This is a genomic window from Streptomyces sp. NPDC096193 (genome assembly GCF_040302905.1).
GTDB lineage: Bacteria > Actinomycetota > Actinomycetes > Streptomycetales > Streptomycetaceae > Streptomyces.
The window spans coordinates 248,227-362,134 of the sequence record NZ_JBEOSJ010000003.1; the positions used below are offsets into that span (position 1 = coordinate 248,227).

Annotated in this window: 98 protein-coding genes and 2 riboswitches (2 of these 100 running past the window's edge); of the genes, 67 read left to right on the top strand and 31 right to left on the bottom strand. The window is 71.8% G+C overall.

Features of this window, described 5'->3' with window-relative positions; translation table 11 throughout:
• From ABTX78_RS06610 to ABTX78_RS06630, 5 genes are all read left to right on the top strand, one after another.
• Nucleotides 1–1,112, top strand: the 3' portion of a protein-coding gene (locus ABTX78_RS06610; RefSeq protein ID WP_352205690.1) for an NAD(P)H-hydrate dehydratase. It extends 328 nt beyond the left edge of the window; only the last 1,112 of its 1,440 coding nucleotides appear in the window; the start codon falls outside the window, past its left edge; its stop codon occupies nt 1,110–1,112.
• 163 nt (nt 1,113–1,275) lie between these two features.
• The gene (gene alr, locus ABTX78_RS06615; protein ID WP_352205691.1) at nt 1,276–2,427 is read left to right on the top strand and encodes an alanine racemase; all 1,152 of its coding nucleotides are present in this window, start codon (nt 1,276–1,278) and stop codon (nt 2,425–2,427) included.
• A 10-nt stretch (nt 2,428–2,437) separates the two neighbouring features.
• On the top strand, nt 2,438–3,673 hold the full coding sequence (locus ABTX78_RS06620) for an alpha/beta fold hydrolase (protein ID WP_352205692.1): 1,236 nt from the start codon (nt 2,438–2,440) through the stop codon (nt 3,671–3,673).
• Nucleotides 3,645–4,157, top strand: coding sequence for a tRNA (adenosine(37)-N6)-threonylcarbamoyltransferase complex ATPase subunit type 1 TsaE (tsaE, locus tag ABTX78_RS06625; RefSeq protein ID WP_352205693.1), 513 nt, complete (start codon nt 3,645–3,647; stop codon nt 4,155–4,157). The genes ABTX78_RS06620 and tsaE overlap by 29 nt, the downstream gene beginning before the upstream one ends.
• Nucleotides 4,158–4,570: 413 nt before the next feature.
• Complete coding sequence (locus tag ABTX78_RS06630; RefSeq protein WP_352205694.1) at nt 4,571–4,753, top strand: hypothetical protein; 183 nt, start codon at nt 4,571–4,573, stop codon at nt 4,751–4,753.
• A 140-nt stretch (nt 4,754–4,893) separates the two neighbouring features.
• Here ABTX78_RS06630 and ABTX78_RS06635 read toward each other — a convergent pair whose 3' ends face one another.
• Nucleotides 4,894–5,421, bottom strand: coding sequence for a L,D-transpeptidase (locus ABTX78_RS06635; protein ID WP_352205884.1), 528 nt, complete (start codon nt 5,419–5,421; stop codon nt 4,894–4,896).
• Nucleotides 5,422–5,578: 157 nt separating this feature from the next.
• Here ABTX78_RS06635 and tsaB point away from each other — a divergent pair, with 157 nt between their 5' ends.
• From tsaB to ABTX78_RS06670, 7 genes are all read left to right on the top strand, one after another.
• On the top strand, nt 5,579–6,232 hold the full coding sequence (gene tsaB, locus ABTX78_RS06640; protein WP_352205695.1) for a tRNA (adenosine(37)-N6)-threonylcarbamoyltransferase complex dimerization subunit type 1 TsaB: 654 nt from the start codon (nt 5,579–5,581) through the stop codon (nt 6,230–6,232).
• Between the two features lie 26 nt (nt 6,233–6,258).
• Entirely contained in the window at nt 6,259–6,711 is a 453-nt protein-coding gene (rimI, locus tag ABTX78_RS06645; RefSeq protein ID WP_383233943.1) for a ribosomal protein S18-alanine N-acetyltransferase, read from the top strand.
• 3 nt (nt 6,712–6,714) lie between these two features.
• A complete protein-coding gene (gene tsaD / locus ABTX78_RS06650) occupies nt 6,715–7,824 on the top strand; it encodes a tRNA (adenosine(37)-N6)-threonylcarbamoyltransferase complex transferase subunit TsaD (RefSeq protein ID WP_352205696.1) in 1,110 nt (369 codons plus the stop codon).
• Nucleotides 7,821–8,078, top strand: coding sequence for a hypothetical protein (locus ABTX78_RS06655; RefSeq protein WP_352205697.1), 258 nt, complete (start codon nt 7,821–7,823; stop codon nt 8,076–8,078). Before tsaD ends, ABTX78_RS06655 begins: the two co-directional genes overlap by 4 nt.
• A gap of 183 nt (nt 8,079–8,261) precedes the next feature.
• Nucleotides 8,262–8,615 carry a YciI family protein gene (locus tag ABTX78_RS06660; protein WP_313944653.1) on the top strand — a complete coding sequence of 118 codons (354 nt, stop codon included), beginning with the start codon at nt 8,262–8,264 and terminating at the stop codon, nt 8,613–8,615.
• A gap of 54 nt (nt 8,616–8,669) precedes the next feature.
• Complete coding sequence (locus ABTX78_RS06665) at nt 8,670–9,902, top strand: RNA polymerase sigma factor (protein WP_352205698.1); 1,233 nt, start codon at nt 8,670–8,672, stop codon at nt 9,900–9,902.
• Between the two features lie 590 nt (nt 9,903–10,492).
• Nucleotides 10,493–11,299: a hypothetical protein gene (locus ABTX78_RS06670; RefSeq protein WP_352205699.1), complete on the top strand. Its 807-nt coding sequence runs from the start codon at nt 10,493–10,495 to the stop codon at nt 11,297–11,299.
• Between the two features lie 114 nt (nt 11,300–11,413).
• Here ABTX78_RS06670 and ABTX78_RS06675 read toward each other — a convergent pair whose 3' ends face one another.
• Nucleotides 11,414–12,580 carry a THUMP-like domain-containing protein gene (locus tag ABTX78_RS06675; RefSeq protein ID WP_502993783.1) on the bottom strand — a complete coding sequence of 389 codons (1,167 nt, stop codon included), beginning with the start codon at nt 12,578–12,580 and terminating at the stop codon, nt 11,414–11,416.
• A 117-nt stretch (nt 12,581–12,697) separates the two neighbouring features.
• Here ABTX78_RS06675 and ABTX78_RS06680 point away from each other — a divergent pair, with 117 nt between their 5' ends.
• The 4 genes from ABTX78_RS06680 to groL all read left to right on the top strand — a co-directional run bounded on the left by ABTX78_RS06680 (nt 12,698) and on the right by groL (nt 16,450).
• Nucleotides 12,698–13,624 (top strand): polysaccharide deacetylase family protein, encoded by a 927-nt coding sequence (locus ABTX78_RS06680; protein ID WP_352205700.1) that lies wholly within the window; start codon nt 12,698–12,700, stop codon nt 13,622–13,624.
• Nucleotides 13,621–14,019 (top strand): hypothetical protein, encoded by a 399-nt coding sequence (locus ABTX78_RS06685; protein WP_352205701.1) that lies wholly within the window; start codon nt 13,621–13,623, stop codon nt 14,017–14,019. The genes ABTX78_RS06680 and ABTX78_RS06685 overlap by 4 nt, the downstream gene beginning before the upstream one ends.
• Nucleotides 14,020–14,395: 376 nt before the next feature.
• Nucleotides 14,396–14,704 (top strand): co-chaperone GroES, encoded by a 309-nt coding sequence (groES, locus tag ABTX78_RS06690; RefSeq protein ID WP_108151600.1) that lies wholly within the window; start codon nt 14,396–14,398, stop codon nt 14,702–14,704.
• Between the two features lie 117 nt (nt 14,705–14,821).
• The gene (gene groL, locus ABTX78_RS06695) at nt 14,822–16,450 is read left to right on the top strand and encodes a chaperonin GroEL (RefSeq protein WP_352205702.1); all 1,629 of its coding nucleotides are present in this window, start codon (nt 14,822–14,824) and stop codon (nt 16,448–16,450) included.
• Between the two features lie 333 nt (nt 16,451–16,783).
• Here groL and ABTX78_RS06700 read toward each other — a convergent pair whose 3' ends face one another.
• The 3 genes from ABTX78_RS06700 to ABTX78_RS06710 form a co-directional block, all read right to left on the bottom strand.
• Nucleotides 16,784–17,812, bottom strand: coding sequence for a hydroxyacid dehydrogenase (locus tag ABTX78_RS06700; RefSeq protein WP_352205703.1), 1,029 nt, complete (start codon nt 17,810–17,812; stop codon nt 16,784–16,786).
• A 281-nt stretch (nt 17,813–18,093) separates the two neighbouring features.
• Entirely contained in the window at nt 18,094–18,867 is a 774-nt protein-coding gene (locus tag ABTX78_RS06705; protein ID WP_352205704.1) for an SDR family NAD(P)-dependent oxidoreductase, read from the bottom strand.
• 98 nt (nt 18,868–18,965) lie between these two features.
• On the bottom strand, nt 18,966–19,634 hold the full coding sequence (locus ABTX78_RS06710; RefSeq protein WP_352205705.1) for an MOSC domain-containing protein: 669 nt from the start codon (nt 19,632–19,634) through the stop codon (nt 18,966–18,968).
• Nucleotides 19,635–19,714: 80 nt separating this feature from the next.
• On the opposite strand from ABTX78_RS06710, the gene ABTX78_RS06715 reads away from it, so the two are divergent.
• On the top strand, nt 19,715–20,605 hold the full coding sequence (locus tag ABTX78_RS06715) for a LysR family transcriptional regulator (protein WP_352205706.1): 891 nt from the start codon (nt 19,715–19,717) through the stop codon (nt 20,603–20,605).
• A gap of 114 nt (nt 20,606–20,719) precedes the next feature.
• Here ABTX78_RS06715 and ABTX78_RS06720 read toward each other — a convergent pair whose 3' ends face one another.
• Nucleotides 20,720–21,043: a WhiB family transcriptional regulator gene (locus ABTX78_RS06720; protein ID WP_352205707.1), complete on the bottom strand. Its 324-nt coding sequence runs from the start codon at nt 21,041–21,043 to the stop codon at nt 20,720–20,722.
• Nucleotides 21,044–21,485: 442 nt separating this feature from the next.
• On the opposite strand from ABTX78_RS06720, the gene ABTX78_RS06725 reads away from it, so the two are divergent.
• The 4 genes from ABTX78_RS06725 to ABTX78_RS06740 all read left to right on the top strand — a co-directional run bounded on the left by ABTX78_RS06725 (nt 21,486) and on the right by ABTX78_RS06740 (nt 26,006).
• Nucleotides 21,486–22,097: a response regulator transcription factor gene (locus ABTX78_RS06725; protein ID WP_003948568.1), complete on the top strand. Its 612-nt coding sequence runs from the start codon at nt 21,486–21,488 to the stop codon at nt 22,095–22,097.
• Nucleotides 22,098–22,561: 464 nt separating this feature from the next.
• Nucleotides 22,562–23,149 (top strand): sigma-70 family RNA polymerase sigma factor, encoded by a 588-nt coding sequence (locus ABTX78_RS06730; RefSeq protein WP_352205708.1) that lies wholly within the window; start codon nt 22,562–22,564, stop codon nt 23,147–23,149.
• A 127-nt stretch (nt 23,150–23,276) separates the two neighbouring features.
• The gene (guaB, locus tag ABTX78_RS06735; RefSeq protein WP_352205709.1) at nt 23,277–24,779 is read left to right on the top strand and encodes an IMP dehydrogenase; all 1,503 of its coding nucleotides are present in this window, start codon (nt 23,277–23,279) and stop codon (nt 24,777–24,779) included.
• A gap of 102 nt (nt 24,780–24,881) precedes the next feature.
• On the top strand, nt 24,882–26,006 hold the full coding sequence (locus ABTX78_RS06740) for a GuaB3 family IMP dehydrogenase-related protein (protein ID WP_313944631.1): 1,125 nt from the start codon (nt 24,882–24,884) through the stop codon (nt 26,004–26,006).
• Between the two features lie 166 nt (nt 26,007–26,172).
• On the opposite strand, the gene ABTX78_RS06745 is transcribed toward ABTX78_RS06740, so the two are convergent.
• Together ABTX78_RS06745 and ABTX78_RS06750 are read right to left on the bottom strand one after the other, a co-directional pair.
• Entirely contained in the window at nt 26,173–26,661 is a 489-nt protein-coding gene (locus tag ABTX78_RS06745; RefSeq protein WP_352205710.1) for a hypothetical protein, read from the bottom strand.
• Between the two features lie 96 nt (nt 26,662–26,757).
• Nucleotides 26,758–27,999, bottom strand: a complete 1,242-nt coding sequence (locus tag ABTX78_RS06750) for a nucleotide sugar dehydrogenase (protein WP_352205711.1) — start codon at nt 27,997–27,999, stop codon at nt 26,758–26,760.
• Between the two features lie 230 nt (nt 28,000–28,229).
• On the opposite strand from ABTX78_RS06750, the gene ABTX78_RS06755 reads away from it, so the two are divergent.
• From ABTX78_RS06755 to ABTX78_RS06790, 8 genes are all read left to right on the top strand, one after another.
• Nucleotides 28,230–29,936 (top strand): glycerol-3-phosphate dehydrogenase/oxidase, encoded by a 1,707-nt coding sequence (locus ABTX78_RS06755; RefSeq protein WP_352205712.1) that lies wholly within the window; start codon nt 28,230–28,232, stop codon nt 29,934–29,936.
• Between the two features lie 741 nt (nt 29,937–30,677).
• Entirely contained in the window at nt 30,678–33,062 is a 2,385-nt protein-coding gene (locus ABTX78_RS06760) for a serine/threonine-protein kinase (RefSeq protein WP_352205713.1), read from the top strand.
• A 138-nt stretch (nt 33,063–33,200) separates the two neighbouring features.
• Nucleotides 33,201–36,194 (top strand): serine/threonine kinase C-terminal domain-containing protein, encoded by a 2,994-nt coding sequence (locus tag ABTX78_RS06765; protein ID WP_352205714.1) that lies wholly within the window; start codon nt 33,201–33,203, stop codon nt 36,192–36,194.
• 123 nt (nt 36,195–36,317) lie between these two features.
• Nucleotides 36,318–38,006: a serine/threonine-protein kinase gene (locus ABTX78_RS06770; RefSeq protein ID WP_352205715.1), complete on the top strand. Its 1,689-nt coding sequence runs from the start codon at nt 36,318–36,320 to the stop codon at nt 38,004–38,006.
• Nucleotides 38,007–38,133: 127 nt separating this feature from the next.
• Nucleotides 38,134–38,301, top strand: coding sequence for a hypothetical protein (locus ABTX78_RS06775; protein WP_352205716.1), 168 nt, complete (start codon nt 38,134–38,136; stop codon nt 38,299–38,301).
• Complete coding sequence (locus tag ABTX78_RS06780) at nt 38,298–40,181, top strand: serine/threonine-protein kinase (protein WP_352205717.1); 1,884 nt, start codon at nt 38,298–38,300, stop codon at nt 40,179–40,181. Before ABTX78_RS06775 ends, ABTX78_RS06780 begins: the two co-directional genes overlap by 4 nt.
• 104 nt (nt 40,182–40,285) lie before the next feature.
• Nucleotides 40,286–41,902, top strand: coding sequence for a succinic semialdehyde dehydrogenase (locus tag ABTX78_RS06785; RefSeq protein WP_352205718.1), 1,617 nt, complete (start codon nt 40,286–40,288; stop codon nt 41,900–41,902).
• Between the two features lie 64 nt (nt 41,903–41,966).
• Nucleotides 41,967–43,781 (top strand): GMC oxidoreductase, encoded by a 1,815-nt coding sequence (locus ABTX78_RS06790; RefSeq protein WP_352205719.1) that lies wholly within the window; start codon nt 41,967–41,969, stop codon nt 43,779–43,781.
• A 98-nt stretch (nt 43,782–43,879) separates the two neighbouring features.
• On the opposite strand, the gene ABTX78_RS06795 is transcribed toward ABTX78_RS06790, so the two are convergent.
• On the bottom strand, nt 43,880–44,875 hold the full coding sequence (locus ABTX78_RS06795; protein ID WP_352205720.1) for an LPXTG cell wall anchor domain-containing protein: 996 nt from the start codon (nt 44,873–44,875) through the stop codon (nt 43,880–43,882).
• Nucleotides 44,876–45,136: 261 nt separating this feature from the next.
• Here ABTX78_RS06795 and ABTX78_RS06800 point away from each other — a divergent pair, with 261 nt between their 5' ends.
• Entirely contained in the window at nt 45,137–45,412 is a 276-nt protein-coding gene (locus tag ABTX78_RS06800; RefSeq protein WP_502993792.1) for an LAVTG motif-containing sortase-dependent surface protein, read from the top strand.
• A 617-nt stretch (nt 45,413–46,029) separates the two neighbouring features.
• Here the strand turns inward: ABTX78_RS06800 and ABTX78_RS06805 are convergent.
• Entirely contained in the window at nt 46,030–46,326 is a 297-nt protein-coding gene (locus ABTX78_RS06805) for a chorismate mutase (RefSeq protein ID WP_313944617.1), read from the bottom strand.
• A gap of 313 nt (nt 46,327–46,639) precedes the next feature.
• Here ABTX78_RS06805 and guaA point away from each other — a divergent pair, with 313 nt between their 5' ends.
• On the top strand, nt 46,640–48,235 hold the full coding sequence (guaA, locus tag ABTX78_RS06810) for a glutamine-hydrolyzing GMP synthase (protein WP_352205722.1): 1,596 nt from the start codon (nt 46,640–46,642) through the stop codon (nt 48,233–48,235).
• 16 nt (nt 48,236–48,251) lie between these two features.
• Here the strand turns inward: guaA and ABTX78_RS06815 are convergent, their stop codons facing one another.
• A complete protein-coding gene (locus ABTX78_RS06815) occupies nt 48,252–48,695 on the bottom strand; it encodes a cupin domain-containing protein (protein WP_340474841.1) in 444 nt (147 codons plus the stop codon).
• A gap of 70 nt (nt 48,696–48,765) precedes the next feature.
• Here ABTX78_RS06815 and ABTX78_RS06820 point away from each other — a divergent pair, with 70 nt between their 5' ends.
• The 3 genes from ABTX78_RS06820 (at nt 48,766) to ABTX78_RS06830 (ending at nt 51,582) form a co-directional block, all read left to right on the top strand.
• Nucleotides 48,766–49,554, top strand: coding sequence for a class II aldolase/adducin family protein (locus ABTX78_RS06820; RefSeq protein WP_352205723.1), 789 nt, complete (start codon nt 48,766–48,768; stop codon nt 49,552–49,554).
• A 138-nt stretch (nt 49,555–49,692) separates the two neighbouring features.
• Entirely contained in the window at nt 49,693–50,934 is a 1,242-nt protein-coding gene (locus ABTX78_RS06825) for a hypothetical protein (protein ID WP_502993793.1), read from the top strand.
• Nucleotides 50,935–51,057: 123 nt separating this feature from the next.
• On the top strand, nt 51,058–51,582 hold the full coding sequence (locus tag ABTX78_RS06830; RefSeq protein ID WP_352205725.1) for a DoxX family protein: 525 nt from the start codon (nt 51,058–51,060) through the stop codon (nt 51,580–51,582).
• Here ABTX78_RS06830 and ABTX78_RS06835 read toward each other — a convergent pair.
• Nucleotides 51,489–51,764, bottom strand: coding sequence for a hypothetical protein (locus ABTX78_RS06835; RefSeq protein ID WP_352205726.1), 276 nt, complete (start codon nt 51,762–51,764; stop codon nt 51,489–51,491). The genes ABTX78_RS06830 and ABTX78_RS06835 overlap by 94 nt on opposite strands.
• Complete coding sequence (locus ABTX78_RS06840) at nt 51,751–53,043, bottom strand: PspC domain-containing protein (RefSeq protein WP_352205727.1); 1,293 nt, start codon at nt 53,041–53,043, stop codon at nt 51,751–51,753. Before ABTX78_RS06840 ends, ABTX78_RS06835 begins: the two co-directional genes overlap by 14 nt.
• Nucleotides 53,044–53,183: 140 nt before the next feature.
• On the opposite strand from ABTX78_RS06840, the gene ABTX78_RS06845 reads away from it, so the two are divergent.
• The 3 genes from ABTX78_RS06845 to ABTX78_RS06855 all read left to right on the top strand — a co-directional run bounded on the left by ABTX78_RS06845 (nt 53,184) and on the right by ABTX78_RS06855 (nt 56,459).
• Entirely contained in the window at nt 53,184–54,479 is a 1,296-nt protein-coding gene (locus tag ABTX78_RS06845) for a PspC domain-containing protein (RefSeq protein ID WP_352205728.1), read from the top strand.
• Nucleotides 54,476–55,165, top strand: coding sequence for a LuxR C-terminal-related transcriptional regulator (locus ABTX78_RS06850; protein ID WP_352205729.1), 690 nt, complete (start codon nt 54,476–54,478; stop codon nt 55,163–55,165). The genes ABTX78_RS06845 and ABTX78_RS06850 overlap by 4 nt, the downstream gene beginning before the upstream one ends.
• Nucleotides 55,166–55,235: 70 nt before the next feature.
• Nucleotides 55,236–56,459: an alpha/beta hydrolase gene (locus ABTX78_RS06855; RefSeq protein ID WP_352205730.1), complete on the top strand. Its 1,224-nt coding sequence runs from the start codon at nt 55,236–55,238 to the stop codon at nt 56,457–56,459.
• Nucleotides 56,460–56,568: 109 nt separating this feature from the next.
• Here ABTX78_RS06855 and ABTX78_RS06860 read toward each other — a convergent pair whose 3' ends face one another.
• On the bottom strand, nt 56,569–57,627 hold the full coding sequence (locus ABTX78_RS06860) for a C40 family peptidase (protein ID WP_352205731.1): 1,059 nt from the start codon (nt 57,625–57,627) through the stop codon (nt 56,569–56,571).
• 338 nt (nt 57,628–57,965) lie between these two features.
• Here ABTX78_RS06860 and ABTX78_RS06865 point away from each other — a divergent pair, with 338 nt between their 5' ends.
• Nucleotides 57,966–58,319 carry a hypothetical protein gene (locus ABTX78_RS06865; protein WP_340474853.1) on the top strand — a complete coding sequence of 118 codons (354 nt, stop codon included), beginning with the start codon at nt 57,966–57,968 and terminating at the stop codon, nt 58,317–58,319.
• Between the two features lie 98 nt (nt 58,320–58,417).
• Here the strand turns inward: ABTX78_RS06865 and ABTX78_RS06870 are convergent, their stop codons facing one another.
• Entirely contained in the window at nt 58,418–59,617 is a 1,200-nt protein-coding gene (locus ABTX78_RS06870; protein WP_352205732.1) for a C40 family peptidase, read from the bottom strand.
• Between the two features lie 2 nt (nt 59,618–59,619).
• A riboswitch (cyclic di-AMP (ydaO/yuaA leader) is annotated at nt 59,620–59,783 on the bottom strand.
• Nucleotides 59,784–60,135: 352 nt separating this feature from the next.
• On the opposite strand from ABTX78_RS06870, the gene pcrA reads away from it, so the two are divergent.
• Nucleotides 60,136–62,613 carry a DNA helicase PcrA gene (gene pcrA, locus ABTX78_RS06875; RefSeq protein ID WP_352205733.1) on the top strand — a complete coding sequence of 826 codons (2,478 nt, stop codon included), beginning with the start codon at nt 60,136–60,138 and terminating at the stop codon, nt 62,611–62,613.
• A gap of 122 nt (nt 62,614–62,735) precedes the next feature.
• Here pcrA and ABTX78_RS06880 read toward each other — a convergent pair whose 3' ends face one another.
• Together ABTX78_RS06880 and ABTX78_RS06885 are read right to left on the bottom strand one after the other, a co-directional pair.
• On the bottom strand, nt 62,736–64,397 hold the full coding sequence (locus tag ABTX78_RS06880; protein WP_352205734.1) for a M23 family metallopeptidase: 1,662 nt from the start codon (nt 64,395–64,397) through the stop codon (nt 62,736–62,738).
• 235 nt (nt 64,398–64,632) lie between these two features.
• Nucleotides 64,633–65,601 (bottom strand): esterase/lipase family protein, encoded by a 969-nt coding sequence (locus ABTX78_RS06885; RefSeq protein WP_352205886.1) that lies wholly within the window; start codon nt 65,599–65,601, stop codon nt 64,633–64,635.
• Between the two features lie 373 nt (nt 65,602–65,974).
• Between ABTX78_RS06885 and icmB the strand changes: the two genes are divergently transcribed.
• Nucleotides 65,975–66,388: a coenzyme B12-dependent isobutyryl CoA mutase small subunit gene (icmB, locus tag ABTX78_RS06890; protein ID WP_313944600.1), complete on the top strand. Its 414-nt coding sequence runs from the start codon at nt 65,975–65,977 to the stop codon at nt 66,386–66,388.
• Between the two features lie 495 nt (nt 66,389–66,883).
• Here the strand turns inward: icmB and ABTX78_RS06895 are convergent, their stop codons facing one another.
• Together ABTX78_RS06895 and ABTX78_RS06900 are read right to left on the bottom strand one after the other, a co-directional pair.
• Complete coding sequence (locus ABTX78_RS06895) at nt 66,884–68,503, bottom strand: DUF5691 domain-containing protein (RefSeq protein ID WP_352205735.1); 1,620 nt, start codon at nt 68,501–68,503, stop codon at nt 66,884–66,886.
• A 23-nt stretch (nt 68,504–68,526) separates the two neighbouring features.
• Nucleotides 68,527–69,876, bottom strand: coding sequence for an SWIM zinc finger family protein (locus tag ABTX78_RS06900; protein ID WP_352205736.1), 1,350 nt, complete (start codon nt 69,874–69,876; stop codon nt 68,527–68,529).
• Between the two features lie 118 nt (nt 69,877–69,994).
• On the opposite strand from ABTX78_RS06900, the gene ABTX78_RS06905 reads away from it, so the two are divergent.
• The 7 genes from ABTX78_RS06905 (at nt 69,995) to sucD (ending at nt 79,730) form a co-directional block, all read left to right on the top strand.
• Nucleotides 69,995–71,107 carry an ATP-binding protein gene (locus tag ABTX78_RS06905; protein WP_352205737.1) on the top strand — a complete coding sequence of 371 codons (1,113 nt, stop codon included), beginning with the start codon at nt 69,995–69,997 and terminating at the stop codon, nt 71,105–71,107.
• Complete coding sequence (locus ABTX78_RS06910; protein WP_352205738.1) at nt 71,104–73,674, top strand: DUF5682 family protein; 2,571 nt, start codon at nt 71,104–71,106, stop codon at nt 73,672–73,674. The genes ABTX78_RS06905 and ABTX78_RS06910 overlap by 4 nt, the downstream gene beginning before the upstream one ends.
• Before the next feature lie 77 nt (nt 73,675–73,751).
• Nucleotides 73,752–74,927: a vWA domain-containing protein gene (locus ABTX78_RS06915; protein ID WP_352205887.1), complete on the top strand. Its 1,176-nt coding sequence runs from the start codon at nt 73,752–73,754 to the stop codon at nt 74,925–74,927.
• A 93-nt stretch (nt 74,928–75,020) separates the two neighbouring features.
• Entirely contained in the window at nt 75,021–76,085 is a 1,065-nt protein-coding gene (locus tag ABTX78_RS06920) for a hypothetical protein (protein WP_352205739.1), read from the top strand.
• A gap of 107 nt (nt 76,086–76,192) precedes the next feature.
• Entirely contained in the window at nt 76,193–77,101 is a 909-nt protein-coding gene (locus ABTX78_RS06925) for a hypothetical protein (RefSeq protein WP_352205740.1), read from the top strand.
• Nucleotides 77,102–77,642: 541 nt separating this feature from the next.
• Complete coding sequence (gene sucC, locus ABTX78_RS06930; protein WP_352205741.1) at nt 77,643–78,824, top strand: ADP-forming succinate--CoA ligase subunit beta; 1,182 nt, start codon at nt 77,643–77,645, stop codon at nt 78,822–78,824.
• A 21-nt stretch (nt 78,825–78,845) separates the two neighbouring features.
• Nucleotides 78,846–79,730 (top strand): succinate--CoA ligase subunit alpha, encoded by an 885-nt coding sequence (sucD, locus tag ABTX78_RS06935; protein WP_313944591.1) that lies wholly within the window; start codon nt 78,846–78,848, stop codon nt 79,728–79,730.
• 109 nt (nt 79,731–79,839) lie between these two features.
• On the opposite strand, the gene ABTX78_RS06940 is transcribed toward sucD, so the two are convergent.
• A complete protein-coding gene (locus tag ABTX78_RS06940) occupies nt 79,840–81,366 on the bottom strand; it encodes a sigma factor-like helix-turn-helix DNA-binding protein (RefSeq protein ID WP_352205742.1) in 1,527 nt (508 codons plus the stop codon).
• Between the two features lie 116 nt (nt 81,367–81,482).
• On the opposite strand from ABTX78_RS06940, the gene ABTX78_RS06945 reads away from it, so the two are divergent.
• Nucleotides 81,483–83,288, top strand: coding sequence for a cell division protein PerM (locus tag ABTX78_RS06945; RefSeq protein WP_352205743.1), 1,806 nt, complete (start codon nt 81,483–81,485; stop codon nt 83,286–83,288).
• Here ABTX78_RS06945 and ABTX78_RS06950 read toward each other — a convergent pair.
• Nucleotides 83,278–84,066 carry a hypothetical protein gene (locus tag ABTX78_RS06950; RefSeq protein WP_352205744.1) on the bottom strand — a complete coding sequence of 263 codons (789 nt, stop codon included), beginning with the start codon at nt 84,064–84,066 and terminating at the stop codon, nt 83,278–83,280. The two genes, ABTX78_RS06945 and ABTX78_RS06950, sit on opposite strands and share 11 nt — an antisense overlap.
• A gap of 296 nt (nt 84,067–84,362) precedes the next feature.
• Between ABTX78_RS06950 and purN the strand changes: the two genes are divergently transcribed.
• Together purN and purH are read left to right on the top strand one after the other, a co-directional pair.
• Nucleotides 84,363–85,022, top strand: a complete 660-nt coding sequence (purN, locus tag ABTX78_RS06955) for a phosphoribosylglycinamide formyltransferase (protein WP_352205745.1) — start codon at nt 84,363–84,365, stop codon at nt 85,020–85,022.
• Entirely contained in the window at nt 85,019–86,581 is a 1,563-nt protein-coding gene (gene purH, locus ABTX78_RS06960; RefSeq protein ID WP_352205746.1) for a bifunctional phosphoribosylaminoimidazolecarboxamide formyltransferase/IMP cyclohydrolase, read from the top strand. The genes purN and purH overlap by 4 nt, the downstream gene beginning before the upstream one ends.
• A 138-nt stretch (nt 86,582–86,719) precedes the next feature.
• Here the strand turns inward: purH and ABTX78_RS06965 are convergent, their stop codons facing one another.
• A complete protein-coding gene (locus ABTX78_RS06965; protein WP_352205747.1) occupies nt 86,720–87,304 on the bottom strand; it encodes a hypothetical protein in 585 nt (194 codons plus the stop codon).
• Nucleotides 87,305–87,563: 259 nt separating this feature from the next.
• On the opposite strand from ABTX78_RS06965, the gene ABTX78_RS06970 reads away from it, so the two are divergent.
• The 11 genes from ABTX78_RS06970 to ABTX78_RS07020 all read left to right on the top strand — a co-directional run bounded on the left by ABTX78_RS06970 (nt 87,564) and on the right by ABTX78_RS07020 (nt 100,018).
• Nucleotides 87,564–88,430 (top strand): bifunctional methylenetetrahydrofolate dehydrogenase/methenyltetrahydrofolate cyclohydrolase, encoded by an 867-nt coding sequence (locus ABTX78_RS06970; RefSeq protein ID WP_352205748.1) that lies wholly within the window; start codon nt 87,564–87,566, stop codon nt 88,428–88,430.
• Nucleotides 88,431–88,448: 18 nt separating this feature from the next.
• Entirely contained in the window at nt 88,449–89,117 is a 669-nt protein-coding gene (locus ABTX78_RS06975; RefSeq protein WP_352205749.1) for a DUF3017 domain-containing protein, read from the top strand.
• A 396-nt stretch (nt 89,118–89,513) separates the two neighbouring features.
• Nucleotides 89,514–90,500 (top strand): helix-turn-helix domain-containing protein, encoded by a 987-nt coding sequence (locus tag ABTX78_RS06980; protein WP_352205750.1) that lies wholly within the window; start codon nt 89,514–89,516, stop codon nt 90,498–90,500.
• A gap of 154 nt (nt 90,501–90,654) precedes the next feature.
• The gene (locus ABTX78_RS06985; protein ID WP_352205751.1) at nt 90,655–91,644 is read left to right on the top strand and encodes a malate dehydrogenase; all 990 of its coding nucleotides are present in this window, start codon (nt 90,655–90,657) and stop codon (nt 91,642–91,644) included.
• A 210-nt stretch (nt 91,645–91,854) separates the two neighbouring features.
• The gene (locus tag ABTX78_RS06990) at nt 91,855–92,085 is read left to right on the top strand and encodes a hypothetical protein (RefSeq protein ID WP_352205752.1); all 231 of its coding nucleotides are present in this window, start codon (nt 91,855–91,857) and stop codon (nt 92,083–92,085) included.
• Entirely contained in the window at nt 92,082–92,720 is a 639-nt protein-coding gene (locus ABTX78_RS06995; RefSeq protein ID WP_352205753.1) for a hypothetical protein, read from the top strand. The genes ABTX78_RS06990 and ABTX78_RS06995 overlap by 4 nt, the downstream gene beginning before the upstream one ends.
• Before the next feature lie 106 nt (nt 92,721–92,826).
• Complete coding sequence (locus tag ABTX78_RS07000) at nt 92,827–94,320, top strand: aldehyde dehydrogenase family protein (protein WP_352205754.1); 1,494 nt, start codon at nt 92,827–92,829, stop codon at nt 94,318–94,320.
• Nucleotides 94,321–94,347: 27 nt separating this feature from the next.
• Nucleotides 94,348–95,886, top strand: coding sequence for a GMC family oxidoreductase (locus ABTX78_RS07005; protein WP_352205755.1), 1,539 nt, complete (start codon nt 94,348–94,350; stop codon nt 95,884–95,886).
• Complete coding sequence (locus tag ABTX78_RS07010) at nt 95,886–96,929, top strand: quaternary amine ABC transporter ATP-binding protein (RefSeq protein WP_352205756.1); 1,044 nt, start codon at nt 95,886–95,888, stop codon at nt 96,927–96,929. The genes ABTX78_RS07005 and ABTX78_RS07010 overlap by 1 nt, the downstream gene beginning before the upstream one ends.
• A 241-nt stretch (nt 96,930–97,170) precedes the next feature.
• Nucleotides 97,171–99,048, top strand: coding sequence for an ABC transporter permease subunit (locus tag ABTX78_RS07015; protein ID WP_352205888.1), 1,878 nt, complete (start codon nt 97,171–97,173; stop codon nt 99,046–99,048).
• Nucleotide 99,049: 1 nt separating this feature from the next.
• Nucleotides 99,050–100,018 carry an ABC transporter substrate-binding protein gene (locus tag ABTX78_RS07020; protein ID WP_352205757.1) on the top strand — a complete coding sequence of 323 codons (969 nt, stop codon included), beginning with the start codon at nt 99,050–99,052 and terminating at the stop codon, nt 100,016–100,018.
• A 106-nt stretch (nt 100,019–100,124) separates the two neighbouring features.
• On the opposite strand, the gene ABTX78_RS07025 is transcribed toward ABTX78_RS07020, so the two are convergent.
• Both ABTX78_RS07025 and ABTX78_RS07030 read right to left on the bottom strand, forming a co-directional pair.
• Nucleotides 100,125–100,844 carry an isocitrate lyase/PEP mutase family protein gene (locus ABTX78_RS07025; RefSeq protein WP_352205758.1) on the bottom strand — a complete coding sequence of 240 codons (720 nt, stop codon included), beginning with the start codon at nt 100,842–100,844 and terminating at the stop codon, nt 100,125–100,127.
• 12 nt (nt 100,845–100,856) lie between these two features.
• Complete coding sequence (locus ABTX78_RS07030) at nt 100,857–101,357, bottom strand: carboxymuconolactone decarboxylase family protein (RefSeq protein WP_352205759.1); 501 nt, start codon at nt 101,355–101,357, stop codon at nt 100,857–100,859.
• Nucleotides 101,358–101,404: 47 nt separating this feature from the next.
• On the opposite strand from ABTX78_RS07030, the gene pdxR reads away from it, so the two are divergent.
• The gene (gene pdxR / locus ABTX78_RS07035; RefSeq protein WP_352205760.1) at nt 101,405–102,802 is read left to right on the top strand and encodes a MocR-like pyridoxine biosynthesis transcription factor PdxR; all 1,398 of its coding nucleotides are present in this window, start codon (nt 101,405–101,407) and stop codon (nt 102,800–102,802) included.
• Between the two features lie 187 nt (nt 102,803–102,989).
• Here pdxR and ABTX78_RS07040 read toward each other — a convergent pair whose 3' ends face one another.
• Nucleotides 102,990–103,859 (bottom strand): DMT family protein, encoded by an 870-nt coding sequence (locus ABTX78_RS07040; protein ID WP_352205889.1) that lies wholly within the window; start codon nt 103,857–103,859, stop codon nt 102,990–102,992.
• A gap of 153 nt (nt 103,860–104,012) precedes the next feature.
• Here ABTX78_RS07040 and ABTX78_RS07045 point away from each other — a divergent pair, with 153 nt between their 5' ends.
• Both ABTX78_RS07045 and ABTX78_RS07050 read left to right on the top strand, forming a co-directional pair.
• Nucleotides 104,013–104,288: a hypothetical protein gene (locus tag ABTX78_RS07045; RefSeq protein WP_352205761.1), complete on the top strand. Its 276-nt coding sequence runs from the start codon at nt 104,013–104,015 to the stop codon at nt 104,286–104,288.
• Between the two features lie 218 nt (nt 104,289–104,506).
• Nucleotides 104,507–105,688, top strand: coding sequence for a glutathionylspermidine synthase family protein (locus ABTX78_RS07050; protein WP_352205762.1), 1,182 nt, complete (start codon nt 104,507–104,509; stop codon nt 105,686–105,688).
• A 9-nt stretch (nt 105,689–105,697) separates the two neighbouring features.
• Here the strand turns inward: ABTX78_RS07050 and rocD are convergent, their stop codons facing one another.
• Nucleotides 105,698–106,891, bottom strand: a complete 1,194-nt coding sequence (rocD, locus tag ABTX78_RS07055) for an ornithine--oxo-acid transaminase (protein WP_502993786.1) — start codon at nt 106,889–106,891, stop codon at nt 105,698–105,700.
• Between the two features lie 211 nt (nt 106,892–107,102).
• Nucleotides 107,103–107,193: riboswitch (ZMP/ZTP riboswitch) on the top strand.
• 92 nt (nt 107,194–107,285) lie between these two features.
• Between rocD and glyA the strand changes: the two genes are divergently transcribed.
• Nucleotides 107,286–108,548, top strand: coding sequence for a serine hydroxymethyltransferase (gene glyA, locus ABTX78_RS07060; RefSeq protein ID WP_352205764.1), 1,263 nt, complete (start codon nt 107,286–107,288; stop codon nt 108,546–108,548).
• A gap of 39 nt (nt 108,549–108,587) precedes the next feature.
• On the opposite strand, the gene ABTX78_RS07065 is transcribed toward glyA, so the two are convergent.
• The 3 genes from ABTX78_RS07065 to ABTX78_RS07075 all read right to left on the bottom strand — a co-directional run bounded on the left by ABTX78_RS07065 (nt 108,588) and on the right by ABTX78_RS07075 (nt 110,961).
• The gene (locus ABTX78_RS07065; protein ID WP_352205765.1) at nt 108,588–109,313 is read right to left on the bottom strand and encodes a hypothetical protein; all 726 of its coding nucleotides are present in this window, start codon (nt 109,311–109,313) and stop codon (nt 108,588–108,590) included.
• A gap of 183 nt (nt 109,314–109,496) precedes the next feature.
• Nucleotides 109,497–110,354, bottom strand: coding sequence for a hypothetical protein (locus tag ABTX78_RS07070; protein ID WP_352205766.1), 858 nt, complete (start codon nt 110,352–110,354; stop codon nt 109,497–109,499).
• Nucleotides 110,347–110,961 (bottom strand): RNA polymerase sigma factor, encoded by a 615-nt coding sequence (locus tag ABTX78_RS07075; protein ID WP_352205767.1) that lies wholly within the window; start codon nt 110,959–110,961, stop codon nt 110,347–110,349. Before ABTX78_RS07075 ends, ABTX78_RS07070 begins: the two co-directional genes overlap by 8 nt.
• Before the next feature lie 46 nt (nt 110,962–111,007).
• On the opposite strand from ABTX78_RS07075, the gene trpS reads away from it, so the two are divergent.
• Both trpS and ABTX78_RS07085 read left to right on the top strand, forming a co-directional pair.
• On the top strand, nt 111,008–112,021 hold the full coding sequence (trpS, locus tag ABTX78_RS07080) for a tryptophan--tRNA ligase (RefSeq protein WP_352205768.1): 1,014 nt from the start codon (nt 111,008–111,010) through the stop codon (nt 112,019–112,021).
• A 149-nt stretch (nt 112,022–112,170) separates the two neighbouring features.
• Nucleotides 112,171–112,767, top strand: a complete 597-nt coding sequence (locus ABTX78_RS07085) for a 2'-5' RNA ligase family protein (RefSeq protein ID WP_352205769.1) — start codon at nt 112,171–112,173, stop codon at nt 112,765–112,767.
• 70 nt (nt 112,768–112,837) lie between these two features.
• On the opposite strand, the gene dprE2 is transcribed toward ABTX78_RS07085, so the two are convergent.
• Both dprE2 and dprE1 read right to left on the bottom strand, forming a co-directional pair.
• Nucleotides 112,838–113,593, bottom strand: a complete 756-nt coding sequence (gene dprE2, locus ABTX78_RS07090) for a decaprenylphospho-beta-D-erythro-pentofuranosid-2-ulose 2-reductase (RefSeq protein WP_352205770.1) — start codon at nt 113,591–113,593, stop codon at nt 112,838–112,840.
• A gap of 90 nt (nt 113,594–113,683) precedes the next feature.
• On the bottom strand, nt 113,684–113,908 hold the 3' end of the coding sequence (gene dprE1 / locus ABTX78_RS07095; RefSeq protein WP_352205771.1) for a decaprenylphosphoryl-beta-D-ribose oxidase. Its footprint extends 1,158 nt past the window's final position; the window shows 225 of its 1,383 coding nt (coding positions 1,159–1,383); the start codon falls outside the window, past its right edge; it ends in the stop codon at nt 113,684–113,686.

The following is a 113,908-nucleotide window of genomic DNA, read 5'->3' on the forward strand; positions in this document are numbered from 1 at the left end:
TGGCCGTCGCCGACCTCGTGCTGGACGGCATCACCGGCATCGGCGGCAAGGGAGGCCTGCGGCCGGACGCCGTACCGGTGGCCCGCGCGGCCCGCGGCTCGGACGCCGTCGTCGTCGCCGTCGACCTGCCGAGCGGCGTCGAGGCGGACAGCGGCGAGGTGCGCGGAGAGGTCCTGCGGGCGGACGCGACGGTGACGTTCGGCACATACAAGCCGGGGCTGCTGATCGACCCCGCCCGTGAGTACGCCGGCACGGTACGGCTCGTCGGCATCGGCTTGGAGGCGCATCTGCCGTCCGTGCCGGACCTGGAGGCGCTCCAGCACGCGGACGTGGCCCGTCTGCTGCCCGAACCGGCGGCGGAGAGCGACAAGTACCGGCGAGGCGTCGTCGGCGTCGTCGCGGGCTCCGCCCGCTACCCCGGCGCGGCGGTGCTGGCCGTGGCGGGCGCGCTGCGCGGCGGGGCGGGGGCCGTGCGGTACGTGGGCCACGCGGCCGAAGCGGTGATCGCCCGGTTCCCCGAGACGCTGGTCCACGCCGGGCCGCCGGCGAAGGCGGGCCGGGTACAGGCCTGGGTCGTCGGCCCGGGTCTCGGCGACGACGAGGAGGCCGTCCACGACGTCCTCGCCTCGGACGTCCCGGTGCTGGTCGACGCGGACGGACTGCGGCTGCTGGACGCCGCGGCCGTACGCGACCGGGACGCGCCCACCCTGCTGACCCCGCACGCGGGCGAGGCGGCGGCGCTGCTCGGCGTACCGCGCGAGGAGGTGGAGTCCTCGCGGCTGGCCTCCGTCCGCGAACTGGCCGCCCGCTACGGCGCTACGGCGCTCCTCAAGGGCTCGACCACGCTGGTCGCCGCGCCGGACGGCAGCCGTACGCCTGTCCGGGTCAACCCGATGGGCACCCCGTGGCTGGCGACGGCGGGCAGTGGCGATGTGCTCTCCGGCCTCGCCGGTTCCCTGCTGGCGGCGGGCCTGGAGGCGCGCGACGCGGGGTCGGCGGCGGCGTATCTGCACGGACTGGCGGCGCGGCACGCGGTGGCGGAGGGCACGCCGATCACGTCGTACGACGTGGCGTCGGCGCTCCCGTCGGCGTGGCGCGACGTCTTCCACTGACGAGGAGGGCCCCTGCGGCTGCCCGTGACACGGGCACAGCACGTGCGGGGGCGCGGACCGGCCGACGGAGGCCTCGCGCCCGTGCGGGGCACGGGATCGCGGGCCGCGCCCCGGCAGGAGAGCCCCGGCAAGGATCAGGCCGCCCTCTGAGACACTGGGCGCGATGAGCCAGACACCGCCGCCGCGCGCCCGCGCCGAGATCGATCTCGCAGCCCTGCGCGCCAACGTCCGCGCCCTGCGCGCCCGCGCGCCCCACGCTGCCCTCATGGCCGTGGTGAAGTCGGACGCCTACGGACACGGCATGGTGCCCTGCGCCAGAGCGGCCCAGGCGGCCGGGGCGAGCTGGCTCGGCACCGCCACCCCCCAGGAGGCGCTGGCGCTGCGCGCGGCAGGCATCGAGGGGCGCGTGCTGTGCTGGCTGTGGACCCCCGGCGACCCGTGGCGCGAGGGCATCGAGGCCGATCTCGACATGGCGGTGAGCGGCCTGTGGGCGCTCACCGAGGTCACGGCCGCCGCCCGGGAGGCGGGACGCCCGGCGAGGATCCAGCTCAAGGCCGACACCGGCCTGGGCCGCAACGGCTGCCAGCCGGCCGACTGGCCCGAACTGGTCGCCGCCGCGCTCGACGCCGAGGCCGAGGGCACCGTGAAGGTGACCGGTCTGTGGTCCCACTTCGCGTGCGCCGACGAGCCCGGTCACCCCTCGATCGCCGCGCAGTTGGACGTGTTCCGCGAGATGGTGGCGTACGCCGAGAAGGAGGGCGTCGAGCCCGAGGTCCGGCACCTGGCCAACTCCCCGGCCACGCTGACCCTTCCGGAGTCGCACTTCGACCTGGTCCGTACCGGCATCGCGATGTACGGCATCTCGCCGAGCCCCGAACTCGGCACGCACGAAGAACTCGGCCTGCGGCCGGTCATGACGCTCGCCGCCTCCGTCGCGCTGGTCAAGCAGGTTCCGGCCGGACACGGCGTCAGTTACGGGCACCACTACGTGACACAGCGCGAGACGACGCTCGGGCTCGTCCCCCTCGGCTACGCGGACGGCATCCCGCGCCACGCGTCCGGCCGGGGCCCGCTGCTCGTCGGCGGTGAACGGCACACGATCGCGGGGCGGGTCGCCATGGACCAGTTCGTGGTGGACCTCGGCGGGCAGAAGATCCACGAAGGCGCGCAGGCACTCTTGTTCGGGCCGGGTGACCGGGGCGAGCCGACCGCCGAGGACTGGGCGGAGGCGGCAGGGACCATCGCCTACGAAATCGTCACCCGCATCGGAACGAGGGTTCCGCGCGTCCATCTGAACGAGGATTCCGACGAGTAGGAGCGGCACGGTGAGCGAGACCAGCACGGGGGACGCCGTGGCGGTGGCGGCTACGGCCGTTCAGTCCGCCGCGACGGACAGCTGGCGCCGGGCGGGCCTCGCCGGCGCCGCGATAGGCGTGATCGCCGCGGGCGCCGCGGCCGGCGTCGCACTGGAGCGGCTGACGGTGGGCCGCGGCATGCGCAAGAAGGCCCGGCTCGCGCTGGACGCGGCGGGCCCGTACGGCGCGCTGCGCGGACTGCCCGGCAAGGCGCCCGCCGACGACGGCAGCGAGCTGTACTACGAGGTGGACGACGTCGACCCGGACGCGGCGGGCCCGCGCCGCCGCCGGCTGTTCGGTCGCAAGGCGCCCGCGCCGGTCACGGTCGTCTTCAGCCACGGCTATTGCCTCAGCCAGGACTCCTGGCACTTCCAGCGCGCGGCCCTGCGCGGGCTGGTGCGCACCGTCCACTGGGACCAGCGCAGCCACGGCCGCTCCAGCCGGGGCGCCTCCCAGTCGGGCCCGGACGGTGTGCCGGTCTCCATCGACCAGCTGGGCCGTGACCTGAAGGCCGTCATCGACGCGGCGGCGCCCGAGGGTCCGCTCGTGCTCGTCGGGCACTCCATGGGCGGCATGACCGTGATGGCGATGGCCGACCAGTTCCCCGAGATCGTGCGCGAGCGTGTCGTCGGCGTCGCCTTCGTCGGCACCTCGTGCGGGCGGCTCGGCGAGGTGAACTACGGCCTCCCGGTCGCGGGCGTCAACGCGGTACGCCGGGTGCTCCCCGGCGTCCTGAAGGCCCTCGGCTCGCAGGCCGAGCTGGTCGAGCGCGGCCGGCGCGCCACCGCCGACCTCTTCGCCGGTCTGATCAAGCGCTACTCGTTCTCGTCCAAGGACGTTGACCCGGCGGTCGCACGGTTCGCCGAGCGGATGATCGAGTCGACCCCCATCGACGTGGTCGCGGAGTTCTACCCGGCCTTCGTCGAGCACGACAAGGCGGAGGCGCTGCCCATCTTCCTCGAGGTGCCGGTGCTCGTCCTCGCGGGTGACAAGGACCTGGTGACCCCGAGCACCCACAGCGAGGCCATCGCGGACCTGCTCCCGGACTCCGAGCTGGTGATCGTGCCGGACGGCGGACACCTGGTGATGCTGGAGCACCCGGAGGTCGTCACGGACCGGCTGGCGGACCTGCTGGCGCGCGTCGGAGCCGTACCGGCAGCGGCTAACGTTGGCCCGTATGGAAGCACCGCACAGCCCGGCGGCTGAGGCCGTCGCCCGTCTCGCCGTCGAATCCCCCGAGCAGATGCAGGACGTGGGGCGCCGGCTCGCGAAACTGCTGCGCCCCGGCGACCTGGTGATGCTCACCGGTGAGCTCGGCGCCGGCAAGACGACGCTCACCCGGGGCCTCGGCGAAGGCCTCGGGGTCCGCGGCGCCGTCACCTCCCCGACCTTCGTCATCGCCCGCGTCCACCCCTCGCTCACCGGCGGACCCGCACTGGTCCACGTCGACGCGTACCGCCTCGGCGGGGGACTGGACGAGATGGAGGACCTGGACCTGGACGTCTCGCTGCCCGAGTCGGTTGTGGTCGTGGAGTGGGGCGACGGCAAGGTCGAGGACCTCTCCGACGACCGCCTGCATGTGGTCATCCACCGGGTCGTGGGCGACACGGACGACGACCGTCGCGATGTCACGCTGACCGGCTTCGGTGGCCGGTGGTCGGGTGTGGACCTGGCGGCGGCGGAGACCTGAAGCCGCGGGGATCTGATGCGGCGGGGATCGGAAAGAGGCGCGTCGCGAACCCGGGACAGTCTCGCGGAGCTGAGCGACGCGTTTCGCGGACCGGCGGTACGGACCGAAGTAGCCTCGCCCCACGGGGCGACCGGGCCTGGCGGAACCCGCGCCGGTGAGCCGCGCGGACCCGCGCGTGAGCCCCTCACGGAACGCGCTCCCGCCGTGCGTCACGGACCCGTTGCGCCGTGAGGGATGACATCCGCCCCGGGGGTCCCCGCGGTCCGACGCTCGCGCGCGTCCGGTCCGGACAGACGATGTTCCGACATTCCGTCGGGAAGATGTTGCGCAGGTCGCACCGCGCGTGGTCACATGGTACGGAGATCTGGTTAGGTCTACCTAACCGCCTGCCCCCGGAGACCCAGGAGGCATCCATGCCGGCGTCCGAACGCGAGCACCAGCCACAGCGGCAGCCGGCGCAGTCCGCGCCGCCGTCACCGTCCCTCGTGTCGATGCGCGATCTGCTGGCCTCGTGTGCGGCGGCCAGCGCGGTGTCCACACCGCCCAAGGACGAACAGCCCGCGACCGAGGACGAGCCCCGCCGCGACGCCGCGTAGGCCGTGCGCCCAGAAGCAGGGGCCGCGACTCGTCCGATTCGGTCACGGCCCGTCATTCGTACGAGCGGTTTTTCCGAGCGCGTTCCGATGGGCGACGGGCACTGGCAGGGATGGTCCGCCGTGCCCCGTGGGAGTCGTCCCTACGGGAGAACGACGACCTTCGAGCCGATCGTCGCGAACGTCCACATCGCGTTCCCGTCCGCCCGCCGCATGCGCACGCCGCCGGTCTTCTTCTCCGGGTCGGGGCTCGTCATCTCGCCGTTCGTCGCGGCGCTGAAGCCGATCGCCACCTCGTCCACGCTGGCGAACCGCACCACATGCTCGATCGGCACCCCGTCCGAACCGGGCACCTGCCCGGAGCGTGAGGTCACCGTGTACGAGCCCGGCGCCGGGCTCACCGTCGACGGCATGACCGCGAATGTCCGTGTGACCTTGTTCTTCCCGCTCACCAGCCAGACCCGCCGGTCGCTGAGGGAGTACACGACACGGGGGCCGGCTCCCGAATCGGGGGGCAGTGCGTGGGGATTCTCCGGCTTCTGCTCGGGAACCTTCGCCGAGGGGGCCGCACTCGGTGTCCGGGACGTGCCCAGTGAGTCGGGGGCGCTCGCCTGCGCCTGATAGGCGAGGAAACATACGGCCGCCAGAGCCGCCGCCGTGAGCCCGGCCACAAGACCCGAGCTGCTCCGTGCCACCGTGTCCGCCTCTCTCTCCCTCGGCCGCGCCGGCCGGGAAGTGCCCCCAAGTCCTGGTGGGGGTGACGGTAGCAGCAGGCGCCGGCGCCGACGGCGCTCCATGCCCCCGGCGCGGGAGCCGTAGGCTGTTTGCGTGCTCCTGCTCGCCGTTGATACCGCCACGCCCGCCGTCACCGCCGCCCTCCACGACGGCACCTCCGTCGTCGCCGCCTCCAGCAGCGTCGACGCCCGACGGCACGGCGAACTGCTGCTGCCCGCCGTCGACCGCGTCCTCGCCGAGGCGGGGGTGAAACTCGACGCCGTCACCGCCGTGGTGGCCGGTGTCGGGCCCGGCCCCTACACCGGCCTGCGGGTCGGCCTGGTGACGGCCACGACCTTCGGCTCCGCGCTCGGTGTGCCGGTCCACGGCCTCTGCACGCTGGACGGCCTCGCGTACGCCTCCGGTCTGGAAGGACCGTTCGTCGTCGCCACGGACGCCCGGCGCAAGGAGGTCTACTGGGCCCGCTACGCCTCCCCGCGCGAGCGGATCGCGGAACCCGCGGTCGACCGGCCCGCCGATATCGCCGACCAGGTGGCCGGACTGCCCGCCGTCGGCGCCGGCGGACTGCTCTACCCGGAGACCTTCCCCGACACCCGTGCCCCCGAGCATGTGTCGGCCGCGGCCCTGGCGTCGCTGGCCGCCGAGAAGCTGGCCGCGGGCGAGGAGTTCCTGCCCCCGCTGCCGCTGTATCTGCGCAGGCCGGACGCCCAGGTGCCGAAGAACTACAAGGTGGTCACGCCCAAGTGAGCGCCTCCCCGGCCGCGCTGCGTGAGATGCGCTGGTGGGACATCGGGCCCGTGCTCGACCTCGAACACGCCCTGTTCCCTGAGGACGCCTGGTCGACCGGGATGTTCTGGTCCGAGCTCGCGCACTCCCGCGGACCGCGCGCGACGCGCCGCTATGTGGTCGCCGAGGCGGACGGAAAAATCGTCGGCTACGCGGGCCTGGCGGCCGCCGGCGGTCTCGCGGACGTCCAGACCATCGCCGTCGCCCGTGACCAGTGGGGCACGGGACTGGGCGCCCGGCTGCTCACCGATCTGCTCCAGCACGCCACCGCCTTCGAGTGCGACGAGGTGCTCCTCGAAGTGCGCGTGGACAACACCAGGGCCCAGAAGCTGTATGCGCGCTTCGGCTTCGAGCCCATCGGACTCCGGCGCGGCTACTACCAGCCGGCCAATGTCGACGCCCTCGTCATGCGGCTCCCCGTACAAGGAACAGAGACTTAACTGATGGCTGACGAACCGCTCGTACTCGGTATCGAGACCTCCTGCGACGAGACCGGCGTGGGCATCGTCCGCGGCACGACGCTGCTCGCCGACGCCGTCGCCTCCAGTGTGGACACGCACGCCCGCTTCGGCGGAGTGGTGCCCGAGATCGCCTCGCGCGCGCACCTGGAAGCGATGGTGCCGACCATCGAGCGTGCGCTCCAGGAGGCCGGCGTCTCGGCGCGCGACCTCGACGGCATCGCGGTGACCGCGGGCCCGGGCCTCGCCGGCGCCCTGCTGGTGGGTGTGTCGGCGGCCAAGGCGTACGCGTACGCCCTCGGCAAGCCTCTGTACGGGGTGAACCACCTCGCCTCGCACATCTGCGTCGACCAGCTGGAGCACGGCCGGCTGCCCGAGCCGACGATGGCGCTGCTGGTCTCCGGCGGCCACTCCTCGCTGCTGCTCGCGCCGGACATCACCAGCGACGTACGGCCCCTCGGCGCGACGATCGACGACGCCGCCGGCGAGGCCTTCGACAAGATCGCGCGCGTGCTCGACCTCGGCTTCCCGGGCGGTCCGGTGATCGACCGGCTCGCCAAGGAGGGCGACCCGGCGGCGATCGCGTTCCCGCGCGGCCTGTCCGGCTCGCGCGACCCGGCGTACGACTTCTCCTTCTCCGGGCTGAAGACCTCCGTCGCCCGCTGGATCGAGGCGAAGCGGGCCTCGGGTGAGGAGGTGCCGGTGCGCGATGTGGCCGCGTCCTTCCAGGAGGCGGTCGTCGACGTACTGACCCGCAAGGCGGTTCGCGCCTGTCTCGACGAGGGTGTCGACCACCTGATGATCGGCGGCGGCGTGGCCGCCAACTCCCGGCTGCGCGCGCTGGCTCAGGAGCGCTGTGAGAAGGCCGGTATCCGACTGCGGGTGCCGCGACCGAAGCTGTGCACGGACAACGGCGCGATGGTCGCCGCGCTCGGCGCGGAGATGGTGACACGGAACAGGCCGGCGTCCGACTGGGAACTGTCCGCGGACTCCTCGCTCCCGGTGACGGACCCGCACGTCCCGGGCGCCGCGCACGCGCACGACCACTCCCACGACCATGTGCACGAGGTCAGCAAGGACAACCTGTACTCATGACGACCGTCGTGCTGATGTGGGAGGCCCGGGCGGTCCAGGGCCGGGGTCCGGAGCTGCTCGCCTGGGCCAGGGCGCAGGAACTGCCGCGGGAGCCCGTACGCCGTGAGTTCTTCCGCGCACCCGACGACCGCGTCCTGATCATCACCTGGTGGGAGGCCCCGGACCTCGACGCGGAGCTGCCGGAACTGCCGGAGCCGGACGGGGAGCTGGTGACGCGTCCGGTGCACCGGTGGCGGTTCGAGGCGGTGCCGTAGCCGGCACCGGGGTCTCGGGAGGCGGCCCGCGGCGGCCTCCTCCTGCGGGGCCGGGGCCGTTCCGATGGCAGCCCGGGAAGATTCTCAGAAGAATTCTCCGGGAGCTGTCGATCCGGCGGCCTCCCGTTCGACGCAGGGGTGAGAGGCAGGGAAGTCCCCCGCCCGCCCGACCGAGGAGTCACCATGCCGCGCTTCCTGACCATGATCCGTATCGAGGAGCAGAACCTTCCCAGGGAGGCCGCCGGCCCCGAGTTCGACGAGCGCATGGGCGCGCTGTTCGAGGAGATCACCAAGGCAGGGGTCATGCTCGACACCGCCGGGCTCACCCCGACCGCCGACGGCACCCGGGTCCACTGGTCCACCGGAAAGATCAGCTACACCGACGGGCCGTTCACCGAGACCAAGGAAGTCATCGGCGGCTACTCCATCATCCAGGCCAAGGACAAGGCCGAGGCTCTGGAATGGGCCAAGCGCTTCCTGGAGATCCACCCGGCCGAATGGAACGTCACCGCCGAGGTCCGCCAGATCGAGGAGTGAGAGCCGGGCGGTCGCGCTTGCCCCGCCCCGGCACGGCTGTTCTGATGGGTGGCCGTGACGGCAGCAAGCGCGACCGAAACGGTCGAAGCGGTGTTCAGGATCGAGTCCGCGCGGATCATCGCCGGTGTCGCCCGCATCGTGCGGGACGTCGGCATAGCCGAGGAACTCGCGCAGGACGCCCTGGTCGCCGCGCTGGAGCAGTGGCCGGAGTCGGGCGTGCCGGACAGACCCGGCGCCTGGCTCATGGCCACCGCCAAGCACCGCGCGATCGATCTCGTACGCCGCAGGGAGACGTACGCGCGCAAGCTGGCGGAGGTCGGGCGGACCCTGGAGGACGTGCCGCCGCCCGAGCCGTCGGACGTGGACGACATCGACGACGATCTGCTGCGGCTGATCTTCACCGCGTGCCACCCGGTGCTCTCCACCGAGGCGCGGATCGCACTGACCCTGCGGCTGCTCGGCGGACTGACGACCGAGGAGATCGCCCGCGCCTACCTCGCCCCGGAGCCGACGGTCGCGCAGCGCATCGTCCGCGCGAAGCGGTCGCTCGCGAAGGCCGGCGTCCCCTTCGAGGTACCGGGCCCCGGCGAGCGCGCCGAGCGTCTGGACTCCGTGCTGGAGGTCGTCTACCTCATTTTCAACGAGGGTTATTCGGCCACCGCCGGCGACGACTGGCTGCGCCCGGCCCTGTGCGAGGACGCCCTGCGCCTCGCCCGCGTCCTCACCGGCCTGATGCCCCGGGAGCCGGAGGTGCACGGCCTGACGGCACTGCTGGAGTTCCAGGCCTCCCGCATCGCCGCCCGCACGGGCCCCGACGGCGAGCCGGTGCTGCTCGCGGACCAGAACCGCGCCAAGTGGAACAGGATGCTGATCGGACGCGGCATGGACGCCCTGCAACGGGCGGGCACCGGCCCGTACGCCCTCCAGGCGGCCATCGCGGGCTGCCACGCCCAGGCCGTCCGCTACGAGGACACCGACTGGCGGACGATCGCCTCCCTCTACGGCCGTCTGGCCGCGCTCATCCCTTCCCCGGTGGTCGAGTTGAACCGCGCGGTCGCGATCTCGATGGCAGAGGGCCCGGCGGCGGGCCTGGCCCTGGTGGACACCCTCGCCGGGGAACCGGCCCTGAAGGACTACCACTTGCTGCCGAGCGTGCGGGGCGACCTGCTGGAACGGCTGGGGCGGCGCGCCGAGGCGCGTACGGAGTTCGAGCGGGCGGCGTCGCTGACCCGCAACGAACGGGAGAGGGACCTGCTGCTGGAACGGGCCTCAGGCTGCGGGTCGTGACCGGCTTCGGGGGTTCTGCTGATCGCCGAGGAGCGGGGTGCGGCCGGGGGCCTTCCGGGGGTGCTTGCCGGGACTCGAAGCTCACGTCCGGTCTCCCCGACGCACGGCAACTCCCTGCGCCCCGGTCCCGGTTCGTCGCGCACATCGATGCACTTCGGGCACGTCGGGGCTTGAGCTTCGGGGCTCGGGATTCGAGCTCCCTCAATAGGGACTGGGTGGGGGGATTGTTCCCGCCCACCCACCCCAACTCGGCCGCGCACCAGGAGAGATGACTTTTTGTGATCGAGTCGCGACGCACTGCCCTTGCCGTGTAGCGTGCGCCCCGAAGGCAGACAGAACGACCCCCATGCGGTGCTACCAACACCACACAGGGGTCTGACCTACAAGATCGTGGAGCCGATCTCATGGCTGTTCAGCAGTTTAATCCTGCCCCGCGCCCGGCCGCCCATCCGATGGCCAATCCGGGCTACGGCAAACGACTCGCGCCCTCCCAACGTCCTCGCTGAGCGGACGACTTCGCACATCTGCCCAGGCGTGAAGCGGCGGTCGCGGACTACGTCGACCGGCAGCCCGAGGGCGCGGACATCTCGGTGAAGACGCTCGCCAAACACCTGCCGGGCTACGGCCAGTGCGCGGTGGCGACCATCCTGAACAGCCTCTCCGCGGCGGGCCACTACCGCCGCGTCCGCCAGAGCGTCACGAGCGCGTCGGGCACGAACATCTGGGTCTGGCGCTCGTACTGGTCCCGCACGCCGCGCGACGACGCCTGGTGGGCACACTTCGCGTCCGGCGAGCTCGGCACCTCGACGATCCCGGCCGCACTGGCGAGGACGGCCGGCTACGACGTCCTGGCGCGCCTCGGCCGTATCGAGGCGCGGCTGATGCTCTCGGCGTCGGAGTGCGCGGCACTGGAGGCCGCGGCGGGCGCCTGGTTCGAGCGCGGCGCGACGGAGGGCCACCTGCTCTCGGCCCTGACGGCGGGCCTCCCGGCCCAGATCTCCCACCCGTACGGCTTCGTCCGCGCCCGCCTGCTGACCAAGCTCCCCCCGGAACCCCCGGCCCCTCGCATGATCCTGGAATGCACGGACTGCGGAGCCCCGGGCGAACCGGAGTCACTACCGGGAGGCCTGTGCCGCACGTGCACGGGCGGGGACGGCCTCGCCGCACCGTTGCCCGCGGGGGTGCATGACCGTGTGGGAAGCCTGCGGGCGGCACTGCGGGACGGGCCCGGCGACGCTCACGGACGGCTAGGGCCTGTCGTTCCGGTCTCGCAGCGGGATGGGCGTGAGGACGCGATCGCTGACCGAGGCTGGGCGTCCTCGAACCTCCAGGCGACGAGAACGTGCTTCGAGGAGAGGGCGACGAGCCCGATGTCGTCCTGCCCTCGGGGGCGGTGAAGCCCGCGAGGTACCCGATAAACACCTGGCGCCTTTCCCAAGCGGGCGGGTGGTGGCCCTCGGTGGCGACCGCGGTGAGCAGGATGTGCTGCGGTTCCACTTGTGCGACCCGGTCTACGCCGGACGCCCCACCAGCATCGTCGGCGCCCCCGCCACCCTCGTCAGGAACACCGTCGCCGCGTTCCGCCCCTGCGGTTTCACCTTGCGGCGCAGTTCCTCCGGTTCCACCGCCGAGCCGCGCTTCTTCACCGTCAGGTTGCCGACCTCCCGCTCCCGCAGCAGTGCCTTCAGCTTCTTGAGGTTGAAGGGGAGTTCGTCCGTGATCTCGTACGCGGTGGCGAACGGCGTCGGGCGGAGTTCGTCCGACGTGATGTACGCGATCGTCTCGTCGATCAGGCCGCCGTCCAGGTCCTCTGCCACCTCTGCCACCAGGTGCGCCCGGATCACCGCGCCGTCCGGCTCGTAGAGGTAGCGGCCCACTCTGCGGACCGCCGGGTCCGGCAGGCCGCGGCCCGGAAGGGAGTGCGGGCCCGGGAGCAGGGTGGCGCGGCGGGTGCCCGGGGTGGTGCCGAACCAGAGCACCGCCTCCTTCACGTCGCCGCCGTCCGAGATCCACTCCGCCTCGGCGTCGTCCGGGACCAGTTCGTGCGGGATTCCCGGGGCGATCTTCACCGCGCCGGTGCCCGCCCGGCGTACCGCCTCGATCGCCCAGGACAGGGGAGGGGAGTACGCCTCGGGGTCGAAGATGCGGCCCCGGCCTCCCCGGCGCGCCGGGTCGAGGAACACCGCGCCCGGTCCGGCCGCGATCTCCGTGACGTCCGCGCAGCGCACCTCGATCCGGTCGCCGAGCTCCAGCGCGTCCGCGTTCGCCCGCGCCGTCTCCGCCGTCAGCGGGTCGCGGTCCACCGCCAGTACGCGGATGCCGGCCCGGGCCAGGGCGATCGCGTCGCCGCCGATCCCGCAGCACAGGTCGGTGACCTCGGCCGTGCCGAGTTCGCCGAAGCGCCGGGCCCGGTACTCCGCGACCGGCTTCCGCGTCGACTGCTCGACCCCGTTCGGCGTGAAGTACATCCGGTACGCGTCCTGCTCGCCGAACTTCGCCACCGCCCGCTGCCGCAGCCGCGCCTGGCCCAGGGCCGCCGAGACCAGCTCGGTGGGGTGTTCGCGGCGCAGCCGGGTGGCGATCGCCAATTCCTCGGCCGGGTCGTGGTCCCGCAGGGCGGCGAGCAGGGTCCGGCCCTCCTCGGTACGGAGGGCGGCGAAGAGTGGGAGGTCGTTCACCGGCCCATTGTGGGCCAGGTGGGCGATGGTGTGCCCGCGGTGGAGGTGTCTGCCCGGCCGTGGGGATCCCTGCTGACAGGATCCAGCGCCATGCAGCTAGTCGGACAAAACGGAAACATGCCAGCGAAAACCACCCGATCGCGTCGTGGCCGGGCGCACCGCCGTGCCGCCGCGGCCGCCCTGCTCGTCGCCCTTCTCGGCTCCGCCTGCGCGGCCGAGTCCTCTGATGGGGCCGGCGGACCGAAGGCCGACCGGGGTCCCGAGGCCCGGAAGGAGTCCGGCGCGGCCGGGGCGCTCGCCGCCCGGGCGGCCCGGATCAAGCGCGACCAGGCGGCCCGGGCCGCCGCTGCCAAGAAGTGGGGCCTCGCCCGTACCCCCCTGGCCGCGCCCCCACCGCCCGCCGTCAAGCCGAAGATCACCACCCGCAAGGGCTTCGAGGTCGAGGGGCAGGAGTCGATGCCGCCCGTTTTCACGACCGTTCCGGTCAAGGAGAAGGTCGTCTTCCTGACGATCGACGACGGCTCGGAGAAGGACCCCGACCTGCTGCGGATGATGAGCGATCTGCGGATCCCGTACAGCGCGTTCCTCAGCGACTACGTGATCAACGACGACTACGACTACTTCCAGCGGATGCAGGACCGGGGGGTCTCGCTGCACAACCACACCCTCAACCACCGCTACCTGCCCGGTCTTTCCTACGCTGCGCAGAAGCGGGAGATCTGCGACCAGCAGGACAAGCTCGAGAAGCGGTACGGGAAGCGGCCGCCGCTCTTCCGGCCGCCGTACGGCAACTACAACCGGGACACCCTGCGGGCCGCGCGCTCGTGCGGCGTCAAGGCCGTGCCGCTGTGGGCCGCCGAGGCGTTCCCCGACCACATGGAATGGCGCGAGTGGGACCGGAAACTGCACCCGGGCGACATCATCCTCACCCACTTCCGTGGCAGCGACGAGTGGAAGGGCACCATGCCCGACATGATCCGCAAGGTGATGAAGACGGTGACCGACAAGGGGTACGCCGTCGCCAAGCTGGAGGACTACGTATGAGCCTCGCGCTCCGGCCGTCGGCCGCGATGGTGGTCGTGGCCGGTGCGCTGCTCGTCTGTGCCGGCTGTGTACCGGCGTCCGTGGATCCCATCGAACGGCTCGGCCGCAGGGCGGTCGAGCCGTTCGACCCGGGGCCCGAGGCGCCGTTGGTACGCCGGGTGGACGCACTCCCGGGACCGCGTCGCGCCGCCGACGGCCGCGCCCGCCCGCAGGACCTCGACGCTCCCGGTCTCGCCGAACCGGCGACCCGGCTGCTGGGCCGCATCCACGGGGTCCATCGCGCCCACGGCACCCATCGCGCCCATCGCCCGCGCCGTGCGTGCGACGCCGCGCCGGACCGTCCGGACGAAGCCTGGCCGGGGCGTGCGCCGGAAGCCGCGCCCGATCGCCCGTGACAGCAGCAGTCCGCGTGCCGTCAGTCCCGGTGCGGCCGGGACCTGACACACCCGGCGCCGGCCTTCACATCCGGCGCCGGCCTTCACATCCGGCGGCGGCCGACACACCCGGCGCCGGCCGACACGCCCGGCGCCGGGGAACGCCCCGTCCCGCCCGAGCGTTCCCCCACATGGGCGGAACGGCCCGACGCAGAGTGGTGAATTGGCACTCCGCTTGACCGAGTGCTAATCACAGTCATAGTCTCGGCACTGGCACTCCCCAACGGAGAGTGCCAACACAGCGACAGGCAGGTCCGGCACCCGCGACGACGGATCGACCTGGTCGCCACTTCTGCTCAGTTAACCCCGTGAGATCTCCGAAGGGGGAGGTCGGATCGTGACGACCGCCAGCTCCAAGGTTGCCATCAAGCCGCTCGAGGACCGCATTGTGGTCCAGCCGCTCGACGCCGAGCAGACCACGGCCTCCGGCCTGGTCATCCCGGACACCGCGAAGGAGAAGCCCCAGGAGGGCGTCGTCCTCGCCGTGGGCCCGGGTCGCTTCGAGAACGGCGAGCGCCTGCCGCTCGACGTCCAGACCGGCGATGTCGTTCTGTACAGCAAGTACGGCGGCACCGAGGTGAAGTACAACGGCGAGGAGTACCTCGTCCTCTCGGCCCGCGACGTGCTCGCGATCGTCGAGAAGTAATTCACCGTAGTTTTGTGCTTGTGAGCTGCGCCCCCGGCCCGCGCGACCCCGAGAGGGCCGGGCGACCGGGGGCGTAGTTCGTTCACCCCCAGCTTTCCGAGAGGGCTGAATCGCTCCATGGCGAAGATCCTGAAGTTCGACGAGGACGCCCGTCGCGCCCTCGAGCGCGGCGTCAACAAGCTTGCCGACACGGTCAAGGTGACGATCGGCCCCCGTGGCCGCAACGTCGTCATCGACAAGAAGTTCGGCGCACCCACCATCACCAACGACGGTGTCACCATCGCCCGCGAGGTCGAGGTCGAGGACCCGTACGAGAACCTGGGCGCCCAGCTGGTGAAGGAGGTGGCGACCAAGACCAACGACATCGCTGGTGACGGCACCACCACCGCCACCGTGCTGGCCCAGGCGCTGGTCCGCGAGGGCCTGCGCAACGTCGCCGCGGGCGCCTCCCCGGCCGCCCTGAAGAAGGGCATCGACGCCGCGGTCAAGGCCGTGTCCGAGGAGCTCCTCGCGACCGCCCGGCCGATCGACGACAAGGCCGACATCGCCGCCGTGGCCGCGCTCTCCGCACAGGACCAGCAGGTCGGCGAGCTCATCGCCGAGGCGATGGACAAGGTCGGCAAGGACGGTGTCATCACCGTCGAGGAGTCCAACACCTTCGGCCTGGAGCTGGAGTTCACCGAGGGCATGGCCTTCGACAAGGGCTACCTCTCGCCGTACATGGTGACCGACCAGGAGCGTATGGAGGCCGTCCTCGACGACCCGTACATCCTGATCAACCAGGGCAAGATCACCTCGATCCAGGACCTGCTGCCGCTGCTGGAGAAGGTCATCCAGGCGGGCGGCTCCCGGCCGCTGCTGATCATCGCCGAGGACGTCGAGGGCGAGGCGCTCTCCACCCTCGTCGTCAACAAGATCCGTGGCACCTTCAACGCCGTCGCGGTGAAGGCCCCGGGCTTCGGCGACCGCCGCAAGGCGATGCTCCAGGACATGGCGAGCCTCACCGGCGCGACCGTCATCTCCGAAGAGGTCGGCCTCAAGCTCGACCAGGCCGGTCTCGACGTACTGGGCAGCGCCCGCCGCGTGACGGTGACGAAGGACGACACCACCATCGTCGACGGTGGCGGCAACCCGGACGACGTCGCCGGCCGTATCAACCAGATCAAGGCCGAGATCGAGTCCACGGACTCCGACTGGGACCGCGAGAAGCTCCAGGAGCGCCTCGCGAAGCTGGCCGGCGGCGTGTGCGTGATCAAGGTCGGCGCCGCCACCGAGGTGGAGCTCAAGGAGAAGAAGCACCGTCTGGAGGACGCCATCTCCGCGACCCGCGCCGCGGTCGAGGAGGGCATCGTCTCCGGTGGTGGCTCCGCGCTCGTCCACGCGGTCAAGGTCCTCGACGGCAACCTCGGCAAGGAGGGCGACGAGGCCACCGGTGTCGCCGTCGTCCGCCGCGCTGCCGTCGAGCCGCTGCGCTGGATCGCGGAGAACGCCGGCCTCGAGGGCTACGTCATCACCGCGAAGGTGGCGGAGCTCGACAAGGGCCAGGGCTTCAACGCCGCGACCGGCGAGTACGGCGACCTGGTGAAGGCCGGCGTCATCGACCCGGTCAAGGTCACGCGCTCCGCCCTGGAGAACGCCGCGTCCATCGCCTCCCTGCTGCTCACGACCGAGACCCTGGTCGTCGAGAAGCCGGCGGAGGAAGAGTCCGACGCGGGCCACGGCCACGGTCACGGCCACTCCCACTGACGTTCGACGCCTGACGTCAGACTTCACCGCCGAGCCCGGTGTCCCCGTCGCGGGGGCACCGGGCTCGGTGTTTTCCGCGCCGCTGGGGGATGCGCCTGACGGCTGCGACCGGGGAGACGGGACGGTGCTTGCCGGGCCCCGTCAGTCAGTACGGCCCGGTCGCCGACGAAGGCCGGATCGTGCCGGCTCAGCCGGTCTTGGAACGGTCAGGATGTCGATCGTCGTCCTCGTAGGGATGACGCGGCAAACGGGCGGATGTGACAGTCTCCGGCCGGAAGGCAGGCTCCGCTTGCGGCCGGGCCGCGGGCCCCGCCCGGAATCCGCCCCCGGTTCCTACGCGGACTGGCCCAGCGTGTGCGCGTGAACCGGCTCCTGGAACGGCAGGCCCTTGCCGTACCGCTCCAGTTCGTCGAGTGCCTGCTCCGTCATCCGGTGCAGCTCGTTGCCGAGCGAGCCCGCGACATGGGGGGTCAGCAGCACGTTCGGCAGGGTGTAGAGCGGGGAGTCCGCGGGCGGGATCTCCGGCTCGGTGACGTCGAGCACGGCGTGCAGTCGGCCCGGGACCAGTTCCCGCAGCAGCGCGTCCTCGTCGATCAGCGAGCCGCGCGAGGTGTTGATCAGTGTCGCGCCGTCCGGCATCAGCGCGAGCCGGCGGGCATCGATCATATGGCGAGTACTCGCCAGCTCCGGGGCATGGACCGAGACGACGGAGCTGCCGGCGCACAGGTCGTCGAGCTCCGCCTTCACCGCACCGAGCGCTTCGGCCTCGGCGACGCCGACGTACGGGTCGTAGAGCAGTACGTCCAGGTCGAAGGGGCGCAGCAGCTCGGTCACCCGGCGGCCGATGCGGGACGCGCCGACGATCCCGACCGTGCTGCGGAAGTTGCCGGCCCCGGCCAGTTCCTCCCGCCAGTCATGGGCGGTACGCAGCCGGCCGTACTGCTGGGCCGACCGCAGCACCCGTTTGCCGGCGAAGAGGATGGCGGCGAGCGTGTACTCGGCGACGGGCAGCGCGTTGGCGGACGCGGCGGACGCCAGCGTGATGCCGCGCTCCCAACAGGCGTCGGTGATGTGGTGCTTGACGGAGCCGGCCGCGTGGACGACGGCACGCAGCCGGGGTGCCGAGTCGAGCACCTCGGCGGTGAGCACGGGCGCGCCCCAGCAGGTCAGCAGGACCTCGGCGGTGGCGAGCGCGGAGGCGACCCGGGGGGTGGGGGCGGCCAGATCGTGCGCGACCAGACGCGGATCGGTGTCGGCGAGGGCCACCAGCCGGGCCCGCAGGGGATCGGTGAACAGTTGGTCCGCGATCCCCGGGCCCATGGCGAGGAGGACAGCGGGACGTCCGTCGGTGCGCTGCTGCATGACCCTGCTTCCTTGTGCCTGGCCGGTACCCGCTCACGCTGCCCGGCGCGGAATCTGTTCACACGGCCGGGAGGACGGGATGTGACGGCGCGCCCGGCACCGCTCACCCCGCCCCGCCCGCGACGGGATGTGACGGCGCGCCCGGCGCCGCTCACCCCGCCTCGCCCGGACGGGATGTGCCGGCCCGCCGACCGCCTGCCGGCCCGCCGACCGCCCGCCGTGCACCGGCAGCCGCGGGCCTTCGCCCGCGGCCGCTCGCCCGCGGCCCTATCGCCCGCGGCTCACTGCGGTCCGTACTTGCGGCCCGTCTTCGACGTCACCCCGCCCAGCAGATTGCGCGGCGCCAGCTTGGCCATTCCCATCAGTGCCTTGTACCGCGGGTCCGGGATCGAGACCGCCTTGCCGCGGGCCAGGTCGGCGAGCCCCGCCTCCACCACCTTGTCGGCGTCCAGCCACATCCAGTTCGGGATGTTGTCGGTGCCCATGCCGGCACGCTCGTGGAACTCGGTGCGTACGAATCCGGGGCACAGCGCCATCAGCCGTACGCCGGACCCCGCCAGGTCCCGTGCCGCGCCCTGCGTGAACTGCACGACCCACGCCTTCGACGCCCCGTAGGTCCCGCGGGGGACGAACGCCGCCACCGAGGCCACGTTCACCACACCGCCGCGTCCGCGGTCGCGCATCACCGCGGTCGCCGCGGCCGTGAGCCGGAGCACCGCCTCGCAGTGCACCTTCAGCATCGTCAGCTCGTCGGCCATGGACACTTCCAGGAAGCGGCCCTTGTTGCCGAACCCGGCATTGTTGACCAGCAGATCCACCGGATTCTTGCGGTCGCCCAGCCGCTTCTCGACGGCCGTGATCCCGTCCTCCCCGGACAGGTCCGCGGTCAGCACCTCCGCCTCGATGCCGTGCCGGTCGTGCAGCTCGGTGGCGTGCTCCTGCAGCCGTTTGGTGTCACGGGCCACCAGCACCAGGTTGTGTCCCTCGGCGGCGAGCCGCCGCGCGAACGCGGCACCGATGCCCGCGGTCGCTCCCGTAATCAGTGCAGTCGTCATAGGCGGCACGTTAGTGCCCCGCGTGTCGATGCCGTGTACACGCCCGGCCTGCGGGACGGGCTCTCGCGCACTGTGCCCGCCCGATCCAGGAGGCGTCCCTACGTGCCGTACTTCTCCGCATACGTACGCGCCGTCGCGAGCAGTTCGGGGTGGAGCGCGTCGCCCGCGGCGAGGATCTCCGGCAGCAGCGCCCGCTCGGTGGTCCCGGCGCGGAACGCCTTTTCCACCGTCACCGTGTGGCCGGGGGTGTGCACGATCGCGACGGGGTCGCCCGCCCGGATCCCACCCGGCTCGACGACCCTCAGATACGCGCCCGGCACGGCATGCCGGGTGAAGCGCCTGACCCAGCCCTTCTCGCCCAGCCAGGATCCGAACGTGCGGCACGGGACACGGCCGCTCGTCACCTCCAGCACGAGGGAGTCGCCGATCCGCCAACGCTCCCCGATCCTCGCGTTGTTGACGTCGAGGCCGATCGTGGTGAGGTTCTCGCCGAAGGTGCCGTTGGGGATCGGGTGGCCCAACTCCCGCTCCCAGAAATCCAGATCCTCCCGGGCGAAGGCGTACACCGCCTGATGCGTCCCGCCGTGATGGCGCAGATCGCAGACCGTGTCCCCGGCGAGGCCGCTGCCGCCACGGCCCTTCGGCCCGGGGTCGGTGACCATGACGACGTCCTTGGCGGGCCGCTTGTCGATCCCCGTCGTACCGTCCGGGGCGTCGGTGTAGCCCGCCGCCTTGGCGCGGCCCACGTTGACCGTCAGAACCTTCATGTCCGCACGGTAACCCCGGCGTGCCCAAACGATCCAGCCACTAATTGCCCCGATCTCCAAGGCCCCCTTATATTCGTGGGGTGATCGAAGCCCGCCATCTCCGAGTGTTCCGCGCGGTCGCCGCCACCGGGTCCTTCTCCGCGGCGGCACGCTCACTCGGCTGCACCCAGCCGGCCGTCAGCCAGCAGATGAAGGCGCTAGAGGTGTCGGCGGGCACCCCACTCCTGATCCGTACGGGCCGCGAGATGCGGCTGACGCAGGCCGGTGAGGCGCTCGTGCGCCACGCGTCCGGCATCCTCGCGGGTCTCACCGCCGCCGAGGAGGAGATCGCCGCCATCGCCGGGCTGCGCGCGGGCCGGGTGCGTCTGGTCTCCTTCCCCAGCGGCAGTTCCACGCTGGTCCCCACCGCGCTGGCCGCGCTGCGGGCGGCCCATCCCGGCACCCGGGTCTCGCTGGTCGAGGCCGAGCCGCCGCGGTCGGTGGAGATGCTGCGCGGGGGCGACTGCGACGTGGCGCTGGCGTTCCGTTACGACGGCGGAGAGGCCGAGTGGGACGACCTGGTCGTCCGGCCCCTGCTCACGGACCGGCTCGTCGGCCTGGTCCCGGAGGGTCACCGGCTGGCCGCGTCCGCCACGGTCACCGTCGCCGATCTCGCCGAGGAGTCCTGGATCGCGGGCTGCCCGCGCTGTCGCCGGCAGCTGGTCGAGGTCTGCGAGAAGGCCGGCTTCACCCCCCGGATCGATTTCGCCACCGACGACTACCCGGCGGTGATCGGCCTGGTCGGGGCGGGTCTGGGCGTCGCTGTGCTGCCGGAGCTGGCCCTGGAGTCGGTACGCCCCAAGGGCGCGCGGACGGTCACGGTCGTCCCCGCCGTCGAACGCGAGATCGTCGCGCTCACCCTCCCCGACCTCGCCCAGGTCCCCGCGGTCTCGGCGACCCTCGACCGACTGGCCCTCGCCGCGGCCCGCTGACACCCCCCGGGCGCGCCTGCGCATGCCTTGGCCGCCGACGCGCGTCACCCCTGCCCGGATGCGGGCAGGGGTGAGTGCAGGAACGTTTCTTCGAACGGTTGGGGCAAACGGGTGTCAACCTCTCCCCACACCCGTGACGCTCGTCGCGGGGATCAGCCGGTGCCGGGCCCGTCCCATGAGCTCCTCGCGTTCGTCCTCGGTCAGTCCGCCCCACACGCCGTACGGCTCCCGCACCGCCAGCGCGTGTGCCGCGCACTCCGCGCGGACCGGGCACCTCATGCAGACCTCTTTCGCCGAGTTCTCTCGTGCACTGCGTGCCGCGCCCCGCTCACCCTCGGGATGGAAGAAGAGCGAGCTGTCCACCCCACGGCAGGCCGCGAGGAGCTGCCAGTCCCACAGATCGGCGTTGGGTCCGGGAAGGCGGGAGAAATCTGCCATAGCGCTTGCCCCTTGAAACCGTGCTGAGTGGATACAGGTCAGGTCGGTCAGGTCGCGCACGAGCGGCGGATACGAGCCGTATCCGGCACCCGCACCATGCCCCACGACCGTACATCTACTGTGTAAGTAGATGTAAATATGACTCATTGCGAATCTAGCCACAGACACCGCAGAAAGTGAAGAAAAGCCGCTAAATGGGGCATAGCTTCCGGGTGAAGACCTGTTGACCTGCATTGCTCTACGTCGCGTACGGCCCCTCACATGGTGTGCTGAAGTGGGCAGTCCGACCCGTAACTCTTTCGAGTGACCGTCGTTGGTAGTGCGGAGGCGGTTGAAGGAACAAGCGCTAGGGCACATGTCCGAGAGCGTTCAACCGCACAGGTGACGAAACGTACCCAGCCTGGAGGCTCAAGGTGACGCGCATCAGCTGCGGAGGACGGCCATGACATCCGTCCTCGTCTGCGACGACTCCCCGCTTGCCCGAGAGGCGCTCCGCCGCGCGGTCGCGACCGTGCCCGGCGTCGAGCGCGTGACGACCGCGGCCAACGGCGAGGAAGTCCTCCGCCGCTGGGGGGCCGACCGCTCGGACCTGATTCTGATGGACGTACGCATGCCCGGTCTGGGTGGCGTCGAGACGGTCCGCAGACTGCTGTCCGCGGACCCCGGCGCCCGGATCATCATGCTCACCGTCGCCGAGGACCTGGACGGGGTCGCGCTCGCGGTCGCCGCGGGAGCCCGCGGATATCTGCACAAGGACGCCTCGCGCGCCGAACTGCGGGCCACGGTCACCCAGGCGCTCGCCGACCCGACCTGGCGGCTCGCCCCGCGCCGGCTGCGTTCGGCCGAGATGGGTGCCGCGCCCACGCTCACCGCACGCGAGATCCAGGTGCTCGAAGGCATGAGCCACGGCCGGTCGAATGCCGAGATCGGCCGGGAGCTCTTCCTGTCCGAGGACACGGTGAAGACGCACGCCAGGCGGCTCTTCAAGAAGCTGGGCGCCTCGGACCGTGCGCACGCCGTTGCGCTCGGATTCCGCTGGGGCCTGGTCCGCTAGGTCGTGTCCGCGACGTCTCGTCTGATTCGCGACGCCCCGCACGCACTCCCCCGTAGCCCTTCGGGCACGGGAGGTGCCCCCACGCTGCGATGCCGGTGCGCCCGAGTGGCTCCGCCGCGAGGGCGCACCGGCGCCCTGCGATCGCACGCACCGGACGCCGCGAACCCCGCCCCGCGGGCGGACGACGACCCATCGCGGACACCCCCTTCGACCCGGCGGACGGGTCGTCCCCGGGGCGCCACGGACCCCGCCCGCCGTACGGTGGGCGGGGAATCGGACGCCCGCGGGCATTCGTTTCCCGCCCGATGCCGCATCCTTGAGATGTGGAGTTCCTTGGGAACGAGTCTGTCGAGCGGAAGGGGAGGGCGCAGGCGATGAGTTCCGGCGCACCTGCTCATAACGCTTCGGTGCACAACATTGGACGCGGTGCCGCGGATGCTCAGCCGCCAAGGCACCATGGACCGATGCGTGACGACGAGGCGGTGACCGCTCAGGGGGCCATCGGTTCCCTGGTTCACCGTGCCGTCGACGGAGACCAGCAGGCCACGCACGATCTCCTCGCGCACGTTCACCCCCTCGCGCTGCGTTACTGCCGCACCCGGCTCAGCCGGCTGCCGGGAGACGCGCGTCACTTCGTGGAAGACCTCGCCCAAGAGGTCTGTGTCGCGGTGCTGATGGCACTGCCGCGGTACAAGGACACCGGGCGGCCGTTCGAGGCCTTCGTCTTCGCCATCGCCACCCACAAGGTCGCCGATCTGCAGCGGGCGGCCATGCGTCACCCGGGATCGACGGCCGTACCGTCCGACGAGATGCCGGAGCGCCCGGACGACTCCCTCGGCCCCGAGGAACGCGCGCTGCTCAGCGACGACGCCGAATGGGCCAAGAAGCTCCTCGCCAACCTCCCGGAGAACCAGCGCGAGCTGCTGGTGCTGCGGGTCGCGGTCGGTCTGACCGCGGAGGAGACGGGACAGATGCTGGGCATGTCACCCGGCGCGGTGCGGGTCGCCCAGCACCGGGCTCTGAGCAGGCTGCGTGCACTGGCCGAGCAGTGAGTCGTACGGTCTTCCTATACGTACGAAGGAACAAAGCTGCCGGCCGATCTTGATCGTGGAATGAGACGGGTTCAGAGCCCGTTAGCATGGACATCCGCACCGATCAAGGCCATTTGGGGAAGGTGTCATGACCAACGTCGACGGAGTGCCCGAAAAATTCGCGACACTCGGGCTGACCTACGACGATGTGCTGCTGCTGCCGGGCTCGTCGGACATGGCGCCCGACCAGATCGACACCTCCTCGTACATCTCGAAGAACGTACGGGTGAACATCCCGCTGCTGTCCGCGGCGATGGACAAGGTCACCGAGGCGCGCATGGCCATCGCGATGGCCCGCCAGGGCGGCGCCGGCGTGCTGCACCGCAATCTCTCCATCGCCGACCAGGCCAACCAGGTCGACCTGGTCAAGCGATCCGAGTCCGGCATGGTCACCGACCCGATCACGGTGAACCCGGACGCGACGCTCGGTGAGGCCGACCAGCTGTGCGCGAAGTTCCGCATCAGCGGTGTGCCGGTCACCGACCGCGGCGGCAAGCTGCTCGGCATCGTCACCAACCGTGACATGGCCTTCGAGTCGGACCGCAGCCGCCAGGTGCGTGAGGTCATGACCCCGATGCCGCTGGTCACGGGCAAGGTCGGGATCTCCGGCGTGGACGCCATGGAGCTGCTGCGCCGCCACAAGATCGAGAAGCTTCCGCTGGTCGACGACGCCGGTGTGCTCAAGGGCCTGATCACGGTCAAGGACTTCGTCAAGGCCGAGAAGTACCCGATGGCCGCCAAGGACACGGACGGCAGGCTGCTCGTCGGCGCGGCCGTCGGTGTCGCGGGCGACGCCTTCGAGCGCGCCCAGGCCCTGATCGAGGCGGGCGTCGACTTCATCGTCGTCGACACCGCCCACGGCCACTCCCGGCTGGTCGGCGACATGGTCGCCAAGATCAAGTCGAACGCCGCGGGTGTGGATGTCATCGGCGGCAACATCGCCACGCGTGACGGCGCCCAGGCACTGATCGACGCCGGTGTCGACGGCATCAAGGTCGGCGTGGGCCCCGGCTCCATCTGTACGACCCGGGTCGTCGCCGGTATCGGCGTTCCCCAGGTCACGGCGATCTACGAGGCCTCGCTGGCCGCCAAGGAGGCCGGTGTCCCGGTCATCGGCGACGGTGGCCTCCAGTACTCCGGCGACATCGCGAAGGCCCTGGTCGCGGGCGCCGACACGGTCATGCTGGGCTCGCTGCTCGCGGGCTGCGAGGAGTCCCCGGGCGAGCTGCTCTTCATCAACGGCAAGCAGTTCAAGTCCTACCGCGGCATGGGTTCGCTCGGTGCGATGCAGTCCCGCGGCGAGCAGCGCTCCTTCTCCAAGGACCGCTACTTCCAGGAGGGCGTCGCCTCCGACGAGAAGCTGGTCCCCGAGGGCATCGAGGGCCAGGTGCCCTACCGCGGTCCGCTCTCCGCGGTCGTGCACCAACTGACCGGTGGTCTGCGGCAGTCGATGTTCTACGTCGGCGGCAGGACGGTCCCGGAGCTCCAGGCGAACGGCCGGTTCGTGCGCATCACCTCGGCGGGTCTCAAGGAGAGCCACCCGCACGACATCCAGATGACGGTCGAGGCGCCGAACTACAGCAGGAAGTAGTCACCGCGTCGTGAGGGGCGGTCCCGGAGGTTGCCGGGACCGCCCCTCACGTATGTGTCGGGGATACTGGTAGGCGCAGACGTAGAGGGAAAGGCCACACACGTGACTGAGATCGAGATCGGGCGCGGCAAGCGCGGCCGCCGGGCGTACGCGTTCGATGACATCGCCGTCGTACCGAGCCGGCGCACCCGGGACCCGAAGGAGGTCTCGATCGCCTGGCAGATCGACGCCTACCGTTTCGAGCTGCCCTTCCTGGCCGCTCCCATGGACTCCGTGGTCTCCCCGCAGACCGCGATCCGCATCGGTGAGATGGGCGGCCTCGGTGTCCTGAACCTCGAGGGCCTGTGGACCCGGTACGAGGACCCGCAGCCGCTGCTCGACGAGATCGCCGAGCTGCCGACCGACGCCGCGACCAACCGTCTGCAGGAGATCTACGCCGCGCCGATCAAGGAAGAGCTGATCGGGCAGCGCATCAAGGAGGTCCGGGACTCGGGCGTCGTGACGGCCGCCGCGCTCTCGCCGCAGCGCACCGCGCAGTTCTCGAAGGCCGTGGTGGACGCGGGCGTCGACATCTTCGTCATCCGCGGCACGACGGTCTCCGCCGAGCACGTCTCCGGTGCCGCCGAGCCGCTGAACCTGAAGCAGTTCATCTACGAGCTGGACGTGCCGGTCATCGTCGGCGGCTGCGCCACCTATACGGCGGCGCTGCACCTGATGCGTACGGGCGCGGCGGGCGTCCTCGTCGGCTTCGGCGGCGGCGCGGCGCACACCACGCGCAACGTGCTCGGCATCCAGGTCCCGATGGCCACCGCGGTGGCCGATGTGGCCGCGGCCCGTCGTGACTACATGGACGAGTCCGGCGGCCGCTACGTCCACGTCATCGCCGACGGCGGTGTGGGCTGGTCCGGAGACCTGCCGAAGGCGATCGCGTGCGGCGCGGACGCGGTGATGATCGGCTCGCCGCTCGCCCGAGCGACGGACGCGCCCGGCCGTGGACACCACTGGGGCATGGAGGCGGTCCACGAGGACGTCCCGCGCGGCAAGCTGGTGGACCTGGGCATCGTCGGGACGACGGAGGAGGTCCTGACGGGCCCCTCGCACATCCCGGACGGTTCCATGAACTTCTTCGGTGCGCTGCGCCGCGCGATGGCGACGACCGGCTACAGCGAGCTCAAGGAGTTCCAGCGCGTGGAGGTCACGGTGGCGGACTCCCAGCACAAGCGCTGAGGTCGGCTGCTTCGCACCGGACGGGTGCGGACGGTACGTACGACAAGGGGCCCGCACCGGGCTCGGGCTCCAGGAGTCGTTGCGACGACTCCTGGAAACCGCCGGGTGGTGCGGGCCCCTTCCGCGTACGCGGATCAGCTGTGACGGGAGCTGAGGCGGGCGGAGGTCACTCCGCGGACTTCTTCGCGCCGGAGAAGGCCGCGAATCCGGCCAGACCGAAGAAGAGGAAGGTCATGACGTCCTTGGCCTCGTTCCAGAGGTCCATCACCTCGGAGAAGTGGTCGAACAGGACCTCGGTCACCGACCCGCCCGTCAGGTCCGCCATGATCACCGCGATGGCGAGAAGCTGACCCAGGTAGACGGCCACCAGCGAGGAGAGGGCGCTGACGACGGGGAGCAGGGGGTTGCGTCCGCCCACCTTGCCGGCCGCGAAGCCGGTGAGGAAGCCGACGCCGATCGCTGCCCAGCCGATCTCCCGCTCGATGGCTCCGGCGATGCCGCCGTAGATCCCGCCCGCGACGAGGGCTACGACGACAGCGGTCACCAGACCGAGGGCGAGGTTGTCACGGACGGGGGCCGGCGGCGGGGCCGGCGCGAAGGGAACGCCCTGGTCGGCGAAGGGATTGCCGGACGGTGGCGGAACAGGCTGGCTCATGTGGGTCCCCCCCAAGGGATACAACTCATCGCACGAGCGTGCGACGGGTTCCGGACAGTAGCAGCCCGTCAGGACAGACGCGGACGGGTTATGTCCTCAGAGCCGGTGGGCCGCGCCCGCCGGGGTGGCGCCCCTGGTGTCGAGCAGGAGCTGCGCCTTCACGGCGAGGCCCTGGAGGTCGTAGGTGCGGTGGTGCTGGAGCAGCACGGTCAGGTCCGCGTTGGCGGCCGCCTCGTAGAGCGAGTCCGCGCGGGGGACCGGCTGGTCGTGGACGCGCCAGTCGGAGATGTAGGGGTCGTGGTAGCTGACGGAGGCGCCCAGATCCATCAGGCGGCGGGCGATCTCGGTGGCGGGAGAGCTCTCCAGATCGGCCAGATCGGGCTTGTAGGTGATGCCGAGGAGCAGGACGCGCGCACCCCGGGCCGATTTGCCGTGCTCGTTCAGCAGGGTGGCGGAGCGCTGGATGACGTACTGCGGCATCCGGGTGTTGATCTCCTGGGCGAGGCCGACCATACGCAGGGGATGGCCGGGGGTACGCCCGCTCAGCGGGAGGCAGCTGGGGTCCAGGGGGACGCCGTGGCCGCCGACGCCGGGACCGGGGCGGAAGGCCTGGAAACCGAAGGGCTTCGTCTCCGCACAGCGGATGACGTCCCAGAGGTCGACCCCGAGGTCGTTGCAGAGGACCGCCATCTCGTTGACGAGGGCGATGTTGACGTGCCGGAAGTTGGTCTCCAGCACCTTCACGGTCTCCGCCTCGCGCGGGCCGCGGGCCCGGACCACCTTGTCGGTGAGGCGGCCGTAGAAGGCGGCGGCCGACTCGGTGCAGGCGGAGGTGAGGCCGCCGATGACCTTGGGGGTGTTGGCGTAGCCGTGGGTGCGGTTGCCCGGGTCTACGCGGCCGGGGGAGTAGGCGAGGTGGAAGTCGCGGCCCGCCCGCAGTCCGGAGCCCTCTTCGAGGAGGGGGCGCAGGAAGGTCTCGGTCGTGCCGGGCTGGACGGACGATTCCAGCACCACGGTGGTGTGCGGGCGCATGCGTGCCGCCAGGGTGCGGGCGGCCTCGCCGAGCGCGGTGAGGTCCAGGCTGCCGTCCGGACCGAGGGGCGTGGGAACACAGAGCGCGGCGGTGCGTACGCGGCCGAGCTCGGCGGGGTCCGTCACCGTCCTGAACCCGGCGGAGAGCATCCGGCGGACGTCGGCGGGGGAGCAGCCTCCTGCCGGTTCGGTGAGATGCCGCGGGTCGGTGTCATAGCCGATCGTCTCGATGCCGGCGCCGACGGCGGCCTGGGCGAGCGGCAGACCGAAGTGACCGAGTCCGATGACAGCAAGATCTGCGGGCATGGCGTTGGCCGTCCTTCCCTGTAACCGGAGGGGAGCGGGGGCGCAAGCCCTGTGGGCAGAACGGGCGGGCGCAATGTCAGACTAGGCGTAAATATGACCGTTATGCGGTATTGCGCGCTCGTGGCTGCCCGAGTGTTATCCACAGTCGGTGGCTGAAGTCGTCGACTGCGGACAGAATCGACGGTGTGGACCCGACCGCAGGGGGACACGGGGGCGACGGGAGGCACGCAGTGAGGACAGCGACACTGGGACCCGAGGAGCGCACTCTGGCACTCGCCGGCATGGCCGAGCGAGAGCTGGACGTACTGGTGGTGGGTGGCGGCGTCGTGGGCGCCGGCACCGCACTGGACGCCGTGACGAGAGGGCTGTCCACCGGTCTGGTGGAGGCGCGCGACTGGGCGTCGGGCACGTCCAGCCGGTCCAGCAAGCTCATCCACGGCGGACTGCGTTATCTGGAGATGCTGGACTTCGCGCTCGTCCGTGAGGCGCTGAAGGAACGCGGCCTGCTGCTGGAGCGTCTGGCACCGCATTTGGTGAAGCCGGTGCCCTTTCTGTACCCCCTCCAGCACAAGGGCTGGGAGCGGGTGTACGCCGGATCGGGCGTCGCGCTGTACGACGCCATGTCGGTCTCCTCGGGACACGGGCGAGGGCTCCCCACGCACCGCCATCTGACCCGGCGGCACGCCCTGCGGGTCGCACCCTGTTTGAAGAAGGACGCCCTCATCGGGGCGCTTCAGTACTACGACGCCCAGATGGACGACGCCCGCTATGTGGCGACCCTCGTCCGCACGGCCGCGCGGTACGGCGCGCAGGTCGCCAGCCGCGCGAAGGTCATCGGCTTCCTTCGCGAGGGCGAGCGGGTCGTCGGAGCGCGGGTGGAGGACGTCGACGGCGGCGGCGAGTACGAGATCCGCGCCAAGCAGATCGTCAACGCGACCGGCGTGTGGACGGACGACACGCAGGCGATGATCGGCGAGCGCGGGATGTTCCATGTGCGCGCCTCCAAGGGCATCCACCTCGTCGTGCCCAAGGACCGGATCCACTCCACGACCGGTCTGATCCTGCGGACCGAGAAGTCGGTGCTGTTCGTCATCCCCTGGGGCCGGCACTGGATCATCGGGACCACGGACACCGAATGGGACCTGGACAAGGCCCACCCCGCCGCCTCCAGCGCGGACATCGACTATCTGCTGGAGCACGTGAACTCGGTGCTGGCGGTCCCGCTCACCCGGGACGACGTCGAGGGGGTGTACGCGGGGCTCCGCCCGCTGCTCGCCGGTGAGTCCGACGCCACGAGCAAACTCTCCCGCGAGCACACGGTGGCGCACCCGGTTCCCGGCCTGGTCGTCGTCGCAGGCGGGAAGTACACGACGTACCGCGTCATGGCGAAGGACGCGGTGGACGAGGCGGTGCACGGCCTCGATCAGCGGGTCGCCGACTGCGTCACGGAGAACGTGCCGTTGGTCGGCGCCGAGGGGTACACGGCGATGTGGAACGCCCGCGCGAGGATGGCGGCGCGTACGGGCCTGCATGTGGTGCGGGTGGAGCATCTCCTCAACCGGTACGGCACGTTGACCGAGGAATTGCTCGCGCTCATCGCCGACGATCCGACGCTCGGCGCGCCGCTCGCCGCCGCGGACGACTATCTGCGGGCCGAGATCGTGTACGCGGCATCACACGAAGGCGCACGCCACCTGGACGACGTGTTGACCCGGCGCACCCGGATCTCGATAGAGACCTTCGACCGGGGTACACGCAGTGCACGCGAGTGTGCCGAGTTGATGGCACCCGTACTGGGCTGGGACAAGGAGCAGATCGAGAAGGAGGTCGAGCACTACGAGAAGCGGGTGGAGGCGGAGCGTGAATCGCAGCGGCAGCCGGACGATCTGACGGCGGACGCCGCGCGGTTGGGGGCACCCGACATCGTGCCCCTCTGATCCTTGCAGTGGCCGGGGAGGCGCCGTCGGCGGTCGGGCAGGTTTCCGCCGGCGGCCGAGCAGGGCCGCGACCAGTGCAGGGGTGGGTGCGGTCCCGAGTAGTGGCAGGGTGGGGTGGTCCCGATCTTCCGGACCCGTCGAGACGGACGGCGGACCCGGGAGACACGCCGGTCCCGGAGTGAGGGACAATGATGGCTCTGCCAAGGCGTGTTACCGCATCGCGCGGGAGCGGCAGGCGCGGGCGAATACCAGGGATCGCAGAGGGGACGCATGTCGGAGGCGGAGCAGTCGCGGAAGCCCCAGCGGGACAAGGCCGAGGAGCCCGAGACGACGGTGCCGGACGAGCGAGGGTCGGGCACTGCGAAGCCGGGCGTCACGGGTGGAGCGAGGACGGGCGCGAGGTCGGGCGCGAAGCCTGCCGCGAAGTCGGACGCCGAGCCGGGCGCGAAGCCGGGGAACCGGTCGGACGCGAAGGGGAGTCGGCCGGGAGGTTCCGGAGCGGAGCCCGCGGGTGTGGCGGCGGCCGGAGTGCCGTCGGCTGCGGCGGCGGACGCGGAGCCGGCCGACGTGAAGCCGGAGGACGGGGCTGTTGCCGAGGGTGTGGCTGATGCCGACCCGCGTGCTGCGGCGCCGGTCGACGCTGCGCCTGGTGCCGAAGATGCGGTTGACGCCGCCGACCCGCGAGCTGAGACGCCGGCCGATGCCGTGCCCGGTGCTGGGGCGCCGGCCGATGCCGTGCCCGTGGCCGAGGACCAGGTGGCCGACGCGGCGCCAGTTTCCGGGGCGCCGAAGAAGGCTGACGTGCCGTCCGGGCAGGCGGCGGGCGCGGGTGCCGACACTCCCGCCGATCCGCGGACCGACCCCCGTACCGGGATCACCAGCAAGGCCAACACTGAATCCGAGGCTGAGACCGAGAACAAGGCCAGGGCCGAGTCCAGGACCGGGTCCGGAACCGGTGCCACGTCCGGGACCGTGGCAGGGGCCGGGACCGTCGCCGAGGACGAGGACGAGGACGAGGCCGTGAGCGGGGCTGCGGCCGCCGCGCAGGACGCGGCTCCCTCGCGGGCCAAGGCCCGGGAGACCGTGCCGTCGTGGGCCAAGGCCGAAGTCGCCGCCGATGCGCGGCGCGAGGCGAAGACCCCGGCTACCCCCCGCGAGGCGAAGACCCCGGCCAACTCCGGCGCGGCCAAGGCCGATGCCCCCTCCGGCGTCCGGGCCGAAGCGAAACCCGCGTCCCCCGCCTCCCCCGCGTCACCGGCGTACGAGAGCCCGGCAGAGACGAAGGTGCCCCGCCAGGGGGCCGGCCAGGACTCCGAAGGGCGTCTGCTGGCCGGGCGTTACCGGCTCGGCGGTGTGCTCGGCCGTGGCGGCATGGGCACGGTCTGGCGGGCCGTCGACGAGACCCTCGGCCGTACCGTCGCCGTGAAGGAACTGCGCTTCCCGACCAGCATCGACGACGAGGAGAAGCGCCGCCTCATCACCCGGACGCTGCGCGAGGCCAAGGCCATCGCCCGTATCCGCAACAACAGTGCCGTGACCGTCTACGACGTCGTCGACGAGGACGACCGTCCGTGGATCGTGATGGAGCTCGTGGAGGGCAAGTCCCTCGCCGAAGCGGTGCGTGAGGACGGCACCCTGACGCCGCGCCGGGCGGCCGAGGTGGGGCTAGCCATCCTGGACGTCCTGCGTTCCGCGCATCGCCAGGGCATCCTGCACCGCGATGTGAAGCCGTCGAACGTGCTGATCTCCGAGGACGGGCGTGTCGTCCTCACCGACTTCGGTATCGCACAGGTCGAGGGCGACCCGTCGATCACCTCCACCGGCATGCTCGTCGGCGCCCCTTCGTACATCTCGCCGGAGCGCGCCCGTGGCCACAAGCCCGGGCCCGCCGCCGACCTGTGGTCGCTGGGCGGTCTGCTGTACGCGAGCGTCGAAGGCAGCCCGCCGTACGACAAGGGCTCGGCGATCGCGACGCTGACCGCGGTCATGACCGAACCGCTCGACCCGCCGAAGAACGCCGGCCCGCTGGAGGAGGTCATCTACGGTCTGCTCGCCAAGGATCCGGCGCAGCGGCTGGACGACGCCGGCGCGCGTGCGCTGCTGACCAAGGTGCTGAACACACCCGAGGTTCCCGAGGCACCGGTCGTGCCCGAGCCGCCCCAGGACGCCACCCGCGCCCTGTCGTTGCCGCCCGTGCCCCCGCCGTCCCCGGCGAAGCCGAAGGACCCGGCGGCCGACCGGGTGCGTGGCGCGCTCAGGTCCGTGCGGAACGCCGCGGCGGCCGCGACGCCGGAGACCCGGCCGAAGCAGCCCGCCTCGCAGCAGACGCCGTCCCCCCGGCCCACACCGCCGCGGGCACCGCTCACCGACGTGGTGCCCCGCCGGACGTTGGTGATCGCCGCGGTGGTCGTCGTGCTCGCGGTCCTTGCCTCGGTGCTGTACGTGTCCCTGGGCGGCGACAAGGGCAATGAGGGCAAGGTCAAGAACGACCCGTCGGCCACGCCCGGGTCCACCGCCGGGACGGGCACCGGCACCGGCACGGAAACCGGTGACGACAAGGGCAAGAACGGCGACGAAGAGGACTCCGGCAAGGGCGACGACGGCGGCTCCGGCGACAAGCAGACGCCCGAGACGCCCGGGGCCGGCGACCCCGCGAACGGCGGACTGCCGGCGGGGTACGCGATGGTGTCGAACGACCAGTTCCACTTCACCATGGCGATGCCCAAGGGCTTCAAGGTCACCGACATAGCGGGTTCCAACTCCGGCGCGATATACAACCTGACGAGCGGCGCGTTCCCGCGCGTCCAGGTCGACTTCGGGGCGAACCCCAAGGACGACGCCGCCGCTGCCTGGCGAGCCGCCCAGGCCGCGGTGAGCCTCAGCAGCGACGACTATCAGCACCGGGGGATCAAGCCGGTCGAGTACAACGGCTATCCGACGGCAGCCGACTGGGAGTTCGAGCGCACTCAGGGCGGATTGCGGGTACGCGTTCTCAACAGGGGCTTCAAGGTGGACTCCGCCCGCGGCTACTCGATCATGATCAGCTGCAAGGCCAGTGAGTGGGACAAGGCCGAGTGCGTCACGCTGCGCAAGACGGCGTTCGCCACATTCAAGCCCAAGGACTGACCAAGGACACGTATCGTGAGAGCTCGCGGACGGTACGCAGCCGCAAGGGGCCGCTGAACGACCGGAATTGCCGTGCTTTGACGTTTTGCTGCGGCCTCCGGGACGGGTCGGCGGACAGCGCGCTTGTGGGGAGGCGTCGTGGACGACTACGCGGGACGGGTACTCGCCGACCGCTATCGGCTTCCCCTGCCTCCGTCCGACGCGTACGAACTGGCCGAGACCCGCGCGTTCGACACCTACAGCGGACAGGAAGTCCTGGTACGGCAGGTGCCGTTGCCGGAGATCGTCGAGGCCGAGGTCGTCGACATGGAGGGCCCGCTCGGGAGCGCGGTGCCGGGGAGGACGCAGGGGCGTTCCACCCGGCGGCCCGCGGACCCGGCCGTGCGCCGTGCCATGGACGCGGCGCAGGCGGCCGCTCAGATTCCCGACCACCCGCGGCTGGACCAGGTCTTCGACGTCTTCGCCGAGGACGGATCGCTGTGGATAGTCAGCGAACGCGTCGCCGCCAGGCCCCTGGCCGCGCTCCTCGCCGAGAAGCCGCTCACGCCCTACCGTGCGGCCGAAGTCGCCTCCGACGTGCTGACCGCCCTGCGCGTCCTGCACGCGCACGGCTGGACGCACCGGAACATCACCACCCGTACGGTCCTGGTCTGCGACGACGGACGGGTCGTCCTGACGGGGCTCGCCTCCGGGGCCGCGGAGGAGGCACTGTGCGGATACGCGCCCGTGCCCGCGCCGGTCGACCCGGACCACGATCACGATCACGATCACGATCACGAGGACGGCGACGGCGACGGCGACGGCGACGGCGACTTCGACGATCGGGATCTCCACGACGGGGAGCTGGCCGAAGGGGAGTTCGGCCCCGACGGGTACGAGGGCCACGAGGACCATCCTCACGGCGAGGGCCTCGGTGACGAGGACTACTCCTACGGCGAAGCCGGTGAGGGCTCGCCGGAGCCGGCCGTGCTGGAGTCCCCGCACTCGGCCGACCCCTACGCCACCCCCGACCCCTATCTGGCCCCCGATCTCTACCCCTACCGTCCCCCCGCGCACGGCACCGGCACAGGGGTCGGTCCTGGCCCCGCTGCTCCCGGCCCCACTGCTCCGGGCTCTGCCGCTCCCGGTCCCACCGGCACCGGCGTTCCTGACATCAGGGCCGCCCGAGCGGGTGCGATCGCCGCGTACCGCGCGGGCGCCCGCGCCGCCGCCCGGGTCAGCGAGGACCTGCGTCAGGGCGATCGTCCCGTACAGACGGGCAACGACCCGGACTGGTGGGCCGCCAAGCCCGGCGAGCGGCACATCGCACCGGCCGAGTACCGCGCCGACGACGACGCCGACGCCGACCGCGCAGACGACGCAGCCGACGAGGACGAGTTCGGCGACGACTACGGCGCCGGCGGACCCGGTCGCCCCCGTCTCGCCGGAACCTGGCACGACGGTCCCCTCCCGGGGCAGGACGGCCCCGCGCCCCAGTCCGCGGGCGGTGGCGGACCGGCCCGCCACCCGCAGCGCGACAACGACCCGTACGGCGTCGACCCCTACGGCGTGCGCCAAGCGCTCCCGGGAGGTTCGCACCGCCCTGATCCTGGCACCGGTCGCGGCACCGGGCGGGGCGGCTCCGGCGACCCCTACCGTGACCGTCCCGCACTGCCCGCACCCCGATCCGGCACCCCCGACCCGTACCGCCCCGCCCTGCCCCACGCCCGCCCCGGCGGGTCACCCACGCCGGTTCCGGCCCCGGCAACCGGCAGTTGGGACCGCGGCGGCGCCGGACGCGAGGCCCTGCGCGCCGACTCACAGCGCCGGCCCGTCCCCGCGGCCCGGAGCGCCGGCGCCTGGGACGAGGTCGTGGCCGGCTCCGAACCCCCCGCGTACCAGGGGCCGTCCACACCGCTGGCCGCCGAGCGCGCCCGGCAGGCGCGGATCGCCGTCGTCGGAGCGGTGACCGAGCGCTGGGCGCCCGAGCAGGCCGGCCCCGTCCACGAGAACTGGCAACTGGCCGCCCCCGTCGGCCCCGCCACCGACCTCTGGGCGCTCGGCGCCCTGCTCTACCGCTCCGTCCAGGGGCATGCGCCCTACCCGGAGGAGAGCGCCTACGAACTGGTGCAGCTCGTGTGCGCCGAGCCGCCCGCGTTCGCCGAGGAGTGCGGGCCGCTGCGCCCCGTCGTCGAGTCGCTGCTGCGTCAGGACCCCACGGATCGCCCCGACTTCGAGGAACTGCGCGGCTGGCTGCGGTCCCTGGTGCGCTCGGCGCCCGAGCCCGATGCCGGGATGGACGTCGTGGCGGTCCCGTCGAGCGTCGTGGACGGCAGCAGGCTGCCCGTCGTGCGCCGCCGGGGCGAGCTGGTGCGCAAGCGCCCGACCAGCTCCACCGAGGTCGTCCACGGCCGCCACCGTCACAAGAAGTCGCGGCGGGAACGCCGTGGTCCGCGCTCCCTCGGCCGCATCCTGCTGCTCCTGATCCTTCTGCTCCTGGTCGCGGCGATCGCGTACGCCATGATGTTCATGCCCCGGTCCGGCACGGGGCAGGAGGGCGCCCAGGGCACGCAGAGCCCGGCGCCCACGGCCTCCGCTCCCGGCCCGGGCCGTACCGATGCCGGTACGCCTCCGCCGCCGAAGGCTTCCGGCACGCCCGGTTCGCAGCAGCCGCAGACGTCCGCGCCCGCCGGGAACCTTCCGGCCGGCTACGCGCTGCGCAGTGATCCCGAGGGCTTCCGGGTCGCGGTCGACAAGTCCTGGCAGCGCAGGCCCATCAACGACAGCGGCCAGGTCCGTTACAGCGACGGGGACTTCACGCTGATCGTGGTCCCCGGCCGGGACAGCGTGCAGGCCAACGGCGACGACCCGCTCGTCTACCAGCGCGACAAGGAGCGAGAACTCCAGCCGTTCCGCGACTCCTCCTGGGCGGCGGCGACCGGGCTCCGCCGGATCGACGTCGGCCGGCAGGCCATGGCCGAGGGGCAGTTCACCTGGCAGGACAGCAGCGGCCGTGAGGTCTACGTACGCAACCTCGCCATGATCGTCGGCGGCCGGTACCACGTGGTGCAGGTGATCGGTCCGGAGGATCAGCGCGACAAGGTGACGGAGGCGTACAGCCAGGCCGTCGAGGCCTACCGGGCGACCGGCTGAGCCCCGGCACGGACCGCGGGAAGGTGCCGACGGGCATCACAGTGCGGTCACTTGAGGCATCCGAGGTACCGCGCCCGTAATTCCCTTCCGTAACCTGTGATCCCAAGGAACGGGGCGGGGGACGTGGAGAATTCTCGAGAGACGGGCGCGGGGCTGCTGCTGGCCGGGCGCTACCGGCTGGGCGAATGCATCGGCAGCGGTGGCATGGGCAAGGTCTGGCGCGCACACGACGAGGTGCTGCACCGGGTCGTCGCGGTCAAGGAGCTGACGGCGGGGCGCTATGCCTCCGAGGCCGACCGGATCGTCCTGCACGCCCGTACGCAGAAGGAGGCCCGGGCCGCCGCCCGGATCAGCCATCCCGGTGTGGTCACCGTCCATGACGTGCTCGACCACGACGCGCGCCCCTGGATCGTCATGCAGTACGTCGACGGGCCGTCGCTCGCCGACGCGGCCAAGGAGACCGGACGCATCCCGTCGCTGGAGGCCGCCCGGGTCGGACTGCACGTGCTGCGCGCGCTCGGCGCCGCGCACGCGGTCGGGGTGCTCCACCGTGACATCAAGCCCGCGAACATCCTGCTCGACCGGCAGGGCACCGCGCACGGCGAGGACCGCACCGGGGGACGGGCGCTGATCACCGACTTCGGGATCGCGGCGATCGAGGGCGACTCGACGATCACCAGGACCGGAGAGATCGTCGGCTCCATCGACTACCTGGCACCCGAGCGGGTGCGCGGCGCCGATCCAGGTCCCGCCTCGGACCTCTGGTCGCTGGGGGCCACGCTCTACACGGCGGTGGAGGGCGAGTCGCCGTTCCGGCGTTCCACACCGCTGTCGACCATGCAGGCGGTCGTCGGCGACGAGCCACGCCACCCCGAGCACGCGGGTCTGCTGACCCCCGTGATCATGTCGCTGCTGCGCAAGAACCCCGCGGACCGACCCTCGGCCGCGGAGGCCGAGCGGATGCTCCAGGACGCGCTGGCGGACCCGACCCGGACGGTGGCTCCGCCCCAGGCCCCCACGCAACGGGTGACGCGCGGCGACCAGCGTCACGAACACGACCCAGGGCAGGGGCAAGGACACGGGCAAGGCCACGATCAGCGCCACGGCCGGGGGCGGGGGCCCGGGGGGCCCGTCAACTCCCCGGGCCCGACGCCGTACCGGCCGAACCCCGCCCTGACGCCGTCCTTCTCGCCCGCACCGCCCCTCGCCCCGAAGCGCCGCGCGGGACGGCTGCGCCGGGCGGTGATCGTCGTCGTGCTGTCGGCCGTCGTCGGCGTCGGCGCGGGACTCGCGGCGATGAAGTACGCGGCGGGGGACGACGGCGGGGACGGCAAGGGAAAGCAGTCCGACACCTCGGCGTCCGTGCCGTCCGGCTGGCACCGCGTCAACGACCCCGAGGGCTTCAGCCTGCTCGTGCCGAAGGGCTGGAAGCGCCAGACGGACGGCGACCAGATCGACTACACGCCGGACAACGGCAGGCACCGCATCCGGATCAGCAGCGACGACTCGCCGGACTTCGAAAACCCGTACATGCACATGCTGAGCCTGGAGAAGACGCTCGCGAAGCTGCCCGCCTACAAGCGGGTCAAGCTCGCGCCCAACACGTTCCGGGACCACACCAACTCGGCGCTGTGGGAGTTCACCTGGACCGAGCGGAAGGACCACCCCGGGGACCGGCGGGCCATCGATCAGATCTACTACGAGGACGACGGCACCGAGTACGCGCTCTACATGTCGGGGCCGGCCGAGGACTGGGCGACCACCCGCGCGCAGTTCGACATCATGCTGCGGGGCTGGCGGCCTCCGGCATGACCGGCGACCCGAACGAGAAGGTTCGGGTGCCCGCGAAGGAGACACGGCGGGGCGGTCACTGTCACGGGTCCGCATCCGCTCCCGTGCGCCTGTGGCATCCACCACCGGGGTTGGTCAGGATGTGTGCATGACCAACAACGGGGGACGCTCGAACGGGTCGACCGGTGACGGCCTCAGGCCGCCGGACGCCGCCCGGCGGCCGAGGATCTCCGGCCCGGTGGAGGGCTGGGCGGCCAGGGAGGGCGACAGGCTCTTCGACCGGTTCGCCGGACATCGGAAGACCCAGGACCTGTGAGCGCCGCGGGCGACGGCCGCCTGATCGGCGGCCGCTACCGGCTCGTCGAACGCATCGGCTCCGGCGGGATGGGCACCGTCTGGCTGGCCCGGGACGAAGTCGTCGGCCGTGACTGCGCGCTGAAGGAGCCGCGGCTGCCCGGCGATCCGTCCGACCCCGTCCATCAGCGGCTCTGCCGGCGGCTTCGGCGCGAGGCGCGGGCGGCAGAGCAGGTGGAACACCCGTCGGCCGTCTCCGTCCACGACGTCGTCACGGACGGCGGACTGCCCTGGATCGTCATGGAGCTGGTCCGCGGCGAATCCCTCCACGCCCTGCTCAAGCGGGGAGCGCTGACACCGGGGGAGACCGCCCGGATCGGGCTCGCCGTCCTGGGCGCGCTGGCCGCCGCGCACGCGAAGGGGATCATCCACCGCGATGTGAAGCCCGCGAACGTCCTGCTCGGACCGCACGGCCGGGTGGTGCTCACGGACTTCGGCATCGCGCGCGTCCAGGGCGAGGAGCCGCTGACGGTCAGCGGTGAGTTCGTCGGCTCGCTCGAATCGATCGCGCCGGAACGGATGCAAGGCGTCCCGGCCGGGCCCGAGTCGGACCTGTGGTCGCTGGGCGTGCTGCTGTACGCGTCGGTCGAGGGCTGGTCCCCGTTCCGGCGTACGACGCTGGAGTCCACCCTGGCGGCGATCCTCCAGGCGGCCCCGCCCGCGCCGGTGCAGGCGGGGCCGCTTGGCGATCTGATCGTGCGGCTGCTGGCGAAGGAGCCCTCGCACCGGCCGTCCGCGCAGGAGGTGGAACGGGAACTGGCGTCGGTGGCAGCGGGGCGTGCCTCCCCGCTGCCGGGAGCGGCGGACGCATCACCGGAACCACAGGCGCCGACTCAGCAGGGGCCCGAGACGTGCCCCGAACTCGCTGTCGACGAGGCCGATCCCGCGCCCGGCTCGCGCGCGTCCGGGTCGCGGGAGGCCGGGTGGCGGGAGCCCGGGTCACCGGACTCCGGGTGGCGGGAGCCCGGGTCACCGGATTCCGGGTCGCGAGACCCCGCGGCACCGGACTCCGGGTCGCGAGACCCCGCGGTACCGGACTCCGGATGGCGGAAGCCCGGGTCACCGGACTCCGGGTCGCGAGACTCCGGGCAACCGCACTCCGGATCGCACTCCCCACTCACCTACCCGGCCGCCCCCTCCCGTCTGCGCCGCCCACGCCGGGGACTCGCCCTGGCCGCGGCGACCGCCGTCGCCGCGGCCGTCTGGGGCATCGCTGCCGTCGCGTCCGGCGGCACGGACGATTCCGGCACCTCCGGCGCACACGGAAACGGCACGCCCGGACGCTCCTCACAGCCGCAGCCACAGCCGGTGACCCCGGACGCCTGGCGGTGGCGCCCCTATCTCGAATCACGGCTCGACGCGGAGATCTCCGTCCCCCGGTCGTACCGGCGTGAGACCGTCACCTCCGAGGCGTCACTCGCGGCCGACCGGGAGATCACCTTCGCCGAACGCGGCAACCCGGTCTGGTTACGGCTCACGCGCGCCGACAAGGACCCGTCCGCGTCGGGCCCGGTCGAGTGGGCGCAGCGCGATCTGCGGCGGCTGAAGGACGGCGGTGAACAGGGCGGACAGTTCACGGCGTCCGAAGCGCGCGGCACCGTCGTCCCGGCGAACCACCGGGGCACCGACGCGGCCGTGCTGGACGTGACGTACTCCGCGCAGGAGGGCGACACCGCCCGGCCCGTCCACAGGCTGGCGTTCTATGTGGTCACCGCGGCCCGGGAGCGCTACTCGGTGCTCGTGGAGATGCCGAAGGGCGGCAAGGAGGAGGCCGAGGGGCAGGATCTCTTCCGCGGAGTCCGGGACCGTCTGAAGCTCGGCAGAGCCGAGACCAGTACCTGATCAGGCCTTATGTGCCAGCGATCGCTGGCATGGTGATGTGGGGGTGTGGAAAAGCTGTTACCGACGGGTACCCAAAGCTCTGATTGCGGCATACTCTCGCCCCCATGACGGACTCGAAGGCACCCGCCGCCACCCTCGGCACCAACCCGACCGCGGCCGCGCCGGCGAACGCGCGCACCGCCGCCGACGTGGTCACTCCCGAGGTGGTCGCGCAGCTCATCCGTGGCGTCGTCGGCTCCGGCCGCACCGCCAACCACACGCCCTTCACCGGACAGAAGCTGGCGGACCTGCCCGAGTCCACTCCCGAGGACGTGGCCGAGGCCTTCGCGCGGGCCCGTGTCGCCCAGCCCGTCTGGGCCGCGACCCCGGTCCGCACCCGCGCCGCCGTGCTGCTGCGCTTCCACGACCTGGTCCTGGAGCGGCAGGCCGAAGTCCTCGACCTCATCCAGCTGGAGACCGGCAAGGCCCGGCTGCACGCGCACGAAGAGGTCCAGTCCGTCGCTGTCGCCGCCCGCCACTACGGCCGCAGGGCCGCCGCGTACCTGAAGCCGAAGCGGCACACCGGTGTGGTCCCCGTCCTCACCAAGGCCACCGAACTGCGCCAGCCGCGCGGTGTCGTCGGCCAGATCGCGCCCTGGAACTACCCGCTCGAACTGTCCGTCGGCGACGCGCTGCCCGCGTTCGTGTCCGGCAACGCCGTGGTGATGAAGCCCGACACCGAGACCGCCCTGACCGCCCTGTGGGCCCGCGACCTGCTGATCGAGGCCGGACTGCCGGCCGAGGTCTTCCAGATCGTCATCGGCGAGGGACCGGTCGTCGGCCCGGAGGTCGTCAAGCACGCCGACTACGTCTCCTTCACCGGCTCCACCCGCACCGGCCGTGAGGTCGCCCAGGGCGCGGCCGCCCGCCTCATCGGGGTCTCCCTCGAACTCGGCGGCAAGAACGCCATGCTGGTGCTCCACGACGCCGACATCGAGAAGGCCGCCGCCGGAGCGATCCGCGCCTGCTTCTCGTCCGCAGGCCAGCTGTGCATCTCCATCGAGCGGCTGTACGTCCACGAGTCGGTCGCCGACGCCTTCCTGGAGCGGTTCGCGGCGCGGACCAAGGCGATGCGCCTGGGCAGTTCGCTGGCGTACGGCGCCGACATGGGCTCGCTCGTCGGCGAACGCCAGTTGGAGACCGTCACCCGCCATGTCGACGAGGCGGTGGCCAAGGGCGCCACACTCGTCGCCGGCGGCGTCGCCCGCCCCGACATCGGCCCGCTGTTCTACGAGCCGACCATTCTCGACGGCGTCGAGTCGCCCATGGCGGTGTGCACCGAGGAGACCTTCGGCCCGGTCGTCTCCGTCTACCGCTTCACGGACGAGGACGAGGCCGTCGCGCTCGCCAACGCCACGCCGTACGGACTGAATTCCAGCGTCTGGACGCGTGACGGCAGGCGTGGCCACGCCGTCGCCGCGAAGCTGCGCACCGGCACGGTCAACATCAACGAGGGCTACGCACCGGCGTACGGCAGTGTGCAGTCCCCGATGGGCGGCATGAAGGACTCCGGTCTGAGCAGGCGGCACGGCTCCGAGGGAATCCTCAAGTACACCGAGGCCCAGACCGTCGCCCAGCAGCGGCTCATCCCGCTCGCACCGTCGTTCGGGATGGACGACGAGAAGTACGCGGCGTTCATGAGCCGCTCCCTCAAGGCGATGAAGGCACTGCGCCTGCGCTAGCACCAACCGCCGGCCCGCAGCGCCCGAACCGAGCAGTCAGCACCGTTTCGTACCGAGGAGTGCCATGTCCCAGGTTCCCCCTGCCCGGAATCAGGAAGACCCCGACAACGACGCCTACGACTACGACGTCCTGATCGTCGGTTCGGGCTTCGGAGGTTCGGTCTCGGCGCTGCGGCTGACGGAGAAGGGCTACCGGGTCGGCGTCCTGGAAGCGGGCCGCCGCTTCACCCGGGAGACCCTGCCGAAGAACTCCTGGGATCTGCGCAACTTCCTGTGGGCCCCGGCGCTGGGCCTGTTCGGCATCCAGCGGATCCATCTGCTCGGCAACGTGATGGTGCTGGCGGGCGCGGGTGTGGGCGGCGGTTCGCTGAACTACGCCAACACCCTCTACGTCCCGCCGAAGCCCTTCTTCGAGGACGCGCAGTGGGGGAACATCACCGACTGGCACGCGGAGCTCCGGCCGTACTACGACCAGGCGCGGCGGATGCTCGGCGTCCGGCTCAACCCGACGATGACCCCCTCCGACGTCCATCTCAAGGCGACCGCCCAGGCGATGGGCATCGGCGACACCTTCCACATGGCACCGGTCGGCGTCTTCTTCGGGGACGGCGAGGACGCCGACGGTACGGCGAAGGCCGCGCCCGGCGCCGAGGTCCCCGACCCGTACTTCGGCGGCGTGGGACCGGCCCGCAAGGCGTGCACCGAATGCGGGGAGTGCATGACGGGCTGCCGCCACGGCGCGAAGAACACCCTCAACGAGAACTACCTCTACCTCGCCGAGCAGGCCGGTGCCGTCATCCACCCGATGACCTCCGTCGTCACCGTCACCGAGGACTCGCGGGGCGGCTTCGCGGTGGGCACGCTGCCGAGCGACAGCAAGCGCAAGGGCAAGGGGCGGACCTTCACGGCCCGCCGGGTCGTGATCGCGGCCGGCACCTACGGCACCCAGACCCTGCTGCACCGGATGAAGGACAACGGTCTGCTGCCGCGGATCTCCGGGCGGCTGGGGGAGCTGACCCGGACCAACTCCGAGGCGCTCGTGGGCGCGCAGACGGACAACCGCCGCTATCGCAAGCGGCACGGCGAGGAGCGGGTCGACTTCACCCGCGGCGTCGCGATCACCTCCTCCATCCACCCCGACGCCAACACCCACATCGAGCCGGTGCGTTACGGCAAGGGCTCCAACGCGATGGGCGGGCTGACGGTCCTCCAGGTCCCGTACAACACCAAGCGCCGGGTGGCGGCGTGGTTCGGGAGCATCACCAAGCACCCGCTGCTCGCGATGCGGATGCTGTCCAACCGGCGCTGGTCGGAACGGACGATCATCGGGCTCGTCATGCAGTCGCTGGACAACTCACTGACCACGTACCGCAAGCCCAAGGGCATCGGCAAGGGCCTGCTCACGGCCCGGCAGGGCCACGGCGCGCCGAACCCGACGCAGATCCCGGAGGCGACCCGCGCGGCCTCGCTCCTCGCCGAGGAGATCAACGGCTTCGCGGGCTCCAACATCGGTGAGCTGATGGGTACTCCGCTGACCGCCCACTTCCTGGGCGGCTGCCCGATCGGCGCGCAGGCGGAGTCGGGCGTGATCGACCCGTACCACCGGCTGTTCGGCCACCCCGGCATCTCGGTGGTCGACGGCTCGGCGGTCTCCGCGAACCTCGGGGTGAACCCGTCCCTGACGATCACCGCGCAGGCGGAGCGGGCGATGTCGTTCTGGCCCAACAAGGGTGAGGAGGACCCGCGCCCGGCGCAGGGCGGTGTGTACGAACGCCTGCTCCCGGTCGCCCCGAAGTCCCCGGTGGTTCCGGACGCGGCGTTCGGAGCACTGCGGCTGCCGCTGCTGGAGATCCCGAAGGTGCCGCCGAAGAAGGTCTGACGGCTCCTTCGGCCAAGGAACCCGCCCCGGACAAACAAAAGGGCCGCTGCACCCCCCTCCGAGTGCAGCGGCCCTTCCGGTCTTGCAGGTGGCTCGTGTTACGCCGTCGCGTCCTCACGGCGGCGCTTCATCGCGAAGACCACACCGGCACCGGCGAGAACGGCGACACCGCCGACGATCCCGACGACGGGCAGGACGGAGCTGGAGCCGGTCTCGGCGAGGCTGCCGGTGACCTGGGCGCCCGTGTTGGTGCCCGTGTTCGGCTTCTCGGTGGCGACCGGAACCTTGCCACCCTCCTGCGGCTTCGTGCCGCCGGTGTCCGTACCGGCCTTCACGATCTGGAACTTGTACGCGACGTCACCGCTGCCGATGCACTCGGCGTCCTCGTCGCTGTAGATGCTCGCGCCGAGCGAGAAGCCCGCACCCACCGGGGCACCGGACTTGACGTTGATCCGCAGCGGGATGTCGACCGCGAACTCGGGCTCCAGCGTCTCCGACCAGCCGACGAAGCCGACGGCCTCGCCGTCGGGGCCGCGCAGGTCGTACCAGGTCCTGGTGTCGGGGTCGAAGGCCTGCAGCCGGACCTGCTTGCGCGTGAACAGTTCCTCACCCAGCTCGTCGGCGGAGGCGCCGGCGAAGTAGACGAGGTCGGTCAGCTTGCTGTCCGACGAGTTGTAGATGTTCAGACTGAACTTGTGCCAGCCGCTGCCCGCGGCGATCTTGCCGGGAAGGCCCGTGATCGACACGTCGATCTTGGCGTCCTCGCACTCGCCCGGCAGCTCCTCCTCCGGTTCCGTCGCCGTCGCGCTGGGCGTGCCGGCGGGAGCGCTCGGGGTGTTGACCGGTGCGCTCGGCGAGGCGGCCTTGTCGCTCGGCGAGGCGGAGACGCTGGAGCCCGGCTCGGGAGCCGTCTCGGCGGCCGTCTCGGTCGCCGAGGGCGAACCGGACGGAGTGGTGCTCTCGCCGGCCTCCGGAGTCGTGGACTCGGTGGTCGTCGGCGAGCCCGTCGCGAACGCGGCCGGAGCCGACAGGAACGCGGCGGGGGCTATGACTGCGGTCGCGGCGGCGACGGCCATAGCGCGGCGAAGCTTCATGAAGACCTCAGTGAAGTCCGGGTGCCGCATCACAGCGGCACTGATTCTGATGGGCCTTCCGGGGTGGGGGTGCACGGGTGAGGCCGTTGATACGCATAGATGACCGGCGAGTGGCTGAAAAGGTTGCACGCGAACTCACAGAAAATTTATGTGGTGCCCGTCACATGCCGTCGTCACGGGGCCGCGCAGGGATGCCGGGGAGACAGCGCGTCCCATCGGGGCTGCTGTCCTGAAAGCGCCATCACGGCCTGCCCGTTGGCTGTGACACGCGTCACCCTCCGCCGCCCGGGCGGCGCCTCCGGCGGATCCACCACCACGGGCGGTTCGACCGGTGGTTCCACGGGCGGCGACTCGGCGCAGTCCACCGGCGGTACGGCCGAAGGCTCCGCCGCGACCGGCGGCGGTACGGCCGAAGGCGGGCTGGCGTCCACCGGCTCGACCGTGCTGCTCACCGCGTCGGCCGCCGCCGTCGCACTGGCCGCGGGCGGGTTCCTCTTCGTCGCCGCCCGTCGCCGCCGCGCGACGACAGGTGTGTGAGACGCCGATCGCGCTGACGGCCTCGAACTGATCGAGCAGGTCTGGTCGACGAGACCGGACCTGCTCGCGCAGGAGAGGTGAACACCGTGACCGGGCCCTCGGCCCGGACGCAGGGCAAGGGCCCCGCCGGATGCGCTGTCCGCGGGGCCCTTGGCGATCGGTACCGGCGTCAGGGCATCGCCGGTGCCGAGTCGCGGCGCCGGGGGGTTGCGCCGCGGGGAAGGGCCGCCCGCCGTGCGCACCGGGGGCCTGATCCGAACGACAGGCCCTGCGGCGCACCGGTGGTGCCGGCCTCTGGCTGTGGAGTCACGCAGTGGGGATGCGCGGGTTCTGACATCGTGCGGCGTGCTGAGGGAGCAGCTGTTCGGAGCGGATGCGGTCGGCCCCGGGCGTCCCCGGAAGCCGACCGCCCTTGGAGTGACCGGGCTGCTGTCCCCTGCCGACCGGTCACGCGCGCTGGGGCGAGGTCCCACGACGTACCTGAAATACGTCACACGCCCCAGCGGAGCCACGCGTGGTTTCCTGCACTGGCCCGCCCCTGGCTGGCACGGACACCGGGACCAACGACCCCTCGTCGCCCGCGGTCACGCGCCGTACGGGTGAGGATGCAACCGAACTCAGATGCGGCCCCGGCACAGCTCCAGCAGCGTCATCGCCAGCGAGGTGCCGGGCCGGCCGAGAGCGTCGCGGAAGTGGCTGAGCACCTCCATCTCGCGGGACAGGTTCACCCGGCGTCCGCCGGAGGACAGACGCGCGTCCTGGATCACCGCCGACACGGCCATCCGTTCCTGCACGAGACCGATGATCCGGTCGTCGAGGGCGTCGATCCGCTCGCGGGCGGAGGTGATCACGTCGGCGGCCTCGGGGGTGCGGGCGCCGGTCTTCTCCGTGACGGTCTTCTCGGCGAGTGTCATGGCGTGGGGCTCCTTGTTGCGAAGGAGGCGTCCCCGGTCCGGCACGGCCCGGAAATGACAGAACGCCCCGGGCCTTGTCGGCCCGGGGCGCCTGGGAAGTCGCTTGTCAGTTGCTCAAGCAGCACGACCATGGCAGCCGGACGGGCCGGTGCCATAGGTAAAGACGAAGGTCAGCTGCTGGTGCATGGGGACAGTATGGACCGACCGCCCGCCCGGGACCAAAGCCTGGTTCGGATGGTGAGACGGAGGAGGCCCCGGCAGCGCCCCGGTAGAATCGGCAGAACCGACCCCATCCACCGCCGGAAGGCCGCCAGTGTCATCAGCGTCCCCCGCTGCCGCGCCCGCATCGAACCCGGACGTCGTCCTCGTTGTCGATTTCGGCGCCCAGTACGCCCAGCTCATCGCCCGCCGTGTCCGTGAGGCCCGGGTCTACAGCGAGATCGTCCCCTCGACGATGCCCGTGGCCGAGATGCTGGCCAAGAACCCCAAGGGGATCATCCTCTCCGGCGGTCCCTCGTCCGTCTACGCGGAGGGCGCCCCGCGCCTGGACCGTGCGATCTTCGAGGCCGGGGTCCCCGTCTTCGGTATGTGCTACGGCTTCCAGCTGATGGCCACGACCCTCGGCGGCACCGTCGACAACACCGGGGCGCGCGAGTACGGCCGTACCCCGCTGCACGTCTCCAAGGTGGGCTCGACGCTCTTCGAGGGCACCCCGGCCGAGCAGCCGGTGTGGATGTCCCACGGCGACGCCTGCTCCGCCGCCCCGGAGGGCTTCACGGTCACCGCGTCCACGGACGTGGTCCCGGTCGCCGCCTTCGAGAACGACGAGAAGAAGCTGTACGGCGTGCAGTACCACCCCGAGGTGATGCACTCCACGCACGGCCAGCAGGTCCTTGAGCACTTCCTCTACCGGGGCGCCGGCATCGAGCCGACCTGGACCACCGGGAACGTCATCGAGGAGCAGGTCGCCGCGATCCGCGAGCAGGTCGGCGACAAGCGCGCGATCTGCGGGCTGTCCGGCGGAGTGGACTCCGCGGTGGCCGCCGCGCTCGTGCAGAAGGCCATCGGCTCCCAGCTGACCTGTGTGTACGTCGACCACGGTCTGATGCGCAAGGGCGAGACCGAGCAGGTCGAGAAGGACTTCGTCGCGGCGACGGGCGTCCAGCTCAAGGTCGTCGACGCCGAGGAGCGTTTCCTCGACGCGCTGAAGGGGGTCTCCGACCCCGAGGAGAAGCGGAAGATCATCGGCCGCGAGTTCATCCGGGTCTTCGAGCAGGCGCAGGCCGAGATCGTGGCCGAGGCCACGGGCGGCGAGGAAGTCGCCTTCCTCGTCCAGGGCACGCTCTACCCGGACGTCGTCGAGTCCGGCGGCGGCAGCGGTACCGCCAACATCAAGTCGCACCACAACGTCGGCGGTCTGCCCGAGGACCTGGAGTTCCAGCTCGTCGAGCCGCTGCGCCAGCTGTTCAAGGACGAGGTCCGGATGGTCGGCCAGGAACTGGGCCTGCCGGATGAGATCGTCCAGCGCCAGCCGTTCCCGGGCCCCGGCCTCGGTATCCGGATCGTCGGCGATGTCACCAAGGAGCGCCTCGACCTGCTGCGCGAGGCCGACGCGATCGCCCGCGAGGAGCTGACCTCGGCCGGCCTCGACCGTGACATCTGGCAGTGCCCGGTGGTGCTGCTCGCCGATGTCCGCAGTGTCGGCGTCCAGGGCGACGGACGCACCTACGGCCACCCGATCGTCCTGCGTCCCGTGTCCTCCGAGGACGCCATGACGGCGGACTGGACGCGGATGCCGTACGACGTGCTGGCGAAGATCTCGACCCGCATCACCAACGAGGTCGCGGACGTCAACCGCGTGGTCCTCGACGTGACGAGCAAGCCGCCGGGCACCATCGAGTGGGAGTAGTCCCCGGACGGTGCCGCTACGACGGCTTCTCCAGTTCGAAGTCGTCGTAGTGGAAGCCCGGCGAGACGACGCAGGTCACCAGGGCCGGCTCCGTCCCCGCCGGGTCCGCCGACTGCCAGGTGCCGGCGGGCACCAGCAGCTGCGGCATCTCGCCGGACTCCACCGACGGGCCGAGCCTGAGCGTCGTATCGTGCGACGGCTCGTCCCCGGTGCCGCCGAGATGCAGCCGCAGCGGACCGCCGCGGTGCCACAGCCACAGCTCGTCCGACCGCACCCGGTGCCAGCGCGACCGCTCGCCGGGGTGCAGCAGGAAGTAGATGCCGGTGGCGTACGCCCGCTCCCCGGGGTAGCCGGGCGGGGTTGTCTCGCCGGGCGTCCGCCAGGTCTCCCGGAACCATCCGCCCTCGACATGGCGCTCCAGCCCGAGCAGGGGAACCAGCGGAGAAGTGTGTTCGCTCATGGAGCGCATTCTCGCGCAAGGGGCGTGAAGTCTCTGGTCAGTTGCGGTACCCGGAGGTAGCTTCCGTGCCATGACTGAGACGCCCTCGCCGATACCGGTTGACCAGCTGCGATTCGCCCTGCCGCCCGTGCACGAGACCGTCGCGGACGAGCGGGCGCACCGCAAGGAACGGCTCGCGGGGGCGCTGCGGCTTTTCGGGCGGTTCGGATACGAGGACGGGGTGTCCGGGCACGTCACCGCGCGGGACCCGGAGTTCGCGGACTGCTTCTGGGTCAACCCCTTCGGTGTGCCGTTCGCGCACGTCACGGCCGGAGACCTGGTGCTGGCGAACGGCCGGGGACAGGTCGTCGCGGGGCGCCACCACGTCAACCAGGCCGCTTTCGCGGTGCACGCCCAGGTCCACCGCGCACGGCCCGACGTCGTCGCCGTCGCCCACACCCACTCCGTGCACGGGCGCGCGTTGTCGGCACTCGGTGAGCTGGTCGAGCCGATCACCCAGGAGGCGTGTGCCTTCTACGAGGACCACACGCTGATGGACCGCTACACCGGTGTGGTGGTCGACGAGGAGGAGGGCCGGCGCATCGCCGAGGCGCTCGGCCCCCACAAGGCCGCCGTCCTGCGCAACCACGGACTGCTGACCGTCGGCGACTCGGTGGACGCCGCCGCCTGGTGGTTCATCTCGATGGAACGCTGCGCACAGGTGCAGCTCGCGGCGCGGGCGGCGGGCAAGCCCGCACTGATCGATCACCGTGACGCGGTGGCCACCCGCGAGCAGCTCGGCACCGATCTGGTCGCATGGATCAACTACCAGCCGTTGTGGCAGCAGATCAGCCGGGCGGAACCCGGGCTTCTCCAGTAGTCTCCCGTCAACGTGGCGGCGCCGCATTCACCCCCTGTGGCCTCGGGCGCCGGAGCGCGCGCCCCTTGCGTACGGCACAATTCCCTGGAATTGCAAGGAAGTTCGGTCGACGTGGGGCTCGGAAGGCGGCAGACGTTCGTGGCGGTGCAGGAAGCGGGACAGTGCGAGGAGTGCACGCACGGCGCACGCGAGGGTCATCGGCGCGCGGTCGCCGCGTTTCTCGCCCGGCGGGACGAACTGGCCGCGGGGCAGGGGCTGCCCGCCGGGGTCGCCCACTCGCCGGGCGCTTCGCGCCAGTGGGTGTCGGACGAACTGACGCAGTCGGCACGCGGAGTCGCCGACCGCAGCCGTGAAGCCGGCGACGCCTGGCTCCAGTTGATCTGGCAGCGCTCGGTGATCGCCGTGTGGGCGGCCGTGGTGGCGCTGGCGCTCGGACAGAGCGTGACGGCGATAGGCGCGGGCTGGACCCCCGCGCGCACGGCGGGACTTCTCGCCGCGGGCCTCTTCGGCGCCCTCCTGACCGTCACGGCCCGGTTGCACCGGGCCCGCGGCGGTCTCCTGGCGCCCCTGATCGGCGAGGACAACCGTCTCTCCACCTCCCGCGCGGTCGCCGTCACCTGGGTCCTGCTGGTCGCCTACGCCGTCCTGGTACTCGCCTTCGAGCTGGCGCTCGCCTCCGCCCCCACCCGGCGGGACACCCTGCTCGACGGCCTCCACCTCGCCCGGGGCGCGGGTCTGCTCTCCGTCCTCGCCCTCACCTGCGCGATCGCCGTCGCCGTCCGCCGAGTGGTGGCCCTGCGCGTCGTGAGCCGGAGGCTTCAGAAGGTGCGCGCCGACCGGCCGCGCCTGGCCGACCTCCTGTGCGACGACAGCGGCCGCGGCAGCTTCGCGGACGTGCAGTACGTCCTGGTCGGCGCGGTCGCCATGGTCTTCACGCTGGTGTGCCTCGCCCGCAGGCCCGAGCGGCTGCCCGATCTGCCGTGGGGCCTCGCGCTGCTGGTCGCCGTCTCGGCGCTGACGTACTTCGCGGGGAAGTACTCGGAGGGCGGCAGGCCGGTCGTCTTCTCGGTCGTGCGGGCGCGCGAGGCCGGGGACCTGGACGCCCCGATCCGTACCGGCGACGACATCGAGATCCGCGGCACCGGCTTCGTACCGCCCGGCGCGGGCGCCCCCGACAGGCTCGCCCGCTTGGTCGTACGCATCGGCACGGTCCACGTCCATGTCCCCCTGATCCCGGTCCCCGGCGGCTTCGCCAACCCCACCGACACCGTGCTGACCGTGCCGGTCCCCGTTGAGGTCGAGCCCGGACGGGTCGAGGTGCAGGTGGTGACCGCCGCCGGCGGTGAGAGCAGCCCGGTCGTCATCGATGTGACCGACTGATCCGCCCGTCACGGGCGAGCGCTCCCAAGGTGGTTGTCACGGAGTGAGCCGCATGCCTGGTGAGCCGCGCGGCCACGACGTACGTATGGTCAGTTGACGGGTCAACCGAAGGCGGGACCAGGGATGACACACACGTATCGGACGACATCCGGCTACGGCACGATCGACGGCGGACACCACGGCGGCTGGAGGGAGCGGGCGAGCCGGTACGCCCTGCTGCCCCTGCGGATCTTCCTCGGCGTGACCTTCATCTACGCGGGGATCGACAAGCTCACCGACAGCCAGTTCATCGCGGCCGGCGGCACCGGCTCGATCGGGGACCTGATGCGCAGTGTGCGGGACAGTTCCGCCGTCCCCGGGCTCGTCGACCTCGCCCTCAAGAGTCCCGAGAACTTCGGTTACGCGATCGCCTTCGGAGAGCTCGCCGTCGGCACCGCCACCCTCGTCGGACTGCTCGCCCGGCTCGCCGCGCTCGGCGGCGCGCTCATCTCGCTGAGCCTGTGGCTGACCGTCAGCTGGCAGACCGAGCCGTACTACTACGGCAACGACCTCGCCTACCTGATGGCCTGGCTGCCGCTGGTGCTCGCCGGGGCGTCGGTCCTGTCCGTCGACGCCGCCATCGCCTCGCGACGGCGGCGCACGCTGTAGTCCACCAGACCCACCGCCCCGGACAGGAACAGACCGCCGAAGACCACCGGGAAGACCACGAACCACGGGATCTGCCAGGTGCCGGCCGCATCGCCCCCGTACAGCAGGGCCGCGGCCAGCACCGCCAGACCCGCGACCACCTTGCCCGGCCTGAACGCATGCCGGATGTCACGACGCGGCACGGGTCACCTCCACCTGTCCGACGCCCACTTCGAGGCGCAGCTCGATCGTGCCCGACGGCTCGACCCCGGCGGGTGGCGACAGCGTCCGCTGCCGCTGCTGACCGGGCTGGACGTCGATGTCGTTCTTCGCGTCACCGGGCAGCCTGATGTCGCCCAGTCCGACCTCGGCCCGCAGCTTCACCGGGGCGTTCCTCGGGACGACGACCTTCACGCCCCCGGCCCCGATCTCCACCCGTGTCGAGAGGGTCTCGCCCGCGGGGACGGCGGCCGAGGAGAGGTCGAGGGTGCCGATGCCCGAGCCGAGTTCGTACCGCGGCTCGACGGCCGCGACCGAGGCGGGCTTCCAGTCCGTCCGCGCCCACTCGGTGCTGATGTCCTTCGGGAGCGCGGCGGCGCCCGCCAGCAGCACCGCCGTGATCCCCGTCATCAGCACGGTGCCGAAGCCGGTACGGCCCAGCACCGAACTGACCAGCAGACCGAGGCCGAACACCGCGAGCGCGCACACCAGACCGATCTGCAGGCTCGTGCCCAGCGGATGGGCCTGCCAGCTCAGTGCCGTGCCCGCACCACCGGCGGCCAGGGCGAGTAGGAACACCGTGCCGCCGATGCCGCGCGGACCGCGCGCACGCGCCCGGACGGGGCGGTCCCGCCGCGTCTGGACCGCTTCCCCGAGCGCCGACTCCGGGCCCCACAGATAGCCGGACGGCACCGGCCCCGTCGTGCCGTCCTTGACGATCGGGTCGCGCCACCAGGACGGACTTTCCGGGGCGGGCGGCGCCTTCGTCTCCGGCGGCGCCTCGGCGACCGCGTGCGCCGTCGCCGGATCCAGCGGCGCCCCCTCGGGGAGGACGCTGCGGCGGCGCTGCGACCACACGGCCGCGCCGGCGGCCGCGACGGACAGGAGCACGGCGAAAGCGATCGTGCCGCCGTTGTTCAGCATCGTGAGGAACAGCCCGCAGCCGATCAGGGCCAGGAACACCGCCGTCAGGGACGCGCCCTCGACCCGGCCCGACAGCAGCCGCCGCCCCTCGGTCTCGTCGTCGTCCTCCTGCGGGATCAGCAGCCAGGCGAAGCCGTAGAAGATCAGGCCGACACCGCCGGTCACCGACAGCACACCGATCACGATCCGGAAGATCACCGGATCGAGGTCGAAGTAACGGCCGAGACCGCCGCAGACGCCCGCCAGCACCTTCTGGCGGGGTGTGCGGCGCAGCGGCGCGTCGGGGTGCGCCTCGGGCGCCCCTTCCCGAGTCGACTGCGGCGTGGTCGGCGAAGTCATGCGTCCATGGTGACGGGCGCCCGGCGCGAACGGCACCCGGGCCGACCCTGGCCGTCCCCTGATATCCGCTCCCGCACTCAGGGTCGGATTAAGGGACGACCCTGATACCGCCGTGTGCCCCCGCGTGTGACGATCGGGTCATGCCAGTCGCCACGCCCCGAGCAGCCGGACCCTCGCGCGCCATAGCGCCGGAGGAGGTGCCGGTGCGCAAGCTGTACCGCAGCGCCGACGGGCGGATGCTGGGCGGCGTGGCCCGGGGCCTCGCGGGACACCTGGGTCTGCCGGTCGTCTGGGTCCGGCTGGTCTTCCTCGCCCTGTTCCTCTCCAACGGTCTCGGAGTGCTGCTGTACGCGGTCTTCTGGATCGTCGTGCCGCTCGGTGTCGGCGGCAGGGCGGCCGAGCCGCGCTCCGTCTTCGAGACCACCCACGACGGCAGACGCAAACTGCGCAAGCCCGACAAGGGGCAGCTGTTCGCGATGGCCGCGCTCCTCATCGGTGCCGCGATCTTCGCCCAGAACATCGACATGGGCGGCAGCGCCAACCGCTACATCTGGCCGACACTGCTGATCGGCGCGGGTGTGGTGCTGGTGTGGCGGCAGGCGGACAACGCCCGCCGGGCCCGCTGGACCCAGGCCGCGGGCCGCCGCCGCAGGCTGCTCCAGGTGGGCCGGGCGCTGGCCGGCGTGGCCCTGGTCGGCATGGGCCTGACCGTCTTCATGGTGGTCCGAGGCTCGGCCGCCCAGCTCGGCAACGTCCTGACCGCCGCCATCGCGGTCATCGCCGGAGTCGCCCTGCTCGCCGGGCCCTGGCTGGTGCGGATGACACAGGACCTCTCGGAGGAGCGGACGATGCGCATCCGGGCGCAGGAGCGCGCCGAGGTGGCCGCGCACGTCCACGACTCCGTCCTGCACACGCTCACCCTGATCCAGCGCAACGCAGACGACGGCGGCGAGGTCCGCCGTCTCGCCCGCGCGCAGGAGCGGGAGTTGCGGAACTGGCTCTACAAGCCCGAGGGCACCGGCAAGGAGGAGGACGAGGAGCCGGACACGCTCGCGGAGGCGGTGAAGAAGGCCGCCGCCGAGGTCGAGGACAAGCACGGTGTCCCGCTGGAGGTCGTCGTCGTCGGCGACTGCCCTCTCGACGAGAAACTGAGCGCACAGATGCAGGCCGCACGCGAGGCAATGGTGAACGCGGCCAAGTACGGTGGCGAGGGCGGGGCGGTCCAGGTCTTCGCGGAGGTCGAGGGCCGTACGGTGTTCGTCTCCGTCAGGGACAGGGGGCCGGGCTTCGATCTGGATTCCGTACCGCGCGACCGTATGGGCGTCAGAGAATCGATCATCGGCCGTATGCAACGCCACGGCGGCACGGCGCGGCTCACCTCGGCACCCGGCGAGGGGACGGAAGTGGAGCTCATGATGGAGAGGGCGGACGGATGACCGAGGCTGCGGGAGAGAGCGCCGAGCGGCGGGCACGGGTGGTGCTCGTCGACGACCACCGGATGTTCCGCACCGGTGTGCAGGCGGAGATCGGGCAGACCGAGACCACGGGCGTGGAAGTGGTCGGCGAGGCCGCCGACGTGGACCAGGCCGTCACCGTGATCACCGCGACCCGGCCCGAGGTCGTCCTGCTGGACGTCCACCTCCCGGGCGGCGGCGGGGTCGAGGTGCTGCGGCGCTGCGCCTCGCTGATGTCGGCCGCGGACCGTCCCGTACGGTTCCTGGCGCTGTCCGTCTCGGACGCCGCCGAGGACGTGATCGGCGTGATCCGCGGCGGCGCCCGCGGCTACGTCACCAAGACCATCACCGGCACGGACCTGGTGAACTCGATCTTCCGGGTGCAGGACGGCGACGCGGTCTTCTCACCGCGGCTGGCCGGCTTCGTGCTCGACGCCTTCGCCTCGACCGACGCACCGCCGGTCGACGAGGACCTCGACCGCCTCACCCAGCGCGAGCGCGAGGTGCTGCGGCTGATCGCGCGGGGTTACGCGTACAAGGAGATCGCCAAGCAGCTGTTCATCTCGGTGAAGACGGTCGAGTCCCATGTCTCCGCCGTCCTGCGCAAACTCCAGCTGTCGAACCGTCACGAACTGACCCGGTGGGCGACGGCGCGACGACTCGTCTGACAGCCGTTGTGAGGTAATCGGTACATAGCCGGGCAACCGCCGGTGCCGAGTTCACCTCTTGCTGTGCGTGATGAATCTGACGGGGAACACCTTCTTCGTGATCACGATCGTCCTGGTCGTGATCGCCGTGCTGCTGCCGCTGCTGCTGTGGAGCCGGCTGCGCGGACCCGCGGTCGTGCGGGGCGCGTGCCGGCTGTTCATGGTGGTCTTCGCGCAGGCCACGGCCGTTCTCATGGTCTTCGTGTCGGTGAACAACTCCAACGGCCTCTACGGCAGCTGGGACGACCTGCTCGGCACGTCCAACCATGTGAACAACGCGGTCGACCTGGGGCCCAGCGGGACCGGGGGCCGGCAGATCGCCGCGCTGCCGAAGGTGCGCCAGACCTTCGAGAAGGTCGATGAGCCGGGCCTCGGCGACGGCCTGCGCCGCACCTACCTCAAGGGCACGGTCTCCGGCGTGGAGGGCGAGGTGTACGTCTGGCTGCCGCCGCAGTACGACGACCCCGCGTACCGCGACAAGCAGTTCCCCGTCGTCGAACTGCTCGCCGGCTTCCCCGGCTCCTCGAAGAGCTGGTTCCGCGCCATGAAGGTGCAGTCCCGGATCCAGCCGCTGATCGAGTCGGGCGTGGTCGCACCCTTCATCCTCGTCTCGCCGCGCACGATGCTGCTCGGCGACAAGGACACCGGATACGCGAACGTCACGGGCACGGTCAACGCCGACAGCTGGCTGACCGTGGACGTGCGCAAGATGGTCGCCGACAACTTCCGGGCCTCCCTGGCACCCACGAGCTGGGCGATAGCCGGCTACTCCGCCGGCGGCCACGGAGCGGCCAAACTGGCCCTCGCCCACCCCGACCGCTACTCCGCCGCGGTGAGCCTGTCCGGCTACAACGACCCGGCGGCGGAGAAGACGTCCATCACCGGCGCGGACCCGAGGCTGCGGCGCGAGAACGATGTCCTGAACATCCTCATGGCGGCGAAGACGCCTCCCCGCGTCTCCCTGCTGGCCACGGGAGAGGGCGCGGACGGCTACCTCCCGGGCCTCGCACTCCGCGACGCGGCGAAGCCCCCGACGAGGGTCGAGGTCCGGGCGACGGTGGGCGGTCACATCACACGGGTGTGGGGAGCTGAACTGCCGTACGCGTTCCGGTGGCTGACGCGGGAGATGGGCCTGGAGGACGGGACGCCGGGGCAGGGCGGCCTCGGCGGGGGCGCCGGGCGACAGGACCGCCCGGAGGCAGAGGGGGCAGAGGTGGACGAGCCGTCGGGAGCCGGCGGGGGGATGCTGGAGTGAGGACCGGCGCTGGTGGGTGTGAGCCCTGGGACGGGCGCTCGCGGCCTGCCCCTGTCACGGGCGCTCGTGGGTGAGGCACTTCGACCACGCCCGCCGATGGTCCCGGCCCTCACGACGGGCGCGTCGCCCCCGCGAACGGCATGTCGTCGATCGACGCCACCCGGACCGGAGCGCCCGGACGCGGTGCGTGGATCATCTGGCCGCCGCCGATGTAGAGGCCCACATGGCTGATGCCCGAGTAGAAGAACACCAGGTCACCCGGGGCCAGTTCGGACCGTGACACCCGCCGGCCCGCGTTGATCTGCGTGTACGTGGTCCGGGGGAGCGAGATGCCGGCCGAGCGCCAAGCCGCCTGGGTGAGGCCGGAGCAGTCGAAGGCGGACGGGCCGGTCGCTCCCCAGACGTACGGCTTGCCGAGCGCCCCGTAGGCGTAGGCGACGGCCTGCGCGGCGCGGGAGTCGGGGGCCCGCAGGGCGCCGCGAGGGGCCGTGGAGCGGTCGGCGCGCGCGGTGGACGCGGATTCCCCGTGCCCGGACCCCGCGTCGTACGAGGCGCGCTGTTCGGCCGTGAGCCGGTCCAGCATCCGCTCGGCGGCGGAGAGTTTGCCCTGCACGGTCGCCTTGTGGCGGGCCAGTTCCGCCTGCCGGTCCTTCAGGCTCTCCATCCGCTCGCCGGCCTGTGCCCGCAGCCGGGCAATCTCCACCAGCTGCTGGTGCACGCCGGCGATCGCGGCGGCCTGCCGCTCACCCGTGCGTTCGACGAGCGCGGCCCGCTCCAGGTACTCGTCGGGGTCGGAGGTGAGCGCGAGTTGCAGGGCGGGGTCGATGGTCCCGGCGCGGTACTGGGCGGTGGCGATCGAACCGAGCGCGTTGCGCGAGGAGTTGAGGCGGTCGGTCCTGCGGGCGGCCTCGTCGCGCAGCCGCTCGACCGATGTACGCAATGCCGCGGTCCGCTCCTTGGCCCCGTTGTACTTCTCCGTGGCCACCTCCGCCTCCTGGTACAGCTTGTCCGCCTTGTCCTTGGCCTGGGCCGGTGTGAGGGCGGGTTCCGCGTGCCCGACCCCCTCGAAGGCGGTCGCGGACGCCGCTCCTGCGAGCGCGATGGTGGCGGCGGTACGGGCGGCGGGCCCGGAGAGGAGATGCTGCTTGGGTTTCCGGTGCGCGGCCACGGGTGCGTGTACGTCCTTCCGTCATCCCTGCGGGTCGGGGTCCGGCGGCGGCCCGCACAGGGGAGCGGTCCGCCGCCGGATCTCTCGGCGTGACGGCCGACTGCCGCCCGGGCTGCGGCGGCGGTGGGGAGTCGGCCATCTGAGGCAGGACGCTAAACCTGGGGGTCACGGCGGGGAGAGGCAAGGACCGAATGTGCCCGAAGGTGGCCATCCCGCTGCGCTTTCTGCAAGCCGGTCCCGCCCGGTCGCGTCCTTTCTCCGCGCCGCTGTGACCGATGTGCCGAATGAGACTCACCCGGCCTGAAGGGGGTGATATGGCGGGAGTTAGGCTCCGCCGCATGGACGTACTCATCAATGTCTTCGTCGCCCTGCACATCATCGGCATCGCGTCCCTGCTGGGCGGCTTCCTCACGCAGATGAAGGCGATGGCCGAGGGGACGGCGCGCTTCAGCCCGGCGATGCTGCACGGCGCGCTGACGATGCTCGTCACGGGTGTGGCGCTGGTGGGCCTCAACCAGGCGGACGACCAGACGGTGAACAACCTCAAGATCGGCATCAAGCTGGCGGTGCTGGTGGTGATCCTGGGTCTGGTCTACGTCAAGCGGGACGAGGAGTCGGTGGAGAAGCCGCTGTTCGCCGCGGTGGGCGGGCTGACGGTCGCGAACATCTTCATCGCCACGCTGTGGACGTGAGCGCGCCGCACCGGACATGAGAGCGCCCGGGCTCCGGGCGCTGGGGGCATGAGAACGCCCGGGCACCCTCGGGCCCGGGCGTCCGGTGTGCGGCCGGCTCAGGCCGGGCGAACACTGCCGTGGATCGGCATGGAGAAGATCGACTCCTCGCGGACATTCGACCCCGGCTTCGGGGCGTGGATCATCTTGCCGTCACCGATGTAGATGCCCACGTGGCTGATGTCGTCGTAGAAGAAGACCAGGTCCCCCGGGAGCAGATCCTTCGTCTCGACCCGCTTGCCCGTCTTCACCTGGTCCCAGGTCGTGCGCGGCAGGCTCACCCCCGCCGTCTTCCAGGCGGCCTGCGTCAGCCCCGAGCAGTCGTACGAGCTGGGACCGGCCGCGCCCCAGACGTACGGCTTGCCGATCTGGGCGCGCGCGAAGCCGAGGACCTTGGCGGCCTTGGCGGTGGAGGTGCCGTCGGAAGAACCGGAACCGGAACCGGATCCGGAGCCGGAGCCGGAACCCGTGCCGGTCCCGGGCGCCGTGCCCGTACCGCCGCCCTGGTTCTGCTCACGCTCCTTCTCCCGGCGCTGCCGCTCCGCCTCGGCCTTCGCCTCCTGCTCGGCCTTCTGCTCCGCCTTGCGGCGGGCCTCCTCCGCCTTCTTGCGCTCGATCGCGGCCAGCCGCGCCTTCTCCTCGGCGGTCAGCCTCGACAGCAGTTCGCGCGCCTCGGCGAGCTTCCCCTGCACGTCCTGCTTGCTGGTGCGCAGCGCCCGCTGCGACCGGGTGAGGGACTCCAGGCTCTCGGTCGCCGCGGCTCGCTGCTTGGCGGCGGCGGCCCGCTGGGTCTCGTAGTCGGCGATCACATCCCGCTGACGGTCCGTCATGCGGTCCATCAGCTGGGTCTGGTCGAAGTACTGCTGGGGGCTGTCCGCGAAGAGCAGCGCGGCGGTCGGGGTGACCGCGCCCGTGCGGTACTGCGCGGCCGCGTAGGTGCCGAGGACCTGCCGGGACTCGTTCAGCTTCTCCGTGCGCCGCGCGTTCTCGTCGAGGAGCTTGCCGACCTGCCGCCGCTTCTCCTCCGTCGCCTCTTTCACCTGGTTGTACTTCTGCGTCTCGGTGCCGGCCTGCCGGTACAGGTCATCGACCTTCTTCTGCACCTCTTCGACCGACGGCTTCGGGTCGCTCGGCGCCGCGTTGGCGCTCTGCGTCGACAGCAGCGTGACGGATGCGAGGGCTGCCGTCGTGAAACCGACGGCGGGGGAGGTCTTCACGGTTCGACTTCGCGTTCTGCGATGCGACGCCAAGGCCGACATCTCCTTCTTCCGTTGACCGCCTACCGGGTTAGCTGTCGGGTTCGGGCGGAACGGAAGATCGCCCTACGGACCGTGCTGGTGCGGGTCCGATTCACCCCGGTTGTGCATGGTGGGTCCCCGGTTCCGAACTTCTTTGGGAAAAGCTCGAATTCGGCGCTGACTGCCCGTTTGGCGTGGATCGCCGCGGGGGACGGGCTGCCTGATCGAGCACGCTAACCAACTCGTGTGGCTCCTGTGAAGGTTGATGTTCGATATGCCCGATACATTTTCGTGACCTTATCGATCGGGCGGTCGGCATGCTCGCCGAGTGACGCAATGCGTTCGAAAAGGTGCAGAGTGTGGCCGGAGTCGCGCGTGATCGGGTGCATCGGTGGTACGGGAGCGGACGTACGGCTTCGAACGCGCCGCGTCGTCCCGGCGCTCGGGGACGCACCGCCGTGACGCCCGGGCGGGGTCGCGGCGGCCGTATGGCAATGCGGCCGCGAGCTGTCAGTGCCGCGGCCTAGACTCGTAGAGCGATGAGCAGCCTCTTTGACGACAGTTTCCTGGCGAACCTCCAGCACACCTCGGAGGAGCCCCCGCCGCACCCCGAGGAGCCCGGAGACGGGCCCGGAGAGGAGATCCCGGACGATCTCTTCCAGGGTGCGTTCGACGTGCCCCCGGCCCGGGACGCCCACCACGGCAACGGCGCCCCGCGCACGATCGTGGACCCCGCGGCCCTGCTGGACGGACTGAACGAACAGCAGCGCGCCGCCGTGGTGCACACCGGATCGCCGCTGCTCATCGTGGCCGGCGCCGGTTCCGGCAAGACCCGGGTGCTCACGCACCGGATCGCTCATCTGCTGGGGACGCGCAGCGTCCACCCCGGCCAGATACTGGCCATCACCTTCACCAACAAGGCCGCCGGCGAGATGAAGGAGCGCGTCGAGCAGCTGGTCGGCCCGCGCGCCAACGCGATGTGGGTCATGACCTTCCACAGCGCCTGCGTCCGCATCCTGCGCCGGGAGTCCAAGAAGCTCGGCTTCACCTCGTCGTTCTCGATCTATGACGCGGCCGACTCCAAGCGACTGATGGCGCTCGTCTGCCGTGATCTGGATCTCGACCCCAAGAAGTTCCCGCCGAAGGCCTTCAGCGCCAAGATCTCGAACCTCAAGAACGAGCTGATCGACGAGGAGAGCTACGCCGACCAGGTCGGCGGAGGCAGCGAGGCCGAGGGCTCCGGCGGAGGCTTCGACAGGACGCTGGCCGAGGCGTACCGGATGTACCAGGCGCGGCTGCGCGAGGCCAACGCCCTGGACTTCGACGACATCATCATGACCACCGTCCACCTGCTCCAGGCGTTCCCGGACGTCGCCGAGCACTACCAGCGGCGCTTCCGCCATGTGCTGGTGGACGAGTACCAGGACACCAACCACGCTCAGTACACGCTCGTACGCGAGCTGGTGGGCACCGGGCAGGAGGACCTGCCCCCCGCCGAGCTGTGCGTCGTCGGCGACGCCGACCAGTCGATCTACGCCTTCCGCGGCGCGACCATCCGCAACATCCTCCAGTTCGAGGAGGACTACCCGGACGCGAAGACGATCCTGCTGGAGCAGAACTACCGCTCGACCCAGACGATCCTCTCCGCCGCCAACGCCGTCATCGAGCGCAACGAGAGCCGCCGTCCCAAGAACCTGTGGACGAACGCCGGCGCGGGCGCCCGGATCACCGGTTATGTCGCCGACACCGAGCACGACGAGGCCCAGTTCGTCGCCGACGAGATCGACCGGCTCACGGACGCGGGCGACGCGAAGGCCGGTGACGTCGCGGTCTTCTACCGGACGAACGCACAGTCCCGGGTCTTCGAAGAGATCTTCATCCGGGTCGGACTGCCCTACAAGGTCGTCGGCGGAGTCCGCTTCTACGAGCGCAAGGAGGTCCGGGACGTCCTGGCCTACCTGCGCGTCCTCGCCAACCCCGAGGACAACGTCCCGCTGCGCCGCATCCTCAACGTCCCCAAGCGCGGCATCGGCGACCGCGCCGAGGCGATGATCGACGCGCTCGCCCTGCGCGAGAAGATCACCTTCCCGCAGGCGCTGCGACGGGTGGACGAGGCGTACGGCATGGCGGCCCGCTCGGCGAACGCCGTCAAGCGGTTCAACGTGCTGATGGAGGAGCTGCGTACGGTCGTCGAGTCGGGCGCCGGACCGGCCACCGTCCTCGAAGCCGTCCTGGAGCGGACCGGCTATCTCGCCGAACTGCAGGCGTCGACCGACCCGCAGGACGAGACACGGATCGAGAACCTCCAGGAACTGGCGGCGGTGGCGCTGGAGTTCGAGCAGGAGCGGGCCGAGCAGGAGGGCGCGGGCACCCTCGCCGAGTTCCTGGAGAAGGTCGCGCTCGTCGCCGACTCCGACCAGATCCCCGACGAGGACGAGGACGGATCGGGAGTCATCACCCTGATGACGCTGCACACCGCCAAGGGCCTCGAATTCCCGGTGGTGTTCCTGACCGGCATGGAGGACGGCGTCTTCCCGCACATGCGCGCGCTCGGCCAGGCCAAGGAGCTGGAGGAGGAGCGCCGGCTGGCGTACGTCGGCATCACGCGCGCCCGCGAGCGCCTCTATCTGACGCGTTCCTCCATGCGCAGCGCCTGGGGGCAGCCCTCGTACAATCCGCCGTCGCGTTTCCTGGAGGAGATCCCGGGACAGCACCTGGAGTGGAAGCGCACCGGCCCGATGGCCGCGCCGGCCGGACCGACCGCCGGTATCGCGTCGTCGCTGTCGTCGTCGCGTTCCCGCTCGGGCGGCGGAGCGTCGGGGTTCGCCACCAGGCGGACGACCGACAAGCCGGTGATCTCGCTGGCCGTCGGCGACCGCGTGACCCACGACCAGTTCGGCCTGGGGACCGTCACCGAGGTGAAGGGGTTGGGCGCCGACGCACAGGCGACGATCGACTTCGGGGACGCCAAGCCGAAGCGGCTGCTGCTGAGGTACGCACCGGTGCAGAAGCTCTAGCGACGGGCAGAGGTGCCGGCCGGCTGCGACGAGCGGCCGGCCGGACCGCGTGGCTGCGGGAAGACGTGCGGTGTGACCGTGTCCGGCTGCTATACGGGGGGTTGGGCTACGCCGGTGTCGGGCTACGCGGGGTCGAGGCCGTGGCCGCGCAGCCACGGCAGCGGGTCGATCGCCGCGCCGCCGCCGGGCCTGACCTCGAAGTGGAGGTGTGGGCCGGTGGAGTTGCCGGAGTTGCCGGAGTACGCGATCACGTCACCGGCCTTGACCGAACCGGACCGGATCTTGGTGGTGCTCAAGTGGCAGTACCAGGTCTCGGTGCCGTCCGCCGCGGTCACGATGGCCATGTTGCCGTAGGCGCTGTTGTACTGCGTACGGACGGTGCCGTCGGTCGCGGCCATCACCTCGGTGCCGTACGACACCGGGAAGTCGATGCCCGAGTGCAGGGACATCCAGTTGACGCCGGCCTGGCCGTAGTAGGCGCTGAGGCCGTTCTGCTTGACGGGAAGCACGAACTTGGGGCGCAGCGCCTCGAGACGCTTGGCCTCCTCCAGGCGCTTCTTGCGGTCCGCCTCCTGGCGCGCCTTGAGGTCGATGCGCTCCTGGGTGCGGGAGGCGCGGTCGCCGAAGTCGCGGGCGTCGGCGCTGAGCGCGGCGAGCTGTGTGTCCATCTTGTTGTTCGCGGCGGCCGGCTGGACCGACGCCGGGTCGGCGGCAGCCAGGTTCTGGGTGCTGCCCTCCTTGGTCTCACCGCCGCTGAGGCCGCTGACCGAAGCGGCGGCGATGCCCGCGACGCCCATCACACAGGCGGACGGAACGGCGACGGTGAGGAGCGCGGAGCGCTTCGCCGGAGTGCGGCGACGGCCGCGGCTGCCGCCGGACCGGCGGACGGGGCGCGGCGTGACGGGGGCGGCACCGATGAGCGCGGGCTCGAGCTCCGGCTCCTCGACGGACTCGGCGTCCGTGGCCGTGCTGTCGTCGGTGTGCTGCTCGGCCTCGTGGTCGGTGTCGAACCCGGACCCGTACGCGGTGTCGTACTCGGACGCGTACCCGGCCTCCGACGCGTACTCCCCTTCCGGCTCGTACTCCGCCTCCGACTCGTACTGGCCGTTCTCGACGGCGGAGTCGTAGCCGGGCGTGGGCTCGGGCTCGTACTGCTCCGCGTACTCCTGCGTGTGGTTCGGGGCGTACTCACCGGAGAACTCCGGCAGCAGCTCGGTGCCGAACTCCTGCTCAGGCGTGAACTGTTGCGGCACGACGGCTGCCGCGCCCGTGTTCCAGGCGGTGGCGTCATAGGTGCCGGTCTCGTAACCCGGCGCCGCCCACTGGCCGGTGGCGTCGTACGAGAAAGTGGCCGCGGCCGTCTCGAACTGGCCGGTCTGCGCACCCTGGTTCCACGCGGAGGCGTCGTGCTGCGCGGTGGTGTCGTACTGGCCGCTCGGGTCGTAGGCGACACCGGCCTGCACCCCGGCGTCGTACTGCGCGGTGGTGTCGTACTGGCCGCTCGGGTCGTACTGAGCGGCGGTGGCATACGGGCCGTTGGCGGTGTACTGGCCGGTGGCCTCGGTGAACTGCTGGGCCTGGCCCGCCTGGTGCTGCGCGCCGTACACGTCGTAACCGGCAATGCCTGCCTGGTGCGACCCGGTGTCCCACTGGGACGAGTCGTACTGACCGCTGTGTCCGGCCTCGTGCCCCGGAAGCGCACCGAAGAGCGGGTCGGTTTCAAAGCTGCCGGAGGGGTACCCGTCATATCCGACGTACCCGGCGTGGGCGTGCTGGTCGTTCACCAACTTCTCTCTCGCCTCGGCAGCAGGACCTGTGTTCAGGGGCCGTGGTGCAGTCAGGTCCCGGAGCGAACGCAGTGGCGGCGACTGTACCCGGCGGTATGCAACGGCGACAATCTTCCGCAGGTTTTAGGCAATCAGGAAACGGGCATTCGGCCGTGTTTCGGCGGACTGTGGGCAGAGCTTTGGCCCTACGTTCGAAAAACGTTCGACAATCCGTAACCGCCGAGGCCGCGACTCAGGCAACCGAAACCGCTCCGGACGCGTCCGCCGACGACGTGCTCGTCTCGAGCGCCTGCCGGATGCCGGCGGCGACGGCAGGGTGGACCGGCAGGGCGAGATGGCCGATTCCGCTGACTTGCACGTTCTGGGCGATGAGGTCCGGATGGTCCACACAGGCCGTCTCGACGGGGACCATCAGCTGGTCCAGGTCGCTCCAGAAGCTCACGAAGCGCGTACGGCAGCCCGGCGCGGGCCCGCGCAGCTCCTCGATCAGGGCCGAGCCGGGTCGCATCTGCCGCACGATCGGGTGGGCGCTGGCGAGCGGGGCGACGGTCGTGCCGGAATGCGGGGTGCCGAGCGTGACGAGGGTTCGGACCCGCTGGTCGCCGCCGAGACACTGCACGTAATAGCGGGCGATGAGGCCGCCGAGGCTGTGCCCGACGATGTCGACCTCGCTGCGGCCGGTACGGACGCAGATCTCCTCGATGTGCCGGCCGAGCAACTCGGCGGCGGTGCGGATGTCGCAGGTCAGCGGGGAGTAGTTGAGGCACTCCAGATGACGCCAGCCGTGGCGGGCCAGCGAGCGGCGGAGCAGGACGAAGACGGAGCGGTTGTCGACGAAGCCGTGCAGCAGGACGGCGGGCGGAGGGACGGGTCCCGCGCCGGTCGGCAGCGGGGTGGCGGCGGGCACGGGCCCGCACTCGGGCCCGGCTGCCGGCTCGGCATCGAGAGGGCGCGGGTTGCAGGCGCCCTCGTCCTGTGCTGCGCGGAGGTCGTCGCCCGGCTCGGCGGCGCGGTCCTGCGACAGGCCGGGGCCCGGGCGCTCGGCGAACAGTCCATAGGGGTAGAGCAGCACGTGCCCGGCGAGGATCGCCAGCTCGAGGGCGGAGGCCTGGAGAAAGGTGACAGGAACTCTCAGGTTGCAGAGGCTTCGCAGGTGGCGCACGGGGCGCAGACTCAGGGAAATGAAGGGCACCGCCGTCATGGGCCGACCTCCGTACGGCACCGCGGAGACGACATCGTCCCCGTGTGCCCTCATGGGGGCCTCCGCAGGTACGACCTTGTGCCTTTGGCCCGGCGCCGGATGCCGGTATCGACACCGGGGACGGCGGCGGGCCAAAGGCAAAGGTGCCGTACCCCGGTGCCGCGCGGCTGACGGCTGGGGAGGTACGACCCTGAAGCGGCTCCCTTGTGGTCGTCCCCGTAGGCGGCTTGTGTGCCGCCCGGTACGGGTACGACGCTTAGCGAACTTGTCCCATGTGTGATTTCCCCCTCGCTGACCTCCGCGAAACGGTCGGGTGCGGGATGCTGGGGATAACGTTCGTTCACTGACGACGGAGTCAGGTGTGGAGGCAGTGATGGGTGTGACCGGTCCGATCCGCGTAGTGGTGGCCAAGCCGGGGCTCGACGGCCATGACCGTGGGGCCAAGGTGATCGCGCGTGCGCTGCGCGACGCGGGCATGGAGGTCATCTACACCGGGCTCCACCAGACGCCCGAGCAGATCGTGGACACGGCGATCCAGGAGGACGCGGACGCGATCGGTCTGTCGATCCTCTCGGGCGCCCACAACACCCTGTTCGCCAAGGTGATCGAGCTCCTCAAGGAGCGCGAGGCGGAGGACATCAAGGTCTTCGGCGGCGGCATCATCCCGGAGGCGGACATCGCACCGCTGAAGGAGCTCGGTGTGGCGGAGATCTTCACGCCGGGAGCGACGACGACGTCGATCGTCGACTGGGTCAACGCGAACGTCCGCGAGCCCGCTGGAGCATGACCCGAACGGCCCAGCGGCGGTGCCTCACGGCCGGCCTGGTGGGGTGCCGCAGGGCGCACGGCCGGGGCGTCGTGGGCCGTACGACCGAGGTGCCGTGGGCCGTACGACCGAGGTGCCGTGGGAAGGCCGATCGGGGGGCGCTCCCATCGGGTTGGTTGCTGCGGGCGACGGCTGGGACGAGATGCGTCCGAGTGCGTCACGGTCTGTGACAGGTCGCGGTCCCTGCCGCCGGTCGTCGCGCCGGGCGGCCCGTTCCCGTGGCCGTGGCGATGGGGGACTGGGCCGATCCCTGGTCCTGGCGGTGGCGGGCTGGGCCGGTCCCGTGTCCTGGCAGTGCGGGCTGAGCCGATCCCGTGGTCTTCGTCGGCTGCGGGCGGGGCCGACGCCGCGGTTTTGGCGCGGGCCGGTCGTAACCCCGCGTTCGTGGTCGGGTGCGGGCCGGGCCGGCCCCCGCGGTCCTGGTCCGTGAGGGGGCTGCCTCGTGACAGGGCCCCGCTATGCCGACGGCATCAGCTCCTGCCGCATCGCCTCCCGCAGCCTCAGCGTCGAGACCAGGCGCTGGAACGCCTCCGACCAGTAGCCCCCCGCCCCCGGTGACGCCCCCTCCACCTCGTCCGGGGTCGCCGTCAGCAGGTCGAGGCGGCCGGCCTCCGCGGGATCCAGACAGCGCTCCGCCAGCCCCATCACGCCGCTGAAGCTCCACGGGTAGCTGCCGGCGTCGCGGGCGATGTCGAGGGCGTCCACCACCGCGCGGCCCAAGGGCTCCGACCAGGGGACATCGCAGACGCCGAGCAATTGGAACGCCTCCGACAGCCCGTGCGCCGCTATGAACTGCGCGACCCAGGCCGCCCGCTCCTCCTGCGGCAGCGTCGCGAGCAGTTTCGACCGCTCGGCCAGGGACGACGTGCCGGGGCCCGTCTGCGGCGGGGTGCCCGGGGGGCCGAGCAGGGCGCGGGACCAGTCCGCGTCCCGCTGGCGGACCGCCGCCCGGCACCAGGCCGCGTGGAGCTCCTCGCCCCAGCCGTCCGCGACGGGCAGTGCCACGATCTCCTGTGCCGTACGCCCGCCCAGCCGCTCGTGCCAGACGGTCAGGGGCGCCGCCTCCACCAGCTGCCCCAGCCACCACGAGCGCTCACCCCGCCCCGTCGGCGGGGTGGGCACCACTCCGTCGCGCTGCATGTCCGCATCGCACTCGTGCGGCGCCTCCACGGCTATCGACGCGCTGCCGCCGTCCCCGCTGCGGTCCGGGCCCACGCACGACACCGCCCGGGCGGCCATCCGCCCGGCCAGCGCGGAGTGCGGCAGCGCGGAGAGGAGCTCGGCAGCCGTCGCCCGGACATTGCGGCTGCGGTCGGTCAGCGCCTGCTCCAGGAACGGCTCGTCCGCATCCGTCAGTCCGGTACGCAGGGAGTCGAGGAACATCAGCCGGTCCTCGGCCCGCTCGGTCGGCCAAGTGCCGGCCAGCAGAGTCCTCGCCCGGTCCGCGTCATGCGCCCGCACGGCCGCCAGCAGCGCGACCCGCTCGGCGAACAGGCCCTCCTCCCACAGCCGTTGCACCGCTTCCTCGTCGGTGAGGTCCGGCAGCAGGGCGCCGCCGCCCGACGAGCCGCGCAGCGCGAACTTCCACTCCGGATTGAACCGGGCCAGCCACAGCCCGCGCGTCCCGGCGAAGGCGAGTGCCTGCGGCCGCAGGTCGGTGCGGGCGCGGGCCGCGTCCAGCAGCGCGGGCAGCAGCGGCGGCGGTACCCGGTACCCCTGTTCGTTGGCCGCGACCAGCCATTGCGGCAGCAGCTCGGTCAGGTCCGGGGCCGTGCCTCTGCGGCCTCCCGAGGAAGGAGCGGAACGGTCGGCCAGCAGCTGCGCCAGCCGGCGCCGGGCCGGAGCCGGCAGGCGCCGGCGGGTGTCCTCCGGAGCGGGCTCCGGACGGGCGGCAGCCGGAGCCGGTACGAGACCCGCCCTGCGCCGCACGGTGTGGATCGCCGCGGCGTCCAGCAGTGCCGCGGGCGCTTCCTTCCCCGTGGCCGTCACCGCTTCCGGTGGTGTGCGGCGGTCGGTGCCGAGCAGCGCCGAGGTGACGAGCTCTTCCCACAGGGCGTCGTCGGTGATGCTGGTCATGGCGTCCTCCGTACCTTCACAGTTCAGACGAGGGGAACCGTCTCGGCCGTGTCGTCGGACCAGGCGGCGAGGGGGGTGAAGCCCTCGTGACCGCACTCCCCGAACACGGTGACCGGGCCGCCGCCGGACAGCGCGACGAGCTTCCACAGCCCCGGCCGGCGCAGCGTGCCGGGCGACAGGGGCAGCGCCGACTCACCGTCGGCGTCGGTCAGTTGCCATCCGTCGCCGGCCGGGACGGGTATCACCTCGGTCAGGGTCACCGGCCAGGCGTCCAGCCACGGATCGTCCAGCAGAGCTCGCCCGTAGGAATCGAGCGCCACGGCCACCGGCCCGCCCGGCGGCGGTGACACGACCGGGACCGGTGTGCCGAACTGTTCGCCCAGGTCCGCCCGCAGCTGCCCCGCGCCCGCATAGGGAGTCAGCTCCGCGTCGATCATCATGCCCACCGGCAGCGCCAGTTGTGGGGAACGGCCGGCGGCGCCGAAGGACAGGACCATCGCCGTACGCCCGGACGACCGCCCGTGCATCCACGTACGGCGTGTGGTGATCCTGCCGTCGGACGTGTCGTACCGGGCGAGGACCGACCACGCGTCGCGCACCGCTGGTCCCTCCGCCGGCGAGGTGAGGCCGACGCGTGTACGCACCACCGCCGCAAGCGGCTGCGGCAGCCTCTCGATCCCCAGCCACGCCGAGTCCAGCAGATGGATGAGCGCGCACTCCTCCAGCAGCCGCACCGGCCAGCCGGGCCCCGATCCCGGAATCGCACCCAACTCCCGCACCCGGCCCGCCAGTCCCGGCGCCTGGGCGTCGACCATGCGGGCCGCGGTCTCCTCCCACAGGCCGTACCCCGACTGCTCGGCCGCCGCCAGTCCACCGCGCAGCAGATCTCCGAGCCGTTGCTCCAGCTCCGTCGCACCAGCCGTGATCCGGCCGGCCCTGCGCTCCGCCCGCCGCTTGGCCGCCTCCGGGTCGGCACTCCTGGCGGGCGCCCCCGCCGCTCCGTCGCTCCCCTCCTTCTCCACGGCGCGCTTGCGCCGCCCCTCCAGCCACTCCTCGGCCCAGTCCGGCGCACTGCCGGCCTGCACGGCCTTCTCGTCCCCCGCCCAGAGCAGCAGCAGCCCCAGCGCGTGCTTGCAGGGGAACTTCCGGCTCGGACAACTGCACCTGTACGCGGGCCCCGTGGTGTCCACGACCGTCTGATACGGCCTGCCGCCACTGCCCTTGCACAGCCCCCACACCGCTCCCGTGCCGCTCGTGCCTGCCTCGGACCACGGCCCGGCCATGCCGAGCCTGTTTCCCGCTTTGCGTGATGCGTCGTCAGGAGCCAGTGCCAGCACCTGTTCCGACGTCCAGCGCACCCCCTGCTGATTCATGGTGACGACGTTACGGGCGGCCACTGACAAACGCGTCCGACCTGCGAGGACGGTCGATTGTCAGTGGCATGGTGCACGGTGGGAACCACATCGGATCGAACGATCTGGAGGGGGAAGCATGACCGTGTCCGAAACCGGAAATGCCACGGGCGCCGAGGTTCTGCGGCCGCATGCGGAGGACGCCTTCGCGGACGAACTGACGGCGCTCGCCGCGGCGGACGACCGGCCGCGTCCGGTCAACTGGCGGCTGTCGCCCTGGGCGGTCGCCACCTATCTGCTGGGCGGCACACTGCCCGACGGCACGGTGATCACACCGAAGTACGTGGGACCGCGCCGGATCGTCGAGGTCGCCGTCACCACGCTCGCCACCGACCGCGCCCTGCTGCTGCTCGGAGTGCCCGGCACCGCCAAGACCTGGGTCTCCGAGCACCTCGCGGCCGCGGTCAGCGGCGACTCCACCCTGCTCGTGCAGGGCACGGCGGGCACGCCGGAGGAGGCCATCCGCTACGGATGGAACTACGCGCAGCTGCTCGCCCACGGCCCCAGCCGCGACGCCCTGGTGCCCAGCCCCGTCATGCGTGCGATGTCCGAGGGCATGACGGCCCGGGTCGAGGAACTCACCCGTATCCCCGCGGACGTCCAGGACACGCTGATCACGATCCTGTCCGAGAAGACCCTGCCCGTCCCCGAGTTGGGGCAGGAGGTCCAGGCGGTCCGCGGCTTCAACCTCATCGCCACGGCCAACGACCGCGACCGCGGGGTCAATGACCTCTCCAGCGCGCTGCGCCGCCGGTTCAACACCGTGGTGCTGCCCCTGCCCGCGACCCCGGACGCGGAGGTCGACATCGTGTCCCGGCGCGTCGACCAACTGGGCCGCTCGCTCGACCTGCCGGCCGTGCCGGAGGGCCTGGAGGAGATCCGCCGTGTCGTCACCGTCTTCCGGGAGCTGCGCGAAGGCGTCTCCGCCGACGGTCGCACCAAGCTCAAGTCGCCGTCGGGCACGCTGTCCACGGCCGAGGCGATCTCCGTCGTCACCGGAGGCCTCGCGCTCGCCGCGCACTTCGGGGACGGCGTGCTGCGGCCGGGCGACATGGCGGCCGGCATCCTCGGCGCCGTCGTCCGCGACCCGGCGGCCGACCGGGTCATCTGGCAGGAGTACCTGGAGACCGTGGTGCGCGAGCGGGACGGCTGGAAGGACTTCTACCGTGCCTGCCGCGAGGTGAGCGCATGACGGGCCCGCTGCTGCTCGGCGTCCGCCACCACGGACCGGGCTCGGCGCGTGCGGTGCGGGCGGCGCTGGACGCGGCCTCGCCCCGGGTGGTGCTGATCGAGGGCCCGCCGGAGGGTGATGCCCTGCTCGCGCTCGCTGCGGACGAGCAGATGCGGCCGCCGGTCGCCCTGCTGGCCCATGCCGTGGACGACCCGGGGCGGGCGGCGTTCTGGCCGCTGGCCGAGTTCTCCCCGGAGTGGGTCGCGCTGCGCTGGGCGCTCGGTAGGGACGTCCCGGTCCGCTTCATCGATCTCCCGGCCGCGCATTCGCTCGCCCTCGCGGCGGCGGAGGAGGCGGCGGGCCGGGCGCGTCCCGAGCAGCCGGGCCGGCTGGAAGGCGCCGATCCCGACCGGCCCGCGGCGGGTTCGACGGATCCGGGGTGGGACGCGGTGCCGGACGGCGCGGCGTCGACAGAGCTGTCGCAGCGGGAACCGTCGCCGCACGAGCCGTCGGCGGACCGGCCGTTGTCGGACCGGTCGTCTCCACAGGCGGCGGCGGCCGGGAGCGGGGACCCCGAGTGGGATGCCGTCCCGGGAGAGCCGGGAGAGCCGGGAGAGCCGGGACAGCCGGGAGCGGGCCCGGACGGCGCGCCGTCCGACGCCGGCCTGCGCATCGACCCCATCGCCGTCCTCGCCGAGACCGCCGGGTACGACGACCCCGAGCGGTGGTGGGAGGACGTCATCGAGCACCGCGGCACCGATGGTGCGGACGGCGATCCGCGTGCGCCGTTCGCCGCCCTCGGTGAGGCCATGGCCGCGCTCCGCGGCATGTACGGACACGGCGGGCACGACCGCGACCTGGCCCGCGAGGCCCATATGCGGATCCAACTGCGGACGGCGCGCAAGGAGTTCGGAGACGAGGTCGCCGTCGTCTGCGGCGCCTGGCACGTCCCGGCGCTCGCGGAGAAAACCACCCTCACCGCCGACAGGGCGCTGCTCAAGGGACTCCCCAAGGTCAAGACGGAGATGACATGGGTGCCGTGGACCCATCGCCGGCTGGCGCGCCACAGCGGGTACGGCGCGGGCATCGACTCGCCCGGCTGGTACGGGCATCTGTTCCAGGCGACCGACCGTCCCGTGGAGCGCTGGATGACCAAGGTCGCGCGGCTGCTGCGCGACAAGGACCGGATGGTGTCGTCCGCGCATGTCATCGAAGCCGTCCGGCTGGCGGAGACCCTTGCGGCCATGCGCGGCCGCCCTCTCGCGGGACTGACCGAGACGACCGACGCGATCCGCGCCGTGATGTGCGACGGCTCGGACGTGCCGCTCGACCTGATCCGGGACCGGCTCGTCGTCGGGGACGTGCTCGGCGAGGTGCCGGACGCCGCTCCCGCCGTGCCCCTGCAGCGGGACCTCACCCGGCTCCAGCGCAGTCTGCGGCTCAAGCCGGAGGCGCTGGAGCGGGAGGTGGAGCTGGATCTGCGCAAGGACAACGACGCGGCCAAGAGCCGGCTGCTGCACCGGCTGTGCCTGTTGTCCGTCGGCTGGGGCGAGCCGGTGACGGGACGGGGCAGCACGGGCACCTTCCGGGAGAGCTGGCGGCTGCGCTGGGAGCCCGAGCTGTTCGTCAAGGTCGCCGAGGCCGGCGTGTGGGGCACCACCGTGCTCTCGGCCGCCACGGCGAAGGCGGAGAGCACGGCGGTGTCGGCGACCGCCCTCGCCGAGGTGACCATGCTCGCCGAGCAGTGCCTGCTGGCCGAACTGCCCGAGGCGCTCTCCGTCGTGATGAAGGCGCTCGCCGACCGCGCCGCACTCGACGCCGACGTCGGTCACCTGGCTCAGGCTCTGCCCGCCCTTGCCCGCTCACTGCGCTACGGCGACGTACGGTCCACCGACACCGCCGCACTCGGCGAGGTCGCCACCGGGCTCGCCGAGCGGATCTGCGTCGGCCTGCCGCCCGCGTGCACGAACCTCGACGCGGACGGCGCGGCCGAGATGCGCGGCCACTTGGACGCGGTCCACACCGCGATCGGTCTGCTGCCGAGGGCAGCCGAACTGAGCAGCCGATGGGGGTCGGTGCTGCACCGGCTCGCCGGGCGCGACACCGTACCGGGGGTGATACGCGGCCGGGCCGCCCGGCTGCTGCTGGACGACGGGCGGCTCGGGGAGGACGAGGCCGCGCGGCTGATGAGCCTCGCCCTCTCGCTCGGTACTCCGCCCGCGGAAGCCGCCGCCTGGATCGAGGGGTTCGTCGGAGGTGCGTCGGGGGGCGGCATGCTCCTCGTCCATGACGAGCGCCTGCTCGGCCTGGTCGACGCCTGGCTGACGAGCGTCCCGGCCGACGCGTTCACGGACGTTCTGCCGCTGCTGCGCCGTACGTTCTCCGCGTACGAGCCGGGGGTGCGCCGCACACTCGGCGAGCTGGTCCGGCGGGGACCTGCCGCGGCACCGGGCGGTCCGGCGCGACCACAGGCGGGGATGCCCGGCTTCGGTGCCGGACTGGACGAGGAGCGCGCGGACGCCGTGCTGCCCGTGTTGCGGATGCTGCTCGGAATCGACGACAACGACCTTGCGGGGGTGGGCCGATGACCTGGACGACTGATCCGGCGACGTCAGATCGGGCGACCGATGTGACGGCGACGGATGTGACGGCGACGGAGCGGACCATGGCGGAGGCGGTGCCCGGTGACGAACGGCTGCGCCGGTGGCGGCTCGTCCTTGGCGGCGAGTCGGCGGACGGCACGGGCTGCTTCCTCGCCGGGACCGACGTGGCGATCGACGGAGCCCTGACCGCCCTCTACGGCAACAGCGGCGGGAGGCCCGCCGGCGACCGCAGCCGCAGTCGTTCGGCCGGGCTCGGCGCCTCCGCGCCGTCCGTGGCGCGCTGGCTCGGCGACATCCGTACGTACTTCCCGAGCTCCGTCGTCCAGGTGATGCAGCGCGACGCCATCGACCGGCTCGGGCTGTCCACGCTGCTGCTGGAGCCCGAGATGCTGGAGGCCGTGGAGGCGGACGTCCACCTCGTCGGCACCCTGCTCTCCCTCAACAAGGCGATGCCCGAGACGACCAAGGAGACTGCCCGGGCCGTCGTGCGGAAGGTGGTCGACGACCTGGAGAAGCAGCTCGCGACCCGGACGCGGTCGACGCTCACCGGAGCTCTGGACCGGTCCGCGAAGATCAACCGTCCGCGTCACCGGGACATCGACTGGGACCGCACCATCCGGGCGAACCTCAAGAACTATCTGCCCGAGTTCAACACGGTCGTCCCCGAGCGGCTCATCGGATACGGACGGGCGTCGCAGTCAGTGAAGAAGGACGTCGTGCTCTGCATCGACCAGTCCGGTTCGATGGCCGCGTCCGTTGTCTACGCCTCGGTGTTCGGTGCGGTCCTCGCGTCCATGCGCTCCATCGCCACCCGACTCGTCGTCTTCGACACCGCGGTCGTCGACCTCACCGACCAGCTGGACGACCCGGTCGACGTGCTCTTCGGCACCCAGCTCGGCGGCGGTACCGACATCAACAGGGCACTGGCGTACTGCCAGTCGCAGATCACCCGGCCCGCCGACACCGTGGTGGTCCTGATCAGCGACCTGTACGAGGACGGCATCCGGGACGAGATGCTCAAACGGGTGGCCGCGATGAAGGCGTCGGGTGTGCAGTTCGTGGCGTTGCTCGCCCTGTCCGACGAGGGGACGCCGGCGTACGACCGGGAGCATGCGGCGGCTCTCTCGGCACTGGGAGCTCCGGCGTTCGCCTGTACGCCCGACCTCTTTCCGGACGTGATGGCGGCCGCGATCGAGAAACGGCCACTGCCCATACCGGACATGGCGGCGCATCAGTAACAGGGGACTTGCGCAGCCCCGGGAGGAACGTGCGAGCATCGTCCCCGATCGACGCGGAACGTCTGCTTCCGCCGACGGGAAAGGTCTCTCACCGTGTCTGCCGCAGCTGCTCCCTCCGCTGCTGCCGTTCTGCGCGCAGTGCGCGGGGCGGCGGTCCAGCAGCGGGCGGCGCGGGGGCGGGCGCTTCGGGTGCTGCTGTTCCTCGGCGGCCTGTTGACGGTCGGATTCCTCTACGGCGGCCAGGCGCACGCGGCGGAGGCGACGGCCCCCGCGGAGTCGGTGACGACGGTCGGGTCCAACACGGCGCAGGACGTGGGCGGTGCGCCCGAGGACGTCGCGCGACGTGCGGCGGCCTCGGGGCCCTCGGAAGCCGCCGGGGCGTCGAGGTCCGCCGGCCACGTGGCGCCCGTACCGAACACGGGCGCGCAGAGGCCGGCCCAAGTTCCGCGGCCTGTACGGGAGATGGACGAGCCGGTGCGGGCGGCCGCTCACGACACCGCCCGTCCCGTCACGCGGCCGCTGAACCGGTCGATCGTCGAACCGCTCGCGGAACCTCAGGTCGAGTCGCTGGCCGAATCGCTCGTCGGGCCGACGAAGCCGATCCTGGCCCAGACGTCTGGCCTTCCCCATGTGCCGGGCCCTTCCCAGGACCTGACGCCGCCCCTCAGCTCACCGCCCCTCAGCTCACCGCCCCTCAGCTCACCGTCCCTCGACCCACCGCTCCTCGACTCACCGTCCCTCGACGGGAACGAGCCGCAGACAGCTCCGCAGCTCTCGCCCGATGGCACCTCGGCGCTCCGCCCCGGGTCCCACGCGGATGCATGCGGACCCGCAGCCGAAACTCCGGCGACGGCGGCGACGGCGGCGACGGCCGTGAACCGGACCTTCGGCGCGGACCGTTCCGTCCGTGCGGCTGTCGGTGCCCCGACCAGGGCGGACAGCCCTGCCCCAACGCCCGGGCAGGCACCGGGAAAGCCGTGCGGCATCGTGCCCGGTGCGCTCCAGCAGTCCGGCGACAGCCACACGCCGCGGCCGGGCGACCAGGCGGCGCACACCGCGGACGGTACGGCCTTCGCGCTGGTGCCCGGCGCGGTCCGGGCGGCGGCCGGCGAGCCGACGCGTGAACGACCCGGCGACATCCTCGAATTCCCCGGCTAGGGCAGCCCCTTCCCCCCTCAAGACCTCCCGCGCGGGGGTGGGACAGGTCTGCCCGCCGTCCGGACGACTCCGGACAGCCGAACACTTTCGAAGGATCAGAAGCCAGCATGAACAAGAACATTCGCCGTTCCATAGCCGTAGCCGCCACCGCCTCCGGGATGTGGGCGCTCGGCACCGCCATGGCGAGCGCCGACGAGCTTCCCGTCTCCGTGCCGCTCGCCACGCCGGACACGGCGGGCGAGCTCCCGGCGGCGCCGGAGGTCCCCGAGGCACCCGTGGCCCCGGAGACCGCGGTCGTCCCCGAGGTGAAGGACCTCCCCGAAGCCCAGGACCTCGCGTCGGCCGCCCAGCACATCGGTCACGACGCCGAGCACGACGTCGAGCGCACCGCCGCTGAGGCGCAGGGGGAGATCGACTACCTCTTCGGTCCTCTGTCCGACTTCGCTCCCGAGCTCGAGCAGGTTCCGGCCGGCGCGCAGGCGCAGGTCCGGAGCACGGTCGATGCCACGGGTCCCGTCGTCGACGAGACGGCCACTGCCGTGCTCCCGCCCGTGGCCGCCACCGCCGTCGACTCGGTCCTCCCCGTCGCCGGCCGGGCCGCGGGTGACGCGGGTGTCCTCGCGGGAGGTGTCGTCGGCGAGGTGTCGCCGTTCGCGGGCGGCATCGTCTCCGGCGTCCAGCCCCTGGCCGGGGGCGTCGTCTCCGAGGTCGGCCCGTTCGCCGGCGGTGTGGCCGGTTCGGTCAGCCCGGTGGTCGAGGCCGTCGTCTCCCATGTGCAGCCGGTCGCCCACGGCATCGGCGGCAGCACGGGCAACCTCGCGCAGGGGGTGGCCGGGGACGTGCAGCCGTTCGCGGGTGCCGCGCTCTCCGGCGTACAGCCCTTCGGCCACGACCTGACGGGCACCGTCACCGCCGACGTCCACCCGCTCGCGGGCAACGCCGTCGACGGCGTCCAGGGTGCGGCCTCCGCCGTGACGCCGAGCTACGTCCCGGCAGGCCCGTCGTACGGCATCTGAGACGGTCACCTGACCGATCCGTCCGGGGCTCAGGAACCGATCCGTCCGCGCTCAGGATCCGATCCGTCCGGGGTCCGGAACCGATCGGTCCAGGGCCCGGGATCAACCGTCCGGGATCGTCCGGCATCCCGAACGGTTCCGCAGCAGATCCGGCGCAGATCCCACGGCATCTGTCGAAATCGCCGGATACCCGGGCGAATACCTTGCCGACCCGGTGGGCAGCAAGGAAGCAACGGCCCGGGCCGGATCATCGGGCGGTCCTCATTGGGGTGAGGGCCGCCCGGCTCGGACGCGTCCCTCGTAGGTGTCCGCGGGTGTCCGTCGGCGGGCGCGGCCGATGATGCGGCCTGTGACTGTTATCACCGCTCATCTGTGAGCTGCAATTTAGGGAGCCACGTTCCACGGGGATAACCTGCGAGGCGGACATGCCGCGTGCCCGGACACCGTGTACGCCTTCCTTGTGACACCGCAGTCACGTTGCCCTTCGCGGCACGCCCACGCAGACAACGAACCGCGATGATGAGAAAAGGGACGGACGCGCGTGGACCTGTTCGAGTACCAGGCGAGGGACCTCTTCGCCAAGCACGGTGTACCGGTGCTGGCCGGTGAAGTCATCGACACGCCTGAGGCGGCGCGCGAGGCTACGGAGCGTCTGGGCGGCAAGTCGGTCGTCAAGGCGCAGGTCAAGGTCGGTGGCCGCGGCAAGGCCGGCGGCGTGAAGCTGGCCGACGGCGCGGACGACGCGGTCGAGAAGGCCGGTCAGATCCTCGGTATGGACATCAAGGGCCACACGGTCCACAAGGTGATGATCGCCGAGACCGCGCCCGAGATCGCCGAGGAGTACTACGTCTCGTACCTCCTCGACCGCACCAACCGCACCTTCCTGGCCATGGCCTCCGTCCAGGGCGGCATGGACATCGAGGAGGTCGCGGACAAGACCCCCGAGGCCCTCGCGAAGGTCCCGGTCGACTCCAACGAGGGTGTCACCCTCGAGAAGGCCCGCGAGATCGTTGCGCAGGCGAAGTTCCCGGCCGAGGTCGCGGAGCAGGTCGCCGAGATCCTCGTGACGCTGTGGAAGACCTTCATCGCCGAGGACGCGCTCCTCGTCGAGGTCAACCCGCTGGCCAAGGTCGCCGACGGCCGTGTCATCGCCCTCGACGGCAAGGTCTCGCTCGACGAGAACGCCGAGTTCCGGCAGCCGGGCCACGAGGAGTTCGTGGACCACGCCGCAGCCAACCCGCTCGAGGCTGCCGCGAAGGCCAAGAACCTCAACTACGTCAAGCTCGACGGCGAGGTCGGCATCATCGGCAACGGCGCGGGTCTGGTCATGTCGACCCTCGACGTCGTCGCGTACGCCGGTGAGGCGCACGACAACGTCAAGCCCGCCAACTTCCTCGACATCGGTGGCGGCGCCTCCGCCGAGGTGATGGCGAACGGCCTGGAGATCATCCTCGGCGACCCGGACGTCAAGTCCGTCTTCGTCAACGTCTTCGGTGGCATCACCGCCTGTGACGAGGTCGCCAACGGCATCGTCCAGGCCCTGGAGCTGCTGAAGTCCAAGGGCGAGGAAGTCACCAAGCCGCTGGTCGTGCGCCTCGACGGCAACAACGCGGAACTGGGTCGCAAGATCCTCTCCGACGCGAACCACCCGCTCGTGCAGCGCGTGGACACCATGGACGGCGCGGCCGACAAGGCCGCCGAGCTCGCCGCGGCTGCGAAGTAAGGGACGAGGGACACCACAGTCATGGCTATCTTCCTCACCAAGGACAGCAAGGTCATCGTCCAGGGCATGACCGGCGCCACCGGCATGAAGCACACCAAGCTCATGCTCGCCGACGGCACCAACATCGTCGGCGGTGTGAACCCCCGCAAGGCCGGCACCAGCGTCGACTTCGACGGCACCGAGGTGCCCGTCTTCGGCTCCGTCGCCGAGGCGATGGAGAAGACCGGGGCGGACGTCTCCGTGCTCTTCGTGCCGCCGGCCTTCGCCAAGGCCGCCGTCGTCGAGGCGATCGACGCCGAGATCCCGCTGGCCGTCGTCATCACCGAGGGCATCGCGGTGCACGACTCCGCCGCCTTCTGGGCGTACGCCACCAGCAAGGGCAACAAGACCCGGATCATCGGCCCGAACTGCCCCGGCCTGATCACTCCCGGCCAGTCCAACGCCGGCATCATCCCGGGCGACATCACCAAGCCCGGCCGCATCGGTCTCGTGTCGAAGTCCGGCACGCTGACCTACCAGATGATGTACGAGCTCCGTGACATCGGCTTCTCGTCCGCCGTCGGCATCGGTGGCGACCCGGTCATCGGCACCACGCACATCGACGCTCTGGCGGCCTTCGAGGCCGACCCGGAGACCGAGCTGATCGTGATGATCGGTGAGATCGGCGGCGACGCCGAGGAGCGTGCGGCCGACTTCATCAAGGCCAACGTCACCAAGCCGGTCGTCGGTTACGTCGCGGGCTTCACCGCCCCCGAGGGCAAGACGATGGGCCACGCCGGCGCCATCGTGTCCGGCTCGTCCGGCACGGCGCAGGCGAAGAAGGAGGCCCTCGAGGCCGCGGGCGTCAAGGTCGGCAAGACCCCGACCGAGACGGCCAAGCTCGCGCGCGAGATCCTCGGCGGCTGATCATCACCGTCTAAACCTCCGCCGTACGCACGGACGGGCCCGCGCCTCATGACGAGGCGCGGGCCCGTCCGCGTTCCCGGCAGTCACAGGTGCCGTGACCGCCGCCGTCCTACGGGATGGTCGGTACGAGCCGTTCCGGGCCGTGGGCCGGCTCGGACAGCAGCTGCTGGCGCAGCATGAAACTGCGCGGGTTGATCGGCTGCGGCCCCGCGAGCGGCGGTACCCCGCCGACCTGATGGCCGGGGGAGACCGCCGGCTCGTACCGCGTCGGCGCCGTGGCCAGGGTGAAACCCGTGGCGCCCATGATCAGCGTGGTGACGCTGAGGGCGGCCCGCGTCCACAGCCAGGCCCGGCGTTCGCTGCTCGTCCGTACGGCACGAGGCGGGTTCAGCTGCGGCGCGGGACCTGCGTTCACGAGCGCGATCAGCTGATTGCGCAGGACCGTGGGATCGCTGAGATGGGGGAGCTGCTCGGCGATGGCCTCGCGCGCGTGCAGCAGACGGTTCGCCGCCGCGGGAGTGCTCGCCTCCGTTTCGGCGGCCGTGTCGGGCAGGTTGAGGCCGAGACCGTCGTGGAGCACGAGCGTGCGGCGGTAGGGGGGCGGCAGCTCCAGCAGCGCTTCGAGCAGTTCGCGCTGTTCGCTGTCGACGAGCGGCGGGTTGTCGGGGTGCCGGTGGACGGGCCGCAGCCGCTGCCAGGGAGACATGGCGAACTCGTACGCGGCCGCCCGCACCCAGCCCGCCGGGTCGCGGTCGCGGGCCACCTCGGGCCAGCGCTGCCACGCGAGGTGGAAGGCGCGCTCGACGGACTCGTGGGCGAGCCTGCGCCGGCCGGTGAGCAGGTAGGCCTGGCGTACGAGGCCGGGGGCGCTGTACGTGTACAGGGCGTCGAAGGCCTCGGCGGGGGTGGACACGGGTCGCCTGCACGGCGGCTCCGTGTCGGCCGCCGTCCCTGCCGCCGGGTCCGTGCCGGGCTTGCCTTCACCACCGCCCGCGCCCGCGTCATCGGCGCCGGAGGCGCTTACGCCCTGGCTCATGTCATCGGCGCCGTACCCGGCGTCCCCGGCCGTCGGCGGCATCCCCGCAGTGGTGCCGGCCGACTTCGAGTCCGCTGCCGGCGACGCTGTCTGCACCGGCCTCAGCTCCACCGGCACCGGACCCCCGGCCGTCTCCCGAGGACCCTCGGTCGCCGACGTCGCCGACGTCGCCGACGTGGCCGGGGTGGCCGGGGTGGTCGTGACCGTCGGGATCGTCGTGGCCCGGGCGGTCGTCAAAGCGGAGTTGTGCGGTGGCGTGTTCTGCGGCAGAGATGCCGAGGAAGGCTGTCGCCCCGACACCGTCTCCCGCTCCGGCTTCTCCGCCGGCGCCGGCCCCGCCGCCGGTTCCGGTTCCCGTTCTGGTTCCGCTTCCGGCCCGGGTGCCGGAAGCGGGTCGGTCAGCAGCTTGGCGTACACCTCGCGCCTGCGCCCCCGAGGGCTGCTGCGGCCGGTCTCCCACGCCCGGATCGTGGCCTTCGTGACGCCGACGGCGGTGGCGACCTCCTGCTCGCTCATCGCCTTCGCCTCGCGCAGCCTGCGGCGCTCCTTGGGGGAGGGCAGCGGAGTGCGCGAACCGGAGGGTGTCGTGCTCTGGGTCATGACCGGCTCCCCGAAGCGCAGCACTCTGCGGAAAAGTACATAAACGTATATTGAGCGACACAACGGCTATTCGCCTGTTACCCGGATAAAGCGCGTGTCGTTGGCAGCATGGCCGCGTGACCCAGACGACCGATCACAGCCCCCCGTTCTCGGCTCCGGTCCTGCTCCAGGGCGGCCGGCGGCCCGCCCTGGCCGCATGCCTCCTCCGCGGGGCGATCGCGGCGGGGCTCGGGCTCGGTACGTTCGCCGTCCTGGTGATCGCGCTGTGGATCAGTTCGCCGTATCCGGACAGCGGTCCGAACGGGGCGCTGCATGTGGCGGCCGGGCTGTGGCTGCTCGCCCACGGCACGGAGCTCGTCCGATCCGAGACCCTCTCCGGGCAGCCGGCGCCCATCGGGATCGTGCCGCTGCTGCTCGTCGTGCTGCCGGTCTGGCTCGCGCACCGGGCGGCCCGCGACGGGCTGCTGCCCGCCGACGACCGGCCGCGCCCGTCGGCGCGGGGTGCGCTGTGTGCGGTCAGCCTGGGATACCTGCTGGTCGGAGCCGCCGCCACGGTCTACGCGGCGGGCGGACCACTGGCGCCGGATCTGCTGAGCGCCGTGCTGCATCTGCCGCTGGTGACCGCCGCCGCGGTGGGTGCGGGGGTGTGGACGGCGAGCGGCCGTCCGGGCGGTCCGCTGCCGGAATGGGTGCCCGCGCGCCTGCGGAAGGAACTCGCCCGTACGCGGGTGGCCGTCGCCATGCGCTCCGGGGCGGCCGGGGCGCTGACCCTGCTGGGCGGTGGCGCACTGCTGGTGGCGGCCTCGATGGTGTGGAACGCGGACGCCACCCAGGACTCGTTCCTGCACCTCGCGGACGTGTGGTCGGGACGGCTCGCGGTGCTGATGCTGGGGCTGGCGCTGGTGCCCAACGCGGCGGCGTGGGCCGCCGCGTACGGGCTGGGGCCGGGCTTCGCGCTCGGCACGGGAGCGACGGCGACCCCGCTGGCGCTCACCGGGGACCCCGCGCTGCCGCACTTCCCGTTGATCGCCGCGGTGCCGGCCGAGGGGCCCGGCACCCCGCTGAACTGGGTCGCTGTGGCCGTTCCGCTCGCCGCGGCGCTGATCGTCGCCCACTTCACCGCGGATCGGGCCGCGCCCCGCCACGGTGACCGCGCGACGGCGTGGGGGATGGGCGAGACCGCGCTGGCGGCCTTGCAGGGCGCGGTGGTCTGCGGGGTACTGACGGCTGTTCTCGCGGCGGCGGCCGGCGGGCCGCTCGGCACGGGACGGCTGACGGCGTTCGGCCCGGTGTGGTGGCTGACGGGCGCGGCCGCGCTGGTCTGGTCGGCGCTCGTCGCGGTACCGGTGGCCCTGGGACTGCGGGCCTGGCGGGTACGAGGCCGAGCCGCCGGTGCCGACGGGTCATCGGCTCCGGCCGCCGCTGTTCCGGGACCCGCGTCACCGGCCCCCGGCGGCGCGGGCGGCGTGGAGGTGGACGACATGGACGATGCGGAGTTCGACCCGTACGACTTCCTGCCGGAGTTCCCCACGGGGTCCCGGAAGACCGACGCGGACGGCACGTCCGGTGCGCACGGCGAGTCGTCGGAAGGGGCCGGTGACACCGGGTCGGACCCCGACGACCGCGCGCCGTGGGCCGTGCCGGTCAGCCCGTGGCCCAAGGCTCCCGGGTTGTCGAGCATCGCCCTGGACGCCGAACGCGCGAAGGCGGACGGCGAGGATGTGGACGGCGAGACGCCGGACGTTTCGGCGGTGGGCCGGACGGAAGACCCCGCGACAGGCCCCATGGGAAGTCCCGCGACGAACCCCACGGATACGGACGCCGCACGGCAGAACTCCACGCGCCCGGCCCGACTGCCCGACAGGCTCGCGGGCAGTGCGGACGCGGACCGGGGCGACTCCGGTCCGCCCGCTACTCCTTGACGCCGATGATCCCGCGCAGCGGGTCGGGCAGCTCGTCGTTGCAGGCCAGCTGCCCGGTCTTCGTCAGCGAGTCGTTCACGCAGGTGTAGTAGTCCCGGTAGACCAGCTGCGCCGTGAAGGACGCGGCCACGATCACCAGGGCGAGGCTCGCCATCACCAGACCGCTGACGGCGGACGTGATCTGCGAGCGGTTCGGGGTCTGCGGCACCTGTGGGGTGGCCGGCGGCGCGACCGTCGGGTCCGCCGGCCGACGCTGGGGCTTGGCGCGCAGGGCACTGATCGCCCAGTACAGCGCGAGCGCGCCGAGCAGCAGCGCGATCTCCGGGAAGTCGAACAGGGCGAAGAAGAACGCCCACATGCCCGAGAGCAGTGCGTAGCGCGCCCGGCGCTGGGACGGGTCGGTCGGGTCCCAGCGCATGCCGCCCGTACCGGGAGGTCCGCCTTCGTGGCCCTGCTGTCCGCCGCTGTTCTGCTGGTTCTGGCCGTCGGAGCGGCCGCCGAAGCCGCCCGAGGAGCGGCCCGGCTGGCGGCTGCTCCACTGGCTGCCCCACACGGGCCGGTCGTCGGAGCCGGACGGGTCGGAGGAACCGGAGCCCTGGCCGGATTCCGATCCGGACGAGTCGTCGGGGGAACCGGAGGAACCGTCGTTCGCCGGGCGCCGGGGCTGCCACGGCTGGTCCGGCCGCCCCTCGGGCGGAGGGGCGAAGGGGTTGTTGTCGTCCGTGGACTGGCGCTCCCGCGGCAACAGGAGGTCCGTACGGCGGCGTCGGTCCGGCATCTGGTGAACGTCTTCCCCTCAGACCCTGTCGCGCGTGGGGTCTTGTGTCGTCGTGCCCGTCGAGGGACGGGTCCTGTCCCCAGACGCTACCTCCCGGGCGCGCCCCCGTCCCGTGGGGGCTCTTCTGTGTGCCGGTATCGTTGCTGACGGTCGGCCTCTTCGTAGAGTTCCCCGTATCGAGGGGTGCGATCCGTTCGTACGACCGTACAAAGACGTACAGCCCGCGACACGCACTGCCACGCGCACTGCGACACCGCGGGAAACACCGCGACATCACCGCGAGAAAGAGACCCGCCGTGGCCTCCCCGCCCCTCTCCGTCCGACCGGCCCCGGATCGACCGGCCCGCCTGGTGGTCCTGGTCTCCGGTTCCGGCACCAACCTCCAGGCGCTGCTCGACGCCATCGGCGACGATCCGGCCGGCTACGGCGCCGCCGTGGTCGCCGTCGGCGCGGACCGCGACGGGATCGCCGGACTGGAGCGCGCCGAGCGCGCCGGACTTCCCACGTTCGTGTGCCGGGTCAAGGACCACGAGTCCCGTGACGCGTGGGACCGGGCGCTCACCGAGGCGACGGCGGCATACGAGCCCGACCTCGTCGTCTCGGCGGGATTCATGAAGATCGTGGGCAAGGAGTTCCTCGCCCGCTTCGGCGGCCGGTGCGTCAACACGCATCCCGCGCTGCTGCCCAGCTTTCCCGGCGCCCACGGTGTCCGTGACGCGCTCGCGTACGGGGCCAAGGTGACCGGGTGCACCGTCCACTTCGTCGACGACGGCGTCGACACCGGCCCGATCATCGCGCAGGGCGTGGTGGAGGTGCGGGACGAGGACCACGCGGACGGTGGGACCGCGCTTCACGAGCGCATCAAGGAAGTCGAGCGAGCACTGCTCGTCGAGGTCGTGGGGCGTCTGGCCCGTAACGGCTACCGCATTGAGGGACGAAAGGTAGTTTTCCCGTGACTGTTGAGACTGCGAAGCGGGCCATCCGGCGAGCGCTGGTCAGTGTGTATGACAAGACGGGGCTGGAGGAGCTCGCGCGCGGGCTGCACGAGGCGGGCGTGGAACTGGTCTCCACCGGATCGACCGCCGGGAAGATCGCCGCGGCCGGAGTGCCGGTCACCAAGGTCGAGGAGCTCACCGGCTTTCCCGAGTGCCTGGACGGCCGGGTCAAGACGCTGCACCCCCGCGTGCACGCCGGCATCCTCGCCGACCTGCGCCTGGAGTCCCACCGCGAGCAGCTCGCCGAGCTCGGTGTCGAGCCGTTCGACCTGGTGGTCGTGAACCTCTACCCGTTCCGCGAGACCGTCGAATCCGGCGCCTCCCCGGACGAGTGCGTCGAGCAGATCGATATCGGCGGCCCCTCTATGGTGCGCGCCGCCGCCAAGAACCACCCCTCGGTCGCGGTCGTCACCAGCCCCGAGCGGTACGGCGACGTGCTGACCGCCGTCGCCTCCGGCGGCTTCGACCTCGGCGCGCGCAAGCGGCTCGCGGCGGAGGCCTTCCAGCACACGGCCGCCTACGACGTCGCCGTGGCCTCCTGGTTCGCGTCCGCGTACGCCCCGGCCGACGACTCGCCGTTCCCCGACTTCCTCGGCGCCACGTACGAGCGCTCCCACGTCCTGCGCTACGGCGAGAACCCGCACCAGGGCGCCGCGCTGTACGTGAACGGCAACGGCGGTCTCGCCGAGGCCGAGCAACTGCACGGCAAGGAGATGTCGTTCAACAACTACACTGACACGGAGGCCGCGCGGCGCGCCGCGTACGACCACGCCGAGCCGTGTGTGGCGATCATCAAGCACGCCAACCCGTGCGGTATCGCCGTCGCCGCGGATGTCGCCGAGGCGCACCGCAAGGCGCACGCCTGCGACCCGCTGTCCGCGTTCGGCGGGGTCATCGCCGTCAACCGCCCGGTCTCGGTAGCCATGGCGGAGCAGGTCGCGGAGATCTTCACCGAGGTCATCGTCGCTCCGGCGTACGAGGACGGCGCGGTCGAGGTGCTCGCCCGCAAGAAGAACATCCGGGTGCTGCGCTGCCCCGTCGCACCCTCGGCGCCGGTCGAGATCAAGCCCGTCGACGGCGGGGCGCTGCTCCAGGTGACGGACCGCCTCCAGGCCGACGGCGACGACCCGTCGGCGTGGACCCTCGCGACCGGCGACGCCCTGGACGCCGCCGAACTGGCGGACCTGGCCTTCGCGTGGCGGGCCTGTCGCGCGGTCAAGTCCAACGCGATCCTGCTGGCGAAGGACGGTGCGTCGGTCGGCGTCGGCATGGGCCAGGTCAACCGCGTCGACTCGGCGAAGCTCGCGGTGGAGCGCGCGGGCGAGGAGCGTGCGCGGGGCGCGTACGCGGCCTCCGACGCGTTCTTCCCCTTCCCCGATGGTCTGGAGATCCTGACCGCCGCGGGCGTCAAGGCCGTGGTGCAGCCGGGCGGTTCGGTCCGTGACGAGCAGGTCGTCGAGGCGGCGAAGAAGGCGGGCGTGACGATGTACTTCACCGGGACGCGTCACTTCTTCCACTGACGGTCGCCGCTGACGGGTTCCGCTGACGGATCCCGTCGACCACGTCGGAGGTCCTTGGGGACGGACACGCGTACGGCCCGCCGGTTGCTCAACCGGCGGGCCGTACGGGGTGTTACGGGCTGTACGTGCAGTGCGGGGTCAGTGCCGCGGGCGGGCGAACCACTCGCCGCCGTCGGACTTGCCGACGAACACCGTGACGAGGATGGCGAGCACGGTGTGCGCCAGACCCACGACGATGAACGGGTAGATGCCGAGAATCGCGGTGATGATGCCGAACACCATGGTGGTGACACGGATACCGCTTCCGCCCGTCTTGAACTTGATGGCGAGGAAGACCGCGAGCGCACCCCAGAGCAGGGCGCCGACGCCGATGGCGTAGACCGCGCCGGTGGAGAAGTCGGCCAGGTCCTGGAACTGCACGTCGTCCCGGAGCGACGGGTCGTCCTGCGCCTTGTCGATGGCCGCGCCCGTGAGGAACATGACCACGGCGCCGATGACCTGGAGGCCGGCGATCACGTAGAGCATCACGCGTGCGGCCTTCACACCGCCGGGCATCTCCGTGGGGCCCATCCCGTAGCCGCCGCCACCGTAGGGCTGGACCGGCGGTGCCTGCGGGTAGCCGTAACCGGGCTGCCCCTGGGGCTGGCCCTGCTGCGGATAGCCGTAGCCCGGCTGACCGCCCTGCTGCTGGCCGTAGGGGTTGTTCGGGTCGCCGAAGCTCATGGCGGGTTTCCTCCGTTGAAAGTGCGGGGACTGCGCGGTCCCGGCGGAGGAACGTCACACGAGCTCAGCGGTCGGCCCCCCAACCTTTTCCGCGGCACTGCGCGGCTCATCGTCGTCTCCACGTCGACTTTTTGTCCAGTCGGTATGCGTATGTGTTGTGCAAGTGCAACCTCCGCTTCCGGGTGCCGGGTGGGGGTGTCCAGGGCCCGGTGCGGAGCGGAATTGGAACCGGGGCGGGTCCATCCGCGAGGATGGGTGCATGACTGCCCAGATTCTCGATGGCAAGGCCACCGCAGCCGCGATCAAGTCCGATCTGACCGTCCGCGTGGCGGCCCTCAGGGAGAAGGGCGTCACGCCCGGTCTCGGGACCCTGCTGGTCGGGGACGACCCGGGCAGCCGCTGGTACGTGAACGGCAAGCACCGCGACTGCGCGCAGGTCGGCATCGCATCGATCCAGCGCGAACTGCCGGACACCGCCACCCAGGAAGAGATCGAGGCGGTCGTCCGCGAACTCAACGACAACCCCGAGTGCACCGGCTACATCGTCCAGCTCCCGCTTCCCAAGGGCATCGACACCAACCGGGTCCTGGAGCTGATGGACCCGGCCAAGGACGCGGACGGGCTGCACCCGATGAGCCTCGGCAAGCTGGTGCTCGGCGTGGAGGGGCCGCTGCCCTGCACTCCGTACGGCATCGTCCAGCTGCTGCGTCACCACGACGTCGAGATCAACGGCGCCAATGTGGTCGTCGTCGGCCGCGGCATCACCATCGGGCGGCCGATGCCGCTGGTGCTGACCCGCAAGTCCGAGAACGCGACCGTGACGCAGTGCCACACGGGCACGCGCGATCTGTCCGCGCATCTGCGGCAGGCCGACATCATCGTCGCGGCGGCCGGCGTGCCGTACCTGATCAAGCCGGAGGACGTGAAGCCGGGCGCCGCGGTGCTCGACGTCGGTGTCAGCCGCGACGAGCACGGCAAGATCGTGGGCGATGTGCACCCGGGCGTCACCGAGGTGGCCGGCTGGGTGGCCCCGAACCCGGGCGGCGTCGGCCCGATGACCCGCGCTCAGTTGCTGGTCAACGTGGTCGAGGCGGCCGAGCGTGCCGCCGCCGTCGCGGCAGGCTGACCGGAGAGGCTGACCCCCATGGGTGTACGGACGAACGACGAGGACGCCACGGCGCCGGCGGAGCCCGGCGGGTCCGGTGCGGACGAAGCACGGGACACCGGCACGGCCGCCGCCGGCGAGGTTCGCGGCACGGACGGTGCCGCGGCCGATGACGGCGACAGGGCCGCGGACGGGCACGCGGACGAGTCCGGCGCCGGCTTCGAGGGACCGGACGTCGTGCACGAGCCGGACGGCGAGGTCAGTGCCAAGGGCGTCGTCAGCTCTCCCGGACCCGACGGCGAACCTGTACGCACCACCCGGCGCTTTCCGTCGGTCACCACCGACACCGCCCGCCCCGAGGGCGGCGGGCGCGCCGCCCCCGGGGACGCTCCCGCTCCCGCCCGGCAGTGGCCGCTGCTGACCGTGCTCGCGCTCGCCGGGCTCGGGCTGCTGATCGTCGGCACGGACGCGTTCGCCGACGCCTTCCGAGTCGGCACGATCCTCATCGGGGTCGCGCTGATCACGGGTGCGGTGATGCGACGGGTCCTGCCCTCGGTCGGCATGCTCGCTGTGCGATCACGATTCACCGACATGGTGACGTACGGACTGCTGGGCGTCGTGATCACCCTGCTGGCGCTGGTGACCCAGCCCAGGCCCTGGCTGGACCTGCCGTTCCTGGAGGACGCCGTCCACTTCACGGTGCGGTAGGAGACCCCCCGGGGCAGGCGGCTCCGGCTGCCGGACCACACAGAACGGCGCCCGTCCTCTCCCCCGAGGGAGGACGGGCGCCGTCGTGTGTCCAGAGTCATGGACGCGCCAACACCGTTCAAGGGACGACCGGGCCCTGTGGCACGGAAGTGACCATTCCGCCACGGTGTGATCGTTGGGCCACGGATGTGGGACCGCATCGGCGGCCGGGGGCGCACGAAGCATCGCGTCGCGTCCCGAGTGCTCCCCTGTGTGCCGCCCGGCGGAACTGACATCCTGGCCCTGCGCATCTCCCTCGGTGTCCGGTTCTCGGGCGGCGGTCCGAGTACGGAGCGGGGGCGGGCGGAGCGCCACGGCACGGCACCGCACGGTTCGGGGGAACAAGGGGGGTGGCACATGCCTCGTTGGAAGGCACTGCCGGAAGAGCTGGACCCACAGATCCGCGGGTTCGCCGAGCACCTGCGCCGGCTCGTCGACCGAAGCGGGCTGAGCCTCGCCGCGGTCGCCGACCGGACCGGCTACGGCAAGACGTCCTGGGAGCGGTATCTCAACGGGCGGCTGCCCGCCCCCAGGGGCGCGATCCTCGCGCTCGCGGAGGTGACCGACACCAGTCAGGCCCAGCTGATCACCCTGTGGGAATTCGCCGAACGCGCGTGGAGCCGCACCGGGACGCGGCACGACCCGACGACGGACGAGCAGCGCGCAGCCGGGGCGCGGACCGCTCCCGGGGACTACGGCCCGGCACCGGAGGACGCCGTCCCGCCGGGCGCCCGCCCGGCCGCGCACGTGAGCGGTGCAGGGGCCCGGGCATCGCAGCGCGGGCAGTACCCGGCGCCTCCCGGACCGCACCCGCCGGGCGGCGTCCGTCCCGGTCCGCCGGACGGCCGGCGCAAGGTCGTCCTGTTCCTCACCGGTGTCGTGGGCGCGCTGCTGGTGATCGCCGCCGCCGTGCTGCTGACCGACCTCGGCGGGAGCGGCGGCGACGACAACACCGCGGCCGCGAAGCCGTCGGCGACGCCGAGCACCAGCGCATCGCCGCTGCCCGCCGGGGTGAAGTGCAGCGGCGCGGCCTGCACCGGCCGGGACCTGGAAACGATGGGCTGCGGCGGCGAGTTCGCCACGACGGCCTCGTCGGCGACCATCGGCGGCTCGCTCGTCGAGGTCCGCTACAGCAAGACGTGCCGGGCGGCGTGGGCGCGGATCACCCGGGCCACGGCGGGTGACCTCGTGCGCATCACGGTGACCGGCAGAGCGGCGCAGCAGGGCCTGGTGGACGAGGACACCGACGCGTACACCCCGATGACCGCCGTTGCGGAGGCGACCGAAGCCCGGGCCTGCGCCACGCTCACCTCGGGCACCACCGGCTGCACCGGTGGCCAGTGAGCCGCGCCACACGGGTGGGGGGAATGGCCGGGTGCCGGGTCGGATAGCCTGACCGCTGGATGTCTCTTCACGTCAAGATTCGTGCAGAGGTGCGAAGGGGCGTCCCGCACGAGGGGCAGGGACCCCCACCGCCAGCTGTCTTACGGAGATCGCCATGACCCGCACTCCCGTCAACGTCACCGTGACCGGCGCGGCCGGCCAGATCGGCTACGCGCTGCTCTTCCGCATCGCCTCCGGCCACCTGCTCGGCGCGGATGTGCCGGTCAAGCTGCGCCTTCTCGAGATCACCCCCGCGCTCGGCGCCGCCCAGGGCACCGCCATGGAGCTCGACGACTGCGCGTTCCCGCTGCTCCGCGGCATCGAGATCACGGACGACCCGAACGTGGCCTTCGACGGCGCGAACGTCGCCCTGCTCGTCGGCGCCCGCCCGCGGACCAAGGGCATGGAGCGCGGCGACCTGCTCGAGGCCAACGGCGGCATCTTCAAGCCGCAGGGCAAGGCCATCAACGACCACGCCGCTGACGACATCAAGGTCCTCGTGGTCGGGAACCCGGCCAACACCAACGCCCTGATCGCCCAGGCCGCGGCCCCGGACGTACCGGCCGAGCGCTTCACCGCCATGACGCGCCTCGACCACAACCGCGCGATCTCGCAGCTGGCCGCCAAGACCGGCGCCGCCGTCTCCGACATCAAGCGCCTGACGATCTGGGGCAACCACTCGGCGACCCAGTACCCGGACATCTTCCACGCGGAGATCGCCGGCAAGAACGCCGCCGAGGTCGTGGGCGACGAGGCCTGGCTGGCCGACACCTTCATCCCGACCGTCGCCAAGCGCGGCGCGGCGATCATCGAGGCGCGTGGCGCGTCCTCGGCCGCCTCCGCCGCCAACGCCGCGCTCGACCACGTCCACACGTGGGTCAACGGCACCGCCGAGGGCGACTGGACCTCCATGGGCATCCCGTCGGACGGCTCCTACGGCGTGCCGGAGGGTCTCATCTCCTCCTTCCCGGTCACCACGAAGGACGGCAAGTACGAGATCGTCCAGGGCCTGGACATCAACGAGTTCTCGCGTCCGCGCATCGACGCGTCCGTGCAGGAGCTGGCGGAGGAGCGCGACGCGGTCCGCGCCCTCGGCCTCATCTGAGGAAGCCTGCGCGCGTAACGGCACCACGAAGCCGCCTCCGGTTCGCCGGGGGCGGCTTCGCCGTACCCGGCCGGAGACCGGGGAAACGACCGCACCACCGGGGCCCCGCGACCGCCTGCAGTGCACCACCGGAGGGCCCGCCGCGTCCGCCCGCACAACCCGCCGCGGACCGGCGGAACCGGCCGTACCGCCGCGGGAGTCTGGGCTGTCATGCGCGTGACGATGATTCAGCCGGCCCTGACGGAAGCCACCAGCCCGCTGTTCCGACCCATCAAGTACTCGCTCTCCCCGCCGCTGGGCCTCGCGACCGTGGCGGGACACCTCGACCCGGACGACGAGGTGACCCTCCACGACGAGCATGTGGACTCCCGCCGCACGGTTCGCGCGATGCCGGCGCTGGAGCGCACCCTGGCGGCCTTCGGCGGACGGCGGCCGCGATGACCCCGGTCACGGACACGGGACAGAACGTGCTGGCCATGGACACGGGACAGAACGTGCTGGCCATGGACACGGGACAGAACGTGCTGGCCATGGACACGGGACAGAACGTGCTGGCCACGGACACAGGACAGAACCTGCCGGCGACCGCGCTGGTCGTCGTGCTCGGCGTGATCGCGCTGTTCCCCCTGTGCGGGCATCTGGTCACGACGGTGATCGCCCGGCGCGGTCTGCGCGCCCCGACCGGCCCCGGCACGGCGAGGACCGTCGCGCTGTGGTGTCTCACCCTGGCCCTCGGGCTGTACGTCTACGGGGTCCTGTGCTGCGTCCGGCTGGAGAACGCGTACCACGCGTGCATGCTCGAACGCTACGGACGGCCGGGCCTCTCCGGCGGCCCCGCCCTCGTGTCGAACCACGACAGTCTCTTCCCGGTCGCCTCGACCTGCACCTGGTCCGACGGGTACACGCTCGACGTCGTCCCGTTCTTCGTGAACCCGCTGACCGCGGTGCTGGTGTGCGGGGCCGTGGTCACCTGGGCAGGGGCGAAGGGTGGACCCGGGGCGCGGGGAGGCCGCGGCCGCGGCCCGTACGGACATCACGGGCGAATGCGGACGAGTTCGGATGCGGAGAGTGAGTAAGGCCACTTTCCGTCATGCGTTGGGCATGGATAGCTGGCTTCCGGGCAGGCAGCCAGGTCGCCGGGGGACCGGTGGCAGTCAATGGGAACGGAAGGCAGAACGCGACGTGTCGGCACAGCAGACCATCCACGTGGGCGGAGAGTGGCGAGCAGCCGCCTCCGGCGCCACGCGAGAGATCATCGACCCCGCTGACGCGACCGTCCTCACGGTCGTCGCCGAGGGCGGGACCGAGGACACCGACGCAGCGGTGGCCGCCGCGCGCAGCGCCTTCGACGACGGCGAGTGGCCCCGGACGCCGGTGGCCGAGCGGGCCGCCCTGCTGCGGCGCGTCGCCGATCTGCTCCAGCGCGACCGGGAGGAACTCGGTCTGCTGGAGAGCCGCGACGCCGGCAAGACCCTCGAGGAGGGCCGTGTCGACGTGGACTGCGTCACCGACGCCTTCCGCTACTTCGCCGACCTCGTGATGAACGAGAGCGGCGGCCGGGTCGTCGACGCGGGATCCGAGGAGATCCACAGCGTCGTCGTGCACGAGCCCGTGGGCGTGTGCGCGCTGATCACGCCATGGAACTATCCGCTCCTTCAGGCGAGTTGGAAGATTGCCCCGGCGCTGGCCGCGGGCAATACTTTTGTGGTCAAGCCCAGCGAGATCACCCCGCTGACGACCGTCGCGCTCGTCCGGCTGCTTGCCGAGGCGGGTCTGCCCGCCGGTGTCGCCAACATCGTGACCGGCGCGGGCGACCCCGTAGGCGCCCGGCTCGCCGACCACCCCGACGTCGATCTGATCTCCTTCACCGGCGGTCTGATCAGCGGTACGAAGGTGATGCGCGCCGCCGCCGACAGCGTCAAGAAGGTCGCGCTCGAACTGGGCGGCAAGAACCCGAACGTCGTCTTCGCCGACGCGTGCGAGACCGACGAGTCTTTCGACACGGCCGTCGATCAGGCACTCAACGCCGCCTTCATCCACAGCGGTCAGGTCTGCTCCGCCGGCTCCCGGCTCATCGTCGAGGAGTCCCTGCGCGAGCGGTTCGTCGCCGAAGTCGCCCGCCGCGCAGAGAAGATCAGGCTCGGCCGCGGCACCGCCGACGGCGTCGAATGCGGTCCGCTCGTCTCCCGGCAGCAGCTCGCGAAGACCGAGGAGTACGTCGCCTCCGCGCTCTCCGAGGGCGCGGTGCTGCGTGCCGGCGGCCGGCGCCCCGAGGGCGAGGGCCAGGCGGGCTTCTTCTACCGGCCCACCGTCCTCGACCAGTGCCACCGCGAGATGCGCGTCGTCAGGGAAGAGGTCTTCGGCCCCGTCCTGACCGTCGAGACCTTCCGCACCGAGGACGAGGCCGTCGCCCTCGCCAACGACACCGAGTATGGACTGGCCGGCGCGGTGTGGACCACCGACGCGGGCCGCGCCCGGCGCGTGGCCGGGCGGCTGCGCCACGGCACCGTCTGGATCAACGACTTCCACCCCTACCTCCCGCAGGCGGAGTGGGGAGGCTTCGGCAAGAGCGGCATCGGGCGCGAGCTCGGTCCCGCCGGACTCGCCGAGTACCGCGAGTCCAAGCACATCTACCAGAACCTCGCTCCGCGCCCCGTGCGCTGGTTCGCGGGCTGACGAGGGACGAGGAGCACCAAGAACACCATGCCTGAGTACGACTATGTCGTGATCGGGGGCGGCACGGCCGGATCGGTCATCGCCTCCCGTCTCACGGAGAACCCGGATGTCACCGTCGCCGTCATAGAGGGCGGCCCGAGCGACGTCGGACGCGACGACGTCCTGACCCTGCGGCGCTGGATGGGCCTGCTGGGCGGCGAACTCGACTACGACTACCCCACCACCGAACAGCCGCAGGGCAACTCCCACATCCGGCACAGCCGGGCCCGGGTGCTCGGCGGCTGCTCGTCGCACAACACCCTCATCGCCTTCAAGCCGCTGTCCTCCGACTGGGACGAGTGGGAGACGGCGGGCGCCAAGGGCTGGGGCGCGGTGCCGATGGAGGCGTACTTCGCGCGGCTGCGGAACAACATCGTGCCGGTCGACGAGGCGGACCGTAACGCCATCGCCCGCGACTTCGTCGACGCCGCCCAGGCCGCCATCGGTGTCCCGCGCGTCGAGGGCTTCAACAAGAAGCCGTTCCACGAGGGCGTCGGCTTCTTCGACCTGGCGTACCACCCGGAGAACAACAAGCGGTCGTCCGCCTCCGTCGCCTATCTGCACCCCTTCCTGGACCGCCCCAACCTCCACATCGCGCTGGAGACCTGGGCGTACCGGCTGGAGCTGGACGGTTCCCTCACCTCCGGCGGGGGGAACCCCAGGGCGACGGGTGTACATGTGCGGACGCAGGACGGCGAGGAGCAGCTCGTCACCGCCCGCCGCGAAGTCCTCGTCTGCGCGGGCGCGGTGGACACTCCGCGACTGCTGCTGCACTCCGGCATCGGCCCGCGGGCCGACCTGGAGGCGCTCGGCATCCCCGTCGTGCACGATCTGCCGGGCGTGGGCGAGAACCTGCTCGACCACCCCGAGTCGGTGATCGTCTGGGAGACCCACGGGCCGATCCCGGAGAACTCCGCGATGGACAGCGACGCCGGACTGTTCGTCCGCCGCGACCCGCGGGCCAGGACGCCCGACCTGATGTTCCACTTCTACCAGATCCCGTTCACCGACAATCCGGAGCGGCTCGGCTACGAACGGCCCCCGCACGGGGTGTCGATGACGCCGAACATCCCCAAGCCGCACAGCCGCGGCCGGCTGTACCTGACCAGCGCCGACCCCGAGGTCAAGCCGGCGCTGGACTTCCGGTACTTCACGGACGAGGACGACTACGACGCGCGCACCCTCGTCGACGGCATCAGGATCGCCCGCGAGATCGCCCGGACCGAGCCGCTCGCCGGCTGGCTCAAGCGCGAGGTCTGCCCGGGACCCGAGGTCACCGGGGACGAGGAGCTGAGCGAGTACGCCCGCAAGGTCGCCCACACCGTCTACCACCCGGCCGGCACCTGCCGGATGGGTGCGCAGGACGACGAACTGGCCGTGGTGGACCCGGAGCTGAGGATCCGGGGACTGGACGGCATCCGGATCGCCGACGCGTCCGTCTTTCCGACCATGCCGTCCGTCAACCCCATGATCGGGGTGCTGATGGTCGGCGAGAAATGCGCCGAGCTTCTGGGAGGTACCGCCTGATGAGTACGCCGCCCGTCTTCTCCGTCAGCGATCTGTGGAAGGTCTTCGGACCCAAGGCGGACCGCGTACCCGGTTCGGAGCTCGCCGAGCTCCCGCCGGCCGAACTGCGCGAACGCACCGGCTGCACCGCGGCCGTGCGCGATGTCTCCTTCGACGTCCGCAAGGGCGAGGTCTTCGTCGTCATGGGCCTGTCCGGCTCCGGCAAGTCGACGCTCGTGCGCTGTCTGACCCGGCTCGTCGAGCCGACGTCCGGCTCCATCGCCATCGACGGCGAGGACGTCCGGTCCATGGACCGGGCACGGCTGCGCGAACTGCGCCGCCACCGCGCCTCCATGGTCTTCCAGCACTTCGGTCTGCTGCCGCACCGGTCGGTGCTCGACAACGTGGCGTACGGCCTGGAGATCCAGGGCGTCCCGCGGGCGGAACGACGGGCGAAGGCGGCGGAGTTCGTCGCCAAGGTGGGCCTCGACGGCATGGAGAGCCGCCGGCCCGCTCAGCTCTCCGGCGGTCAGCAGCAGCGCGTCGGGCTCGCCCGCGCGCTCGCCGTCGACCCCGAAGTGCTGCTGTTCGACGAGCCGTTCAGCGCGCTCGACCCGCTGATCCGCCGCGACATGCAGGAGGAGGTCGTACGGCTGCACCGCGAGGAGGGCCGCACGATGGTCTTCATCACGCACGACCTGAGCGAGGCGCTGAAGCTGGGCGACCGGATCGCGCTGATGCGGGACGGCCGGATCGTGCAGCTGGGTACCCCGGAGGAGATCGTCGGCTCGCCCGCGGACGACTACGTACGGGACTTCGTCCGTGATGTGCCGCGTGAGCAGATCATGACCGTGCGCACGGCGATGCGGCCCGCTCTCGCCGACGAGACCGAGGAGGGGCCCGCCGTCGGTCCCGACGCCACGGTCTTCGAGGCCATCGAGGCGGTGGCGCGCAGCGGCGCGAGCGCCCGCGTGATGCAGGACGGCCGCTGTCTCGGTGTGGTGGACCACGCGGCACTGCTCGGTGTGGTGGCCGGTGTGCCCGCGATGAAGGCGGCGGCGTGATGAGTCCCTGCGCTCCTGACGGGCGCACCCTGTCCCGTTCCTCGGCGGCGTACCGGGCCTCTCGGGCGTCTCGTACCTCCGTGGCCTGCCGGACTTCCCGGGCCGTCCGGGGCCCGGCGATCCGCCGGACCGCCGGCGGCCGAGGGCGGTGGTCGGCATGACCGCCGTCACCACCGGACAGGACGTCACCGCCGTCGCCGGCGGGCGCCGCCTGCTCGAAGGACGCGGCCGCCATCTGGCCATGGCGGCCGGCGTCGTCGTCCTGCTGGCCGCCGGAGCTCTCCTGCTCGGCGGCGGAAGCTGGCCCGCCTCCCTCGCCGTGGACCTGTCCGGCCCGCTCGGCCGGGCCAGTGACTGGATCGTCGACAACCGCGACAGCCACCCGGTGTTCCTCTACTTCTTCGGGCACATCAGCAACGCCGTCGTCCTGTCCGTCCGCGCCGTCTATCTGCTGCTGCTCGCCGCCGGATGGGCCGGTGTCACCGCGGCGGCCGGGCTGATCGCCTGGCGGGTGGCCGGCCTGCGGCTCGCGCTGACCGCCGTCGTCGGCTTCGCCGTCTGCGGACTGCTCGGCATGTGGGTACCGACCATGCAGACGCTCGCCCTCATGGTGGTCGCGGTCCTCGCGTCCGTCGTCGTGGGCGGGTTCATCGGCCTCGCCACCGGGCTGTCGGACCGGACGCACCGGGCGATGCGGCCGGTGCTCGACACCATGCAGGTGCTGCCGGCGTTCGCGTATCTACTGCCGGTCGTGCTGGTGTTCGGCATCGGCGTGCCCGCGGCCGTCCTGGCGACCGTCGTCTACGCCGCGCCGCCCATGGCGCGCCTCACCGCCCTCGGGCTGCGCGGCGCCGACGCGGGGGTGCTGGAGGCGTCCGCCTCGATGGGCGCGACCGGACGGCAGCGGCTGCTGACCGCCCGGCTGCCGCTGGCCCGCAAGGAACTCCTCCTCGGCGTCAACCAGTCGATCATGATGGCGCTGTCGATGGCGGTCATCGCGTCGGTCATCGGCGCCGGCGGCCTCGGCGACCGCGTCTACCAGGCGCTGGCCTCCGTCGACGTCGGTGCCGCGCTCGCCGCCGGTATCCCGATCGTCCTGCTGGCGGTCGTGCTGGACCGTACGACCGCTGCCGCCGGCGCCCGCGTGGGCGCCGCCCCCGACACCTCGGCGCTGCGCGGATGGCGCGGCTGGACGGTGGCCGGCGTCCTGCTGCTCGCCGTGGCCGTGGCCGGGCGGCTGCTCGGCCGGCTGTCCTGGCCCGAGGGCTGGATCGTCGGCATCGCCGAGCCCGTCAACCGCGCCGTCGACTGGATGACCGCCCATCTGTACTCGGGCGTCCCCGTCGTCGGCGGCACGGCCGACTGGGCCGCGCGTTTCACCGGCTGGGTGCTCGACCCCCTGCGGGACGGTCTCCAGGCGCTGCCGTGGTGGTCCGTACTGCTGCTGGTCGGTGCGCTCGCGCTGCTGATCGGCACCTGGCGCACCGCGCTGACGGCGGTCCTCGCCATGGCCGCCATCGGCGTCCTCGGTGTGTGGGAGCCCTCCCTCGACACGCTCTCGCAGGTGCTCGCCGCCGTCGCGGTGACCCTGGTGCTGGGCTTCGCGGTCGCGATCGGCGCGGCACGCAGCGCACGGGTGGAGAGGCTGCTGCGGCCGGTGCTGGACGTGTTCCAGACCATGCCGCAGTTCGTCTATCTCATCCCGGTGGTCGCGCTGTTCGGTGTCGGCCGCGCCCCCGCGGCCGCGGCAGCCGTCGTGTACGCCCTGCCGGCCGTCGTCCGCATCACCACGCAGGGGCTGCGCGGTGTCGACCTCGTGGCCATGGAATCCGCCCGTTCGCTGGGTGCGACCGGCTGGCAGCAGCTGCGGCAGGTCCAACTGCCGCTCGCCCGCCCGGCGCTGCTGCTCGCCGTCAACCAGGGCGTCGTGCTGGTCCTCGCCGTCGTCATCATCGGCGGACTGGTCGGCGGTGGCGCACTCGGCTACGACGTGGTGTTCGGCCTCGCCCAGGGCGACCTGGCGACCGGTCTGGTCGCGGGCGCCGCGATCGTCTGCCTGGGCCTGATGCTCGACCGGGTCACGCAGCCGACCGCACGCCGTGCCGGAAAGGGGGCCTGACATGGCCACTCGTCTACGCATTACCGCACTTGCCGCGGCGATCGGCCTGGTGGGCATCACCGGCTGCGGCGCGGCCGACATGACCAAACAGGCGTCGCCGTACGCCGCCGCCCAGGGCGCGAAGACCGTCACGCTGTCCGTCCAGTCGTGGGTGGGCGCCCAGGCCAACGTGGCCGTGGCGTCGTATCTGCTCGAACACGAGCTGGGCTACCGCGTGGACACCGTCCAGGTGGACGAGGTGCCGGCCTGGGACGCGCTCAGCCAGGGCCGGGTCGACGCCATCCTGGAGGACTGGGGTCACCCGGAACAGGAGGACCGGTACGTCAAGGACAAGAAGACGATCGAGCCCGGCGGCGGTCTCGGCGTCACCGGCCACATCGGCTGGTTCGTCCCGACGTACTTCGCCGAGGCACACCCCGACGTCACCGACTGGCGGAACCTCGACAAGTACGCCGACCAGCTCCGCACGGCGGAGAGCGGCGGCAAGGGCCAGCTGCTGGACGGCTCGCCGTCGTACGTCACCAACGACAAGGCGCTGGTGGAGAACCTGAAGCTGGACTACCAGGTCGTCTTCGCCGGGTCCGAGGCCGCGCAGATCACCCAGATCAAGCAGTTCGCGAAGCAGAAGAAGCCCTTCCTCAGCTACTGGTACAAGCCGCAGTGGCTGTTCGAGAAGGTGCCGATGACCGAGGTCAAGCTGCCCGCGTACAAGGAGGGTTGTGACGCCGACCCGAAGAAGGTGGCCTGCGCCTATCCGCACACGCCGTTGCAGAAGTTCCTCAACAGCACGTTCTCGAAGAAGGGCGGCGAGGCGGCGGACTTCCTGAAGAAGTTCAACTGGACCACCGATCAGCAGAACGATGTCGCGCTGATGATCGCGGAACAGAAGCTGTCGCCGGAGGAGGCGGCCAGGAAGTGGGTCGAGAAGAACGAGACGACCTGGCGGAAGTGGCTGCCGAAGAAGAAGTAGTGACGTGACGCCGTGACGGCAGGACGGGCCCGCTCCGGCGGATCCGTCCTGCCGCTTGTCGCGGCGTGTGCGCCCCGTCCTGCTGTGTGTCGTCGTCGCGTCGGCGTCAGCCCATGAGCCGGTCCGCGGTCTCCCTCACCTTCCGCATCGCCTCCTGCTGAAGCGCCGGGCCGAAGGTGATCCGGGTCGCGCCCAGGCGGCCCAGTTCCGCGAGGGCGGGGCCGCCGGGGAGCGGCGAGACATTGATCGGCAGCGCGGTCTCGGCCCGCAGCAGCGGCAGGTGCTCCGGCGGGACGCCCAACGGGTACACGCAGTCCGCGCCGGCCTCCTCGTAGAGGCGGATCCGGCCGATCGCCTCGTCCGGATCGGCGACGCCCCGCAGGAAGGTGTCCGTCCGGGCGTTGATGAACAGCGCGTCGCCGGCTGCCGCGCGGACCTCGGCCAGCCAGTCGGCGTGCGGGCCGGGGTCCTTGAGCGCCCCGGTGACCGCGTCGGAGTCCTCCAGGTTGCAGCCGACCGCGCCCGTGTCGAGCAGCCGGGCGACGATCTCCCGGGGCGGCAGGCCGTACCCGCCCTCGATGTCGGCGGAGACCGGAACGCTCACCGAGCGGACGATACGGGTGACGGCGGCGAACATCTCGTCGGCCGGTGTCCGTCCGTCCTCACGGCCGAGTGAGGCGGCGACGCCCGCGCTCGGGGTGGCGAGCGCGGGGAAGCCGGCGTCCGCGAAGACACGGGCACTGGCGGCGTCCCACGGGCCGGGGAGGACGAGCGGATCGTCCGCCGCCCGGCCGTGGTGGAGCGCGCGGAAGGCCTCGACGGTCATCTGCGCGGCTCCTCAGTGCTGGTACTGGCCGGGTGTGTAGTGCCCCGGTACCAGCCGGCAGGTCACACCGAAGCGGTTCCAGGCGTTGATGACGGTGATCGCGGCGATCAGCTGGGCCAGCTCGGTCTCGTCGAACTCCTTCGCCGCCTTCGCGAACACCTCGTCCGGCACAAAGCCGTCGGTGATGACGGTCACCGCCTCGGTCAGCTCGATCGCGGCGATCTCCTTCGCCGTGTAGAAGTGCCGCGACTCCTCCCAGGCGCCGAGCTGGATGATCCGCTCCACCGACTCACCCGCGGCGAGCGCGTCCTTGGAGTGCATGTCCAGGCAGAAGGCGCAGTGGTTGAGCTGCGAGGCACGGATCTTGACGAGCTCCAGGATCACCGGGTCGACGCCCCGGCGGGCCGCCGCGTCCAGCGTGACCATCGCCTTGTAGACCTCGGGCGCGAGCTTGGGGAGATCGAGGCGGGGGGTGTGTTCGGGCAGCCGTGTGGTGGTCGTTTCTCTGTTCATGCCGTCGAACCTAGTCCCGCTGTGGCGCAGGCGTATGGTCCATTTCCATGACGGATTCCTGGTCCACTTTCGGTGCCGACCTGCATCTGGAGCTGCGCGGCGCGGGCCTGCGCGCGGGCCTGATGAACGCCCTGCGGGAGGCCGTCCGCAGCGGGCGGCTCACCCCGGGGACCCGGCTGCCGTCCTCGCGCTCGCTCGCCGCCGATCTGGGCCTCGCCCGGAACACGGTCGCCGACGCCTACACCGAGCTCGTCGCGGAAGGCTGGCTCACCGCACAGCAGGGCTCCGGGACGCGGGTCGCGCGGCGGGCGGCGCCCCGGCGGCCCGCGGCAGTGGCGAGAACGCGCCCGGCCACGCCCACGGCCCGCTGGTCCCTGCGGGCAGGCAGCCCCGACCTCGCGTCGTTCCCGCGCACGGAGTGGCTGAGGGCAGCCCGCCGAGCGATCACCGCCGCGCCCCACGAGGCGTTCGGCTACGGCGATCCGCGAGGCCGGATCGAACTGCGGGCCGTGCTCGCCGACTATCTGGCCCGGGCGCGCGGAGTGCGCGCCGATCCCGAACGCATCGTCATCTGCTCCGGCTTCGTACACGGGCTGATGCTGTTGGGGAAGGTGCTGCGCGCGCGGCGCGTACGCGAGATCGCCGTCGAGTCCTACGGCCTCGACCTGCACCGGAACGTGCTGCGCTACACGGGGATGCGGACGCCCGCCCTGCCCTGCGACGAACTCGGGGCCGCCACCACGCAGTTGGATCGGCTGCGGGGAGCGGGTGCGGTGCTTCTGACGCCGGCGCACCACTTCCCCCTGGGGGTGCCGCTGCACGCCGATCGGCGTGCAGCCGTCGTCGACTGGGCGCGCGCGTCCGGCGGGGTGGTCCTGGAGGACGACTACGACGGGGAGTTCCGCTACGACCGCCAGCCGGTGGGTGCGCTCCAGGGCCTGGACCCCGACCGGGTGGTGTACATGGGCACGGCGAGCAAGTCCCTGGTACCGGGGCTGCGCCTGGGCTGGATGGTGCTGCCCGGGGAACTGGTGGGGGAGGTGGCCGAGGGGAAGGGGACGGCCGACTGGATGTGCGGCGTGCTCGACCAGTTGACGCTCGCCGAGTTCATCGCCTCCGGCGCGTACGACCGGCATGTGCGCGGCATGCGGCTGCGCTACCGCAGACGGCGGGACCAATTGGTGGCGGCGCTCGCCGAGCGTGCGCCGGACATCAGCGTCAGCGGGATCGCGGCGGGGCTGCACGCGGTGCTCGAACTCCCGGACGGCACCGAGCCGGCGGTCGTCCAGGCGGCGGGCCGGCAGGGCCTCTCGGTGTCGGGGCTGTCCTCCTTCCGGCACGAGGACGTGACGTCGGGCAGGGACGCACTGGTGGTGGGCTACGCGACGCCCCCGGACAGCGCGTGGACGAACTCGCTGGACGCGCTGTGCAGGGTGCTGCCATAAGGGGCCAGGGGGCTTCGGGGGACGGTGTCCCGGGCCGGGTTGACGGGGGAGGGGGCGGAGTACGGATGCGGGGCACCCGGCAGGCTCGGGCTTCCGGACCGGGGAGAGGGGCGAGCACCGATGCGGCGCACCCGGCCGGCTCGGGCTTCCGGACCGGGGCGGCATACAGCGCGGGCACGCGGCCCCGTCAGGCTCCGCGCCCCGGCGGTGACAGCGGCTGCTCCGCCTTCTCGTCGGTGTCCGCCGGCGGTTCGCCGAACCGCGCCAGGGCCAGCGCACCCGCCACCGCTACCGCGAAGCCCAGGAACGCCAGCCAGGCAAGCCCTTCGCGGGTACGGTCGCCCAGCCACACCACACCCACCAGCGCCGGACCGATCGTCTCCCCGATCACCATGCCCGCGGTCGCCGTCGTCACGGAGCCGCGCTGAAGGGCCGAGGTCAGCAACAGGAACGCCGTGCCGCCGCCGACCAGCAGGGCGTAGAGCGCGGGATTGGTGAGCACTTCGGGCAGGGCCACGGTGTCGATCAGCCGGACCGAGACCTCGACGACGCCGAAGCCCGACCCGGCGCCGAGTCCGAGCACCAGCGCGCGGGAGCGGTCCGGCAGCCGGCCGGCGATCGCGCCGACGATCAGGATGAGGACCGCGATGCCGAGCATCGCCCACTTCAGGGTGGTGGATCCGGTGTTCTCGCCCTCCGGGCCGGAGGAGAGTCCCAGCATGGCCAGGCCCGCGACCACCACGCCCACCGCGGCCCACTCGGTGCCGCTCAGCCGGACGTGGAGCATCCGGGCCGCGACCACGGCGGTGACCGCGAGGCTGGCGGCGAGCGCCGCTCCGACCGCGTAGATGGGGATGGACCGCAGGGCCAGGATCTGCAGGACGAAGCCGAGGCCGTCGAGCGCGAGACCGACGACGTACCGCCACTGCCGCACGGCCCGCAGCAGCAGCGCCGGGTCGACACCGGAGCCGGTGCCAGGCTCCGCCGCCCGGGCGGCGACGGCCTGGAAGACGGAGGCCGTGCCGAAGCAGACCGCTGAGCCGAGAGCGCAGATCATCCCAAAGAGCACAAAGCGACTGTAGATGAGGAGGGTTGGTGGACCGGTCGCGGCGACCCGCGAGGCGGCCACTAGTCTGTCCGCGGCTCCTTCCCTGGGGCCAGTGGTACGAGGGTGCCGGGTGGTACGAGGGTGAACGGGGGCGAGCGTCCGATGGCGCGACGCAGGCTGAGGTCGAGCACGGTGGTGCTCGGTGGCATGGGAGTGCTCGCGGCGACGATCACGTCCTGCGGCTCGGATCCGGACAAGCGGTGCGTCGACCCGGTGACCCGGGAGAAGCTCCCCAGCTACGAGTGCGACGACAGCAGCGGCACCGGCCGCTATTACTACGGTGGCAGCTACTCGGCCGGCAAGGCCGAGGGCGGCAGCTTCGACAAGGCGGCGGTCGACCGCGGCGGATTCGGCTGCTCCGGCTCGGGTGGCGGCTGAACCCGCACGAAGCTGCCCGGCGGCGGCTCGGCTCGCGTCGGGGTCGCCGCGGCTCGGGTGGCGGCTGAACCCGCACGAAGCTGCCCGGCGCGCCCGACGGGCGGCCGGGCTCCGACGGCTGAACCCCGCCCGCAGCCACTCCGGCTCCGGTGACCGAGCCCCGCAGATTGCCGCCCGGCGGCGGCCGAGCCCCGCCCGTACTCCAGGAAGGCCGCGGAATGCAGCGCCACACGATCGATCCCCGGCCCGGCTGGCAGGAGCTCGTCGAGGAACAGGGCCTCGTCTACCCCCTCACCCGCTACCCCGACGGCTCCCTGCGCCCGTACTGGGACGAGAGCGCCTACTACGCGTTCTCCCTCCCCGAGGTCGAGGCGCTGGAGGAGGTCGTCGAGGAACTCCACGCCATGTGTCTGGCGGCGGCCGCGCACATCGTCGAGCGTGGCCGGTTCACCGACCTCGGCATCACCGACGCCCGGCTCGCCTCCCTGATAGCCGAGTCCTGGCGCAGGCGCGACGAACTCCCCTCCGTCTACGGCCGGTTCGATCTGCGCTACGACGGCACGGGCCCGGCCAAGATGCTGGAGTACAACGCCGACACGCCCACCTCACTGGTGGAGGCCGCGAGCCCGCAGTGGTTCTGGATGGAGGACCGCTTCCCCGGTGCCGACCAGTGGAACTCCCTCCACGAGCGTCTCGTCGACGCCTGGAAGCGCCAGGCCCCGCTGCTGCCGCCCGGCCCGCTGCACTTCGTCCACTCCGACGGGGACGAGCTCGGCGAGGACCTGATGACCGTGGCGTATCTGCGCGAAACGGCCGAGCAGGCGGGGCTCGCCACCGAGGCGCTGTCCGTCGAACAGATCGGCTGGGACCGGCTGTCCGGCCGGTTCGTGGACGACCGGCTGCGCTTCATCCGCTCCTGCTTCAAGCTCTATCCCTGGGAGTGGCTGACCACCGACCGCTTCGGGCCCCAGGTCCTCGCCACCCTCGACAACGGCGGCGGCACCGGCACCACCTGCTGGATAGAGCCCGCCTGGAAGATGCTCCTGTCGAACAAGGCACTGCTCGCGATCCTCTGGGAGCTGTACCCCGGCCACCCGAACCTGCTGGCCGCCCATCTCGACGGCCCGCGCGAACTCGCGGCCGACCGCGGCTATGTCGCCAAGCCGCTGCTCGGCCGCGAAGGCGCGGGCGTGACGATCCACCAACCCGGCGGGTCTCCCGTCGTGCGGGACGAGCCGTGCTGCTACCAGGAGTTGGCCCCGCTGCCCTCCTTCGACGGCAACCGTGTGGTGCTCGGTGCCTGGGTCGTCGAGGGCGAGGCGGCGGGGCTCGGGATCCGGGAGTCCGCGGGGCTGGTCACGGACGAGTACGCCCGCTTCCTGCCCCACGTGATCCTCTGACCCGCCGGGTCAGGAACTCAGCACGGCCCGCAGCTGGTCGAGGCCCCAGTCCAGGTCCTCCTTGCTGATCACCAGGGGCGGGGCGATGCGGATGGTGGAGCCGTGGGTGTCCTTGACCAGCACCCTGCGATCCATCAGCTTCTCGGAGATCTCCCGGCCGGTGCCGTGGGCGGGGACGATGTCGACACCCGCCCACAGTCCGCGTCCGCGGACGGTCTCCACCGCTCCGGTGCCCGTCAACAAGCCCAGCTCGTGGTGGAGATGGTCGCCCAGTTCGGTGGCGCGCTGCTGGTACTCACCGGTGCGCAGCATCGCGATCACCTCCAGGGCCACCGCGCACGCCAGCGGGTTGCCGCCGAACGTGGAGCCGTGCTCCCCGGGCCGGTACACACCGAGGACGTCACGGGACGAGACGACCGCGGACACCGGCACCACACCGCCGCCCAGCGCCTTGCCCAGGACGTACATGTCCGGCACGACGTCCTCGTGCTCGCAGGCGAAGGTCTTGCCGGTGCGGCCCAGGCCGGACTGGATCTCGTCGGCGATGAACAGGACGTTCCGCTCGGTGGTGAGCCGGCGGACACCGGCGAGATAGCCGGGCGGCGGCACGAGCACGCCCGCCTCGCCCTGGATCGGTTCGAGCAGCACGGCGACGGTGTTGTCGGTGAGCGCCGCTTCCATCGCGGCGAGGTCACCGTAGGGAACGATCTCGAAGCCGGGGGTGTACGGACCGAAGTCGGCCCGGGCCTCCGGGTCGGTCGAGAAGCTGATCACCGTCGTCGTACGGCCGTGGAAGTTGTCGGCCGCGACGACGATCTTCGCCGTGTTGTCCGGCACGCCCTTGACCCGGTAGCCCCATTTCCGGGCGGTCTTCACGGCGGTCTCCACCGCCTCGGCCCCGGTGTTCATCGGCAGCACCATCTCCATGCCGCACAGCTCCGCGAGCTGCGTGCAGAAGTCGGCGAACCGGTCGTGGTGGAAGGCGCGCGAGGTGAGGGTGACCCTCTCCAGCTGCGCCTTGGCCGCGTCGATCAGACGCCGGTTTCCGTGGCCGAAATTGAGCGCCGAGTACCCGGCGAGCATGTCGAGGTAACGGCGTCCCTCGACATCGGTCATCCAGGCGCCGTCCGCCGAGGCGACGACGATGGGAAGCGGGTGGTAGTTGTGCGCGCTGTGCGCCTCGGCGGAGGCAATGGCACTCATCGATACAGACACGGGATCTCCGTTCGGGTAGAGACAAGGCGTCCGGCCGGCACGGGGTGCGGGACTGGTGGCCGGAGGGGCCGGGGGACCGACAGCGGTTGTTGTCCGGTGGTTGTTTTTCCGTGGGCGTCCGCCTGATGCCCCTGTTTCTATCGTCGCTCGCATCATGGACGAAGAAACCTTGCTTTGGGGCGTGAGCATTAAGGTTGGTGGTACGCACGGCGACTGGCGAGCGGGGAACCGACCCCGAGGGAGTCGTGCGCGCAGGAGCAGACGAGGTGCCGCCCGCCTGGGTACCCCGGCGACCCATTCCCCAGTGGGTGCCGCCCGCCCCTGCCTCCGGTGGGGGAGTCCGAGTCGCACCCCGGGACACCCAGTGACCCCGGAGGAAACCATGACCCTGCCTCACCCCGCACTTTCCGCCACCGACCCGGAACTCGCCGCGCTCGTCACGGCGGAGGAGCAGCTCCAGGCCGAAACCCTGCGCCTCATCCCCAGTGAGAACTACGTCTCGGCCGCCGTGCTGGAGGCTTCGGGCACGGTGCTCCAGAACAAGTACAGCGAGGGCTACGCGGGCCGCCGCTACTACGAGGGCCAGCAGGTCATCGACCAGGTGGAACGCCTCGCCGTCGCCCGCGCCAAGGCCCTCTTCGGCGTCGAGCACGCCAACGTCCAGCCCTACTCCGGCTCCCCGGCCAACCTCGCCGTCTACCTCGCCTTCGCGGAGCCCGGGGACACCGTGATGGGCATGGCCCTGCCGATGGGCGGCCACCTCACCCACGGCTGGGGCGTCTCCGCCACCGGAAAGTGGTTCCGCGGTGTGCAGTACGGCGTCCGCCACGACACCGGCCTCATCGACTTCGACGAGGTGCGCGAACTCGCCCTGAAGGAACGCCCGAAGATCATTTTCTGCGGCGGTACCGCCCTTCCCCGCACCATCGACTTCCCGGCCTTCGCGGAGATCGCCCGCGAGTGCGGTGCCGTCCTGGTGGCCGATGTCGCCCATATCGCCGGCCTCATCGCGGGCGGCGCGCACCCCTCACCCGTGCCCCACGCCGACGTCATCTCCACGACCACCCACAAGACCCTGCGCGGGCCCCGTGGCGCGATGCTGATGTCCCGCGAGGAGCACGCCAAGGCCCTCGACAAGGCGGTCTTCCCCGGGCTCCAGGGCGGCCCGCACAACCAGACCACCGCCGCCATCGCCGTCGCCCTCCACGAGGCGTCCCAGCCCTCCTTCCGCGCCTACGCGCAGTCCGTCGTCGCCAACGCCCGGGCACTCGCCGAAGCCCTGCTCGACCACGGCTTCGACCTGGTCTCCGGCGGCACCGACAACCATCTGATCCTGATGGACCTCACGCCGAAGGAGGTGCCCGGCAAGGTGGCCGCCAAGGCCCTCGACCGGGCCGGGATCGTCGTCAACTACAACACCGTGCCGTACGACCCGAGGAAGCCGTTCGACCCCTCCGGCATCCGCATCGGCACCCCGTCCCTCACCTCGCGCGGTCTCGGCACCGAGCACATGGCGGCCGTCGCCGACTGGATCGACCGGGGCGTGACCGCGGCCGGCAAGGAGGACGAGGAGGCGCTGGCCACGATCCGCTCCGAGGTCGCCGAGCTGATGTCCGCCCACCCCGCGCCCGGTCTGGCGGGCTGAGTCCGGCCCCGCGCCGATCCCTTCGGCCGCGTCGGCTCGTCAGCCGTCCAGTAGTTGCTGCCGCGGTCCGGTCTCCCGTGTCCCGTCGCCCCGCCCGAACGGCGGGCGCGGGAGGCGGGAGACCACCGGCCGCAGGACCAGCGCCAGCGCCGCCCCGCCCACGAGCCCCGGTATCGCCCACCACCAGCCTTCGGTGCCGTCCGAGGCACGCGCGGCGGCGGCCGAAGCCCCCGCGGACCCGGCGCCGGCCGCGTCCGCCGGTTCCGGTGCCCGCTGCTGTTCCCCGCCCCAGGCCGGCGGGAACTGGGCCACTCCGGCCCCGCTGCTCTTCTCGCCCATCAGGCCCAGCTTCGTGAACAGGGTGGTCAGTTCGGCCGGTTGCCGGGCCTGGTGCCAGTACCCCTGCTGGGTCTCCAGGTTCGTCGCCGTATGGATCCAGACGAGGCCCGCCCGGTCGCCCGGATAGACCTGGTCCACCCGCCACGGCTGTACGTCGTGGATCATCCAGGTCACATTGATCTGCCGTGTCCCGAGCGCCATGTCCAGCGACGGCGGCCGGTCCGTCTGCCCCTTGGTCGGCCCCTCGCCCAGCAGCTTCAGCAGGCTGCCGTACTGTGCGTCGCTGTTGTAGAGCGAGGCGGTCTCACCGCTCTCCGGCGAGGTGACGAGCACGCTCGTCGGGCCGCCGGCCACCGCGCTCGGAGCGAGGACCCAGCTCAGCGCCAGCACCGTCGCCAGCGCGGCAAGTCGTCGTAGCAGTCGCATACTTCCCCCAGCCGACACCGGATACGGCCTCTCCGCACCGTGTCACCTCTGGTACACCGCCCGACGCTGCCAGGTTCCCGTTCGCGGCCGGCCACTTTCGGCCCGCGCCCTACGGCCCTGCGGCAGCCGGCCGACCGGGCCCAGCCCATGGTCCCGGCACCGACGCGACCCGCCCCCCGACAGCTACCCCGACCCGGACGGCTCCCGCCGCTCCGTCGGCCCCCGCGCCCCGGCCGTCGACTCCGCGATCTCCTTCGCACGCACCAGTGCCCCAACGCCCTCCAGCCGCAGCGTCGTCCGCCCGCCCGCGGTCGTCCACAGCAGCGTCGGCCCCGCCGTCCTCTCGGCCTGTGTCCACTGCTCGCCGCGGGCGTCGGTCATCCCGAACCGCAGCAGATGCGGCTCCTCGAACCACAGTCCGGTGCCCTCGGTGAGCGTCACCCACTCGGGCATCAGCCGCGCCTGCTTGGCAAAGCTCAGGTCCAGCGTGGCCGGGAACTGATCCAGCCGGACCGTCCGCCCCCGGTCCTTCCAGTACAGCGAGATCACCGAGCGGCCCGCCGGCCCCGTCACGACCGAGACGGCGTCCGGTGGGCCCAGACCCGGCGGCACCAGTGCCCGGAATCCCGCCCGCCGCTCGGCCTCAGCCCGCGGGACGGCCTCGGCGCACCACGGCGGCTGCGCGTCGTGCAGTGGCGGCGCCGACGGGTCGTACCGCACGTCCACCCCGCCGAAGCCGAACCAGTCCGCCACCGCCGCCCGCACCGGAGGCGTCAGCACCAGGACCACCAGCACCCCGGACAGCACCACGGTCAGGGCCCGCCACCGGCGGTGTGTCCAGCCGCGCAGCCGGGTTCCGAGGCCGGCGGGGGCGGGCGTCGGCACCGCCTCTGCGAGGAGCTGCGCCAGCACCCGCTCCGCCATCGTCTCGCCGGACACGTCCGGGACCCGGATCCCGCGACCGGCCTCGCGCAGCTCCTCCGCCAGGGCCTCCCGCTCCGCCTCCCGGCCGCCGCCCCTCCCGCGCCCGTCCTCACTCATGCTCCTCACCTCCCTTCCCACCGATGACCTGCCCGAGCCTGGTCAGCGCCCGGTTGAGCCGGGACTTCACCGTCCCGCGCGGCCAGCCCAGTGCCCGCGCCGTCTCCGCCTCGTCCATCTCCAGCAGATAGCGGCAGACCACGACCTGGCGCTGCTGTTCGCCCAGCTCGTCCAGTGCCGCCAGCAGCAGCGAGCGCCGCTCGTCCGCCACGGCCGCCAGCGCCGGGTCGGCCGACTCCGGTATCAGCGGCTCGGAACCCAGCAGCAGCGCCTCGCGCCCGGCGAGCGCCCGCAGCCGGACCGCGGTGCGCACTGTGTTCCTGGTCTCATTGACCACGATCCGCAGCAGCCACGGCCGGAACGCGGCGCCGTCCCGGAACCGCCCCAGCGCCTGGTACGCCTTGAGGAAGGCGCTCTGCACCACGTCCTCCGCGTCCGCGCCCGCGCCGAAGGCCACGGCGGCCCGGAGCGCGACCGCCGTGTGGGCGCGCACCAAGTCCGCGTACGCCTCCGGCTCTCCGGCGCGCACCCGCGCGATCACGGCCCCCTCGTCAACGACGATGCGGCCCCCCTCCAGGGTCCCCTCCCGCGTCCTCACACCTTTCATACACCGGCGGCCGGAGTTCGGTTCCACACCTGAGAGAATGATGAACATGGCCTCATCCCGACCTCGCGCGCTCTCCGGCATTCAGCCGACCGCCGGTTCGTTCCACCTCGGGAACTACCTGGGAGCGATCCGCCAGTACGTGGCGCTGCAAGAGACCCACGACGCGTTCTACATGGTCGTCGACCTGCACGCGATCACCGTGCCGCAGGACCCGGCCGAGCTGCGGGCGAACACCCGCCTCGCCGCGGCCCAGCTGCTCGCCGCCGGACTCGACCCCGATCGCTGCACCCTGTTCATCCAGAGCCACGTGCCCGAGCACGCCCAGCTCGGCTGGATCATGAACTGCCTGACCGGCTTCGGTGAGGCCGCCCGGATGACGCAGTTCAAGGACAAGTCCGCCAAGCAGGGCGCCGACCGCGCCACCGTCGGCCTGTTCACGTACCCGATCCTCCAGGTCGCGGACATCCTGCTGTACCAGGCGGACGCCGTCCCGGTCGGTGAGGACCAGCGCCAGCACATCGAGCTCACCCGTGACCTGGCCGAGCGCTTCAACAGCCGTTTCGGCCAGACGTTCAACGTCCCGGCGCCGCACATCGTCAAGGAGGTCGCGAAGATCTACGACCTCCAGGACCCGACGATCAAGATGAGCAAGTCGGCGTCCACGCCCAAGGGCCTGATCAACCTGCTCGACGAGCCGAAGGTGACCGCCAAGAAGGTCCGGAGCGCGGTCACGGACACCGACACGGTGATTCGTTTCGACAGTGTGGAGAAGCCCGGCGTCAGCAATCTCCTCACGATCTACTCCACGCTCACCGGCACGACGGTGACCGAGCTGGAGCAGAAGTACGAAGGCAAGGGGTACGGGGCGCTCAAGACCGACCTCGCCGACGTGATGGTGGACTTCGTCACGCCGTTCCGCACCCGGACCCAGGAATATCTGGACGACCCCGAGACGCTGGACTCGATCCTGGCCAAGGGCGCGGAGAAGGCCCGGGCCGTGGCGGCGGAGACGCTGGCCGCCGCATTCGACCGGGTGGGCTTTTTGCCCGCGAAGCACTGAGACCGTCTCCCGCCACCGGCCGGCCGGCGGCGGGACCTCGTGCCCGTGGCCGAGTGTGTCCAAGGCCTCTGGCCACAGATGCGGTGGAGCCATCACACTGGCGAGTGCGGACACAAACGACAACTGAGACGACATGTGAGGAGAACGACGTGGGGACCGTAACGCTCGGCGTTTCGATCGCGGTCCCGGAGCCTTACGGCAGCCTGCTCCAGGAGCTGCGCGCGGGCTTCGGGGATCCCGCCGCGCACGGCATTCCCACGCACGTCACCCTGCTGCCGCCCACCGAGGCCGACCCCGCGACCCTCCCGGCGATCGAGGCGCACCTCACCGAGGTGGCCACGGCGAGCAGGCCGTTCCCGATGCGGTTGTCCGGCACGGGCACGTTCCGGCCGCTCTCGCCCGTCGTCTTCGTCCAGATCGCCGAGGGTGCCGCGGCCTGCTCCTGGCTCCAGAAGCGGGTGCGGGACGCCTCCGGCCCGCTGGTGCGCGAGCTCCAGTTCCCGTACCACCCGCACGTCACCGTCGCGCACGGCATCGCGGAAGAGGCGATGGACCGGGCGTACGAGGAGCTGGCCGACTTCGAGGCCGCCTGGACCTGTGCCTCCTTCGCGCTGTACGAGCAGGGCGCGGACGGCGTGTGGCGCAAGCTCCACGAGTACGCCTTCGGGGGCGGCATCGCCTCCGTGCCCGCCCAGGGCACGCCGGTGGACGAGCCGGCGACGGCTCCCTCGGCCGCCACGTCCTGACCCGGCCGCGCCGCCGCGCCACCCCGACGAAGCCGTCCCACCCTGACGACGTGCCCCGCCCCCGCCCCGCTCACAGCGGCAGCCGGCGGAAGAGCGGGCGCGGCACATGCCGCAGCGCCGACATCACCAGCCGCAGTGCCCCGGGCACCCACACCGTCTCCGCCCTGCGCCGCAGCCCCTGCTCGACGGCCAGCGCGACGGCCTCCGGCGTGGTCGCGAGCGGGGCCTCGGGCAGCCCGGCCGTCATCCTCGTCCTGACGAAGCCCGGGCGTACGACCATCACATGGACGCCCGTCCCGTACATCGCGTCGCCCAGTCCCTGGGTGAAGACGTCCAGGCCGGCCTTGCTGGAGCCGTAGATGAAGTTGGCGCGGCGGGCGCGCTCGCCGGCCACCGAGGAGAGGACCACCAGGGAGCCGTGTCCCTGGTTCTGCAGCGCTGCCGCGCACACGAGTCCGGCCGAGACGGCGCCCGTGTAGTTGGTCTGAGCGACCCGGACCGCCGCCGGCGGGTCGGCCTCGTCGTTCGCCTGGTCGCCGAGGACGCCGAAGGCGAGCAGCACCATGTCGATGTCGCCCTCGGCGAAGACCTTACCCAGTAGCTGTTCGTGCAGGGCCGGGTCGAGGGCGTCGAAGGCGACGGTACGGACGTCGGCGCCGAGCCGGCGCAGACCGTCCGCGGCGGCTTCGAGATCGGGCGAGGGGCGGCCCGCCAGCCAGACCGTACGGGTGCGCCGGGCGATCAGCCGGCGGGCCACGGCCTGGCCGATCTCCGAGGTGCCGCCGAGGACGAGCAGGGACTGCGGTGCGCCGAAGGCGTCCTTCATGAGCGGTGCTCCTTACGAGCGGTGGAGAGCCCCGGCGGGTCGACCGGGGCGGGAGTCGGGGCGTGAGGCGGAGCCGGGACCGGGGCGGGGTCAGAGCGTGAGGCGGCGCGAGAGGTCGGAGGCGAACACGCCGTGGGGGTCCAGCCGGGCGCGCAGCGCACGGAAGTCGGCCAGCCGCGGATACATGCCGGCCAGCAGCTCCGGCCGCAGCCGGGAGTCCTTGGCGAGATAGACCCGGCCGCCGGCCCCGGCGACCTCGTCGTCGAGTTCGTCCAGGAACGCGCCGAGGCCGGGCAGATCCGCGGGGATGTCGAG

What these genes read in the sequence shown, in the direction of transcription:
- ABTX78_RS07025 (WP_352205758.1), bottom strand. Translation starts at nt 100,844, where the DNA reads ATGACCGTCGAGGCCTTCCGCGCGCTCCACCACGGCCGGGCGGCGGAC.
- tsaD (WP_352205696.1), top strand. Translation starts at nt 6,715, where the DNA reads ATGGCTGACGAACCGCTCGTACTCGGTATCGAGACCTCCTGCGACGAG.
- ABTX78_RS06815 (WP_340474841.1), bottom strand. Translation starts at nt 48,695, where the DNA reads ATGAGCGAACACACTTCTCCGCTGGTTCCCCTGCTCGGGCTGGAGCGC.
- ABTX78_RS06750 (WP_352205711.1), bottom strand. Translation starts at nt 27,999, where the DNA reads ATGCCCGCAGATCTTGCTGTCATCGGACTCGGTCACTTCGGTCTGCCG.
- ABTX78_RS07065 (WP_352205765.1), bottom strand. Translation starts at nt 109,313, where the DNA reads ATGCGACTGCTACGACGACTTGCCGCGCTGGCGACGGTGCTGGCGCTG.
- ABTX78_RS06975 (WP_352205749.1), top strand. Translation starts at nt 88,449, where the DNA reads ATGGGTGTACGGACGAACGACGAGGACGCCACGGCGCCGGCGGAGCCC.
- ABTX78_RS06865 (WP_340474853.1), top strand. Translation starts at nt 57,966, where the DNA reads ATGGACGTACTCATCAATGTCTTCGTCGCCCTGCACATCATCGGCATC.
- ABTX78_RS06895 (WP_352205735.1), bottom strand. Translation starts at nt 68,503, where the DNA reads ATGACCAGCATCACCGACGACGCCCTGTGGGAAGAGCTCGTCACCTCG.
- ABTX78_RS06705 (WP_352205704.1), bottom strand. Translation starts at nt 18,867, where the DNA reads ATGACGACTGCACTGATTACGGGAGCGACCGCGGGCATCGGTGCCGCG.
- ABTX78_RS06730 (WP_352205708.1), top strand. Translation starts at nt 22,562, where the DNA reads ATGCGTGACGACGAGGCGGTGACCGCTCAGGGGGCCATCGGTTCCCTG.
- ABTX78_RS06965 (WP_352205747.1), bottom strand. Translation starts at nt 87,304, where the DNA reads ATGAGCTTCGGCGACCCGAACAACCCCTACGGCCAGCAGCAGGGCGGT.
- ABTX78_RS07015 (WP_352205888.1), top strand. Translation starts at nt 97,171, where the DNA reads ATGGCGGCCGGCGTCGTCGTCCTGCTGGCCGCCGGAGCTCTCCTGCTC.
- rocD (WP_502993786.1), bottom strand. Translation starts at nt 106,891, where the DNA reads ATGAGTGCCATTGCCTCCGCCGAGGCGCACAGCGCGCACAACTACCAC.
- ABTX78_RS06995 (WP_352205753.1), top strand. Translation starts at nt 92,082, where the DNA reads ATGACCCCGGTCACGGACACGGGACAGAACGTGCTGGCCATGGACACG.
- ABTX78_RS06845 (WP_352205728.1), top strand. Translation starts at nt 53,184, where the DNA reads ATGCCAGTCGCCACGCCCCGAGCAGCCGGACCCTCGCGCGCCATAGCG.
- ABTX78_RS06805 (WP_313944617.1), bottom strand. Translation starts at nt 46,326, where the DNA reads ATGACACTCGCCGAGAAGACCGTCACGGAGAAGACCGGCGCCCGCACC.
- ABTX78_RS06855 (WP_352205730.1), top strand. Translation starts at nt 55,236, where the DNA reads ATGAATCTGACGGGGAACACCTTCTTCGTGATCACGATCGTCCTGGTC.
- alr (WP_352205691.1), top strand. Translation starts at nt 1,276, where the DNA reads ATGAGCCAGACACCGCCGCCGCGCGCCCGCGCCGAGATCGATCTCGCA.
- ABTX78_RS06910 (WP_352205738.1), top strand. Translation starts at nt 71,104, where the DNA reads ATGACGGGCCCGCTGCTGCTCGGCGTCCGCCACCACGGACCGGGCTCG.
- ABTX78_RS06725 (WP_003948568.1), top strand. Translation starts at nt 21,486, where the DNA reads ATGACATCCGTCCTCGTCTGCGACGACTCCCCGCTTGCCCGAGAGGCG.
- ABTX78_RS06850 (WP_352205729.1), top strand. Translation starts at nt 54,476, where the DNA reads ATGACCGAGGCTGCGGGAGAGAGCGCCGAGCGGCGGGCACGGGTGGTG.
- ABTX78_RS06980 (WP_352205750.1), top strand. Translation starts at nt 89,514, where the DNA reads ATGCCTCGTTGGAAGGCACTGCCGGAAGAGCTGGACCCACAGATCCGC.
- ABTX78_RS06700 (WP_352205703.1), bottom strand. Translation starts at nt 17,812, where the DNA reads ATGCAGCAGCGCACCGACGGACGTCCCGCTGTCCTCCTCGCCATGGGC.
- ABTX78_RS06970 (WP_352205748.1), top strand. Translation starts at nt 87,564, where the DNA reads ATGACTGCCCAGATTCTCGATGGCAAGGCCACCGCAGCCGCGATCAAG.
- sucD (WP_313944591.1), top strand. Translation starts at nt 78,846, where the DNA reads ATGGCTATCTTCCTCACCAAGGACAGCAAGGTCATCGTCCAGGGCATG.
- pcrA (WP_352205733.1), top strand. Translation starts at nt 60,136, where the DNA reads ATGAGCAGCCTCTTTGACGACAGTTTCCTGGCGAACCTCCAGCACACC.
- ABTX78_RS06830 (WP_352205725.1), top strand. Translation starts at nt 51,058, where the DNA reads ATGACACACACGTATCGGACGACATCCGGCTACGGCACGATCGACGGC.
- ABTX78_RS06790 (WP_352205719.1), top strand. Translation starts at nt 41,967, where the DNA reads ATGTCCCAGGTTCCCCCTGCCCGGAATCAGGAAGACCCCGACAACGAC.
- ABTX78_RS07075 (WP_352205767.1), bottom strand. Translation starts at nt 110,961, where the DNA reads ATGAAAGGTGTGAGGACGCGGGAGGGGACCCTGGAGGGGGGCCGCATC.
- ABTX78_RS06775 (WP_352205716.1), top strand. Translation starts at nt 38,134, where the DNA reads ATGACCAACAACGGGGGACGCTCGAACGGGTCGACCGGTGACGGCCTC.
- ABTX78_RS07020 (WP_352205757.1), top strand. Translation starts at nt 99,050, where the DNA reads ATGGCCACTCGTCTACGCATTACCGCACTTGCCGCGGCGATCGGCCTG.
- ABTX78_RS06685 (WP_352205701.1), top strand. Translation starts at nt 13,621, where the DNA reads ATGAGCCTCGCGCTCCGGCCGTCGGCCGCGATGGTGGTCGTGGCCGGT.
- glyA (WP_352205764.1), top strand. Translation starts at nt 107,286, where the DNA reads ATGACCCTGCCTCACCCCGCACTTTCCGCCACCGACCCGGAACTCGCC.
- pdxR (WP_352205760.1), top strand. Translation starts at nt 101,405, where the DNA reads ATGACGGATTCCTGGTCCACTTTCGGTGCCGACCTGCATCTGGAGCTG.
- ABTX78_RS06630 (WP_352205694.1), top strand. Translation starts at nt 4,571, where the DNA reads ATGCCGGCGTCCGAACGCGAGCACCAGCCACAGCGGCAGCCGGCGCAG.
- ABTX78_RS06885 (WP_352205886.1), bottom strand. Translation starts at nt 65,601, where the DNA reads ATGACGGCGGTGCCCTTCATTTCCCTGAGTCTGCGCCCCGTGCGCCAC.
- tsaE (WP_352205693.1), top strand. Translation starts at nt 3,645, where the DNA reads ATGGAAGCACCGCACAGCCCGGCGGCTGAGGCCGTCGCCCGTCTCGCC.
- ABTX78_RS06655 (WP_352205697.1), top strand. Translation starts at nt 7,821, where the DNA reads ATGACGACCGTCGTGCTGATGTGGGAGGCCCGGGCGGTCCAGGGCCGG.
- ABTX78_RS06820 (WP_352205723.1), top strand. Translation starts at nt 48,766, where the DNA reads ATGACTGAGACGCCCTCGCCGATACCGGTTGACCAGCTGCGATTCGCC.
- ABTX78_RS06915 (WP_352205887.1), top strand. Translation starts at nt 73,752, where the DNA reads ATGGCGGAGGCGGTGCCCGGTGACGAACGGCTGCGCCGGTGGCGGCTC.
- ABTX78_RS07005 (WP_352205755.1), top strand. Translation starts at nt 94,348, where the DNA reads ATGCCTGAGTACGACTATGTCGTGATCGGGGGCGGCACGGCCGGATCG.
- ABTX78_RS07070 (WP_352205766.1), bottom strand. Translation starts at nt 110,354, where the DNA reads ATGAGTGAGGACGGGCGCGGGAGGGGCGGCGGCCGGGAGGCGGAGCGG.
- ABTX78_RS06905 (WP_352205737.1), top strand. Translation starts at nt 69,995, where the DNA reads ATGACCGTGTCCGAAACCGGAAATGCCACGGGCGCCGAGGTTCTGCGG.
- ABTX78_RS07040 (WP_352205889.1), bottom strand. Translation starts at nt 103,859, where the DNA reads ATGATCTGCGCTCTCGGCTCAGCGGTCTGCTTCGGCACGGCCTCCGTC.
- ABTX78_RS06940 (WP_352205742.1), bottom strand. Translation starts at nt 81,366, where the DNA reads ATGACCCAGAGCACGACACCCTCCGGTTCGCGCACTCCGCTGCCCTCC.
- ABTX78_RS06870 (WP_352205732.1), bottom strand. Translation starts at nt 59,617, where the DNA reads ATGTCGGCCTTGGCGTCGCATCGCAGAACGCGAAGTCGAACCGTGAAG.
- ABTX78_RS07045 (WP_352205761.1), top strand. Translation starts at nt 104,013, where the DNA reads ATGGCGCGACGCAGGCTGAGGTCGAGCACGGTGGTGCTCGGTGGCATG.
- rimI (WP_383233943.1), top strand. Translation starts at nt 6,259, where the DNA reads ATGCGCTGGTGGGACATCGGGCCCGTGCTCGACCTCGAACACGCCCTG.
- ABTX78_RS06795 (WP_352205720.1), bottom strand. Translation starts at nt 44,875, where the DNA reads ATGAAGCTTCGCCGCGCTATGGCCGTCGCCGCCGCGACCGCAGTCATA.
- ABTX78_RS06785 (WP_352205718.1), top strand. Translation starts at nt 40,286, where the DNA reads ATGACGGACTCGAAGGCACCCGCCGCCACCCTCGGCACCAACCCGACC.
- ABTX78_RS07050 (WP_352205762.1), top strand. Translation starts at nt 104,507, where the DNA reads ATGCAGCGCCACACGATCGATCCCCGGCCCGGCTGGCAGGAGCTCGTC.
- ABTX78_RS06660 (WP_313944653.1), top strand. Translation starts at nt 8,262, where the DNA reads ATGCCGCGCTTCCTGACCATGATCCGTATCGAGGAGCAGAACCTTCCC.
- ABTX78_RS06950 (WP_352205744.1), bottom strand. Translation starts at nt 84,066, where the DNA reads ATGCCGGACCGACGCCGCCGTACGGACCTCCTGTTGCCGCGGGAGCGC.
- ABTX78_RS06990 (WP_352205752.1), top strand. Translation starts at nt 91,855, where the DNA reads ATGCGCGTGACGATGATTCAGCCGGCCCTGACGGAAGCCACCAGCCCG.
- guaB (WP_352205709.1), top strand. Translation starts at nt 23,277, where the DNA reads ATGACCAACGTCGACGGAGTGCCCGAAAAATTCGCGACACTCGGGCTG.
- ABTX78_RS06720 (WP_352205707.1), bottom strand. Translation starts at nt 21,043, where the DNA reads ATGGCAGATTTCTCCCGCCTTCCCGGACCCAACGCCGATCTGTGGGAC.
- ABTX78_RS06985 (WP_352205751.1), top strand. Translation starts at nt 90,655, where the DNA reads ATGACCCGCACTCCCGTCAACGTCACCGTGACCGGCGCGGCCGGCCAG.
- ABTX78_RS07030 (WP_352205759.1), bottom strand. Translation starts at nt 101,357, where the DNA reads ATGAACAGAGAAACGACCACCACACGGCTGCCCGAACACACCCCCCGC.
- ABTX78_RS06745 (WP_352205710.1), bottom strand. Translation starts at nt 26,661, where the DNA reads ATGAGCCAGCCTGTTCCGCCACCGTCCGGCAATCCCTTCGCCGACCAG.
- ABTX78_RS06680 (WP_352205700.1), top strand. Translation starts at nt 12,698, where the DNA reads ATGCCAGCGAAAACCACCCGATCGCGTCGTGGCCGGGCGCACCGCCGT.
- ABTX78_RS06900 (WP_352205736.1), bottom strand. Translation starts at nt 69,876, where the DNA reads ATGAATCAGCAGGGGGTGCGCTGGACGTCGGAACAGGTGCTGGCACTG.
- dprE2 (WP_352205770.1), bottom strand. Translation starts at nt 113,593, where the DNA reads ATGAAGGACGCCTTCGGCGCACCGCAGTCCCTGCTCGTCCTCGGCGGC.
- ABTX78_RS07010 (WP_352205756.1), top strand. Translation starts at nt 95,886, where the DNA reads ATGAGTACGCCGCCCGTCTTCTCCGTCAGCGATCTGTGGAAGGTCTTC.
- ABTX78_RS06840 (WP_352205727.1), bottom strand. Translation starts at nt 53,043, where the DNA reads ATGACTTCGCCGACCACGCCGCAGTCGACTCGGGAAGGGGCGCCCGAG.
- ABTX78_RS06925 (WP_352205740.1), top strand. Translation starts at nt 76,193, where the DNA reads ATGAACAAGAACATTCGCCGTTCCATAGCCGTAGCCGCCACCGCCTCC.
- icmB (WP_313944600.1), top strand. Translation starts at nt 65,975, where the DNA reads ATGGGTGTGACCGGTCCGATCCGCGTAGTGGTGGCCAAGCCGGGGCTC.
- groL (WP_352205702.1), top strand. Translation starts at nt 14,822, where the DNA reads ATGGCGAAGATCCTGAAGTTCGACGAGGACGCCCGTCGCGCCCTCGAG.
- trpS (WP_352205768.1), top strand. Translation starts at nt 111,008, where the DNA reads ATGGCCTCATCCCGACCTCGCGCGCTCTCCGGCATTCAGCCGACCGCC.
- ABTX78_RS06710 (WP_352205705.1), bottom strand. Translation starts at nt 19,634, where the DNA reads ATGAAGGTTCTGACGGTCAACGTGGGCCGCGCCAAGGCGGCGGGCTAC.